Below are 115,343 nucleotides of genomic sequence, written 5' to 3'. Positions count from 1 at the left end.
CAGGCCGCTTATATCGGTGTGTCGGTGGATGGCCCTTATAAAGCAGATCATTATAGATACTAATTAGATTTACGATTAGACGATTTACCATTTACGATTGATAAATGCAGGAGATTGATATCCCACCGTTATCAATTGTAAATGTTAGATTGCCAATCGTATTTATTTTTATATTCAAACTTCAATCGTAAATAGTAAATCGTCTAATCGTAAATGAAAAAGTTTCTTCCCGACTTAATAGCCATTCTGGCTTTTATCATTCTTTCTTTTGCCTATTTTTTCCCGGCTGATATCGAAGGTCGTATCTTGTTTCAGCATGACACGGCTGCCGGAGTCGGTGCAGGACAAGAATCGAAAGAGTACCTCGAACGTACTGGAGAACGTACACGTTGGACGAATTCGATTTTTGGAGGTATGCCTACCTATCAGATGTCTCCGAGTTACGACTCGACAACGTCTCTGAAAGGAGTGGAGAGGATTTATCGCCTCTTTCTCCCGGATTATGTAGTGCTGACTTTTATCATGATGCTGGGATTTTATATCCTCTTGCGGGCATTCGGAATATCGGCCTGGCTGGCAGGATTAGGCGGAGTGATATGGGCATTCTCTTCCTATTTCTTCATTCTGATACCGGCAGGGCATATCTGGAAGTTTGTGACATTGGCTTATATACCACCTACGATTGCAGGTGTCGTCTTGGCTTACCGGAAGAAATATCTGTTGGGCGGAATCATTACGGCCCTGTTCATCGCCCTTCAGATTCAGTCGAATCACATTCAGATGAGTTATTATTTCATGTTTGTGATCCTGTTTTTTGTAGGAGCTTACTTTGAAGATGCTTATAAAAAGAAAGAATTGCCTCATTTCTTCAAGGCCAGCGGGGTTTTGGCACTGGCTGCCGTGGTAGGAGTCTGTATCAATATTTCCAATCTGTATCATACGTATGAATATAGTAAGGAGACGATGCGCGGCAAGAGCGAATTGAAGCAGGAGGGAGCTGCTGCCAGTCAGACCAGTAGCGGATTGGATCGTGATTATATAACCAACTGGAGTTATGGTATCGGTGAAACGTTGACGTTGCTGGTTCCGAATGTGAAAGGCGGAGGGTCAGGAGCTACGATGTCGCAGAGCGAGGTTGCTATGGCGAAAGCCAATCCACTATATAGCGGCATTTATTCACAGTTTCCACGACAATACTTCGGTGAACAGCCATGGACTGCCGGACCAGTATATGTAGGGGCATTTGTGATGTTTTTGTTTGTTTTAGGCTGCTTTATTGTGAAAGGTCCCCTTAAATGGGCATTGTTGGGAGCTACTATTTTCTCAATTCTGCTTTCATGGGGAAAAAATTTTATGGGACTGACAGACTTCTTCATCGATTATGTCCCGATGTATAATAAGTTCCGTGCCGTATCTTCTATCCTGGTGATAGCTGAATTTACAATTCCTCTGTTGGCGATTTTTGCTCTGAAAGAAATTCTGGGCAAGCCGGATACGTTGAAGTTGAAAGAGAATCGCGGAGGATTGATTACTACCCTGATACTAACAGCCGGTGTGGCGCTGATCCTGGCGGTTGCTCCGGGAGTCTTCTCCTCCGGCTTTGTTACAGCACAAGAAATAGCTACTTTGGAGCAAGTGCTTCCTGCTGAATCTCGTGCCCAACATCTTGCACCGATTATAGCCAATCTGACCGAAATGCGTAAAGCTGTCGTTGCTTCGGATGCATGGCGCAGCTTCTTTATTATAGTGATCGGTTGCCTGTTCTTATTCTTGTATCAACTCCGAAAGTTGAAAGCCTCTTTCACACTGGCGGGTATTGCGCTTTTGTGTCTGATAGATATGTGGAGTGTCAATAAACGCTATTTGAATGATGAACAGTTCGTGCCGAAGTCGAAACAGTCAGAAGCATTCGTGAAGACACAGGCGGATGAGATTATTCTTCAGGATACGACTCCGAATTATCGTGTACTGAACTTCATCGGTTTCCCCGGTAATACATTTAATGAAAACAATACAGCATATTGGCATAAGAGTGTCGGCGGCTATCATGCAGCGAAGCTTCGTCGCTATCAGGAAATGATAGACCATCACATTATGCCCGAAATGGAGGAAACTTATCAGGCTGTAGCCACTGCCGGTGGACAGATGGACAGTGTGGATGCTTCCAAATTCCGTGTACTAAATATGCTGAATACCAAATACTTCATTTTCCCTGCCGGAGAGCAAGGGCAGGCTGTTCCTGTTATGAATCCTTATGCATACGGTAATGCATGGTTCGTAGATAAGGTGCAGTATGTAAATAATGCAAATGAAGAAATAGATGCTTTGAACGATATTCTTCCAACGGAAACAGCCGTAGTGGATGTGAAGTTTAAAGAACAGCTGAAGGGTGTGACAGAAGGATATAAAGATTCATTATCTACCATCCAGTTAACCAGTTACGAGCCAAATCGTTTGGTTTATAAGGCTTCCACTCCTAAAGACGGAGTTGTCGTTTTCTCTGAAATATATTATCCGGGATGGCAGGTTACTATCGATGGTCAGCCGGTGGATATTGCCCGTGCAGACTATATCTTGCGTGCAATAAATATGCCGGCAGGAGAACATACCATCGAGATGTGGTTTGATCCGCAAAGCATACACGTCACGGAAAGTATTGCTTATGCAGCATTGGCTTTATTGTTAATCGGAGTTATGCTTCTTGCGTGGACACAGCGGAGCAAGATAGCGAAGAAGCCTTAAAATGTAATAGTCATCAACCTTATAATGTATTGTAAGGCTGTAAAATAAAGGCGGCTCTCTTCCTCACGAAGAGAGCCGCTACTTTGCATTCACTAAAAAAATTATGAAAAACAAACGCTGTTCATAGAAATATATTAAGTGTGATGTTTTAGAGATTTTTCTGTTCAAAATCCGGTTTTTCGCCAGAGTGATTATCTTTGTGCATTCTTCTTTGAGCAGCCTTTTTCCGTGCGGCATTTTGTTCTGCCTGCCACTTTTCGTACTGCTCTTTTGTCAGAATCTTTTTTATCTTCTTTTCTTTGGCTTCTGCAGCTTTCTTTTGTGAATCGGCAGAATTGTTATCTTTGCTCATCATCGGTCCACCTCCCATTCTGCCGGGAAAACCACCTTCTCTCATCATGGGCGGTTGGCCTCCACCCATTGGTGGGCGTCCTCCCCGCATTTCATGACCTTCTCCCATTGGCGGACGTTGGCCATCCGAATTTTGCATAGCCTTGAAGAATGCTTTCTGCTCTTTCAGGTTCAGCTTGTATATTTTTTTATATTGTTTATCTGTCAACTGGAGTAACTTGTTCATTTGGTCTGTCATCTGCGTGGCTACCTTTTCCGGATTCAACACCTCACGTGGAAGACGCTTTTCTTGTTGCCTTTCTTGCGGCTCATTGGCTTCTTGTGCATTTATAAAACCTGCACAGCACGTTAAGCAGACTGCCAATCCTATCAATTTCATGTTTTTTCTCATCTCTCTTATGCTTTTATTTGTTTTAATACTTCAAAGCTAAGCAGATATCGGAACAGATAAAAATAAAATCGACTAAGTGCGGAGTTTTGTCTATCAAAAGCTCGACTCTACTCTCCTGTGGCTTATATTATCTATGCCTTGGGATGGAAAGGAGTTACGAGGTGGTAAACAAGTAGTTTCAAGCGTTGAAACTGTTGTTTCTCCGGCGTGAAACTATTGTTTCCCCAGCGTGAAACTTTTGTTTCTCCACCTTGAAACTTTTGTTTCTCCAGCGTGAAACTATTGTTTCTCCACCTTGAAACTGATAGTTCCACGGCTTGAAACAAGTCGTTTCAATACGGGAAAGACTATTAAGAACGCGTTGATGTTCTCTTTAGCAATAACTATTATTTAATTTAGGTGGTGATAGGTGATAGATGCGGTGATAGGTTACTGACAACCTATCACCGCTCTGAAAACACTATGGATAAAGGGTTTGATAATGCTGGTGATAGGTTGAAAGAGGATTTCTGTTTTTATATATGAGAGAGAACCGGATATACACAGATTTCTATATCTATTCCTGTGTCGGCTGAATCAGCTGATGGTGTATCGGGTTGAATCATTTATTCTTTTTCGCCATAAGCAAGATCACCTGCATCACCCAATCCCGGAACAATATAAGAATGTTCGTTGATTTCCGGATCAATGGCAGCGCACCAAATGGTTGTCTTGTCTTCAGGAAATACATTCTTTATATGGTCAATGGCCTTTTGGCTGGCAATAATGGAAGCAACGTGAATTTCAGCGGGATGACCTTTCGTCAGCATTGCCTGGTAACTCAGTTCCATACTGCCTCCTGTTGCTAACATAGGATCGGTGATAATCAGTGTTTTATCGTCAATACGGGGGGATGCGATATATTCTATATGTATATCGAATTTCAGCGTATCTTTATATTTGCGGTAAGCGGAAACAAATGCATTTTCCGCCCCGTCGAAATAACTAAGGAAACCTTGGTGGAAAGGCAGACCTGCACGTAGAATAGTGCTGATTACTAAATTGTTGTCCGGCGTACTGACCGGAGCAATTCCCAGTGGTGTCTGGATATTCTTTACCGAGTATTTAAACTCTTTACTCATTTCATAAGCCATGATTTCTCCAATCCGTTCAATGTTACGGCGGAAACGCAGGCGGTCGTTCTGAACTTCTACATTTCTAATTTCGGATATGTACTGGTTTAGAATCGAATTAGTTTGGCCAAAATCAATTACTTTCATATTATATTTTAATCAAATTTTAATCTCATTTTCATAGTATTGTCAGCATACTGGCTTGCAAAGTAAATGATAATCTTTCAAATTGCAATATTCAGTTTGCAGATATTGTTAGGAATTTATAAAAGAGTTTCAATTAAGGAAAAATTTCTTCAATACCTTCTTCCTTTCCAAAGAAAGTATTACTTTTGTAGCCGGATTTACAAGGGGGTATTCAAAGCTCCCCATGTTAAGGTGAAAAGAGATAGAAAACAAAATACCAATTTTAATTAATTCAAAGAAAATGGCAAATTTAGATTTAAGCAAGTACGGCATCACAGGTGTGACCGAGATTTTGCACAATCCGTCTTATGATGTTTTGTTCGCTGAAGAAACAAAACCGAGTCTGGAAGGCTTTGAAAAAGGTCAAGTAACTGAATTAGGCGCTGTGAACGTGATGACAGGTATCTATACCGGTCGTTCTCCTAAAGATAAATTCTTCGTTAAGAATGAAGCTTCTGCTGATTCTGTATGGTGGACTTCTGAAGATTACAAAAACGACAACAAACCATGTACTGAAGAAGCTTGGGCTGACTTGAAAGCTAAAGCTGTAAAACAACTTTCCGGCAAACGTTTGTTCGTTGTTGATACTTTCTGTGGTGCTAACGAAGCTACTCGTATGAAAGTACGTTTCATTATGGAAGTAGCTTGGCAGGCTCACTTCGTAACTAACATGTTCATCCGCCCGACTGCTGAAGAACTTGCTAACTACGGAGAACCTGATTTCGTATGTTTCAACGCTTCTAAAGCAAAAGTTGACAACTACAAAGAACTGGGCTTGAACTCTGAAACTGCTACTGTATTCAACCTGAAGACTAAAGAACAAGTAATCCTGAATACTTGGTACGGTGGTGAAATGAAGAAAGGTATGTTCTCTATCATGAACTACATGAACCCGCTTCGTGGTATCGCTTCTATGCACTGTTCTGCTAACACTGATATGGAAGGAACTAGCTCTGCTATTTTCTTCGGATTGTCTGGTACAGGTAAGACAACTTTGTCTACTGACCCGAAACGTAAATTGATCGGTGACGACGAACACGGATGGGATAACGAAGGTGTATTCAACTACGAAGGTGGTTGCTACGCTAAGGTTATCAACCTGGATAAAGAAAGCGAACCGGATATCTACAATGCTATCACACGTGATGCTTTGCTTGAAAACGTAACAGTTGACGCTAACGGTAAGATTGATTTCACAGATAAGAGCGTGACTGAAAACACTCGCGTTTCGTATCCTATTTATCACATCGAAAACATTGTTAAACCGGTTTCTAAAGGTCCTCACGCTAAACAAGTTATCTTCTTGTCTGCTGATGCATTCGGTGTATTGCCTCCGGTATCTATCTTGAACCCGGAACAGGCTCAATACTACTTCTTGTCTGGATTTACAGCTAAATTGGCTGGTACAGAACGTGGTATCACTGAACCGACTCCGACATTCTCTGCTTGCTTCGGTGCTGCTTTCTTGTCATTGCACCCGACTAAATATGCAGAAGAATTGGTTAAGAAGATGGAAATGACTGGTGCTAAAGCATACTTGGTTAACACAGGATGGAATGGTTCTGGCAAACGTATCTCTATCAAAGATACTCGTGGTATCATCGATGCTATCCTTGATGGTTCTATTGACAAAGCTCCTACTAAGGTTATTCCTTTCTTCGACTTTGTTGTTCCTACAGAACTTCCGGGTGTTGATCCGAAGATCCTTGATCCACGCGACACTTACGAATGTGCTTGCAAATGGGAAGAAAAAGCAAAAGATTTGGCTGGACGTTTCATCAAGAACTTCGCTAAATTTACTGGTAACGAAGCTGGTAAGGCTTTGGTTGCTGCTGGTCCGAAACTCTAATTGGAGAATCAGATATAATATGGAAGGCGGTTCGATTTCGAACCGCCTTTTTTTTGTTTATGCCTGTGCCTTTCTATGGGAATAAATGCTGCCTGTTTAAAACTTTTCCCTATATTTGCCAAAACAGGAGTACTAACCTTTAAAGGCAGTTATGGTATATTTTGATTACTTTTGTGCAAATTATATATAAGTGGATAATCTTGAATAATAATACGACGACCATGAAGAAATTTTATTTCCTTCTTATCAGTTCCTTATTCCTTACCTCCGGGCTTTATGCCGGAGAAACCGATTATACTCAAAGACTTTCCATCTGGTTTGACACTCCCAATACTTTGCAGGGGTATGCTGCCTGGTATGGCGGAAGACCGGATTTGTGGAAAGGTGAAAATAAACCGGTAACAGCAGGAAGCGGACGTAATCTGGATGCCAGTTGGGAGTCACAGTCATTGCCTATTGGTAACGGCAGCCTCGGCGCAAATATTATGGGATCGGTGGAAGCCGAGCGTATCACTTTCAATGAAAAAACGCTTTGGCGCGGTGGTCCGAACACAGCGAAAGGTGCGGACTATTATTGGAATGTCAATAAGCAATCGGCCCATCTTTTAGATGAAATACGCAAAGCATTTACAGAAGGAGATCAGAAAAAGGCTGAAATGCTGACGCGGCAGAACTTCAATAGTGAAGTATCGTATGAAGCTGACGGAGAAAATCCTTTCCGTTTCGGCAGCTTTACTACAATGGGAGAGTTTTATGTAGAAACCGGACTGAATATGATAGGAATGAGCGATTATAAGCGCATTCTGTCTTTGGATTCGGCTATGGCAGTCGTGCAATTCAAAAAGGATCGTGTGGCTTATCAACGTAACTTTTTTATCTCTTACCCTGCCAATGTAATGGTGGTACGTTTTAGCGCGGATCAACCGGGGAAACAAAATCTGGTTTTCAGTTATGCGCCCAATCCCCTGTCTACCGGCAGCATGGCTTCTGATGGAAATAAAGGATTGGTTTACACAGCTTCTTTGGATAATAATGGAATGGAATATGCTGTTCGTATCCGGGCAGAAGCGAAAGGAGGAACACTGTCTAATGCAGATGGAAAGTTGACGGTGAAGGATGCAGACGAAGTTGTATTTTATGTCACAGCGGACACTGACTATAAGATTAACTTTGATCCGGATTTCAAAGATCCGAAAACATATATAGGTGTTAATCCCGAAGAAACTACAAAGCAGTGGATGAATAACGCAGTGGCGCAGGGATATACTGCTTTATTCAATCAGCATTATAATGATTATGCTACTCTGTTCAACCGGGTCCGGCTGAATCTGAATCCAGCGGTGAAAGGAGTGAACCTGCCTACTTCTCAACGTCTGAAAAATTATCGGAAAGGACAACCGGATTATTATCTGGAAGAGTTGTATTATCAATTTGGACGTTATCTCCTGATTGCCAGTTCCCGTCCGGGCAATATGCCTGCCAATCTGCAGGGGATCTGGCACAATAATGTTGATGGGCCGTGGCGTGTGGATTATCATAATAACATCAATATCCAGATGAATTATTGGCCTGCTTGTTCTACCAACTTGAATGAGTGCGTGCTTCCGTTGATTGACTTTATCCGTACGCTCGTGAAACCGGGCGAGAAGACTGCACAGGCTTATTTCGGTGCTAGAGGATGGACGGCATCTATCTCAGGCAATATTTTTGGCTTTACCACTCCGTTGGAAAGTCAGGATATGTCGTGGAACTTCAATCCGATGGCAGGTCCTTGGCTGGCTACCCATATCTGGGAGTATTACGACTATACAAGAAACTTGAAATTTCTGAAAGAAACCGGTTATGAACTGATTAAGAGTAGTGCCGATTTTGCAGTCGATTACCTGTGGCATAAGCCGGATGGAACCTATACGGCTGCTCCGTCCACTTCGCCCGAACATGGTCCTATCGATCAGGGAGCTACTTTTGTGCATGCCGTGGTGCGTGAAATTCTGATGGATGCGATTGAGGCAAGCAAAGTGTTGGGTGTAGATAAGAAAGAACGTAAGCAGTGGGAGCATGTGCTTGCCAATCTCGTTCCCTATCAAATAGGTCGTTATGGTCAGTTGATGGAATGGTCGGTGGATATTGATGATCCGAAAGATGAACATCGTCATGTGAATCATTTGTTCGGCCTGCATCCGGGGCATACGGTTTCTCCGGTCACTACTCCCGAACTGGCGAAAGCTGCTAAAGTAGTATTGGTGCATCGTGGTGATGGTGCTACCGGTTGGAGTATGGGTTGGAAGTTGAATCAGTGGGCGCGTTTGCAGGATGGTAATCATGCTTATACTTTATTCGGCAATTTATTGAAGAACGGAACCATGGATAATTTGTGGGATACGCATCCGCCTTTCCAGATTGATGGAAACTTTGGCGGGACAGCGGGAATTACCGAAATGTTGCTCCAAAGTCATATGGGCTTTATTCAATTATTACCGGCTTTGCCGGATGCATGGAAAGATGGTTCTATCAGTGGTATCTGTGCAAAAGGAAATTTTGAGGTGGATATGATTTGGGAGAATCATCTGTTGAAGGAAGCTGTTGTGCGCTCTAATGCAGGAGGCAACTGTGTTATAAAGTATGCGGATCAGACTATCTCCTTTAAAACAGTGAAAGGACACAGTTATCAGATTAGATATGATGCAGCCAAAGGGCTCATTAAAAATTAAACGCAAAATATCGGAAAGTTAGAAAGAGAGGATGGTACTGGAGTATTTAAAATTATTCGTGACATTTGCGAAGATTGGAATGTTTACTATTGGTGGTGGTTATGCCATGATTCCGTTGATTGAACGGGAGATTGTTGCCAAACAATGGATGAGTAAGGAAGAATTTATGGAGATGTTTGCTTTGACACAGTCACTTCCGGGGGTGTTTGCGGTGAATATTTCTATCTTCGTAGGATATAAGTTGTATAAGGTGGGTGGGAGTCTGGTGTGTGCATTGGCTACGATTCTTCCTTCTTTCGTTATCATGATGCTGATAGCCATGTTTTTTGCACGGTTTCAGGATAATGAAGTGATGATTCGCATCTTTAATGGAATACGTCCTGCCGTAGTAGCATTGATTCTGTTTCCTTGTATTTCTGCTGCAAGAGCTTTGAAACTGAAGTATTTTCAGTTGGTTGCTCCTGCCATAGCTACCGTGTTGATCTGGCAGTTCGGCTTATCACCTATTTATATTGTATTGGCCGGAATTATAGGGGGATTGGTATATACATTATGGTTGAAAGAAAAAATAGCGAATAAACAGGTATGATATATTGGCAATTACTTTGGGTGTATCTTAAAATAGGTATGTTCGGTTTTGGGGGTGGATATGCGATGCTTTCCCTGATTCAACATGAGATAGTGGATCTCCATCATTGGCTGACTCCTCAACAGTTTACGGATGTGGTCGCAATTTCGCAGATGACTCCGGGACCGATTGGTATAAATAGTGCTACGTACGTAGGCTATGCGGTAACACAAAGTGTTTGGGGAGCTGTGTTGGCCACTGTAGCCGTTTGTTTGCCTTCTTTTATTTTGGTATTGCTCATTTCTTATTTCTTTGCGAAGTGTAAGGATAATAAGTATATTAAAGCGGCTATGTCTGGACTGCTTCCTATGTCGGTCGCCCTGATTGCTTCTGCTGCATTGCTTATGATGAATAGAGAGAATTTTATGGACTATAAAAGCATCGGTATTTTCGCAGTCGCCTTTGGGGTTACATGGAAATGGAATCTTCATCCTATTCTATTGATTTGTCTGGCGGGTGTGGTAGGATTGTTGCTGTATTAGTAATGCTTATAGGAAAAAGAAAATCCCGGTTAAACACTGCGTTTAACCGGGATTTCTATTATAATATTATGAAAGAATGGTTAGTTCTTGTTTGCACGTTTACGTTCGATTTCGTCCAAAATCACTTTACGCATACGCATTGCTTTAGGGGTAACTTCTACATACTCGTCTTCCTTGATATACTCCAGTGCTTCTTCGAGTGAGAACTGGATAGGTGGAATCAGACGTACTTTATCATCCGAACCGGAAGCACGCATATTCGTCAACTTCTTCGATTTGGTAACATTGATAACCAGGTCGTTGTCGTGAGAATGCTCACCTACTACTTGTCCTGCATAAACATCATCCTGCGGGAAGATAAAGAACTTACCGCGATCCTGCAATTTGTCGATGGCATAAGCGAAAGCTGTTCCACTTTCCATAGCAATCATAGAACCGTTCGTACGACGTTCGATTTCTCCTTTGTGCGGCTGATATTCTTTGAAGCGGTGTGCCATGATGGCTTCACCGGCAGAAGCAGTCAGTACATTGGTACGCAATCCGATGATACCACGAGAAGGCATATCGAATTCGAGATTGATACGTTCGCCCGTGTTTTCCATCTTCACCATCTCGCCTTTACGACGGGTAACCATATCAATAATCTTGCTGGAATATTCTTCCGGTACATTGATGGTCAACTCTTCAATCGGCTCGCATTTCACACCGTCGATTTCTTTGAAGATAACCTGCGGCTGACCCACCTGTAATTCGTAACCCTCACGACGCATTGTTTCGATCAATACAGAGAGGTGGAGTACGCCACGACCGGAAACAATCCATTTACCGTCTTCCTCACTCTTTCTTACACGGAGAGCCAAGTTCTTATCGAGTTCTTTCATCAGGCGGTCATGGATGTGGCGTGAAGTCACAAACTTACCATCCTTGCCGAAGAAAGGAGAATCGTTGATCGCAAACAACATACTCATAGTCGGCTCATCAATAGCGATTGGCGGCAATGCTTCCGGATTCTCGAAATCACAAACTGTATCTCCAATCTCGAATCCGTCGATACCTACCAGTGCGCAGATGTCACCGGAAGAGACTTCGCTTGTTTTCACGCGGCCTAAACCTTCGAAAACATGGAGTTCTTTGATTTTGCTCTTGAACATATCGCCGTTGCGTTTCGCAAGCGTTATATTCATACCTTCTTTTAATGTACCGCGATGTACGCGACCTACGGCGATACGACCGGTATAAGAAGAATAATCCAGAGAAGTAATCAACATCTGGGGAGTGCCTTCCAGTTGTTGGGGTGCCGGAATATTTTCGATGATACAATCCAATAGCGGAGTAATACTGTCAGTCTGTTGCTTCCAGTCGGTGCTCATCCAGTTGTTTTTGGCGGAACCGTAGATTACGGGGAAGTCCAGCTGGTCTTCCGTTGCGTTCAGGCTGAACATCAAATCGAAAACCATTTCGTAAACTTCTTCCGGACGGCAGTTAGGCTTATCTACCTTATTAACTACCACGATAGGTTTCAAACCGATTTCCAGCGCCTTTTGCAGTACGAAACGAGTCTGGGGCATCGGACCTTCGAAGGCGTCTACCAACAGAATACAACCGTCGGCCATATTCAATACGCGTTCTACCTCACCACCGAAGTCGCTGTGTCCCGGAGTATCAATAATATTAATTTTTGTACCGTTGTAATTGATGGATACGTTTTTGGAGAGAATCGTTATACCACGTTCACGTTCCAAATCGTTGTTATCCAGGATAAGTTCACCACTATTTTGGTTGCTGCGGAATAAATTTCCGGCCAATAGCATCTTGTCAACCAGCGTTGTTTTCCCATGGTCAACATGGGCAATGATTGCAATGTTTCGAATATTTTGCATATAATACCTATTATTTGGCTGCAAAGGTACGAAAATAGGATTAGAAATATATGCAATGATAGCAATTTTTTCTTGTAAATCGTTGTGTGATATAAAGATAATGCCTATCTTTGCACGCTCAAAAGAATAATTTATCAATTAAAATTCTAAGAATTATGTATTTAGACGCTGCTAAAAAGCAAGAAATCTTCGGAAAGTACGGAAAGTCTAACACTGATACCGGCTCAGCTGAGGCCCAGGTGGCTTTGTTTTCCTACCGTATTTCTCACCTGACTGAGCACATGAAGCTCAACAGAAAAGATTATAGTACTGAAAGAGCGTTAACAATGTTGGTAGGTAAGCGTCGTCGCTTGCTCGATTACCTGAAGGCAAGAGATATCGAAAGATATCGTGCTATTGTTAAAGAGCTCGGTTTGCGTAAGTAATCTACTTGTCGCGAAAAGATTAAGAGCCGTTCCTCATTATAGAGGAGCGGCTTTTTTAGTTTCTTCTTTTTCTTCCTGACAGTCGTATTTTCTTCAGTTATAATTGTGTCCATCTAAAGATTTTGCTATTTTTGCAACTTAATTATTATAATTTATCACCTTTGATAACTAAAATGCTTTCAAAATGGATACAAGTAAGATTGTTGGCGAAAAGATTAAAGCCCTCCGCGAAGATAAATCAATAAGCATAGAAGAGTTGGCACAACGTTCGGGTTTGGCTATCGAACAAGTTGAACGTATTGAGAATAATATTGATATACCTTCTCTTGCACCGCTAATTAAAATAGCGCGTGTGTTGGGAGTACGTCTGGGGACTTTTCTTGATGACCAGGATGAAGTCGGACCGGTGGTATGTCGTAAGAAAGAAGCCAAAGATGCGATTAGTTTTTCCAATAACGCGATTCATTCTCGCAAACACATGGAATATCACTCGTTGTCCAAGTCAAAGGCAGATCGTCATATGGAACCGTTTATTATCGATGTGATGCCAACGGAGGATACCGACTTCGTGCTTTCTTCTCATGAAGGGGAGGAGTTTATCATGGTTATGGAAGGTATCATGGAAATCAGCTACGGTAAGAATACCTATTTGTTGGAAGAGGGTGATAGCATTTATTATGATTCCATTGTTCCTCATCATGTACATGCTTACGAGGGGCAGGCTGCAAAAATCCTGGCAGTAGTTTACACGCCGATTTGAGTTGAGTATAAAGTATTAAGTATTAAGTATAGAAAGAATCCCATGCAATTATTTGATCGTACTTTGGGACAGTGGCTCGAGCACTGGGCTGAAGAGACTCCCGATAAGGAATATATCGTTTATTCCGACCGCAATCTCCGTTTTACCTGGAGCCAGTTAAACCGTCGTGTGGATGATATGGCGAAAGGGCTTATCGCCATTGGTGTGGAACGTGGTACCCATGTGGGTATCTGGGCGGCTAATGTTCCCGATTGGTTGACATTGTTGTATGCTTGTGCGAAGATCGGTGCGGTATATGTTACTGTGAATACGAACTATAAACAATCGGAGTTGGAGTATCTTTGCCAGGATTCGGATATGCATACGCTTTGTATCGTGAATGGCGAGAAGGACAGTGACTTTGTGCAGATGACCTATACAATGCTTCCCGAATTGAAAACCTGTGAACGCGGACATTTGAAGAGTGAACGTTTTCCGTACATGAGAAATGTAGTGTATGTAGGGCAGGAGAAACATCGGGGTATGTATAATACAGCGGAGATTCTGTTATTGGGAAATAATGTGAAAGATGATTGTTTGAGCGAACTCAAAAGCAAGGTGGATTGTCACGATGTGGTGAATATGCAATATACGTCGGGAACTACCGGTTTTCCGAAGGGAGTAATGCTGACACATTATAATATTGCCAATAATGGATTTCTGACTGGTGAACACATGAAGTTCACGGCAGATGATAAACTTTGCTGCTGTGTTCCGTTATTCCATTGTTTCGGAGTGGTGTTGGCTACCATGAACTGTCTGACTCATGGTTGTACGCAGGTAATGGTGGAACGTTTCGATCCGCTGATTGTATTGGCTTCCATTCATAAAGAACGTTGCACGGCTCTTTATGGAGTACCGACTATGTTTATTGCCGAGTTGCATCATCCGATGTTTGATCTCTTTGATATGTCTTGTCTTCGTACAGGTATTATGGCAGGTTCTCTGTGTCCTGTCGAACTGATGAAGCAGGTAGAAGAGAAAATGTATATGAAGGTGACTAGTGTGTATGGACTGACAGAGGCTGCACCGGGTATGACAGCTTCTCGTATTGATGATCCGTTTGATGTACGTTGTAATACGGTAGGGCGTGATTTTGAATTTACGGAAGTAAAAGTGATCGACCCGGAAACTGGTGAAGAATGTCCGGTTGGCGTACAAGGTGAGATGTGCAACCGTGGATATAACACCATGAAAGGATATTATAAAAATCCGGAAGCAACGGCAGAAGTGATCGATGAAAACAACTTCCTGCATTCCGGTGACTTGGGTATCAAGGATGAAGATGGAAATTACCGGATTACCGGACGCATTAAGGATATGATTATCCGGGGTGGTGAGAATATTTATCCGCGCGAAATAGAGGAGTTTCTTTATAAACTTGATGGAGTGAAAGATGTTCAGGTGGCAGGTATTCCTTCTAAGAAATACGGTGAGGCAGTCGGAGCATTTATTATCTTGCAGAAAGGTGTGAAAATGCAGGAAGCCGATGTTCGTGATTTTTGCAGAAATAAAATATCCCGTTATAAGATTCCGAAATATATATTCTTTGTGAATGAGTTCCCGATGACAGGTAGTGGAAAGATTCAGAAGTTCAGATTGAAAGATCTGGGATTGCAACTTTGTAAAGAGCAGGGAATAGAAATTATCTAGGACCTGTGATTGCTTAAAGACACACAAAGTTTTTCAATATAATAAACGGTGAACGGTGAACGAACTGCATGATTGTTTGCAGAGAGTTCACCGTTCATTATTTGTATTATTGTCTTATCCGGTTTTTGCTGTGGCGGGTTAAGTGCTGCGCGCTGCTAAATGAAATCATCACCCAGTTGCATTTGGGCGTCATTCACATATTTACGGATGGCATGTTCTTCATCTTTGCGGCAGATTAAAAGAACGTTGTCTGATTCTGCTATTAGAAATCCTTCCAATCCATCAATTACGGCCAGTTTTCCTTTTGGAAGTACTACCATGTTATCTTTACTATTATAAATAAGCGAATGGCATTTCAGAGTAACATTGCCTTCTGAATCCCTTTCCGATAAATCATAAAGTGATCCCCAGGTTCCAAGATCAGACCAGCCAAAATCTCCTAACGATACATACACGTTGTCCGCTTTTTCCATAATACCGAAATCGATGGATACATTAGGACATGCGGGGAAATTTTCTTCAATAAATGCTTTTTCCTTATCGGTGGCATAAATATCTTTTCCCGGTGCCAGTTTGGAAGCTAATTCAGGCAACAAATCTTCATTTGCTTTGATGATTGTATTTACATTCCACATAAACAGTCCGGAATTCCAGTAAAATTCTCCGCTTTCTACGAATACTTTAGCTAATTCCAGTTCCGGTTTTTCAGTGAATGTTTTTACTTTGTAGAAGTTTTCACCTGCGGGTTCATCTATTTGTATATATCCATATCCTGTTTCCGGACGATTGGGTTTAATACCTAATGTTAGTAGTTTTTCAGAGCGTGAAACAAATTCAAGTCCTTTTTCAATAGCGGCAAGAAACTCATCTTCTTTTAAAATTAAATGGTCTGAAGGTGCAACTACGATATTGGCGTTTGGATTCAGTGCCCGGATGTGGTAAGAGGCCCATGCTATACATGGAGCCGTATTTCGTCTTGCAGGTTCCAGCAGAATTTGGCTTTCGCTTACTTTTGGCAATTGTTCCTTCACTAAGTCTGCATACATTGCATTGGTAACGATGAAAATGTTTTCTGTTGGAATAACCTTTTGGAACCGGTCAAAAGTCTGCTGTAAAAGTGAACGACCCGTTCCGAAGAAATCTAAGAATTGTTTAGGCAATGTTTTGCGGCTAAACGGCCAGAAGCGGCTTCCAATGCCGCCACCCATAATCACGCAATAATTATCCTGGTTTGTCATGATAGTGACTCTATTTTAAAGTTTCTGCTAATGTACGGTTTATTCTCTGAATAGAGAAGTGTTTAAGATATGTTTTATTATTTTTTTCTCCTTTTTTTTGCCAAACTATTGTGGATTCAAAATAATGTCGTATCTTTGCACCGCAATTGAGAAATCAAGTATGCGCCCAGATGGCGGAATCGGTAGACGCGCTGGTCTCAAACACCAGTGGATTCACTTCCATCCCGGTTCGACCCCGGGTCTGGGTACTGAAGCGGAGAAAGTTGAAAAACTCTCTCCGTTTTTCTTTTCTACTCCTCGTAACTCGTTGGTTTGCTGATAGATTAAATCGGCTCAGTTGGAAATCTTGGGGGATTACCCATTCTTAATTTCTGCTATGCATATACTTTAGCTAATCTAAAGAGGAAGAATCTCATATCTGCGACTCCTCTGAAGGAGGCTCTGAAAGCTTTTATTTTCGCATTAAAAGCTTCAGCTGCCGCATTGGTACTTCTGTTGACAAAGAAGTTTAATATCCTTTCATAATGATTCTCAATAGAGTTTGCTACGGTTGCAAACGTTTCATAGCCATACTCTTCTATTTTACTATACCATAAAGCTAATTTAGCTCTTGCTACATCTTTATCATAGTTTGTGGAAAATATCTTTCCCAAGTGTAAAGAATAATAATACACCTGCTTGATATCATCAAATTGTTTGAATAATATTTCAGCTCTAATCTTCTGGCTTTTAGTCCATTTATCAGGTGCTTTAAATAGTAAATATCTACTTCTTGCTAGTAACTGCCTAAGCGTGTCTCCATTTTTAAAAGTCTCCGGTTCATAAGCTACTCCTTGTTCCTTTGCAGCTTTTATTGCCTTGTTCTCATCTTTCATTACCTGCCACCGATAAGTAATACGCAACTCCTGTACGGCTTCGTATACGAGTTTCTGGACATGAAATCTATCGATAACCTGCATGGCGCGTGGAAAACAAGTTTTAGCAATCTTCTGCATACTTCCTGCCATATCCAATGTGATTTCTTTGACCTGATTACGTTGTTCTTTAGGAATCTTCATTAAGATAGCTATAATATCTTCGGCCTTTGTTCCTTGGACTACGGCAATGATTGAACCTTTACGGCCTCGTTTATCCCTGTTGAGTAAGATGGTATAAAGTTCACCTTTACTTAGCGCCGTCTCATCGATACATAGATTATAACCTATATTTTTAGGGTAAAGAATATGGTCTTGGGCATGCTCTTTTTGATTCCAACTCTGATAATCACTCAAATGGTCCTTATATTGATTTTGAAGCTGTTTGCCGTCCATGCAGTAATGCTCGGCCAGACTTTGACAGCTAACGGCATGATTATCTAAGTAATTCTTTTAAAAAAGCACCGAACTCAGCTGTGATGCGAGTACCGGTGGCTACTAAATTCCAGTCACGACTATAAGTCTGACCGGTTGAAGGATCTTCCCAACGACGACGTTTGATACGCAAGTAAACGGCTTTGCCGCGAATAGGAAAATCCTGAACTTCTATCTCAGGAAAAAAGCCTTTCGAATGAAGGGATAAATGGGACAGTTCAGAAGGAATAACCGGGGTTTCTTCTAAAAAGAGAATAAAGCAGGTCTCTTGAGAAAGGCTATCAACAACGGTGAAGTACTCAAGGATACCGGAAGGCAGAAATAGGCTTAAAATATCAGCCGGAAGAAGTGGAGTTTTAGAGTTCGTTTTCATAATGCAAAAATAAGCATTTTAACCAAATCCCCCAAGAATTACAACTGATCCATTAAATCTGGTACTTTGTTATAAGAATTGGTTCGATATTACGGGCTTTGATGTCACTTTCGTGGATAATCTGATAAAACAGGATGAAATGTACATCCCCGCATTAAAGAAAAAAGTGCCGGTATTTTATTATTATGATTAGTGGTTTTTCGGATTTTTCGTTAGAATTTCCGGATTATTACTTCTATAGGTTGTAGTTGTGTAGTGTGTTGTTGTACTATGTACTGCCAGTGTTTGCAGGGTGTCCTGATCTTTCGGTATGACACCCCAGCAAATCTTGATTATAGAGCTAGTCAGTCGTTATCTGTCCAGCCATTTCTTGAATGTGGCAGCTTTCTCCCGGCTTATCAGAATTTCCTCCTGCGGATATCCGTTCATTTCTACCTTTAATTTATAGTTGAACCAGTTGCTGACTTTCTTAATGTGCCCCACCTGTATCATATGCTGGCGGTTTGCACGGAAGAAAGAAGTAGGGTTCATTTCCTTTTCCAGTTGGTCCAATGTGGAAGGAATGGTGGCAGAGGTGCCATCCGTCAGATAAAGGCGGGTTATGTTCTGTTGAGAGTGGATGAAACAGACGTTTTGGACTTCGATAGTGATATATTCGTCTCTGCGGGATACCAGAAATCTTTCCCGATAATGAGGGGTGGGAATAGCCCCACTCAGGTATTCCAACAGCTGTTCCAGATTCGGGGCAGTGGTAGTAGGAGATGAGGGGGATATTCTTTCTATCGCTTTTTGTATAGCTGCTTCCAATTCATCCGAGTCGATAGGCTTCAGCAAATAGTCGATACTATTGAATTTAAATGCCTGTATAGCATACTGGTCATAGGCAGTGGTGAAAATGATGGGCGAGACTATCTCCATTTGACGGAAAATGTCGAAACTTAATCCATCCTGTAGGCGGATGTCGGAGAATATCAGGTCCGGCTGCTCCCGTTGGAGGAAATCTATGCTTTGGACAATACTTTTGGTGATGCCGGAAATTTCGTAATCAGGGTGCAGTGCACAGATGTAACGTTGCAGGCGTTCGGCACTGTGGTTTTCGTCTTCTATAATCAGAACTTTCATGGAATTTATCATTTCGTTTAAAGCGTTGAAAGGGTGACACGATAGATGTGTTCATCCTGATAGATTTCAGGGGCGGGAGCACCAGTGAGCTGATACCGCTCTTTGATATTTCGCAGCCCGATGTGGTGGGTGGAAGAGTTCGGAGTAAGAGGTTTGCAGTTGTTTTCCACTACCAATTTGTTCCCATCAGAATATACACGGATGAATAGCGGTGTTTCTTCCGACACTTGATTGTGCTTGATAGCATTCTCCAGTAACATCTGCAATACAATGGGAGGGATCTGTCTCTCGCGGATAGCGTCCTGAACTTGTACTTCTACCTGTATGGCATCCTCAAACCGTATTTTGAGTAGGAAGATATAAGCCTCCAGACTGGATAATTCATCGGCAACGGATGAAAGATTCTTATCTACATTAGCTACGATATGCCGGTAAACTTTGGAGAGACATTTGATGTAGATGGGAGCTGTGGCATCTCCCGTCTCTACCAGGTCGAGCAGGATGCTGAGATTATTGAATATAAAATGCGGGTCTATCTGCATCTTCAGTGCGTCAAGGCGTGATTGCTGACGTTTCAGTTGCAGGTTTTTTTTCTTCTTTTGCAGAATGATGGAGATAGACATTAGAATGAGGATGACGGTAAAAGCAATGACAATAATCCGGCAATAGAAGACCCAGTACCGGTAGTATTCTGCCTCTGCGACTTCGGAGTCACGGATCGTTTTTCGAAGTTTATCCACATTCTCTATTTGAGCAAGGTCCTCGTTATAAGCGATGCTGTCTATCTGTGCTTGATAGTGCGTCAGTCTTTCCAAGCAGTCTGATACACCATTGAGAGAACCGGTACGTATATTCAGATCTGTCAACTGGCGATAGGTTTTCAGGCAGATAAAGGGGTTATTACTCTGACTGCTTCGGTTTAGGTAAAAACGAGCGGAATCGATTTGTTGAAGATCGGAATGTATCTTGCCGAGCAGATAGTCGACCGAGTCCTGATATAAATGCGGGATTTGCAGAGCATAGATACGAGCGGAGTCGGACATGTGCTTGTCGGCATATTTTTCGCTAAGGAGGAATAATAACCGGGCTTGCAAGGAGCCGGAGTAGCCTTTCATAGAAGCTGTTTTGAGCAGAGGAATACTCTCATCACCGTCATTTGTCCGGGCGTAATAGTGGGTGAGTTCAGAGTAGGCTTCGGCAATGAGAGAGGGATTGTTTAGTTCCCTGGCTAGAGAGAGGGCGGCGAGTTTGGCCTCTTTCTCTTCTTTCATCATGTGCTTAGTGTGGTAAACCTGCCCTTTGAAGTTGTTGAGGTAGAAGTTTAGTTCGCGAAGATCGTACACATCGTTGTTGTATTGTGTGCAGAGGGTGAAATATTCTACGGCTTCGAGCAGGAAATTAGAGTGGCGGGCTATCTCGCCCCGGTAGTAATATATTTCCGTCAGGTGTAATGAGTCCGCTTTATATTTGAAGTAAGGACTGACGATGTTAAGTAGCGAATCCGGCACAAGATATTCCTGTATGCCGATAAGAGCACCGGCTTTTACTAAATCGCACATCATGTAGTTCCTTTCGCTCAAGAAAGTACGGTTTATCTGTTCCACATCTTCCAGTGCTTTTCGTGGATTCACTTCAATGAGTCCGTTGGCATACTCCAGACGGCTGCGTGCGGAGCGGTTCACACGATAGAGGTAGTAAGCGGAAAAGCTTACCACAAGCAGGAATATTGCGGCTGTGAGATAAATACGTTTTCTTATCATAACTGCGTAATCAAGTCTGAAATGCAAGTCTATTTATTAGGATGGACTCTTATCTTTGTTTGGGCAAAAGTAGTAAATAATACCAAATAGCATTACATCTTCATCACAACTTTATATGAAGAGGGTAGGTCTTTGGCTTCATTCATTCCGTTTCACCACTTATCTCTGCGGTTTCGTCCCCCAAAAATCCGGCTTTGACCAGAATTACATTGCGGGAGCGGGCGCTGACACCTACTTTTGCACCGCTCTTGTGAGAACTAATCAATCACTATAATACATTGAATTTTATGAAAATGGAAACAAACAAAATGTGGCAAATCTTCATGCTGACAACACTCCTTACTCTTGCCGGATGCAAGAACGGAGGAGGAGAATATTCGCAGTCTGTATCGGAATATGCGACGATGCAGGTGGCACCAGTCAATAAAACTCTTTCTACCCAATACCCGGCGGCTATCCAGGGTAAGCAGGATATTGCTATCTTTCCGCAGGTGACGGGAACCATCACCCGATTGTGTGTAAACGAGGGACAGGCGGTGAAACGTGGACAAGTGCTTTTCATCATCGACCAGGTTCCCTATCAGGCAGCTTTGGCCACAGCCCGGGCGAATATGGAAGCAGCCGGTGCTACATTGGCTACGGCACAACTGACTTACGATAGCAAGAAAGAACTCTTTGCTCAAAACGTCATTTCGGCTTATGAATTGAAAACGGCCGAGAATAATCTGTTGATGGCGAAAGCCGGACGCGCACAAGCCAAAGCGCAGGAGCTGAGTGCTGCCAATGACCTTTCCTACACCGAAGTGAAAAGTCCCTCGGATGGAGTGATCGGTACACTTCCCTATCGCGTTGGTACACTTGTTAGTGCCGGAATGGCACAGCCACTAACTACTGTATCAGACAACTCGGACATGTATGTTTACTTCTCAATGACGGAAAATCAACTCTTAGGACTCATTCGCCAATATGGTTCTAAAGAGAAGGCTTTGCAGTCGATGCCTGCTATCGAACTGGTGCTGAATGACCGGACTACCTACGAGGAAAAAGGTACCATAGCAACTATCAGCGGAGTAGTGGATGCTTCGACAGGAACCGTCAGTGTACGGGCAGCATTCCCCAACAAGAACGGACTGCTGCATAGTGGAAGCTCGGGAAATGTGGTGGTGCCGGCGGTCTACAAAGACGGTATCATTATCCCTCGTGCAGCAACATACGAAGTGCAGGACAAGGTCTTTGTCTATAAGGTAGTGGATGGCAAAACGCATTCTACCCAAATAAGTGTGGAGCGTGTGGACGGTGGACAGGATTACATCGTGACGAACGGACTTGCCGTAGGGGATGAAATCGTGACAGAAGGTGTCGGACTACTACAGGATGGAATGCCGATAACAAAGAAGAAGTAACTAACTCAAAATTGAAAAAACAATGAACTTACGAATATTTATAGAACGCCCCGTGCTCTCCGCCGTCCTTTCCATTGTGATTGTAGTGGTGGGGATTATCGGGTTATTCACCCTACCCGTGGAGCAATATCCTGATATTGCCCCGCCTACTGTCCAGGTGTACACTGCATACGACGGTGCCAGTGCTGAAACGGTGCAGAAGAGTGTCATCGCTCCGTTGGAGGAAGCCATCAATGGTGTGGAAGACATGACTTATATGACTTCCAGTGCTTCCAATGCCGGTTCAGCCGAAATAACCATTTACTTTAAGCAAGGTACCAATCCGGACATGGCCGCTGTCAATGTACAGAACCGTGTGTCAAAAGCTGCCGGACAACTTCCTGCGGAAGTGACCCGTGTGGGTGTCAGTGTCAATAAGCGACAGAACGGTATGCTCCAGATATTTACCTTGCATAGTCCCGATAGCTCATTAGACGAGAACTTTCTCTCGAACTATATCAATATTAACTTGAAACCTGCCATCTTGCGTATTTCCGGAGTGGGAGATGTGCAGGTGATGGGTGGTGTCTATTCCATGCGCGTATGGCTTAAACCTGACGTCATGGCACAGTACAAGCTGATTCCTTCCGACGTGACTGCTGCACTGGCCTCACAAAACATTGAAGCTGCAACAGGCTCCATTGGTGAGAATTCCAAGGAAGCTAAAGCGTATACCATGAAATACCGCGGTCGATTGATGACTCCTGAGGAATTTGGAGAGATCGTGATCCGCAGCACTAAGAATGGTGAGGTACTTCGTTTAAAAGAAATTGCCAACATCAGTCTCGGACAAGAATCGTATTCTTATCAAGGTAGTTTCAATGGTAAACCCGGTGTGTCATGTATGGTTTATCAGACTGCCGGTTCTAATGCCACAGAGATTAATCGTGAGATTGACGCTTTTCTGGCAGACGCTTCCAAACGTCTTCCCAAAGGGGCGGAAATAACCCAGCTGATGAGTACCAACGAATTTCTCTTCGCCTCTATCCATGAGGTATTGAAGACACTGATTGAAGCGATTCTGCTGGTAATCCTTGTGGTATATGTTTTCTTACAGGATATTCGTTCTACACTGATTCCGCTGGTGGGTATTTTTGTTTCTCTTATCGGAACTTTCGCTTTCATGGCGTTGGTAGGATTCAGTATCAATTTGATTACGCTTTTCGCATTAGTGTTGGTCATCGGTACAGTGGTGGATGATGCCATTATTGTGGTCGAGGCAGTGCAATCCAAGTTCGATTCCGGCTACCGTTCGCCCTATATGGCCAGTGTGGATGCAATGAAAGGACTGTCGGGTGCTATCGTTACCACTTCACTGGTGTTTATGGCGGTATTTATTCCGGTGTCTTTCATGAGTGGGACTTCGGGTACATTCTATACGCAGTTCGGTCTGACAATGGCTGTGGCGGTAGGTATATCTACCATCAATGCATTGACACTAAGTCCTGCCCTCTGCGCCTTGATTCTGCGTCCCTATACCAATGAGGACGGCACACAGAAGCAAAACTTCGCAGCCCGTTTCCGCCGTGCGTTCAACACTGCGTTCGAATCATTGTCAGAGCGGTATAAAAAAGGAGTTCTCTTCTTTATCCGTCGCAAATGGTTGACGGGCGCCTTTGTTGCCGGGACAGTCGTAATCCTTGCCCTGCTGATGAACAGCACCAAAACAGGCCTTGTGCCCGATGAAGATCAGGGACTGGTGTTTGTTGCCGTATCCACTGCGCCGGGTAACTCGCTCTATGCTACCGATGGCATAATGAACCGTGTAGAAGAACGTATTCAGCAAATCCCACAGGTGAAACAGGTACTCAAAGTGACCGGTTGGTCAATGGGTGGTGCGGGTAATTCTTCCGGTATTTTCTTTGTTCGCCTTACTCCGTGGGATGAACGACCGGAGGAAGAAGATCACGTGCAGGCAGTAATCGGACAGATTTATGCCCGTACCGGAGATATCAAGGATGCCACAGTTTTTGCCATGGCTCCGGGTATGATACCTGGTTATGATATGGGTAATGCGCTCGATATCCAAATGCAGGACAAGGCTGGAGGTGATCTCACAGAGTTTTTCAGCATCACTCGCCAGTTTATCGACTCGTTGAATCAGCGGCCTGAACTGGCAATGGCCTTTTCATCTTTCGAAATCAACTATCCCCAGTGGCAGGTCGATGTGGATGCTGCTAAGTGTCTGCGTGCCGGAATCATGCCTGATGAGGTGCTTTCTACCTTGGGGGGATATTATGGAGGTAGCTATGTCAGCAACTTTAACCGCTTTTCGCGCGTCTATCGTGTGATGGTGCAAGCTGATCCGAATTATCGTCTGGATGAGGCTTCGCTCAACCGTCATTTTGTTCGCTTGAGCAATGGAGAGATGGCACCGTTGAGTCAGTTCGTCACACTGACCAAAGTATATGGAGCCGAGAGCCTGAACCGTTTTAATATGTATAACTCCATTGCACTCAATGCCATGCCTGCCGAAGGGTACAGTTCGGGTGAAGCCATCCGTGCCGTACAGGAAACTGCTGCCCGTGTACTTCCCGCCAACTATGATTTCGATTTTGGCGGACTGGCGCGAGAGGAGAGCAATCAGAGTAATACCACCATCGTGATTTTTGCTATCTGCCTATTGATGGTTTATCTGCTATTGAGTGCGCTTTATGAGAGTTTCTTCGTTCCGTTTGCCGTCCTGCTTAGTGTTCCGGCCGGATTGATGGGTAGCTTCCTCTTTGCCAAATTGCTTGGATTGGAGAATAATATCTATCTGCAAACAGGACTTATCATGCTTATCGGTCTGTTGGCAAAAACTGCTATTCTTCTCACCGAATATGCTACCGAGCGCCGTCGTGCCGGTATGAGTCTGACGTCTGCTGCGCTTATTGCTGCTAAAGATCGTTTGCGTCCTATTCTTATGACGGCACTGACGATGATTTTCGGTATGGTACCTTTGATGTTAGCATCTGGCGTAGGAGCCAACGGAAACAGTTCACTCGGTACGGGTGTGGTAGGCGGTATGCTGGTGGGTACATTGGCACTGTTATTCATTGTGCCGGCTATGTTTATTGTCTTCCAGGCAATACAGGAGAAAGTGCGACCGATTCAGTTTGAAGCCACTGTTGCCGACTGGCAGATAAAGGAAGAGGTGGAGAAAGCCGATGAAGAAAGAAAACAATATTTGGAGAATAAGAAGAAATGAAAAGAAATATCATCACCCTTGCCATAATGGCGCTCATGCTGAGTAGTTGCGGCATCTATACAAAATATCAACCGGCAACGACCGTCCCCGAAGATCTTTTTGGGGCGGCGGAAACGGTTTCTGATACAATTCATAATATTGCCAAGTTGAATTGGCGTCAATTGTTCGTCGATCCTCATCTGCAATCCCTCATTGAGCAGGGGTTGCGGAATAACACCGATCTACAGTCCGCTCACTGGCGAGTGGAAGAAGCCCGTGCTTCACTTAGTGCGGCCCGCCTGGCTTATCTGCCCTCATTCGCTTTTTCACCGCAGGGCACTGTGAGCAGTTTCGATAAGGGGAAAGCTGGACAGAGCTATTCCCTGCCTATTACTTCCTCTTGGGAAATTGATATCTTCGGTCGGCTGACGAATGCCAACCGTCGTGCTAAAGCTCTTTATATTCAAAGTCAGGAATATGAACTCGCTGTTAAGACACAATTGATAGCCAATCTGGCGAATACCTATTATACACTTTTAATGCTGGATGCTCAATTGGCCATCTCCGAGGAAACAGAAGTAAAATGGAAAGAATGTGTACGCGTTATGCAAGCTTTGAAGAATGCCGGTCAAGGTAACGAAGCAGGTTTGGCACAAACCGAAGCTACCTACTATTCCATCTGTACCACTGTTTTGGATTTAAAGGAACAAATCAGGCAGGCGGAAAACAGTCTTTGCCTGATGCTGGGAGAAACTCCGCAATTTATCCGTCGTGGCACACTGGACGGACAGGTTTTGCCACAGGATTTATCCGTAGGTATCCCTTTACAACTTCTTGCTAATCGTCCTGATGTCAGATCATCAGAATTGGCTTTGGCGCAAGCCTTTTACACGACAAATGAGGCACGCTCTGCCTTTTATCCATCCATCACCCTCAGCGGTTCTGCCGGGTGGACAAATGGAGTAGGTGAGGTGGTTATGAATCCGGGTAAGTTGTTGCTGTCAGCTGTTGGCTCCCTTACGCAGCCCTTATTTAATAAGGGGCAGAATATAGCCAGTCTAAAAATAGCTAAAGCGCAACAGGAAGAAGCGAAGTTGTCTTTCACGCAAACCCTACTCAATGCCGGTGCTGAAGTGAACAACGCTTTGAAGCAAAATCAAACGGCCCGGGATAAATCCGATCTTTACCGGCGCCAGATCTCTTCTCTACAAACGGCTGTTACCAGCACACAGCTGCTTATGCAACATGGAAATTCCACTTATCTTGAAGTCCTCACCGCCCAGCAAACTCTACTGACAGCACAGTTGACACAGGTGAGTAACCGGTTTCAGGAGATACAAGGAATAATCAATCTGTATCAAGCACTAGGAGGAGGTAGGGAAGAGTAATGGAAATAATTGAATGACACTCATATCCGGCTGAATATTTATAATGTGGAGAAACAATAAATAATGTAAAAAAGCAGATTTTCTTTTCATCGTAGAATTAACTTTCAAACTTTAGTGAGGTCTAACATACATTACTCACTTAATATGATATTTAGAATTATGAGAAAGCAAATTTTAAGTTTGGCAGTTGCACTATTGATTGGCTCAACTGTATGTATGGCTCAAAATCGTCAGAAAGGAAAAGCTGATAGAGAGAAACGCATAGAACAAATGGTTACTGATTTGGGACTGAATGAAAAGCAGGCCAAAGATTTTAAAGCTGCAATGGAAGAGATGAGACCTGCAAAAAATAAATCGGATGAAAAACCTTCACGAGAAGAAATGCAAAAGAAAAAGAAGGAAGTCGATGCTAAAATAAAAAGCATTCTGACCGATGAACAATATAAGAAGTATCAGGATATGCGTAAGAAGGATAACGAGAAGAAAAAGAAAAAAGCACAATAAGTACTGTGAATTTAAGCTAAACCTATCATATGGATGATTATAAAAGATTGTCTGTTATGAGGCTATGTTTATTTCCTGTCCTTTCATAAATATTTATTTAATCTACCCTTTAGTTTTCGTTCTACTAAAGTTGGATGTATGTTCTCCATTTAAGGTGAAAACATATATTCAACTTAGGTGGAGCGATTTTTTTATGAGATAATGAAGAATATGAAGTTAAAGAGGAACTACAAGCAAAAAAGTAGCGGTAGTTATATCTATCTAATTGTGGGCTATTTTTTTATAATTAATGCATATTGAGAAATGCTTTGTCAACACATATATCTTCTATAAAAGCATGAGATAGATAAAGCCTGCCAGTTTGGTAAGTCAAGATTGATAATCAAATTCGGAGATATTACTTCGGCAGTGACGGATGTTATTGTTAGTGCTGACGACGCTTATCTTTCAATGGGTGGAGGAGTTTCTGCATCTATCCTATGCAATTACGATAGACTGGTCTCAAAAGGACGAATTTACAGTAGAGAAATCCATTAACAGTATTATTAAAAAGAGCTTGAATGTATTGTCCGTTCTGGGATTGAAGAGCATTGCTTTTCCTGTAATAGCTACCAGAGCTGCGCGATACAGCCTCATCGAACACACTTGCTTCAGAATACCATAAAAGCAACCCTGCTGGACTTCAATGTATTTGTCCGAATCCTGATAACCTCAAATGAATTATTCGTAAATTTTATCCAAAAGAAGAAAAAAGAATAAAATAAACAAGAGACGTCGTAACAACCTATCCATAAAAAGATTATATTTATTGCAGCGAGAGAGCACTTTAAGTAATGCTTAAGAGGAAAAACGAAAAGTAGTATATATACTATATATTTTCTATTATTAATTACTTAAACACATTTTTTATGGAAGCCAAGAAATCAAAAAAGGCTGCAATTGAGAATCAACGGGGTTCTTGGTTGTTGATGGGTTTGGTTGTTGCGCTAGCCTTCATGTTCGTTTCGTTCGAATGGACACAACATGATGTCAGAGTTGCAGCACTATCACCAGATGATGAATCCATCTTTGTAACAGAGCTAGTTCCAATCACATTCCCAGACGAGAAACTGGAACCGCCTCCTCCTCCCGAAACTAAGGTAACAGAATTGTTCGAAATAGTGGAAAACAATATGGAGGTGACGGATAACGTTTCTACAGTGTCAGAGGATATGAATGCAGTTCGTGACGTTATTTGGATACCCCCAGTGGTAGAAACAGAAACGGTAGTTGAAGACATTATTCACGTAAGTGTTGAAGTCATGCCGGAGTTTATTGGAGGTACAGCTGCTTTAATGAAATATTTAAGTAGTAATATCAAATATCCGACGATTTCGCAGGAAACAGGTTCACAAGGAAAAGTCATTGTTCAGTTTGTTGTAGACAAAGACGGAACGATTTCCAATCCTGAAGTTGTGCGAGGGGTTGATCCTTATTTGGATAAAGAAGCTATCCGCGTGATAAGTTCTATGCCGAAATGGACTCCCGGAGTGCAAAATGGTAAGAAAGTTCGAGTGAAATTTACTGTACCGGTATCATTCAGACTACAGTAGTAACTTGGAATAAATGAGTATGAGGGTCGGTTCTTGATGGGAACCGACCCTTTTTCAATAAAAAAATATATCTTTGTCGGGAGAATAAAAATACGAATGATTGTTTTATGAATCTTCTACTCTGTATAAAAAGACCTTTTATCTGGCTTTCCCGCTTTCGTTATCGTTGCGGATATGGCGTACATTCCCCTTTTGCTTTTAGTCTGATTACCGATGTGATTTATGAGAAGATGCCTTACTATGCCTATTCTTCTTTGAAAAAAGAACAGCAAAAGATGATGAGAGAGCGTGGGTGGACGAAAGGTTCTCAAAAAGTGAACCGTTTCCTGTTCCGGTTGGTGAACAGAGTACAGCCTGATACAATCATAGAAGTTGGGCGTCCGTCCTCTACAACCCTCTACTTACAATCCGCTAAACCGTCGGCTTCCTACCTTTTTGCATCCGACTTGTCGGAACTGTTTCTGGATGCAGACACTTCAGTCGACTTTCTGTATCTGAATGATTACCGGAATCCCGACTTACTGGAAGAAGTCTTCCGGATCTGCGCACATCGCACTACTCCTAAAAGTGTATTTGTTGTTCATGGCATTTGTTATTCCAAAGAGATGAAAACACTTTGGAAAAAGCTGCAGACCGATGAAAGAGTAGGCATCACTTTTGACCTCTACGACCTCGGTTTATTATTTTTTGATAAAACGAAGATAAAACAGCAGTATATTGTCAACTTCTAAGAACCTTTGTACGTTTACCTTATAGTAACTGTAAAAAAGAAGATCATGAAAAAGAGCCTTGTATATACAAAGACCGGAGATAAAGGAACTACCAGTCTTGTTGGTGGAAGCCGCGTCCCGAAGACCCATATCCGTTTGGAAGCTTACGGAACTGTAGATGAATTAAATTCTCATCTGGGATGGTTGAACACCTATCTGCAAGATGAATCAGACCGTGGTTTCATCTTAAGTATCCAGCATAAGCTATTTGCTATCGGTTCACACCTCGCCACCGATCAGGAGAAAACACAGCTGAAACCTGCTAGCATCATAACTCCCGAAAACGTGGAGAATATTGAGCGGGAGATTGATAAGCTGGACGAACAACTTCCGGAGCTTTGTGCTTTTATTATTCCCGGAGGAAGTCGTGGAGCAGCTGTTTGTCATGTTTGCCGTACTATTTGCCGGAGAGCCGAAAGACGTATTCTGGCTTTGTCCGAAACTTGTACAATTTCTCCTGAAGTATTAGCATTTGTCAACAGATTATCAGATTATTTGTTTGTATTATCCCGAAAAATTAATTTTGATGAACAAAATAATGAAATATTTTGGGATAATAGTTGGAAATGATAGATTTTGTTATACTTTTGCCGAAAAATAGAAAACGAGACAAATTTAGTATTCATTTTAAATACTCAAGATTATGTATTGGACATTGGAACTAGCATCAAAACTTGAAGATGCTCCCTGGCCGGCAACCAAGGATGAATTGATTGATTATGCCATGCGTTCGGGTGCTCCTCTTGAAGTTATTGAGAATCTCCAAGAGATGGAAGATGAGGGCGAAATCTATGAGAGTATCGAAGATATTTGGCCGGATTATCCTAGTAAGGAGGATTTTTTCTTTAACGAGGAAGAGTATTGATTTAAGACCGAACATATAAAAATACCCGATAACCTTTGCAAGAAGGCTATCGGGTATTCTTATATTGTCAGCTACGGTTTCTGGCTTTAGAACTAGAATACAGGCATCTGCCAGATAAATCCCACAGAAATACGGTTAGTACTGTAATTCTCCTGTCCCAGCACTTTGGCGCGGGAAGTAAAATCATACGAACGTCCCACGTAGGTAACAAAGAAGTGCAGATTAGTTTCCATCGGGTAATATTCGATACCGCCCAGATATCCCCAGGAAGTACGGTAATTGCCCTTTTCTATACCTTCGGATGCCTTGCCTACGGAAGCCGTTTCGTACATACCCTTCACAAAAACATTCCATTTCGGAAGAAAGCGGTAATTACATTTGGCAACAACCGAAAGATAGTTCGCATCAAAAGCATTATGTCCGCCCGGACGACCTACGATACTGGTAATGATTCCTTTGCGGTCAATATCCTCTTTTGAATACATGAAATCGACAAAAGCATTCCATTTTCCAAGATTCAACTCATTACCTAAAGCATAATAATACATATTGTGACTTTTGGCCTCGTTCATGACAGAAGCCGACCAACGGGTTTTAAATACATTATTGAAATTACCGTTCCAGTTCAATGTGTAGACTAGTGGCATTTTGCCCGATTTCAGATCGGGGAGATTGCCTTCGGCATCCTCTGTAATCCCGTAAGTGCTGTCGAAAGAACTGTTACGGCTGTTCAATATCTGCAGGTTAAGCTGCTGTTCGGGAGTAATGTTATAACCCACATTCAATCCGGTCATGAAGTTGCTCATGTAATCAATCATATCGCTGTATTGATAGATGTCGATCGGATTCAGGTCGAACTCGATACCACCGTATGCGGCACATTGCTTTCCTGCAAAAAGACTAAACTGGTCATTCAGCTTGATACCGATTCCGGCATAGTCGATAGAAGTCGGGAGATTATCAATCATGCCGTTTGCATCGTTCGAGCGGTTGAGGCGCTGACGATAGCGGTAAGACAACCAGTTGTTGATATTTCCTTTCGCTTCGATACGGAGTTGGTGCATATTAAAGTCACCCTCTTGAAAACCATTCTGGAAATGAGCGTCAAAGCTCCCTTGCATATTCAGATAAAGATTGAATTTATCTGTTTTCTTTTTCACGTCTGTCAGCTCTTCAAACAGGGGAGTGTTCGGATTGAATTTCTCCTTTTTCTCTGTTTTTTGAGCATATACTCCCTGTATGCTGCCCGCCAGAAGCAGCATGAATATCCATTTTTTCATAAGTAAGTCCGGTTTTTAGTATTCGTTGAAATATTGCTGAATCTGTTTCCAGTCTGTCGTTCTTGTTAGTGCAAGCATTAACAAAACACGAGATTTCTGCGGGTTCAGTTCCTGCGAAGCCACAAACTGATATTTGGCGTCGTCCACCTCTGCATCCAGTGTGGTAGGTCCGGTCGGGACACGGGAAGAACGAACGACAAGAATACCTTTTTGGCGGGCATCCGTCAATACCGGGAAGATGTTCTGGTGAATATTTCCGTTTCCTACTCCTGCGTGGATAATTCCTTTGTAACCGTTGCTAAGCATCGGAGTCACCATATCGGCTTCAATGTTGGAATAGCTGTACACGATACCTACTTTGGGAAGCGCGTTCAGATGAGTGACATCAAAAACGGACTGGGTAGTATGTTTCTTTAGCGTTACTTGATTATAGAACACTTTTCCGTTCAGTACATAACCCAGTGCGCCGGAGTTGGGGGGCTTGGAAAGTTTGCACATCGACAGTGTTCATTTTAACCGTACTTTGCGCTCCGAGGATAAGGCCGTTCATGGCAACCAATACCCCTTTGTCTTTCGATTCTTTTGCGGCTGCGGTAACAACGGCATTGTAAAGGTTCAACGGGCCGTCGGCACTTAGAGCGGTAGACGGACGCATGGCACCTACTAATACCACCGGTTTGTTGCTCTTGACAGTCAGATTCAGGAAGTAAGCAGTTTCTTCCATGGTGTCTGTTCCGTGAGTAATCACGATGCCGTCAATGTCCGGGCGTTTCAGTAGTTCGTTGATTTTCTTGGCAAGCGTCAGCCAAACCTGGTCGTTCATGTCCTGCGAGCCGATTTTAACGATCTGCTCTCCCGTTACGTTGGCGATGTCTTTAATTTCGGGCACAGCATCGAGCAGCGCGCCGATGGCAACCTGTCCTGCCGTATAACTAGTTCCGGTAGCCGAGCTTCCCGTACCTGCGATGGTTCCTCCCGTAGCAAGAATATGAATATTCGGTTTTGCGGCGAATGCCATAGTTACGGAAAACAGTAGTGTGACTACTACCAGTCCAAAGCTTTTGAATTGTTTCATAACTGAATGATGTTTAGGTTAATAATATGAATCTATTAGAATATTTGTATAAAGAGCAAACCTAGTGCGATTGCCACAACGGTCGATATCAGACCGGGCATCATAAATGAATGGTTCAACACATATTTGCCGATTTTTGTTGTCCCGGTACGGTCGAAATTAATCGCAGCCACCACAGTAGGATAATTCGGAATAAAGAAATATCCGTTCACGGCAGGGAATAAAGCGATCAGCATATAAGGAGAAATTCCCAACGCGATACCCAGAGGAACGAGTGCCCGTACGGTGGCGGCCTGACTATACAGCAGAATAGACATCACAAACAGGGCGACACCGAACAGCCACGGCATTTGTTGTACGATCCCCTGGATAGAGAGCGTCAGTTGTCCCATATTTCCCTGAAGAAAAGTATCTCCCATCCAAGCAATACCGAAGATGGCAATCACCGCCTGCATACCTGCCGGGAATACGGAACCTTGCGTTGCCTTAATCCCGTCCGTCTTCGTTACTAACAGGATAATTGCGGCAGCCGACAACATCACGATTTCGATGATGGAAGACATTCCCAAGGTGACTATTTCCCCGTCAATCAGGAAACTGGGGCGCATTCCTTCAAAAGAACCGAAAAGCACGATAAAAGCAGTTGCCAATATAAAGATGATGACGGAAATCATTGCCGAACGTTTGTTCTTGACATCTTTAATCTCCACCTTTTTATTGTTGAATAAACCTTCTTTCAATCTTTTCTGATATTCGGGATCTTCCACCAGTTCCTTGCCGACTCTCATGGAAAACAAGGCGCCTACCAAAACTCCGACGATGGTAGCGGGAATCGTAATCTTGAGAATGTCGAACAGGGTAATGTCGAATCCGGCTAAAAGTCCGAGAAGTGCCACGGTAGCGGCAGAGATCGGACTTGCCGTAATGGCCTGCTGGGAAGCGATGACGGCAATCCCCAACGGACGTTCCGGGCGTATCTTTGTTTCGGTGGCAACCTCTGCGATCACCGGCAGTACGGAATAGGCCACGTGCCCGGTTCCGGCTACAAAAGTAAAGAGGTAAGTCACCAGCGGACTAAGCAGAGTGACGTGTGAAGGATTTTTACGAAGCAAATGTTCTGCCAGTTTCACCATATAGTCCAGACCTCCGGCTGCCTGCATACAGGAAGCGGCCGAAATTACAGCGGCAATCATTAACATAACGTCGATAGGAGGCGCAGTGGGTTGTAAACCAAAAACGAACGTAAGTATAGCCAACCCTACGCCTCCCATTACGCCAAGTCCGATACCTCCCAGGCGCGCGCCAATAATAATGGCTGTCAGAACAAATGCTAATTGTAATATCATAGATTGCTGTTTTAAGTTCCAAACAAAGATAAGTGATTTCTCTCTTTGTATTTTCTTTTTCTTGTATTTACAACAAAAAAGTCTTTGAATAGTTTTTGCATATTTATTAAAACAATAACAAAGTTCATTGGTTATTATAAGAACTAACGAAAACGTTATTACTATAAAACAACCGATATGGAACAGAATTTATCAAAAAAAACTCGTACAGAGAGTGACCTGATAGGTAGTCGTGAAGTGCCGGAAAGTGCACTCTATGGAGTACAGACACTCCGTGGTATCGAAAACTTTCGCATCAGCAAGTTTCATTTGAATGAATATCCTTTGTTCATTCAGGCATTGGCTATTACCAAGATGGGAGCCGCCGTTGCCAACCGTGAACTGGACTTATTAACAGAAGAACAAGCGGATGCTATCTTGAGAGCCTGTAAAGAAATACTTGAAGGAAAGCATCACGAGCAATTCCCCGTAGACATGATTCAGGGAGGAGCCGGTACGACCACTAACATGAATGCCAATGAAGTGATTGCCAACCGGGCATTGGAACTGATGGGACATCAGCGGGGAGAGTATCAATACTGTTCACCCAACGATCATGTCAACCGTTCGCAATCGACCAACGATGCTTATCCTACTGCCATCCACATTGGACTGTATTATACTCATTTGAAGTTGGTTAAGCATTTGGAGGTTCTGATCGAGTCTTTCCGGAAGAAAGCGAATGAGTTTGCGCATATCATCAAAATGGGGCGTACCCAACTGGAAGATGCCGTACCGATGACGCTTGGGCAAACCTTTAATGGCTTTGCAAGTATTCTGTCGCATGAAGTGAAGAATCTCGATTTCGCCGCACAGGATTTTCTGGCAGTCAATATGGGAGCAACGGCCATCGGAACAGGAATTACCGCCGAACCGGAATATGCGGAGAAGTGCATTGCCGCTTTGCGCAAGATTACGGGATTGGATATCAAACTTGCAGACGATTTGGTAGGAGCCACTTCGGACACTTCCTGCATGGTAGGCTATTCGGGAGCGATGAGGCGTGTTGCTGTTAAAATGAATAAGATATGTAATGACTTGCGGTTGCTGGCTTCCGGTCCGCGTTGCGGATTGGGGGAAATCAATCTGCCGGCAATGCAGCCGGGCTCTTCCATCATGCCGGGAAAAGTGAATCCGGTTATTCCCGAAGTCATGAATCAGATAGCCTATAAAGTAATAGGAAACGACCTCTGCGTAGCCATGAGCGGTGAAGCGGCTCAAATGGAACTGAATGCAATGGAGCCGGTAATGGCACAATGCTGTTTCGAGTCTGCCGATCTGTTGATGAATGGTTTCGACACTTTGCGCACGTTATGCATCGACGGCATTACGGCTAATGAAGAAAAATGCAGGAGAGATGTGCATAACAGTATCGGAGTAGTGACAGCCCTGAATCCGGTGATCGGATATAAGAACTCTACCAAAATAGCCAAAGAAGCATTGGAAACCGGGAAGGGAGTTTATGAACTTGTTTTGGAGCATAACATTCTTTCCAAAGAAGACTTGGATACTATCTTAAAACCGGAGAATATGATTAAACCGGTGAAGTTGGACATTCACCCGAATCGTTGATTGATATATAGTAAGTGGAGATTGGTTTAAGATGAGAAATCGCCGGGCAGATCATTGATCTGTTCCGGCGATTTTTGATTATTTATTACTTTGACCTTATATGGGAATAATTGCTAATTTATCCGGCGAAATGGTTATTGTTTATTACTTCGAAAGCGACGAACTTTGCAATATCATTCGTTGTTAACCTGATAAGCAAGTCTTGAACCCATTAAAAGTTATATAGATATGAATGCATTTGATGTTATTATTATCGGTTTCGGTAAGGGAGGAAAGACCCTTGCGGCAGAGTTTGCAAAACGTGGGCGGAAAGTCGCCATTGTTGAACGTTCTGATAAAATGTATGGAGGAACGTGTATCAATATCGGCTGTATTCCGACAAAGACGTTGGTTCATCAGGCTAAAATTGCTTCCGGTATGGAAGACTCCACATTTGAAGAAAGAAGTGCGTTTTATCGCAATGCTATTGCTGTGAAGGAGTCTGTGACAAGTGCGTTGAGAGGCAAGAATTACCATAATCTGGCGGATCATCCTAATGTAACAGTTTATACAGGTGTAGGTTCTTTTGTATCTGCCGATGTGGTTTCTGTCCGTACATCTACTGAAGAAATATGGTTGACATCAAAGCAAATAATTATCAACACCGGAGCGGAAACAATAATTCCGCCTATTGAAGGAGTTGCGGACAATTCTTTGGTTTATACCAGTACTTCAATCATGGAATTGACCGATCTTCCCCGTCGGCTGGTTATTGTTGGCGGCGGTTATATTGGTTTGGAGTTTGCGTCTATGTATGCTTCGTTCGGTTCACAAGTGACGGTACTCGAAAGTTATCCGGAGCTGATTGCCCGTGAGGATCGGGATATTGCTGCAAGTGTAAAAGAAACATTGGAGAAAAAAGGCATTGTTTTTCGGATGAACGCGAAGGTACAATCTGTGAAGCATGTTGAAAATAGGGCTGTCGTTGTTTTCTCTGATTCACAAACTGATGAGGTGTTCGAACTTGAAGCTGATGCCGTATTGTTGGCTACAGGACGCAGGCCGAACACGAAAGATCTGAATCTGAAAGTTGCCGGAGTGGAGACGGACGCACGTGGAGCGATCATTGTGGATGAATATCTGAAGACAACTAATCCGAATATACGTGCCGTGGGTGATGTGAAAGGTGGTTTGCAGTTCACTTATATTTCATTGGATGATTATCGGATTATCCGCGAAGATTTGTTTGGAGATAAGGAGCGGAAAACAAGTGACCGTAATCCGGTTGCTTATTCCGTATTTATTGATCCTCCATTGGCACGTATCGGATTGAATGAGGATGAGGCTCGTAAGCAGAATTTGGATGTGATTATCAAGAAGTTGCCTGTTATGGCGATACCGAGAGCAAAGACATTGGGAGAGACGGACGGTCTGCTGAAAGCTGTCATTGATAAGAATACGGGAAAAATAGTAGGTTGTATGCTGTTTGCGCCTGATGCCAGCGAGGTCATTAATATAGTTGCCATGGCAATGAAAACAGGTCAGGATTATACTTTCCTGCGTGATTTCATCTTTACTCATCCCAGCATGAGCGAAGCGTTGAATGATTTGTTCTCATAGAGTAGTAAGAATACGTCTTTCTAGTCGCACACGCTGTGTGGGGCTCATCCTGATTTCAGTTGTCGGGTAAGTTGTGTTTTTCCCGTGATTACTGGTTGGCTAATTTCCGGTCAGTGGTAGCTTGAATTTGTTTAGAGGCTTGAAACAATTTGTTTAGAGGTGTGAAACAATCTGTTCGCAGGCTTGAAACTAAAGTTTCCCCTATGGGGGAACAATGGTTTCCCTACGGGGAAACTATAGTCTCTCACCGGGAAACTATTAGTATCATTACATGAAACTTTTATTCGTACTATTGGAAACTGGAACTTTCCTAATGGATAAGCCATTTGCAACGTGAGGGTAGTGTGAGGGTAACTTCTACCCTCACCTTTACTCTCACACCTGTAATGCTGATGAATAAAGGGATTGAACCAATGGGTGAGGGTGTGAGAGTAAAAACCACTACAACTTTTATTTGTGAGAAAGTTCCATAATCAAGAACGAGAAGTAGAGTCGTCTTTTGTCAGATTCATTTTAATACATAACTTCCAGTATTTATTTCCATATTTCGACTGCATTTCAAAAAAAACATATATCTTTGCCGTACGCTTTCAGCCCATCAGCGTGATGGAATAGGCAGAAAGCGGTTTTATTTCCTTATTGGAGTAAAAGCGTATTATCTCTCGATCTTAGAAATAGCCAATCCAAACAAAGAGAGATGATACGGCAGATACTCCACGTGAACGGATGTATATCAACATATTCGTAAGAGATGTGTTATATATAAACGATTGACGTGGGTGTCTGCTGTTATCATTATCTTTTGTGAGGGTGTTGCTAGCCTTAAGATCAGATAATGGTACAGCAGCATCTGCGTCTTTCTTGTATTCGGCCGGTTATAAATTGCCCCAATTTTAACCTAGCCAATCCCCACCCGGCGGACTGCAAAAAAGTGTGGATGCTCGTTGTACTAATATATATGAATAAAATATTATTCATCCCTTATTTGTATCACACATGAAAAAACAAACGCTATGGCACAATGGATTAGTATAGAAGAGGCAGCTGCAAAGTACGGATTCGAGACAGAATATCTCTGGGTCTTGGTAGAAATGCGAGAAATCACTGTGGACTACGAAAGGCCGGGCATCGACATCATCAGTGATGACAGTGTTCAGGAGTTTATGAGTCGAAATGAAAAAGGAGCTACCTTGATGTATATCGAAAAACTGGAACGATATTGCATAGATAAGTCAAAACTTTGTTCAATATACCTATCACTCTTAGGCAAACAAGATAAAGAAATCACAAGATATAAAGCAGCCGGAATCCTCTATGATACCTTACAAGTCAAATGGCTGAAACAATGCGACCGGCTACAAAAACTAGAAAAAGAACTCGTCTTGGGACAGACTACTTGCTGTACCTGTTGGCTGAAAAGAATCTGTATGAAAATCAGGAAGTAAAATCGGATTAATTTAATACTTATTTGCTAAAATATCAATTGCTTCATAACCGTACCAATTGGATAAAATCGAACTTATAAGAAATTCTTATTAGTTCGTCAGGAGGGGCAACGACGTCTTTAAATGAACAAACAACCAAGAATTTGTGTTTATTTAATCTAAATATATATCTTTGTCCCGAATTATAAACACGTAAATTTATGAAAAAGATTTTTGGTGCTTTAATGATTGCTATGTGTATAGCTATGGCAATGCCTGCTCAGGCGCAGATACACTTTGGTGTAAAGGGAGGTTTGAACTTGTCAAAGGCGAGTTTCTCTAATGTGAGCGAAAACTTTAAAAAGGATAATTTCACAGGCTTCTTTATCGGTCCGATGGCCGAGTTTAATATTCCAATCGTAGGGTTGGGAGTAGATGCATCTTTGCTTTTTGCTCAACGGGGTATCAAAGTTTCAGAAGGAAATGAAGATTTTACTGTTAAGCAAAACGGTATTGATATTCCTGTGAACCTGAAATATACCATTGGCTTGGGAAGTCTGGCAGGCATTTATCTGGCTGCAGGTCCTGATTTTTATTTCGATTTTGAAAAGAAATCGGGAATTGATAAGAAGAAAGCAGAAGTAGGTATCAATGTGGGTGCGGGTGTGAAATTGCTGAACCATTTGCAGGTGGGGGCTAATTACAATATCCCATTGGGCGATACTGCTGATATTGAAGGTACAAATGCTTCTTATAAGACTAAGACTTGGCAAGTATCTGTAGCCTATATTTTTTAAGTGGTCTGTCGCTTTACATAGTATATGAAAAAGAGTTTCCGATAACCGGAAACTCTTTTTTTGTTTGAGATGATCTTGTTACACTCTCGAATATATTTTCTTCTATTCTCGTATAAAGTAGAGTTTTCTTTTTAAGTGTTCTCCCTTCCTTCTTTTAAATCCCCGTTTTTTTATTGTATTTTTGTGGCTGCAATGAAAAAGTATGTAGATGTCATATTACCGCTTCCGCTTCCGAAGAGTTTTACTTACTCTTTGCCGGATGAATGTGCGGAAGATGTGAAGATAGGCTGCCGTGTGGTAGTTCCTTTCGGGCGGAAGAAGTTTTATACGGCTATCGTCCTCAACGTTCATTATTGTGCTCCAACGGAATACGAAGTGAAAGATATATCTGCATTACTGGATGCTTCTCCCATCTTGTTACCCGCTCAATTCAAATTTTGGGAGTGGATAGCCGACTATTATCTCTGTACACAAGGCGATGTCTATAAAGCGGCACTTCCCTCCGGACTGAAACTGGAGAGTGAAACGATTGTTGAATATAATCCTGATTTTGAAGCGGATGCGCCATTGCCGGAACGTGAACAACGTATTTTGGACTTACTTGCCATAGATTCGCAGCAGTGCGTCACTAAACTGGAGAAAGACAGCGGCATCAAAAATATCCTTGCTGTCATCAAGTCTCTGCTCGATAAAGAAGCGATTTTCGTCAAGGAGGAATTGAGACGTACTTATAAACCGAAAACAGAGGCACGGGTCCGGCTTGCGGGTGCAGCGGATGAGAAACGGCTTCATATCCTGTTTGATATCCTGTCTCGTGCTCCGAAGCAGTTGGCGTTGCTTATGAAATATGTGGAGTGTTCTGGTGTTTTAGGAGCGGGAACTCCGAAAGAAGTCTCTAAGAAAGAACTGTTGCAGCGGGCTAATGTGGCTCCTTCTGTATTGAATGGATTGGTGGATAAGAAGATTTTTGAAATCTACTACCATGAAATCGGCCGGTTGGACAAGCAGGAGAAGGAGATTGTCGAATTAAATCCTTTAAATGAGTTTCAACAACGTGCATTTGATGAAGTCGTACAGTCTTTTCAGGAGAAAAACGTTTGTTTGCTTCATGGGGTAACGTCCAGCGGTAAGACTGAAATTTATATCCATCTGATAGAAGAAGCGATTCGCCGGGGAAAGCAGGTGTTATATTTGTTGCCGGAAATTGCATTGACCACTCAAATTACGGAGCGTTTGCAACGGGTTTTCGGTGCTCGTCTGGGTATCTATCATTCTAAATTCCCCGATGCCGAACGGGTTGAAATATGGAGGAAGCAACTGGGAGAGAAGGGATATGATATTATTCTGGGCGTTCGTTCTTCTATTTTCCTGCCTTTTCGGAATCTGGGATTGGTGATTGTGGACGAAGAGCACGAAAATACATATAAACAACAAGATCCCGCTCCCCGCTATCATGCGCGTAGCGCAGCTATTGTACTGGCTGCCATGTACGGAGCTAAGACTCTGTTGGGTACGGCTACTCCTTCTATCGAGTCGTGGCAGAATGCAAGAGAGGGAAAATATGGTTTCGTACAACTGAAAGAACGATATAAAGAAATCCAGTTGCCGGAGATTATTCCGGTGGATATTAAGGAATTGCATCGCAAAAAACGGATGGTCGGACAATTCTCACCGCTCCTGATACAATATATGAAAGAGGCTTTGGAACAGAAAGAACAGGTGATTCTCTTTCAGAACCGTCGTGGGTTTGCCCCGATGGTGGAGTGTCGTACCTGCGGCTGGGTGCCCAAGTGTAAGAATTGTGACGTAAGTCTTACTTATCATAAAGGAATCAATCAGTTAACTTGTCACTATTGCGGTTATACCTATCAACTGCCGAAATCCTGCCCTGCCTGCGAGGGGACAGAACTGGTGAACCGTGGTTTCGGTACGGAAAAGATTGAAGATGACATCAAAATTCTTTTCCCGGAAGCTGCCGTAGCCCGGATGGATTTGGATACTACACGTACCCGCTCCGCCTATGAGAAGATTATTGCAGATTTCGAGCAGGGAAAGACGGACATATTGATCGGTACGCAAATGGTTTCAAAAGGATTGGACTTCGATCATGTCAGTATAGTAGGCATATTGAATGCCGATACCATGTTGAATTATCCCGATTTCCGTTCCTATGAACGTGCGTTTCAGTTGATGGCGCAAGTAGCGGGACGTGCCGGACGTAAGAACAAACGCGGACGGGTGGTATTGCAAACCAAGAGCATCGATCATCCTATCATTCATCAGGTCATTGCCAATGATTATGAAGATATGGTAGGCGGACAATTGGCGGAACGCCAGATGTTCCATTATCCTCCTTATTATCGGCTGGTATATGTTTATCTGAAAAATCATAATGAAGCGTTACTGGATCAGATGGCGGCAGTGATGGCGGATAAGTTGCGGTCAGTATTTGGCAATCGGGTATTAGGTCCGGACAAACCTCCTGTTGCCCGTATCCAGACTTTGTTTATCAAAAAGATCGTCGTTAAGATTGAGCAGAATGCCCCGATGGGACGTGCGCGGGAATTGCTGTTACGCATCCAGCGCGAGATGTTGGCGGACGAACGCTATAAATCTTTGATTGTTTATTATGATGTAGACCCTATGTGATTTAATATTTTTCCCCCATATAATAACCTTTATTAATTTAATTAACTAACCATGAAACGACTTACTATTTTTTCTCTGACTTGTCTTTTTAGCATGGGTGCAGTTTTTGCCCAGCAAGGAGTAACTCAATGCGGTGTTCCGACAGGACAACCGAAGTTCCCTTTACTGACTTATCAGGAGTTGCCTGATCCTACTGCACCTTCTGATAAAGAGTGGGCAGCGGTGACTTCCACTCAAGTCTCTTGGGGTACAACAGATATCCGGTATGCAAAACATCAACTCCCGCAGTTGAAGAAACAACAGACTGTTTCCCTGAAAGGCTGGCGTGGCGAACGGGTGAACGCGCAAGCTGTTGTGTGGACAGGCGTAGAACTGAAAGACCTGAATTTCAGCTTTGGTGATTTCAAGGAAAAAAAAGGGAAATGTTCTTCCCAAAGATGCATTTACAGGTGGTTTTGTCCGTTATGTGATGACGGATGAATTGAACAAAGATGGGAGAGGGGCGTGCGGACACCGGAAATCTGTGGATTATGATTCATTATTGGTGGCCGACCCTATTGATACCAACCTGAAAACGATGGCTTTGCCTGCTCGTACTGTTCAACCGGTTTGGGTACAGTGCTGGATTCCGCAATCGGCTACTCCCGGAACTTACCGAGGGGAGTTATTAATCAATGACGGCTCGCGTTTATTGCAACGCCTGAATCTGGAAATTACCGTTTCTCCCCGTGAGCTTCCTCAACCTTCGGAATGGGCTTACCACTTGGATTTATGGCAAAGTCCTTATGCAGTGGCACGTTATTATCAGGTTCCTTTATGGAGTCAGGAGCATTTCGACGCCATGCGTCCTTTAATGAAAATGTTGGCAGATGCCGGACAGAAGATTATCACGGCGACTTTGACGTACAAACCCTGGAATGGTCAGACAGAAGATTATTTTGATACAATGGTCACCTGGATGAAACGGGCAGATGGAACATGGGCTTTTGATTATACCATCTTCGACCGTTGGGTGGAATTTATGATGAGTGTAGGCATTGATAAACAGATTAATTGTTACTCAATGGTTCCCTGGGAGTTGTCATTCCAATATTACGATCAGGCAACCAACTCTTTGCAATTCGTGAAAACTGCACCGGGTGAAGCGGCTTATGAAGAAATGTGGGGAGCGATGCTTGCCTCTTTCTCCAAGCATCTGAAAGAAAAAGGATGGTTTGATATTTGTGCCATTGCGATGGACGAACGTCCGATGGAAGTGATGCAGAAGACGTTGAAAGTGATTCGTAAAGCTGATCCGGATTTTAAAGTTTCATTGGCTGGAAACTATCATGCGGAGATTGAGCCGGAACTGTATGATTACTGTATTGTCATCGGACAGGATTTTCCGGAAGAGGTGCGTCTTCGTCGTGTTGCCGAGAACAAACGTACTAATTACTATACTTGCTGTACGGAAGCCCATCCTAACACGTTTACTTTCTCTGAGCCTGCAGAAGCAGCTTGGATGAGTTATTATTCATCTAAGAAACAGCTGGATGGCTATCTGCGTTGGGCATATAACAGCTGGCCGTTGGAACCGTTGCTCGATTCCCGTTTCCGTAGCTGGGCAGGTGGAGATACTTATCTTGTATATCCGGGAGCTCGCAGTTGTATCCGTTTCGAACGTTTGATTGAAGGAATACAGGCGCATGAGAAGATCCATATTCTTCGTCAGGAATTTGAGAAAAAAGGAAATAAGGCCGGATTAAAGAAAATTGAGAAAATGCTTGCTCCGTTCCATTTGGGTAGTATGCCGGAAATCCCGGCCGCAGTAACCGTGAACCGGGCTAATCAGATATTAAATTCGTTCTAGTACTGTGGTGAACTATCATATTTAGGCACGGATTACACGGATAACACGGTTTTTAATTGGTTAATCTTTTAAAACCGCAAAATCCGTGTAATCCGTGTCTAAAAATATATAAGTATTCTATATCATTTCTGTATCGTTAAAAGTAAATTATGAAGAAAATATTATTTGTCTGTTTAGGAAATATCTGCCGTAGCTCTACGGCTGAAGGCGTAATGCTTCATTTAATTGAAGAGGCGGGACTGGAAAAAGAATTTGTGATAGATTCTGCCGGAATCCTGTCTTATCATCAGGGCGAATTGCCGGATAGCCGGATGCGTGCTCATGCTGCTCGTCGCGGTTATCAATTAGTGCATCGTTCTCGCCCCGTCCGTACGGAAGATTTCTATCATTTTGATCTGATCATCGGTATGGACGACCGGAACATAGATGATTTGAAAGACAAAGCCCCTTCTCCTGAAGAATGGAAGAAGATTCATCGCATGACGGAGTATTGCACCCGTATTCCTGCAGATCATGTCCCTGACCCCTATTATGGAGGGGCCGAGGGTTTTGAATATGTACTCGATGTTCTTGAAGACGCTTGCGCAGGTTTGCTTACTTCTTTAACTCAGGATAACTGATCCGGGTATGATAAGCAATCTTTAGTTTTTCTTTGAACACAGTTTTCACAGTCGCTATGTCCTTGAAAGTGATAGGACATTCCTTAAAGTAACCTTCAGTGACCTGGGAATCGATAATCTTGTCGACCAGGTTGCTGATTGTTTCTTCCGTATATTCCGGGAGACTGCGTGATGCGGCTTCCACGGCATCCGCCATCATCAGGATAGCCTGCTCTTTGGTGAACGGATTCGGACCGGGATAGGTGAACTGTTCTTCATTCGGTTCTTCGTCCGGATGCTCGTTCTTCCAGGAAATATAGAAATATTTTGTTTTTCCCCGTCCGTGATGCGTGCTGATAAAGTCCTTGACAGCTTTAGGCAGATTGTGTTTATCAGCTAATTTCAATCCATCCGTCACATGACTGATGACGACCTGTGCACTTTGTTCGTAATTCAGGTTCTTATGCGGGTTTATTCCTCCTGACTGATTTTCTGTGAAGAAAGCAGGGTTTTCCATCTTGCCAATGTCATGATACAAAGCTCCTGTACGTACTAACTGGCTTTTGGCTCCAATACGGATGGCTGCTTCCGCAGCAAGATTGGCCACCTGCATGGAATGTTGGAATGTGCCCGGAACCGTTTCGGACATTTGCCGTAAAAGGTCATTATTGATATTCGAAAGTTCTACCAACGTTACATTGGAAGTAAATCCGAAAGTCTTTTCCAATAAAAAGAGTAAAGGATAGGTGAATAATAACAAGATTCCATTGATGATGAAGTAGGTGTACATTCGTATGTTTAACTTCGAAAAGTCGGTGGAAAGGCCGTTCTCTGTCATCAATTCGAAGGCGAAATAAATGGCTGCATAAGTCAGTATGACCAATAAAGCTGTCCGGAAAAGTTGGGACCTTTGCGATAGCTCTCTTAGACTGAATATTGCCACCAATCCTGCTGCCAACTGTGTCAGAATGAATTCATGCGGAAAGCGTAGGGATATGGAGCATATCAGTATGGTAATGACATGCGTCAGGAAAGCAGTCCTCGAATCAAGGAAGACGCGGATGATAATGGGCAGCATCGCGTACGGGATGATATACACATTAAATAGATTATGTGTTACCATGAAAGCGGTTATGACACTGTAAAATACAATCAACGTGAATAGCAATGACAGACTGCCTTTCCGTTGATAGTAGTCTTTCCGGAACAGGTCGAGATAAAGCATAAAACAAAGCATCAGCATTCCTACAAACAGAATCTGTCCGCCGAGAATCAGACGGTTCTGTCCCATGGACTCATTCCGTTTGATGGATTCTTTGCGTAATGACTCCAGGATATTATAGGTATGCGGGCTGATGATTTCCCCCCGGTCAATAATCTTTTGCCCGCTGACTACCAATCCGTTTGCCCAGGAATAGTTGTTCAGAATCTCTTCTTTGGCAGCCTGGGTACGTTCCTCGTCAAAGGTAAGGTTGGGAGTGATGTATTCGTTCAGTGAGCATTGCCTTAAAATTTCCCGGTTGAAATGAGTGGAATCTGCCGACAACAAGTGCTCATAGGCTTTTTTTACCGTGTAAAGATTCTCGGTAGCCTGTGGATTAGCCAGTTTATCATCAATCACCATGACGGATGAAGTGCTGTCTTTGTGAAGCTGCTGTATATTCTCTGTCGAAACGATACCTGCCTGATAGATTTCTTTTAAAGTGCGTTCGATGTACCGTAAATAATCAATGGAAGGGAGAATACCTTTCAGATTCGTGTGGTAATTCTCCTTCAGTTTGGCGATTGCGTCTTTCTCTATATTCTTATCCAGTTGATAATAAGGTTGGAAGAAAGCCATCAGGCTATCTTGTTCCCTTTTACTACTGCATCCTCTTTATAAATAGGAAAGTCGAAAGTAGCGATCAACTGTCCGTACTTCCAGGGCTTGTTGATGTCGAACTGGTAATTGAATTTTCCGTCACGTGGCAGGAAATAGACAATCAGTGTTACAGTGCCCACAAATAGCAGTGATTTATATAGTAAATCTCTCCATGAAAATTTTTTTTCTTCTTCAAATGTTCCATATCCACTGAAATTTTTGCGAAAAGTACAAAAAAAAACAATAGTGTGGAAAAAAAGGTTTAATTTTGCCACGATTTACCTATACTAACCCAAATTATGGCAGAAAGAAAAGTAAGAGTTCGTTTTGCTCCAAGTCCTACGGGAGCATTGCACATCGGTGGTGTGCGTACAGCTTTGTATAATTATCTATTTGCGCGTCAACACGGCGGAGACTTGATATTTCGTATTGAAGACACTGACTCTAACCGGTTCGTTCCGGGAGCGGAAGAGTATATACTCGAATCTTTTAAGTGGTTGGGTATCCACTTTGACGAGGGGGTGAGCTTCGGTGGTGAACACGGTCCGTACCGTCAGTCGGAACGCCGCGAAATCTACAAGAAATATGTGCAGATTTTGCTGGAAAATGGAAAAGCATACATCGCTTTTGATACTCCGGAGGAACTGGACGCTAAGCGTGCTGAAATTGCTAACTTCCAATATGATGCATCTACCCGTGGTATGATGCGCAACTCATTAACTATGCCGAAGGAAGAAGTGGATGCACTGATTGCTGAAGGCAAACAATATGTTGTTCGTTTCAAAATCGAACCGAATGAAGATATTCATGTAAATGACCTGATTCGTGGTGAAGTAGTAATAAACTCATCTATTCTGGATGATAAAGTGCTTTATAAATCGGCTGACGAACTGCCTACTTACCATTTGGCAAATATCGTGGATGACCATTTGATGGAAGTTTCCCACGTGATTCGTGGTGAGGAATGGTTGCCTTCCGCTCCTTTGCATGTGTTGTTGTACCGTGCTTTCGGCTGGGAAGATACGATGCCGGAGTTTGCTCACCTGCCTTTGTTGTTGAAACCGGAAGGTAATGGAAAATTAAGCAAGCGTGACGGTGACCGTCTAGGATTCCCTGTATTCCCATTGGAATGGCACGATCCGAAATCCGGAGAAATCTCTTCTGGTTATCGTGAATCCGGTTATTTGCCCGAAGCTGTGATTAATTTCCTGGCTTTATTGGGATGGAATCCGGGTAATGATCAGGAAGTGATGTCGATGGACGAATTGATTAAATTGTTTGATCTTCACCGTTGCAGCAAGTCGGGAGCTAAGTTCGACTATAAAAAAGGAATATGGTTCAATCATCAATATATACAGCAGAAACCTAACGAAGAAATTGCGGAACTGTTCTTGCCTTTCTTGAAAGAACAAGGCGTAGAGGCTCCTTTCGAAAAGGTAGTGACTGTGGTTGGCATGATGAAAGACCGGGTAAGTTTCATTAAAGAACTGTGGGATGTATGTAGCTTCTTCTTTGTGGCTCCTACCGAATATGACGAAAAGACGGTGAAGAAACGTTGGAAAGAAGATTCTGCCAAATGTATGACCGAATTGGCGGAAGTGATTGCCGGTATTGAAGATTTTAGTATTGAAGGACAGGAAAAAGTCGTTATGGACTGGATTGCAGAGAAAGGTTACCATACCGGTAATATCATGAATGCTTTCCGTCTGACATTGGTGGGTGAAGGAAAAGGCCCGCACATGTTCGATATTTCCTGGGTATTGGGCAAAGAGGAGACGATAGCTCGTATGAAACGGGCGGTAGAGGTTTTGAAGTAATCGACACAGTACTATGCTTTACGACCTGGCAATAGTCATTTATGACTTTATCGTCCATTTGGCTGCTCCGTTTAGCCGCAAGCCCCGGAAGATGATGAAAGGGCATTGGGTGGTGTATGAACTTTTACGCCAACAAGTGGAAAAAGGGGAACAGTATATTTGGTTTCACGCTGCTTCACTGGGGGAGTTTGAACAAGGACGCCCTCTGATAGAAATGATTCGTGAGAAATATCCTAACTATAAGATATTGCTGACATTTTTCTCTCCTTCCGGGTATGAAGTGCGCAAGCATTACCGGGGGGCGGATATTGTCTGCTATCTGCCGTTTGATAAGCCGAGGAATGTGAAGAAGTTCCTGGATATTGCAAATCCTTGCATGGCGTTCTTTATCAAATATGAGTTTTGGAAGAATTATCTGGATGAGCTTCATAAGCGCCGTATTCCGGTATATAGTGTGTCGTCCATCTTCCGTCGCGAACAGATATTCTTTAAATGGTACGGTGGCACTTATCGCAATGTCTTGAAAGATTTCGATCATCTGTTTGTTCAGAATGAGGCATCCAAACGTTATTTGTCGAAAATCGGCATCAGTCGTGTGACAGTGGTGGGGGATACCCGTTTTGACCGTGTACTGCAAATCCGCGAAGAGGCTAAAGAACTCCCGTTGGTGGAGAAATTTAAAGGAAACAATTCTTTTACTTTTGTTGCCGGAAGCTCATGGGGACCTGATGAGGATTTATTCCTCGAATATTTCAATAATCATCCGGAAATGAAGTTGATCATTGCTCCGCATGTGATCGATGAGAATCACCTGGTTGAGATCATCGGTAAACTGAAACGTCCGTATGTGCGCTATACCCGTGCTGACGAAAGAAATGTATTGAAAGCGGATTGCCTTATAATAGATTGCTTCGGCCTATTGTCCTCTATTTACCGTTATGGTGAAATAGCTTATATCGGCGGTGGTTTCGGAGTAGGAATCCACAACACATTGGAAGCGGCTGTATATGGTATTCCGGTGATTTTCGGACCGAAGTATCAGAAATTCATGGAGGCTGTTCAATTGCTGGAAGCAAAAGGTGCTTATTCTATCAAAGATTACGATGAGCTGAAAACTTTGTTGGATCGTTTCCTGACAGATGAGGTCTTTTTGCGCGAAACCGGAACGAATGCCGGTTATTATGTGACTAGCAATGCCGGTGCGACGGAGAAGATTATGCACATGATTAATTTCTAATAGCTTACTAACTGATATAATTTAGGCACGATAACACGGGCTATGCGGTTTTTAGAAATATAACAGCATAAAGTGACCATGTAATCCATGCCTGAAATAAATTAGAAAGGGCGTTTTTACACACTACCGTTATTTCATACTTTTCACGGCGTTTTGTTATCAGACTGCTATTTCTTGATTTAATATGGTGGGAGAATGATGGGAGGTAGCTAAAAATAGAATGAGAAATAATTATATGAATGTTATTAGGTGGATAAAAAGATGAGAGATACTTGTTTTGAAATGTATCTCTCATCTTGTATCTGTTTAGTTATCTAATGTTTATCTTCTACTTATACCATTGAGAATACATCAGATAATTGTGAGCGATCTTCTGATTAAGCTCTTTGGCTTGCTCGGGGTCTACGTTTTTGATAAACTTGGCAGGTACTCCTCCCCAGATGCTTCCGGGTTCAATAATGGTATTGCTTAATACCAACGAACCGGCAGCAACAATTGCGCCTTCTCCTACTACGGCATGGTCCAGGATGGTTGATCCCATTCCAACTAGAGCATAGTCTTTGATGGTTGCCCCATGGATCGTGACATTGTGTCCTACAGATACATGGTCGCCTATTTCAATAGTCGATTTCTGGTATAATGTATGCAAGACACTTCCGTCTTGGATGTTAACGCCATTGCCGATTCGTATAGAGTTGACATCTCCTCTTAATACGGTACTAAACCAGATGCTACAATCATTTCCTATTTTTACATCTCCTATAATAGTTGCGTTATCTGCGAGAAAACAGTTTTCTCCGATTTCGGGGGTGAATCCGCGTACTGATTTTATTAAAGCCATGAGATTTGTTTGATTTAATAATGTTTTTTAGTTGATACTATGTTATGTTGTCCGACACCCGGGTCTTGGTAAGCTTGACATCCGGGTGTTGGGTATGCTGACACCCGGGTGTCAGACATCTTATTTCTTAAATAGAAGTGGTAGCTTCCTGTAACCAGACTTTTTCTTCCTCGTTAAGATCTGGAGATAGCTTTTCGTAAACAGTCTGATGGTAATTATTCAGCCATTCGATTTCCTCCTTTGTCAACATCTCCTTGATGATCCCCTTTTTGCAGATAGGACATAAAGTGATAGTCTCAAATTTAAGATATTCTCCAAACATTCCTTCTCCATCTTTGCAGACTAACGTCAGATTCTCCGTACGTATCCCGTGACTGCCTGCCTTATAAACACCAGGTTCGTTGGATGTAACCATACCGGGTTGGAGAATTACAGGGTTCTCATTCATACGAATGCTTTGTGGACCTTCGTGTATACTCAAGAAATGCCCGACGCCGTGCCCTGTGCCATGGAGAAAGTTCATTCTGTGGTTCCAGATAGGCATACGCGCCAGTACATCGAGTTGCGCACCACGGGTTCCGGCTGGGAATTTGGCCATAGCCAATGCTATGTGTCCCTTTAATATTAAGGTATAATCCGTCTTTTCCTCTTCCGTCAGTTCGCCTAATGCGATGGTACGAGTGATGTCAGTGGTTCCGTCCAAGTATTGTGCCCCTGAATCTAAGAGTAGGAACCCTTTAGGCTGAAGGGGTACATCGCTTTCCGGCGTTGCCGAATAATGCACGATTGCTCCATGCTCTTTATATCCTGCAATGGTGTCGAAGCTTTCTCCCATGTAGAGAGGCTGTGCTGCTCTGAACTCATGCAGCTTTTTATCTATACTTAATTCAGTTTCTTTTCCGGTGGATACAGATTCTTCCAGCCACTTGAGAAATCTGACAAGTGCCACTCCATCCCGTTGCATGGCAGCATGGATGCCGGCTATTTCCTGCTCATTACGAATGGCTTTCAATAATGTGACGGGAGACTCGCCGCGAATAATGGAACATTTCGGATGGATGGCCGAGTAAATCGCATAATTCGTTTTCCGTGGATCAATAAGAATATTTTCTCCGGCGAAAGAATTCAGGAATGTCTCTACCTCATCATATTTCTGTATTCCTATTTGTTGTTTTTTTAGATAAGTCTCGACCTCCGGCGTCACTTTTTCCGGAGAAATAAAGTAAGTCACCTCATCCTGTGTAATTAACAGGTAGCTCACTATGACTGGATTGCAATGTACGTCGTTTCCTCGTAGATTGAGAGTCCATGCTATTTCGTCCAGTGCAGATATGAATAAAGCATAGACGCCTTTCTTCTTCAACTCCGAACGGATGGCGGATATTTTTTCTTCGCAGCTTTTTCCTGCATATTTGATATCATAAATAAAAGCTGGAGAGTCAGGGATGGAGGGACGGTCTTTCCAGATGTTTTTTAATGGATCTCCAAATATATCTACCTGTAACTGATGTACCGCTAGTTCTTCTTTCATTTGTTCTACCTGTTGCACGGAGAACATTTTCCCGTCAATGCTTACAGATTCTCCGGGTTTTAAGTGCTGGCAGAGAAACTCTGTTATGCTTGGAGTTTCCGGCAACATCTCTTTGTAGAGTGTGATGCCGCTGCCTTCCAGCTCTTTCTCTGCCTGAAGGAAGTAACGTGAGTCGGTCCATAATCCCGCTTTGTCCATCAGGATGACCGCTGTTCCTGCGGAACCTGTGAAACCGGAAATCCATTCGCGTGACATCCAGTGGGGAGCCACATACTCACTAAGATGAGGGTCGGTGCTGGGGATAATGAATGCTTTGATGTAATTGGGATGGAAGGTCATGCGCAAAGCATGCACTCGTTCTTTTATGTTCTGTTTCATACCTTATTATATTATTATAGACATGTAAGTGTTTCAAAGGTACTAACTTTCTGCATTTAATGACTTGTTTATGAATAGTTTTTGAGAAATATTTGCCGAAAGTTTTGTGAATAAAGAAAGTATGTGTAATTTTGCGGCGCAATTTGACTGCGGAATTTTTTTAATCATAACATATTAATAGTAACAAAATGATTGTAGTACCTGTAAAAGAAGGCGAAAACATTGAAAAAGCGCTGAAGAAGTTCAAAAGAAAATTTGAGAAAACTGGCATCGTAAAAGAATTGAGAAGCAGACAGCAGTTTGATAAACCGTCTGTAACTAAAAGACTTAAGAAAGAACGCGCAGTTTACGTACAACAACTTCAGCAAGTAGAAGATTAATAATTCGTAATTTCCTTTGAATTATTGAATTCTTTTCATACATTCGTTGCACGATTTTAGATGTAGCGATATTATGTTGATAGAATCTTTTCTTGATTATCTCCAGTATGAGCGGAACTATTCTGGAAAAACCGTTCTTGCGTACGGTGAAGATATAAAGCAACTGCAGGAGTTTGCTCAGGAAGAGTATGGAAAGTTTAATCCGTTAGAGGTCGAGGCGGAACTGATTCGTGAATGGATTGTTTCATTGATGGATAAAGGGTATACCTCAACTTCTGTAAATCGTAAGCTAAGTTCGCTCCGAACGTTTTACAAGTATCTCATAAGACAGGGAGAAACGACTATAGATCCTTTGCGTAAAATAAAAGGACCTAAAAACAAAAAGCCGTTGCCTGTGTTCTTAAAAGAGAACGAAATGAATCGGTTGTTGGATGATACGGATTTTGGCGAAGGATTTAAAGGTTGTCGGGACCGGTTGGTGATTGAAGTGTTTTATGCTACTGGCATGAGACTTTCGGAATTAATAGGTTTGGATGATAAGGATGTGGATTTTTCGGCTTCTCTTCTGAAAGTGACCGGGAAAAGAAATAAGCAACGACTGATACCGTTCGGTGATGAACTGCGGGAGTTGATGCTTGAATATATTAATGTAAGAAACGAAACGATTCCGGAAAGGTCGGAGGCTTTCTTTATTAGAGAGAATGGCGAACGGCTTTATAAGAATCTGGTCTATAATTTAGTGAAACGGAACCTGTCAAAGGTGGCAACGCTGAAGAAAAGGAGTCCTCACGTGTTGAGGCATACTTTTGCTACCACAATGCTGAATAATGAAGCGGAGTTGGGCGCGGTAAAAGAACTTTTAGGTCACGAGAGCATTACGACTACCGAGATCTATACGCATGCCACATTTGAAGAACTTAAAAAAGTGTATAAACAAGCTCATCCAAGAGCTTAAAAAAAGGAGGTAAGTATGGATGTTAGAATTCAATCAATTCACTTTGATGCGTCAGAGCAATTGCAGGCATTTATTCAGAAGAAAGTGTCTAAGTTGGAAAAATATTACGAAGATATAAAGAAAGTAGAGGTGTCATTAAAGGTAGTAAAACCAGAAGTTGCTGAAAATAAAGAAGCAGGCATTAAAATATTAATCCCTAATGGAGAGTTTTATGCAAGCAAAGTGTGTGATACATTTGAAGAGGCAATTGATTTAGATGTGGAAGCGCTCGGAAAACAGCTGGTTAAATACAAGGAAAAGCAACGTAGCAAATAAAAAAATCCCAAATATTTTGCGGGAAAGAAATAAATAACTAAATTTGCAGCCGTTTCGCTCGCGTTAGAACGTGACGGTTGCATTTTTTAGTAAGTTTGCCTCTTTAGCTCAGTTGGCCAGAGCACGTGATTTGTAATCTCGGGGTCGTTGGTTCGAATCCGACAAGAGGCTCAAAAAGAAACTGAAGAACAAAGAAAGAACATCTGTCTTTATCATATTGTTTGGAAAGAGTTCTTTTATTTCTTGATTTTGAAAAGGGCAAATACCAGAGTGGCCAAATGGGGCAGACTGTAAATCTGCTGGCTTACGCCTTCGGTGGTTCGAATCCATCTTTGCCCACAATCAGAGTGACAACTTTGGCAAGAATGCGGAAGTAGCTCAGTTGATAGAGCATTAGCCTTCCAAGCTGAGGGTCGCGGGTTTGAGCCCCGTCTTCCGCTCTCTTTTCTTGCTGTTATAGCTCAGTGGTAGAGCACTTCCTTGGTAAGGAAGAGGTCCCGGGTTCAAATCCCGGTAACAGCTCATAAAGGATGTAAATGCTGATTATTAATCAAATAAATAACAAGTAAAGCTATGGCTAAAGAGAAATTTGAACGTACCAAACCGCATGTGAACATTGGTACAATCGGTCACGTAGACCACGGTAAGACAACGTTGACAGCTGCTATCACTACAGTGTTGGCAAAAAAAGGTCTTTCAGAATTGCGTTCTTTCGATTCTATCGACAACGCTCCTGAAGAAAAAGAAAGAGGTATTACTATCAATACTTCTCACGTTGAATATCAAACAGCTAACCGTCACTATGCACACGTAGACTGCCCGGGTCACGCCGACTACGTAAAGAACATGGTAACTGGTGCTGCTCAGATGGACGGTGCTATCATCGTTTGTGCTGCAACTGATGGTCCGATGCCTCAAACTCGCGAACACATTCTGTTGGCTCGTCAGGTAAACGTTCCTCGTCTGGTTGTATTCTTGAACAAATGCGATATGGTAGACGACGAAGAAATGTTGGAACTCGTTGAAATGGAAATGAGAGAACTTCTTTCATTCTATGATTTCGACGGTGACAATACTCCTATCATCCGTGGTTCTGCTCTTGGCGCATTGAACGGTGTTGAAAAATGGGAAGACAAAGTTATGGAGCTGATGGATGCTGTTGATACTTGGATTCCACTGCCTCCGCGCGATGTTGATAAACCATTCTTGATGCCGGTTGAAGACGTATTCTCTATCACAGGTCGTGGTACTGTAGCAACAGGACGTATCGAAACAGGTATTATTCACGTTGGTGATGAAATTGAAATCCTTGGTTTAGGTGAAGATAAGAAATCAGTTGTAACTGGTGTTGAAATGTTCCGTAAACTGTTGGATCAAGGTGAAGCTGGTGATAACGTGGGTCTTTTGCTTCGTGGTGTTGACAAGAACGAAATCAAACGTGGTATGGTTCTTTGTAAACCGGGTCAGATTAAACCGCACTCTAAATTCAAAGCTGAGGTTTATATCCTGAAGAAAGAAGAAGGTGGTCGTCACACTCCGTTCCACAACAAATATCGTCCTCAGTTCTACTTGCGTACTATGGACTGTACAGGTGAAATCACTTTGCCGGAAGGAACAGAAATGGTAATGCCGGGTGATAACGTAACTATTACAGTTGAGTTGATCTACCCAGTAGCATTGAACCCGGGTCTTCGTTTCGCTATCCGCGAAGGTGGACGTACGGTAGGTGCTGGTCAGATTACTGAAATTATCGACTAATACACAATAATTAATCAGTTCCCGGTTTTTCATCGGGAACTGATTATGTACACACGGGAGTAGCTCAGTTGGTAGAGCACCGGTCTCCAAAACCGGGTGTCGGGAGTTCGAGCCTCTCCTCCCGTGCTAATATTATTGAAATGAAAAAGGTAATAGCTTATATTAAAGAATCTTACGACGAACTTGTACATAAAGTATCGTGGCCTACGTATTCTGAACTTGCTAACAGTGCAGTAGTTGTTTTATATGCTTCCCTGCTTATTGCATTGGTAGTATGGGGTATGGATGTCTGTTTCCAGAACTTCATGGAAAAAATCGTTTATCCACATTAAAAAAATAGGAATTGAAAATGGCTGAGATTGAAAAGAAATGGTACGTTCTGCGTGCTATTAGTGGAAAAGAAGCTAAGGTAAAGGAATATCTTGAAGCTGATCTTAAGAACAGCGACCTTGGTGAATATGTATCTCAGGTATTGATTCCTACTGAAAAAGTTTACCAGGTTCGCAATGGCAAAAAAATTGTGAAGGAAAGAAGTTATCTTCCTGGTTACGTTTTGGTGGAGGCTGCTTTGGTTGGTGAGGTCGCTCATCACTTGCGCAACACTCCGAATGTGATAGGCTTTTTAGGTGGCTCCGAAAAACCGGTGCCTCTCAGACAATCAGAAGTGAATCGTATACTTGGTACAGTGGACGAACTGCAGGAAACGGGTGAAGAACTCAATATTCCGTACGTAGTGGGTGAAACTGTAAAAGTTACTTTTGGACCTTTTAGCGGATTCAGTGGCATCATTGAAGAAGTGAATAGTGAAAAAAAGAAACTAAAGGTCATGGTAAAGATATTCGGGCGCAAAACACCGCTTGAATTGGGCTTTATGCAAGTGGAAAAGGAATAACACGGAATTGTTACGCTGTTGTTGTTCTTCGTTTAATGTTTATATATAAATCAATAAAAAAAATGGCTAAAGAAGTTGCTGGACTAATCAAATTACAGATTAAAGGAGGCGCTGCAAATCCATCACCTCCCGTTGGACCTGCTTTGGGTTCTAAGGGTATCAATATCATGGAATTTTGCAAGCAATTCAATGCCAGAACCCAAGACAAAGCAGGTAAAATTTTACCTGTTATCATTACTTACTACGCAGATAAGTCTTTCGATTTTGTAATCAAGACTCCTCCCGTTGCTATTCAATTACTTGAAGTAGCTAAGGTAAAGAGTGGTTCTGCTGAGCCTAACCGTAAGAAAGTTGCCGAGCTTACTTGGGAACAGATTCGTACGATTGCTCAGGACAAAATGGTTGACTTGAACTGTTTTACTGTGGAAGCTGCCATGAGAATGGTTGCAGGTACAGCTAGGAAGTATGGGTATCGCTGTAAAAGGGGAGTTCCCGGTTAATAACTAATAAACTTCAATTGTAATGGGTAAACTGACAAAAAATCAAAAGTTAGCTGCAGAAAAGATTGAAGCAGGGAAAGCATACTCACTGAAAGAAGCTGCATCTTTGGTAAAAGAAATCACTTTTTCCAAATTCGATGCTTCACTGGATATTGATGTACGTTTAGGGGTTGACCCGCGTAAAGCTAACCAGATGGTGAGAGGTGTTGTTTCACTTCCTCATGGTACTGGTAAAGAAGTGCGTGTGTTGGTACTTTGTACACCGGATGCTGAAGCTGCTGCAAAAGAAGCAGGTGCTGACTATGTTGGTCTTGACGAATATATTGAAAAGATCAAAGGTGGATGGACTGATATTGATGTAATCATCACTATGCCATCTATCATGGGTAAAATTGGTGCACTCGGTCGTGTACTCGGTCCTCGTGGATTGATGCCGAACCCTAAGAGTGGTACTGTAACTATGGATGTTGCTAAGGCTGTAAAAGAAGTAAAACAAGGTAAAATTGACTTTAAGGTTGATAAGAGCGGTATTGTTCACACTTCTATCGGTAAGGTATCATTCAGTCCTGATCAGATTCGCGACAATGCGAAAGAGTTCATCTCTACTCTGAACAAACTGAAACCGACCGCAGCAAAGGGTACATATATTAAGAGTATTTATCTTTCTAGTACAATGAGTGCGGGTATTAAGATCGACCCGAAATCAGTGGATGAAATCTAATAAAACAGAGAAATAATGAGAAAGGAAGATAAAAGTACGATTATAGAGCAAATTGCTGCTACAGTAAAGGAATATGGTCACTTCTACTTGGTGGACGTTACAGCTATGGATGCTGCCGCTACCAGCGCATTGAGAAGAGATTGCTTTAAATCAGACATCAAATTGATGGTGGTTAAAAACACTCTGCTTCACAAGGCACTCGAAAGTTTGGAAGAAGACTTTTCACCTCTTTACGGTTCTTTGAAAGGTACTACTGCTGTTATGTTTAGCAATACTGCAAACGTTCCTGCTAAGCTGATCAAAGACAAAGCAAAAGACGGTATTCCCGGACTGAAAGCTGCATATGCAGAGGAAAGCTTCTACATTGGTGCTGACCAATTGGATGCTCTCGTTTCAATCAAGAGTAAGAATGAAGTTATCGCCGATATCGTTGCCTTGCTGCAATCTCCGGCCAAGAATGTTATTTCTGCTCTTCAATCAGGTGGTAACACCCTACACGGAGTTCTCAAGACTCTTGGTGAACGTACCGAAGCGTAAAAATGGAAAAAGGTGTTATAGCCTTGGGAATAACATCCCGAATAATTTTCAAAAATCAACAAAGTATTTAAACAATTAAAATCATACAAAAAATGGCAGATTTGAAAGCTTTTGCAGAACAATTAGTTAACTTGACAGTAAAAGAAGTTAATGAACTTGCAACTATCCTTAAAGAAGAATATGGTATTGAACCTGCTGCTGCAGCTGTAGCTGTTGCTGCTGGTCCTGCAGCTGGTGCTGCTGCCGCAGAAGAAAAAACTTCTTTCGACGTAGTATTGAAGAGCGCTGGTGCAGCTAAACTTCAGGTAGTTAAGGCCGTTAAGGAAGCTTGTGGTCTAGGTTTGAAAGAAGCTAAAGACTTGGTAGACGGTGCTCCTAGCACAGTTAAAGAAGGTTTGGCTAAAGACGAAGCAGAATCATTGAAGAAAACATTGGAAGAAGCTGGAGCTGAAGTTGAACTTAAATAACATTGGCCTGGTAATCAGGTAATTCGGTTAAGAATCCTTCACAAGAGGGTTCTTAACCTTTTTGTGTATATATTTCAAATTAAGTTCTCCAAATTCATTAATAGATGTCTTCAAATACTGTAAATCAAAGAGTTAATTTTGCTTCGACTAAGAATCCGCTCGAATACCCGGATTTCCTGGAAGTACAATTGAAGTCATTCCAAGACTTTCTACAATTAGATACCCCACCTGAAAAGCGCAAGAATGAGGGATTGTATAAAGTATTTGCTGAAAACTTCCCTATTGCCGATACAAGAAACAATTTTGTTCTTGAGTTTCTGGACTATTATATTGATCCGCCGCGTTATACCATCGATGATTGTATAGAGCGTGGGCTTACTTATAGTGTTCCCTTAAAAGCGAAACTTAAGCTTTACTGTACGGACCCCGATCATGAGGATTTTGATACAGTGATTCAGGACGTATTCCTCGGCCCGATCCCTTATATGACTGATAAGGCTACTTTCGTCATTAACGGTGCCGAACGCGTAGTTGTGTCACAGCTTCACCGTTCTCCGGGTGTGTTCTTCGGTCAGAGTGTACATGCCAATGGTACGAAACTTTATTCGGCTCGTATTATTCCGTTTAAAGGTTCGTGGATTGAGTTTGCTACTGACATCAATAATGTGATGTACGCATACATCGACCGTAAGAAGAAATTGCCGGTAACGACTTTGTTGCGTGCAATTGGCTTCGAGAATGACAAAGATATTCTTGAGATTTTCAACCTTGCAGAAGATGTAAAGGTGAACAAGACAAATCTGAAGAAAGTGCTAGGTCGTAAATTGGCTGCACGTGTCTTGAAAACATGGATTGAAGATTTCGTTGATGAAGATACCGGTGAAGTGGTTTCTATTGAGCGTAACGAAGTTATTATCGACCGTGAAACCGTACTGGAAGAGGTGCATATTGATGAAATTTTGGAGTCGGGAGTTCAGAACATCCTTTTACATAAAGATGAACCGAACCAGTCCGATTTCTCTATCATATATAATACGCTGCAGAAGGACCCGAGTAACTCGGAAAAAGAAGCTGTGTTGTATATCTACCGTCAGTTGCGTAATGCCGATCCGGCTGATGACGCAAGTGCAAGGGAGGTTATCAACAACTTGTTCTTCTCTGAAAAACGATATGACCTTGGTGATGTAGGTCGTTACAGAATCAACAAAAAGTTGAATCTGACGACTGATATGGACGTGCGTGTCCTCACGAAGGAAGATATCATTGAAATCATCAAATATCTGATTGAGTTGATCAACTCAAAAGCCGATGTGGATGATATTGACCACTTGAGTAACCGTCGTGTACGTACGGTAGGTGAGCAGCTTTCTAATCAGTTTGCTGTTGGTCTGGCTCGTATGTCTCGTACGATTCGCGAACGTATGAACGTTCGTGACAATGAAGTGTTTACTCCGATTGATTTGATTAATGCGAAGACAATCTCTTCTGTAATCAACTCATTCTTCGGAACGAATGCATTGTCTCAATTCATGGACCAGACAAATCCCTTGGCTGAAATTACGCACAAGCGTCGTATGTCTGCCCTTGGTCCTGGTGGTCTTTCCCGTGAACGTGCCGGATTTGAGGTTCGTGACGTTCACTACACACACTATGGTCGTCTTTGTCCGATTGAAACTCCTGAAGGTCCGAACATCGGTTTGATTTCTTCATTGTGTGTATTTGCTAAGATTAATGATCTGGGATTCATTGAAACTCCGTATCGTAAGGTCGAAAACGGGAAAGTGGATCTTTCTGATAACGGTCTGATTTATCTGACTGCTGAAGAAGAGGAAGAAAAGGTTATTGCACAGGGAAATGCTCCGTTGAATGATGACGGTACATTTGTGCGTAACAAAGTTAAATCTCGTCAGGATGCTGATTTCCCGGTTGTTGAACCGACAGAGGTTGATTTGATGGACGTTTCTCCTCAGCAGATTGCATCAATTGCTGCTTCATTGATTCCGTTCCTGGAACATGATGATGCTAACCGTGCATTGATGGGATCAAACATGATGCGTCAGGCGGTTCCTTTGTTGAGAAGTGAAGCGCCGATCGTAGGTACAGGTATCGAACGTCAGTTGGTAAGAGACTCTCGTACGCAGATTACTGCAGAAGGAGATGGTGTTGTTGACTACGTTGATGCTACTACTATCCGTATTTTGTATGACCGTACAGAAGACGAAGAGTTCGTAAGTTTCGAACCTGCTTTGAAAGAATATAGAATACCTAAGTTCCGTAAGACTAACCAGAACATGACGATTGACCTGCGTCCGATTTGTGACAGAGGCCAGCGTGTGAAGAAAGGTGACATCTTGACCGAAGGTTATTCTACAGAAAAGGGTGAATTGGCATTGGGTAAGAACTTGTTGGTTGCTTACATGCCTTGGAAAGGTTACAACTATGAGGATGCTATCGTATTGAACGAACGTGTGGTGCGCGAAGACTTGTTGACTTCGGTTCACGTAGAAGAATATTCTCTGGAAGTTCGTGAAACAAAACGTGGTATGGAAGAGTTGACTTCTGATATCCCGAATGTAAGTGAAGAAGCTACAAAAGACCTCGACGAAAATGGTATCGTTAGAATCGGTGCTCGTATCGAGCCGGGTGATATAATGATTGGTAAGATTACACCGAAGGGTGAATCTGATCCTTCTCCGGAAGAAAAATTGCTTCGTGCCATCTTTGGTGATAAGGCAGGTGACGTGAAAGATGCTTCCTTGAAAGCTTCTCCTTCTTTGAAAGGTGTTGTGATCGATAAGAAACTTTTCTCACGTGTGATTAAGAATCGTAGCTCTAAACTGGCCGATAAAGCATTATTGCCTAAGATTGATGATGAATTTGAAGCTAAGGTAGCTGACCTGAAACGTATTCTGGTTAAGAAACTGATGACTTTGACTGAAGGCAAGGTTTCTCAAGGTGTGAAGGATTATCTGGGTGCGGAAGTAATTGCGAAAGGTTCTAAGTTCAGTGTTTCTGATTTTGATTCACTCGACTTTACTTCTATTCAATTGAGCAACTGGACTAGTGATGATCATATTAACGGTATGATTCGTGATCTGGTAATGAATTTCATTAAGAAATACAAAGAGCTGGATGCAGAATTGAAACGTAAGAAGTTTGCTATTACAATTGGTGATGAACTTCCAGCTGGTATTATCCAGATGGCAAAAGTATATATTGCTAAGAAGCGTAAGATTGGTGTGGGTGATAAGATGGCAGGTCGCCACGGTAACAAGGGTATTGTATCCCGTGTTGTTCGTCAGGAAGATATGCCGTTCTTGTCCGATGGTACTCCGGTTGACATCGTATTGAATCCGTTGGGTGTGCCTTCTCGTATGAACATTGGTCAGATTTTCGAAGCTGTATTAGGGCGTGCCGGAAAAACATTGGGTGTGAAATTTGCAACTCCTATTTTTGACGGTGCTACAATGGAAGATCTGGATCAGTGGACAGACAAGGCAGGATTGCCTCGTTACTGTAAAACTTATCTTTGTGATGGTGGTACAGGTGAGCAATTTGACCAGGCAGCTACTGTGGGTGTGACATACATGTTGAAGTTGGGCCACATGGTTGAAGACAAGATGCATGCTCGTTCTATCGGTCCGTACTCATTGATTACTCAGCAACCTCTTGGTGGTAAAGCACAGTTCGGTGGTCAGCGTTTCGGAGAAATGGAGGTTTGGGCACTCGAAGGTTTTGGTGCTGCTCATATCCTGCAGGAAATCCTTACTATCAAGTCTGATGACGTGGTAGGACGTTCGAAAGCTTATGAAGCAATTGTGAAAGGTGAACCGATGCCGCAACCTGGTATTCCGGAATCCTTGAACGTATTGTTGCACGAGTTGAGAGGATTAGGTTTGAGTATCAACCTAGAATAAAATAATAAAGAATATGTGGTGTCAACAAGCCGATGACGGTCTGTTGACATCCGTGTCTTTTCAATTTCCAATGATTCAATTATCAAATCTCAATTATATAGAGTATGGCTTTTAGAAAAGAAAATAAGACGAAAAGTAATTTCTCGAAGATCTCAATTGGTCTGGCTTCTCCGGAAGAAATCCTTGAGAATTCGAGTGGTGAAGTTTTGAAGCCTGAAACCATTAATTACCGTACGTACAAACCCGAACGTGATGGTTTGTTCTGCGAGCGCATTTTTGGTCCTATCAAGGATTATGAATGTCATTGCGGTAAATACAAGCGTATCCGTTATAAAGGTATCGTCTGCGACCGTTGTGGTGTGGAAGTTACTGAAAAGAAAGTACGCCGTGAACGTATGGGACATATCCAGTTGGTTGTGCCGGTGGCTCACATCTGGTATTTCCGTTCGCTCCCTAATAAAATCGGTTATTTGCTCGGACTGCCGACGAAGAAACTGGATTCGATTATATACTACGAACGTTACGTTGTTATTCAGCCGGGTGTAAAAGCTGAAGACGGTGTAGCTGAATATGATTTGCTCTCTGAAGAAGAATATCTGGATATTTTGGATACACTTCCAAAAGACAATCAATATCTTGAAGATAATGATCCGAACAAATTTGTTGCAAAGATGGGGGCTGAAGCTATCTATGATTTGCTGGCTCGTCTGGATCTGGATGCTTTGTCTTACGAATTGCGTCACCGTGCAGGTAACGATGCTTCACAGCAACGTAAGAATGAAGCTTTGAAACGTCTTCAGGTAGTAGAGTCGTTCCGTGCATCACGTGGACGCAACAAACCGGAATGGATGATTGTACGTATCGTACCGGTTATCCCGCCTGAACTTCGTCCGTTGGTTCCGTTGGATGGTGGCCGTTTTGCTACATCTGACTTGAACGACCTTTATCGTCGTGTAATTATCCGTAATAACCGTCTGAAACGACTGATTGAAATCAAGGCTCCGGAAGTGATCTTGCGTAATGAAAAACGTATGCTTCAGGAATCTGTCGATTCTTTGTTTGATAACTCACGTAAGTCAAGTGCTGTGAAGACAGACGCCAACCGCCCGTTGAAGTCATTGTCTGATAGCTTGAAAGGTAAGCAAGGACGTTTCCGTCAGAACTTGCTGGGTAAACGTGTTGACTACTCTGCTCGTTCGGTAATCGTCGTGGGGCCGGAATTGAAGATGGGTGAATGCGGTATTCCTAAATTGATGGCTGCCGAATTGTACAAGCCGTTTATTATTCGTAAGCTTATCGAACGTGGTATCGTTAAGACTGTAAAGTCTGCCAAGAAGATCGTTGACCGCAAGGAACCGGTGATCTGGGATATTCTGGAACATGTAATGAAAGGACATCCGGTACTGTTGAACCGTGCTCCGACATTGCACCGTTTGGGTATTCAGGCTTTCCAGCCTAAGATGATCGAAGGTAAAGCTATCCAGTTGCACCCGTTGGCATGTACGGCATTCAACGCTGACTTTGACGGTGACCAGATGGCTGTTCACTTGCCTTTGAGTAATGAAGCAATTCTGGAAGCACAAATGTTGATGCTTCAATCACATAATATCTTGAACCCGGCAAACGGTGCGCCTATTACTGTGCCTGCACAGGATATGGTTCTTGGTTTGTACTATATTACTAAGTTGCGTGCTGGTGCGAAAGGTGAAGGTTTGACGTTCTACGGACCGGAAGAGGCGTTGATCGCCTACAATGAAGGTAAGGTAGATATTCATGCTCCGGTGAAAGTTATCGTGAAAGACGTTGATGAAAATGGTAACATTGTAGACGTAATGCGCGAAACTTCGGTAGGACGTGTGATTGTTAATGAAATCGTTCCGCCTGAAGCTGGTTATATCAATACAATTATCTCTAAGAAATCTCTTCGTGATATTATTAGTGATGTAATTAAGGTATGTGGTGTGGCTAAGGCTGCCGACTTCCTGGATGGAATCAAGAACTTAGGTTATCAGATGGCGTTCAAGGGTGGTTTGTCATTCAACTTGGGTGATATTATCATTCCGAAGGAGAAAGAAACGTTGGTACAGAAAGGTTACGACGAAGTAGAACAAGTCGTAAACAACTATAACATGGGTTTCATTACCAACAACGAACGTTACAACCAGGTGATCGATATCTGGACACATGTAAACTCGGAGTTGTCTAATATCCTGATGAAGACAATTTCTTCGGATGATCAGGGATTCAACTCTGTATATATGATGCTTGACTCTGGTGCCCGTGGTTCTAAAGAACAGATTCGTCAGTTATCAGGTATGCGTGGTTTGATGGCAAAACCGCAGAAAGCAGGTGCTGAAGGTGGTCAGATCATTGAGAACCCGATTTTGTCAAACTTTAAAGAGGGACTTTCCGTGTTGGAGTACTTTATCTCTACCCACGGTGCTCGTAAAGGTTTGGCGGATACCGCTTTGAAGACTGCCGATGCCGGTTATCTGACTCGTCGTCTGGTGGACGTATCACACGATGTGATTATTACAGAAGAAGACTGCGGTACACTTCGCGGATTGGTTTGTACAGACCTTAAGAATAACGATGAAGTTATTGCTACTCTGTATGAACGTATCTTAGGACGTGTTTCCGTACATGATATAATCCATCCTACAACAGGTGAATTGCTTGTTGCCGGTGGTGAAGAAATCACTGAAGAAGTTGGTAAGAAGATTCAGGATTCTCCGATTGAGAGTGTTGAAATCCGCTCGGTATTAACTTGTGAAGCGAAGAAAGGTGTTTGTGCTAAATGTTACGGACGTAATCTGGCAACGAGCCGTATGGTTCAGAGAGGAGAAGCTGTCGGTGTAATTGCAGCTCAGTCTATTGGTGAGCCGGGTACACAGTTGACATTGCGTACATTCCACGCCGGTGGTACTGCTGCGAATATTGCTGCTAATGCAAGTATCGTTGCTAAAAACAATGCACGTCTTGAATTTGAAGAGTTGCGTACGGTAGATATCGTTGATGAGATGGGTGAATCTGCTAAAGTGGTAGTGGGTCGTTTGGCCGAAGTACGCTTTGTGGATGTGAACACTGGTATCGTTCTTTCTACTCATAACGTTCCTTATGGTTCAACACTGTATGTAGGTGACGGTGATTTGGTAGAAAAAGGCAAGCTGATTGCTAAGTGGGACCCGTTCAACGCTGTAATTATCACAGAAGCAACTGGTAAGATCGAATTTGAGGGCGTAATTGAAAACGTTACTTATAAGGTTGAATCGGATGAAGCAACAGGTCTTCGTGAAATTATTATTATTGAATCCAAGGATAAAACCAAAGTTCCTACAGCTCATATCTTGACAGAGGACGGTGATTTGATCCGTACTTATAACTTACCGGTAGGTGGTCACGTAATCATCGAGAACGGTCAGAAGGTAAAAGCTGGTGAAGTAATCGTGAAGATTCCGCGTGCCGTAGGTAAAGCGGGTGATATCACGGGTGGTCTTCCTCGTGTTACTGAATTGTTTGAAGCTCGTAACCCGTCAAATCCGGCTGTCGTTTCTGAAATCGACGGTGAGGTAACAATGGGTAAGATCAAGCGTGGTAACCGTGAGATCATTGTAACTTCTAAGACTGGTGAGGTTAAGAAATATCTGGTTGCATTGTCTAAGCAGATTCTGGTACAGGAAAATGACTATGTACGTGCAGGTACTCCGTTGTCTGACGGTGCTACTACTCCAGCAGATATCTTGGCAATTAAAGGTCCTACAGCTGTACAAGAATATATCGTGAATGAAGTTCAGGATGTATACCGTTTGCAGGGTGTGAAGATCAATGATAAGCACTTCGAGATTATTGTTCGTCAGATGATGCGCAAGGTGCAGATTGATGAACCGGGAGATACTCGTTTCCTCGAACAGCAAGTTGTAGATAAACTGGAATTCATGGAAGAAAATGATCGTATCTGGGGTAAGAAAGTCGTAGTGGATGCTGGTGATTCTCAAAATATGCAAGCAGGTCAGATTGTAACTGCCCGCAAGTTGCGTGATGAGAACAGTATGTTGAAACGTCGTGACTTGAAACCGGTTGAGGTTCGTGACGCTGTTGCTGCTACCTCTACTCAGATCCTTCAGGGTATTACACGTGCTGCTTTACAGACTTCAAGCTTCATGTCAGCGGCTTCCTTCCAGGAAACAACGAAAGTCTTGAATGAGGCTGCTATCAACGGTAAGGTCGATAAGTTGGAAGGTATGAAGGAAAATGTGATTTGTGGTCACTTGATTCCTGCAGGTACCGGTCAGCGCGAATTCGAAAAACTCATCGTTGGATCAAAGGAAGAGTATGACCGTATCTTGGCTAACAAGAAAACAGTACTTGACTACAATGAAGTAGAATAAATACAATTCAATTGACTATATGAGAAGGAGCGATTGCCAGATTGGGCAATTGCTCCTTTTTTTATTTCTTTTTTACTTGTGTGTATTGCTATTAGTCTCAGGAAAAATGTGTTATTTTGCAGGATAACTTTTTAATCATATAAAATATGGAAGAACAAAATAACAACGGACAATTACAGATTGAATTGAGAGAAGAGGTAGCGCAGGGCACTTATGCAAATCTAGCTATTATTACTCATTCTAGTTCTGAATTCATTCTTGACTTCGTGCGCGTAATGCCGGGTATACCGAAGGCTGGGGTGCAATCTCGCATTATTGTGGCTCCAGAACACGCAAAACGTCTGCTGCGGGCACTGGAAGACAATATAGCAAAGTATGAACGGGTATTCGGGCCGATTCGTACTTCAGATGAACCTTCTCTTCCTCCCTTGACAGGTGTAAAAGGCGAAGCGTGAGGATGATATAAAAACATTAAAAAAAAAAAAAAGTTGTAGCGCATTGAATATTCAAATATTATTCGTATTTTTGCAGCCCAAAATGTATAGTTACGAAATTAATATAACAATAATATAAATCAAAAAACAATTAAAATGCCTACAATTCAGCAATTAGTAAGAAAAGGACGCGAAGTGCTGGTGGAGAAAAGTAAATCTCCAGCCTTGGATTCATGTCCTCAAAGACGTGGCGTTTGCGTGAGAGTATATACTACTACTCCGAAGAAGCCGAACTCTGCAATGCGTAAAGTAGCTCGTGTACGTTTGACTAACCAAAAAGAGGTGAACTCATACATTCCGGGAGAAGGTCACAACTTGCAGGAACACTCAATCGTTTTGGTACGTGGCGGTCGTGTAAAAGACCTTCCGGGTGTACGTTATCACATCGTTCGTGGTACACTTGATACAGCAGGTGTTGCTGGTCGTACTCAGAGACGTTCTAAGTATGGTGCTAAGCGTCCGAAACCGGGACAAGCTGCCGCTCCAGCTAAAGGTAAGAAAAAATAAGGATTAAGACCTAATTAAAATTAAAGTAATAACTTACGTTTTAGTTTGTTGGAAATGCTAAAGGTTGAGTAAATTCTCCGGAGGGAGAGTTGAAGAAGTCAAGAAGTAGACAACCAAGAACAAAAACATTATTTTTCAAACAAATGAGAAAAGCAAAACCAAAAAAACGCGTAATCCTTCCGGATCCCGTGTTTAATGATCAAAAGGTTTCTAAGTTCGTGAACCACTTGATGTATGATGGAAAGAAAAATACATCTTATGAAATCTTTTATGCCGCTCTGGAAACAGTGAAAGTAAAACTTCCTAACGAAGAAAAATCTGCTCTCGAAATCTGGAAAAAGGCTTTGGATAATGTAACTCCGCAAGTGGAAGTAAAGTCTCGCCGTGTAGGTGGTGCTACTTTCCAAGTTCCTACCGAAATCCGTCCGGACCGTAAAGAATCAATTTCAATGAAGAACCTGATTCTGTATGCTCGTAAAAGAGGTGGTAAATCAATGGCTGACAAGTTGGCTGCTGAAATTATGGATGCCTTCAATGAACAAGGCGGTGCATACAAACGTAAAGAAGATATGCATAGAATGGCAGAAGCTAACCGTGCATTTGCTCATTTTAGATTCTAATACTGTAAGAAACCAAATATAAACTTAAAGTAAAGGAATTGAAGATGGCTAAACATGATTTACATTTAACTCGTAATATCGGTATCATGGCTCACATTGATGCCGGAAAAACAACTACTTCTGAACGTATCTTGTTCTACACTGGATTGACTCACAAAATTGGTGAAGTTCATGACGGTGCTGCTACTATGGACTGGATGGAACAGGAGCAAGAACGTGGTATCACTATTACATCTGCTGCTACAACAACTAGATGGAAGTATGCTGGTGATACTTATAAAATTAACTTGATTGACACTCCGGGGCACGTTGACTTTACCGCAGAGGTAGAACGTTCATTGCGTATTCTTGATGGAGCTGTGGCTGCTTACTGTGCTGTTGGTGGTGTTGAGCCTCAATCGGAAACAGTATGGCGTCAAGCTGATAAATATAACGTTCCTCGTATTGCTTATGTAAATAAGATGGACCGCTCTGGTGCTGACTTCTTTGAAGTAGTTCGTCAGATGAAGGATGTTCTTGGAGCTAATCCATGTCCTATTGTTGTTCCCATCGGTGCTGAAGAATCTTTCAGAGGTCTTGTTGATCTTATCAAAATGAAAGCTATTTATTGGCATGATGAAACAATGGGAGCGGATTATACTGTAGAAGAAATTCCGGCAAATCTTGTTGACGAAGCGAATGAATGGAGAGATAAGATGCTTGAAAAAGTAGCTGAATTTGATGATGCTTTGATGGAGAAGTATTTCGATGATCCTTCTACTATTACTGAAGAGGAAGTGTTGAGAGCTCTTCGCAATGCAACAGTTCAAATGGCTGTAGTTCCTATGTTATGTGGATCTTCTTTCAAGAATAAAGGTGTTCAGACTTTGCTTGACTACGTTTGTGCTTTCTTGCCTTCTCCGCTGGATACAGAGAATGTTATCGGTACAAATCCTAATACAGGAGCTGAAGAAGATCGTAAGCCAAGTGATGATGAAAAAACATCGGCTTTGGCATTTAAGATTGCAACTGACCCATATGTGGGTCGTTTGACTTTCTTCCGTGTTTATTCAGGTAAAATTGAAGCAGGTTCTTATATTTACAACTCTCGCTCTGGTAAGAAAGAACGCGTTTCTCGTCTGTTCCAGATGCACTCTAACAAACAGAATCCGGTTGAAGTAATCGGTGCTGGTGATATTGGTGCAGGTGTAGGATTCAAAGATATTCGTACAGGGGATACTTTGTGTGATGAAACTGCTCCGATAGTACTTGAATCTATGGACTTCCCGGAACCGGTTATTGGTATCGCTGTAGAACCTAAGACTCAGAAAGATATGGATAAACTGTCTAACGGTTTGGCTAAATTGGCTGAAGAAGATCCGACGTTTACAGTGAAAACTGATGAACAAACAGGGCAGACTGTTATTTCTGGTATGGGTGAGTTGCACTTGGATATTATCATCGATCGTCTGAAGCGTGAGTTTAAAGTAGAGTGTAATCAAGGTAAACCACAGGTTAATTATAAAGAAGCTATCACTAAGACAGTTGATCTTCGTGAAGTGTATAAGAAACAGTCTGGTGGTCGTGGTAAATTTGCTGATATCATCGTTAAGATTGGTCCGGTTGATGAAGACTTCAAAGAAGGAGGTCTGCAGTTTATCGATGAAGTAAAGGGTGGTAATATTCCTAAGGAATTCATCCCTGCAGTTCAGAAAGGCTTTACGAATGCCATGAAGAGTGGCGTTTTGGCAGGTTATCCGCTGGATTCATTGAAAGTAACTTTGGTTGATGGTTCATTCCACCCAGTTGACTCTGACCAGTTGTCATTCGAAATCTGTGCAATGCAAGCCTATAAGAATGCATGCGCTAAGGCAGGTCCTGTTTTGATGGAACCTATCATGAAACTGGAAGTTGTAACTCCGGAAGAAAACATGGGTGATGTTATCGGTGACTTGAATAAACGTCGTGGACAGGTTGAAGGAATGGAATCTAGTCGTTCTGGTGCTCGTATCGTGAAGGCAATGGTTCCGCTGGCAGAAATGTTTGGTTATGTAACAGCTTTACGTACTATCACTTCTGGACGTGCAACTTCATCAATGACTTACTCTCATCACGCTCAACTTTCTTCTTCTATTGCCAAAGCTGTATTGGAAGAAGTAAAAGGACGTGCTGATTTACTCTAAAATATCTAAAGCAGCAGGCTAGCGAATGACTCTTAGCCTGCCGCTTTATCTTATTATAAATGTATTAATTAAAAAAAAATAATGAGTCAGAAAATTAGAATTAAATTGAAATCTTACGACCACAACTTGGTTGACAAGTCAGCTGAGAAAATTGTAAGAACTGTAAAAGCTACAGGTGCTATTGTTAGCGGTCCGATACCTCTGCCTACGCACAAGCGTATCTTTACTGTGAACCGTTCGACTTTCGTAAACAAAAAGTCTCGTGAGCAATTTGAACTCTCTTCTTATAAGAGATTGATCGACATCTATAGCTCAACAGCTAAGACAGTAGATGCTCTGATGAAGTTAGAATTGCCAAGTGGTGTGGAAGTAGAAATTAAAGTTTGATAATTAAAAAATAGTGAAATGCCAGGATTATTAGGAAAAAAAATCGGAATGACATCCGTTTTCAGTGCCGATGGTAAAAATGTACCATGCACTGTTATCGAAGCAGGTCCTTGTGTTGTTACTCAAGTTAAAACTGTAGAAAAAGATGGCTATGCAGCTGTTCAGTTGGGTTTCCAAGACAAAAAGGAAAAACATACAACTAAACCGTTGATGGGACATTTTAAAAGAGCAGGAGTAACACCGAAGAGACACTTGGCTGAGTTCAAAGAATTTGAGACAGAATTGAATCTGGGTGATACTGTTACCGTAGAGATGTTTAACGATGCTAACTTTGTTGACGTTGTTGGAACTTCTAAAGGTAAGGGTTTCCAGGGTGTAGTAAAAAGACATGGTTTTGGTGGTGTGGGTCAGGCTACTCACGGACAGCACAACCGCGCTCGTAAACCGGGTTCTATTGGTGCTTGTTCTTACCCTGCAAAAGTATTCAAGGGAATGCGTATGGGTGGACAACTTGGTGGTGACAGAGTCACTGTACAAAACTTGCAGGTATTAAAAGTAATCGCGGATCATAACCTTCTTTTGATCAAAGGTTCTATCCCGGGTTGCAAAGGTTCAATCGTATTAATTGAGAAATAATGGAAGTTAACGTATATAACATTAAAGGTGAAGACACTGGGAGAAAGGTTACGTTAAACGAATCTATCTTCGGAATTGAGCCCAACGACCACGCTATCTATTTGGATGTAAAACAATTTATGGCCAATCAGCGTCAGGGTACTCATAAGTCAAAAGAAAGAAGTGAAATCAGTGGTTCAACTCGTAAGATCGGTCGCCAGAAAGGTGGTGGCGGAGCTCGTCGTGGTGATATGAACTCACCGGTTCTTGTAGGTGGTGCCCGCGTTTTCGGTCCGAAGCCAAGAGACTACTTCTTTAAGTTGAATAAAAAAGTTAAGACATTGGCTCGTAAGTCAGCTTTGTCTTATAAAGCTCAAAACGATGCAATCGTTGTCGTTGAGGATTTCACATTTGAAGCTCCTAGGACAAAAGATTTCGTTGCAATGACAAAAAATCTTAAAGTTTCCGATAAAAAGCTACTTGTGATTTTACCGGAAGCAAATAAAAACGTATATTTGTCAGCTCGTAACATTGAGGGTGCTAATGTGCAGACTATCTCGGGATTAAATACTTACAGAGTATTGAATGCTGGGGTTGTTGTGCTTACAGAAAACTCTCTGAAGGCTATTGACAATATCTTAATTTAAAAAGGAGGCTTAAATAATGGGAATTATTATTAAACCGTTGGTAACAGAGAAAATGACTGCAATCACAGATAAGCTGAATCGTTTCGGCTTTGTTGTACGTCCTGAAGCTAACAAACTGGAAATTAAGAAGGAAATTGAAGCTCTTTATAATGTTACAGTAGTTGATGTGAATACTGTGAAGTATGCTGGCAAAAATAAGAGCCGTTATACCAAAGCAGGTATCATCAATGGTCGTACGAATGCTTTCAAAAAAGCAATCGTGACATTGAAAGAAGGAGATACTATTGATTTTTATAGCAATATTTAATAAAAATGGCAGTACGTAAATTTAAGCCCACAACACCGGGGCAAAGACATAAAATTATTGGTACTTTCGAAGAAATTACTGCATCAGTACCAGAAAAGTCTCTTGTATATGGTAAGAAATCATCTGGTGGTCGTAACAGCGAAGGTAAGATGACTATGCGCTACATTGGTGGCGGTCATAGAAAGGTGATTAGAATTGTTGATTTCAAGAGAAATAAGGACGGTGTTCCAGCAGTAGTTAAAACAATTGAATACGATCCGAATCGTTCGGCTCGTATCGCTCTGTTATTTTATGCTGATGGAGAAAAAAGATATATTATTGCTCCCAATGGATTGCAAGTTGGTGCGACTCTAATGTCAGGTGAAACAGCAGCGCCAGAGATTGGTAATGCTCTTCCTCTTCAAAACATTCCGGTGGGTACTGTGATTCACAATATCGAATTACGTCCGGGACAGGGTGCTGCTCTGGTTCGTTCAGCTGGTAACTTTGCTCAGTTGACTTCTCGCGAGGGTAAGTATTGTGTAATTAAGTTGCCTTCAGGTGAAGTTAGACAGATTCTTAGCACTTGTAAAGCTACTGTCGGTAGTGTAGGTAACTCTGATCATGGATTGGAAAGTTCAGGTAAAGCCGGACGTTCTCGTTGGCAAGGACGTCGTCCTCGTAACCGTGGTGTTGTAATGAACCCGGTTGATCACCCGATGGGTGGTGGTGAAGGACGCGCTTCCGGAGGTCATCCAAGATCACGTAAGGGATTGTACGCTAAGGGACTTAAGACTAGAGCTCCTAAGAAACAGTCGTCTAAGTACATTATTGAGAGAAGAAAAAAGTAATCTGATTAATTGAGTAAACTATGAGTCGTTCATTAAAAAAAGGTCCATATATTAACGTTAAGCTTGAAAAGAGAATTCTTGCCATGAATGAATCTGGTAAGAAAGTCGTAGTAAAGACTTGGGCCAGAGCTTCAATGATTTCGCCTGATTTTGTAGGCCATACAGTTGCAGTTCACAATGGAAATAAATTTATTCCTGTTTATGTTACCGAGAATATGGTAGGACACAAGTTGGGCGAATTTGCTCCAACTCGTACATTCAGAGGACATGCTGGTAACAAGAAAAGATAACAGGATTTATTTGAAATAATAAAGTAATAAATAATAATGGGAGCAAGAAAAAAAATATCGGCTGAAAAGAGAAAAGAAGCCCTTAAGACCATGTATTTTGCAAAATTGCAAAATGTTCCTACTTCTCCGCGTAAGATGCGTCTGGTTGCAGATATGATCCGTGGTATGGAAGTGAACAGAGCACTTGGTGTTTTGAAATTTTCTTCAAAAGAAGCTGCTGCAAGAGTGGAAAAATTGCTTCGCTCTGCAATTGCTAACTGGGAACAGAAAAACGAACGTAAAGCGGAAAGTGGCGAGTTGTTCGTAACACAGATTTTTGTTGATGGTGGAGCTACACTCAAAAGAATGAGACCGGCACCACAGGGTAGAGGTTATAGAATTCGCAAACGTTCAAATCACGTAACATTGTTCGTTGGTGCTAAAAGTAATAACGAAGATCAAAATTAAGGTAGATGGGACAAAAAGTTAATCCAATAAGCAACCGTTTAGGAATTATCAGAGGATGGGATTCTAACTGGTATGGTGGAAATGATTACGGTGATTCTTTGCTGGAAGATAGCAAAATCCGTAAATATCTTAATGCAAGACTTGCAAAAGCAAGTGTATCAAGAATCGTAATTGAACGTACGCTGAAGCTCGTTACTATTACTGTTTGCACTGCTCGCCCGGGTATTATTATCGGTAAAGGTGGCCAAGAAGTTGATAAGTTAAAAGAGGAGTTGAAGAAGGTTACCGACAAAGATATTCAAATCAATATCTTTGAAGTGAAGAGACCGGAACTGGATGCCGTGATTGTTGCTAACAACATCGCTCGCCAGGTTGAAGGTAAAATTGCCTATCGCCGTGCCATCAAAATGGCTATCGCAAACACAATGCGTATGGGTGCTGAAGGTATCAAAATTCAGATTTCAGGACGTTTGAATGGAGCTGAAATGGCACGTTCTGAAATGTATAAAGAAGGAAGAACTCCGTTGCACACTTTCAGAGCTGATATCGACTACTGTCATGCAGAAGCATTGACTAAAGTAGGTCTTTTAGGTATCAAAGTTTGGATTTGTAGAGGTGAAGTGTTTGGTAAGAAAGAATTGGCTCCGAACTTTACACAAAGCAAAGAAAGTGGTCGTGGAAACAATAGTGGAAACAACGGCGGAAAGAACTTCAAAAGAAAGAAAAATAATCGCTAAACGAATTTGAATTTTAGGAAACTATGTTACAACCGAAAAAGACAAAATTCAGAAGACAACAAAAAGGCCGTCAGAAAGGTAATGCCCAGAGAGGCAACCAGCTGGCCTTTGGTTCTTTTGGCATAAAGGCTTTGGAGACTAAGTGGATTACAGGCCGTCAGATCGAAGCTGCTCGTATTGCAGTAACAAGATATATGCAACGTCAAGGACAGATCTGGATCCGTATATTCCCGGATAAACCGATCACTAGAAAACCTGCCGATGTACGTATGGGTAAAGGTAAAGGTGCTCCAGAGGGATTTGTGGCTCCTGTGACTCCAGGTAGAATCATTATTGAAGCTGAAGGAGTATCTTACGAAATCGCGAAAGAAGCATTGCGCTTAGCTGCTCAAAAGCTTCCTATTACAACGAAGTTTGTCGTAAGACGTGATTATGATATTCAAAATCAAAATGCGTAAGTGTTATGAAAATTGCAGAAATAAAAGAAATGACTACTAATGATTTAGTAGAAAGAGTAGAGGCGGAAACAGCTAATTATAACCAAATGGTTATCAATCATTCTATTTCTCCTTTGGAAAATCCTGCTCAAATCAAACAATTACGCAGGACTATTGCGCGTATGAAAACAGAATTGCGCGAAAGAGAACTTAACAATAAATGATCAGCTTGATGGAAGCAAGAAATTTAAGAAAAGAAAGAACAGGGGTTGTGTTGAGCAATAAGATGGATAAGACCATCACAGTTGCTGCCAAATTTAAGGAAAAACACCCTATATATGGTAAGTTCGTTAGTAAAACGAAGAAGTACCATGCTCACGATGAAAAGAATGAATGCAATATCGGTGATACTGTAAGCATCATGGAAACTCGTCCTTTGAGCAAGACTAAAAGATGGAGATTAGTAGAAATAATTGAAAGAGCTAAGTAATTATGATACAAGTAGAATCCAGACTTACAGTATGTGATAACAGTGGAGCGAAAGAGGCGTTGTGTATCCGCGTTTTGGGTGGTACAGGCCGTCGTTATGCTTCAGTGGGGGATGTCATTGTAGTTTCAGTGAAGAGTGTTATCCCTTCTAGTGATGTTAAAAAAGGTGCAGTATCAAAGGCTTTGATTGTACGTACAAAGAAAGAAATCCGTCGTCCTGATGGTTCTTATATACGTTTTGATGATAATGCTTGCGTGTTGTTGAATAATGCAGGTGAAATTAGAGGTAGTCGTATTTTCGGTCCTGTAGCAAGAGAGCTTCGTGCTACAAACATGAAAGTTGTGTCACTTGCGCCTGAGGTACTTTAATTTGTAAAAGATTTAAGTAATGAGTAAATTACATATTAAAAAAGGCGATACAGTTTACGTAAATGCTGGCGAAGATAAGGGCAAAACTGGTCGTGTATTGAAGGTTCTTGTTAAAGAAGGACGTGCATTTGTAGAAGGTATCAATATGGTATCTAAAAGCACAAAACCGAATGCTAAGAATCCGCAAGGTGGTATCGTGAAGCAGGAAGCTTCTATCCACATTTCAAACTTGAATCCGGTTGATCCAAAAACTGGTAAAGCAACGCGTATTGGGAGAAAAAAGAGTTCGGAAGGAACTTTAGTGCGTTATTCTAAAAAATCAGGAGAGGAGATTAAGTAATGAGTAATACTGCTAGTCTTAAGAAAGAATATGCAGAGCGTATAGCACCTGCATTGAAATCACAGTTCCAGTATTCTTCTACAATGCAGGTACCCGTACTTAAGAAGATTGTTATCAATCAAGGGTTAGGTATGGCTGTTGCTGATAAGAAGATTATCGAAGTTGCAATCAATGAAATGACAGCTATCACAGGTCAGAAAGCTGTAGCTACCATTTCTCGTAAAGATATTGCAAACTTTAAGTTGCGTAAAAAAATGCCGATTGGTGTTATGGTAACTTTGCGTCGTGAAAGAATGTACGAATTCCTTGAAAAATTGGTTCGTGTAGCTCTTCCTCGTATTCGTGACTTTAAAGGTATCGAAAGTAAGTTTGATGGTAAAGGTAACTATACCCTTGGTATTCAGGAACAAATCATTTTCCCTGAAATAAATATCGATAGTATTACAAGAATTCTCGGAATGAATATTACCTTTGTAACCTCTGCGGAAACAGATGAAGAAGGTTATGCTTTGCTGAAGGAATTCGGTTTACCTTTTAAAAACGCTAAAAAAGACTAATAGATATGGCAAAGGAATCAATGAAAGCACGTGAAGTAAAACGTGCTAAATTAGTAGCCAAATACGCCGAAAGAAGAGCTGCTTTGAAGCAAATCGTAAGAACAGGTGATCCTGCTGATGCTTTTGAAGCTGCACAGAAGTTGCAAGAGTTGCCAAAGAATTCTAATCCGATTCGTATGCACAACCGTTGCAAACTGACTGGACGTCCTAAAGGTTATATTCGTCAATTCGGAATTTCGAGAATTCAGTTCCGTGAGATGGCATCTAACGGACTGATCCCAGGCGTAAAAAAAGCAAGCTGGTAATTATTGTTTAAATATTGTCAGGGTAGTCCTGATTAATTTAATTTATTTTTATATGACTGATCCAATAGCAGATTATTTAACGAGGTTGCGGAACGCGATTGGTGCAAAGCACAGAGTTGTTGAAGTTCCCGCTTCGAACTTGAAAAAAGAAATCACTAAGATTCTTTTTGAAAAAGGCTACATTCTTAATTATAAGTTTGTAGAAGATGGTCCTCAAGGAACTATTAAGGTTGCCTTGAAGTATGATTCTGTTAACAAAGTTAACGCAATCAAAAAGTTAGAAAGAATATCTTCTCCGGGTATGCGTAAGTATACTGGTTACAAAGATATGCCGCGTGTTATTAATGGGCTGGGTATTGCTATAATATCTACTTCCAAAGGTGTAATGACTAACAAAGAGGCTGCAGAACTGAAGATCGGTGGTGAAGTCTTGTGTTATGTATATTAATTAGGAGGAATTAGAATGTCAAGAATAGGAAAATTACCCATTAGTATCCCTGCTGGAGTGACAGTCACTCTGAAGGATAATGTGGTTACCGTAAAGGGACCCAAAGGCGAAATGAGCCAATATGTGAATCCTGCTATCAATGTTGCCATTGAAGACGGACACGTAACTTTAACAGAAAACGATAAAGAAATGCTTGATAACCCGAAGCAAAAACATGCTTTCCACGGTTTGTATCGCTCTTTGGTTCACAACATGGTTGTGGGCGTATCTGAAGGATACAAGAAGGAACTGGAACTTGTAGGTGTAGGTTATCGTGCTTCTAACCAAGGTAACATCATTGAGCTTGCTTTAGGTTATACACACAATATTTTCATTCAATTACCTGCTGAGGTAAAAGTTGAAACTAAGTCTGAAAGAAATAAGAATCCTCTTATTATATTGGAATCGTGTGACAAACAATTGCTTGGTCAAGTTTGCTCTAAAATACGTTCTTTCCGTAAGCCTGAACCATACAAGGGTAAAGGTATTAAGTTTGTTGGCGAAGTAATTCGTAGAAAGTCTGGTAAATCAGCCGGCGCTAAGTAATTCATATAAAATTAGATTATTATGACAACAAAAATAGAAAGACGAGTTAAGATCAAATATAGAGTACGCAACAAAATTTCAGGTACTACTGAATGTCCGCGTATGAGTGTATTTAGAAGTAACAAGCAAATTTATGTCCAGATTATCGATGATCTTTCTGGTAAGACACTGGCTGCCGCTTCTTCTTTAGGTTTGACTGATAAAGTTGCTAAAAAAGAACAAGCTGCTAAAGTGGGTGAAATGATTGCTAAAAAGGCTCAGGAAGCAGGTATAACTACTGTTGTTTTCGACCGTAATGGTTACTTGTATCATGGGAGAGTAAAAGAAGTAGCTGATGCTGCTCGTAACGGTGGACTTAAATTTTAATCATTATGGCAGGAGTTAATAATAGAGTTAAGATTACTAACGATATAGAACTGAAAGATAGATTGGTTGCTATTAATCGTGTTACTAAAGTTACCAAAGGTGGTAGAACTTTTAGTTTCTCTGCAATCGTTGTTGTAGGTAACGAAGAAGGTATCATTGGTTGGGGACTTGGTAAAGCAGGTGAAGTAACAGCTGCTATCGCTAAAGGTGTTGAATCAGCTAAAAAGAACTTGGTGAAAGTGCCTATTTTGAAAGGTACTGTTCCTCATGAACAATCAGCTAGATTTGGTGGTGCTGAAGTATTCATCAAACCTGCATCTCACGGAACTGGTGTTGTAGCTGGTGGTGCTATGCGTGCTGTTTTGGAAAGTGTTGGTGTTACTGATGTTTTGGCTAAATCTAAAGGTTCTTCCAATCCGCACAACCTTGTTAAAGCTACAATCGAAGCTTTGAGTGAAATGCGTGATGCAAGAATGGTTGCTCAGAACAGAGGTATTAGTGTTGAAAAAGTATTTAGAGGATAAGGAGGAGATATGTCAACTATAAAGATTAAACAAGTTAAAAGTAGAATTGGTGCTCCAGCTGATCAGAAAAGAACTCTTGATGCACTGGGACTTCGTAAACTGAACCGTGTGGTTGAACACGAAAGCACTCCTTCAATTCTTGGGATGGTAGATAAAGTAAAACACTTGGTTGCCATTGTTAAGTAATTATTTGTTGAATAATAAAACGAAATTACAATATGAACTTAAGTAATTTAAAACCTGCAGAGGGATCTACTAAGACAAGAAAAAGAATTGGACGTGGAACTGGTTCTGGCTTAGGCGGTACTTCTACAAGAGGTCATAAGGGAGCTAAATCAAGATCTGGATACTCTAAGAAGATCGGTTTTGAAGGTGGTCAGATGCCTCTTCAACGTCGAGTTCCTAAATTTGGTTTCAAGAATATTAATCGTGTAGAATATAAAGCCATCAATCTGGATACTATCCAGAAACTTGCTGAAGCTAAGAGCTTGGCAAAAGTTGGTGTAAACGACTTTATCGAAGCAGGATTTATATCTTCAAATCAGTTGGTAAAAGTATTGGGTAACGGAACTCTGACTAATAAGCTGGAAGTAGAAGCTCATGCATTCTCTAAGACTGCAACTGCTGCTATTGAAGCTGCTGGTGGAACTGTAGTAAAACTCTGATTCAATGAGAAAAGCTATTGAAACATTAAAGAATATATGGAAGATTGAGGATCTGAGACAGCGGATCCTCATCACCATATTGTTTGTGGCAATTTACCGTTTCGGATCATATGTCGTATTACCGGGTATCAATCCGGCGATGCTGGCTAAATTGCACGAACAAACAAGTGAAGGCCTTTTAGCCTTGTTAAATATGTTCTCTGGAGGAGCATTTTCTAATGCCTCTATTTTTGCATTAGGAATCATGCCTTATATCTCTGCATCTATCGTAATCCAGTTGTTGGGAATCGCTGTGCCGTATTTCCAGAAGCTGCAACGCGAAGGTGAGAGCGGCAGAAGAAAAATGAATCAATATACTCGTTATTTGACGATTGCTATATTGTTAGTTCAGGCCCCTTCTTATTTGCTCAATCTTAAAATGCAGGCTGGCCCTTCCTTAAATGCTTCATTAGATTGGACTCTGTTTATGGTTACCTCTACCATTATTTTGGCAGCAGGTAGTATGTTTATTTTGTGGCTTGGTGAAAGAATTACTGATAAAGGTATTGGTAACGGTATTTCATTTATCATCTTGATTGGTATTATCGCTCGTTTCCCTGATGCTTTGTTGCAAGAAGTTGTATCCAGAGTAGCAAATAAGAGTGGTGGTTTGATCATGTTTATAATTGAAATCGTATTCTTGTTATTAGTGATTGGTGCTGCTATTCTTTTGGTACAAGGTACAAGAAAGATTCCTGTACAGTATGCAAAAAGAATTGTTGGTAACAAGCAATATGGTGGTGCTAGACAGTACATTCCTTTGAAAGTGAATGCGGCTGGTGTTATGCCTATCATCTTTGCTCAGGCAATCATGTTTATTCCAATTACGTTTATCGGTTTTTCAAATGTAAATGATGCGGGCGGTTTCTTGCATGCGTTTACAGATCATACAAGTTTCTGGTATAATTTTGTTTTTGCGGTAATGATTATATTATTTACATATTTCTATACTGCAATTACAATTAATCCGACTCAGATGGCTGAGGATATGAAGAGAAATAATGGTTTCATCCCTGGTATTAAACCGGGAAAGAAAACTGCAGAGTATATTGATGATATAATGTCTCGTATTACTTTGCCGGGTTCTTTCTTCTTGGCTTTAGTTGCTATTATGCCTGCTTTTGCCGGTATATTCGGAGTGCAAGCAGGATTTGCTCAATTCTTCGGCGGTACATCTTTGTTAATTCTTGTAGGTGTTGTTCTTGATACACTGCAACAGGTTGAAAGTCATTTGTTGATGAGACACTATGATGGTCTGTTGAAATCTGGTCGTATTAAAGGACGCGCTGGTGTAGCGGCATATTAATTCTTTAGATTAGAAATGATATTTCTTAAAACAGAAGATGAAATAGAATTGCTCCGTCAGAGTAACCTGCTTGTTGGTAAAACTCTTGCAGAGGTTGCCAAACTGGTGAAGCCTGGTGTGACTACACGTGAGTTGGATAAAGTTGCTGAAGAGTTCATTAGAGATCATGGGGCAACTCCAACTTTCAAGGGATTCCCGAATCAATATGGAGAACCATTTCCCGCATCTCTTTGTACTTCTGTTAATGAACAGGTTGTACATGGAATCCCAGGGGATATTGTACTGAAAGATGGCGATATCGTATCAGTGGATTGTGGGACTTACATGAATGGTTTTTGTGGTGATTCTGCTTATACTTTTTGTGTAGGAGAGGTGGACGAAGAAGTTCGTAACTTGTTGAAGGTGACTAAAGAAGCGTTATATATTGGCATTCAGAACGCAGTGCAAGGCAAAAGAATCGGAGACATCGGGTATGCTATTCAGCAATATTGTGAGTCTCACTCTTATGGTGTAGTGCGTGAGTTTGTTGGTCATGGCATCGGTAAAGAGATGCACGAAGATCCTCAAGTGCCTAATTATGGTAAAAGAGGATATGGACCTTTGATGAAAAGAGGCCTTTGCATAGCGATAGAGCCGATGATAACATTGGGAGACCGGCAAGTGATTATGGAACGTGACGGATGGACTGTGAGGACCAGAGATCGTAAATGTGCTGCACATTTTGAACATACGATAGCTGTTGGAGCTGGTGAAGCTGATATTTTGTCTTCATTCAAATTCATAGAAGAAGTTTTAGGAGATAAAGCAATATAATATGGCAAAGCAATCTGCAATAGAACAAGATGGAGTTATAGTTGAAGCATTGTCAAATGCAATGTTTCGTGTTGAATTAGAAAACGGACATGAGATTACTGCACATATTTCAGGTAAGATGCGGATGCATTACATCAAGATCTTGCCGGGAGATAAAGTGAGAGTCGAAATGTCTCCTTACGACTTATCGAAAGGAAGAATTGTGTTTAGATATAAATAAAATAAGATATGAAAGTAAGAGCATCATTAAAGAAACGCACGCCAGAATGTAAGATCGTTAGACGTAATGGCCGTTTGTATGTTATTAACAAGAAAAATCCTAAGTATAAACAACGTCAAGGATAATTTGTTATTTTTGCAAAAAAAATAATTAAGTATATGGCTATAAGAATAGTTGGTGTAGATTTACCTCAGAACAAAAGAGGTGAAATTGCGTTGACCTATGTATATGGAATAGGTCGCAGTAGTTCAGCAAAAATTTTAGATAAAGCTGGTGTAGATAAAGATCTGAAGGTTAAAGACTGGACAGATGATCAAGCTGCTAAGATTCGTGAGATTATCGGTGCAGAGTATAAAGTGGAAGGTGATCTTCGTTCTGAAATCCAATTGAACATTAAGCGATTAATGGATATTGGTTGCTATCGTGGTGTACGTCACCGTATTGGTCTGCCTGTTAGAGGTCAGAGCACAAAGAACAATGCACGTACTCGTAAAGGTAGAAAGAAAACCGTTGCTAATAAGAAAAAAGCTACTAAATAATAATTGTTGATATGGCAAAAAAAACAGTTGCAGCTTAAAAAGAGAAATGTGAAAGTAGACGCTAATGGACAGTTGCATGTTCATTCATCTTTCAACAATATTATTGTTTCTCTTGCAAACAGTGAAGGGCAGATTATCTCTTGGTCATCTGCTGGTAAAATGGGATTTAGAGGTTCTAAAAAGAATACTCCTTATGCAGCTCAGATGGCTGCCCAGGATTGTGCAAAGATTGCATTTGATCTTGGCCTGAGAAAGGTAAAAGCATATGTGAAAGGTCCAGGTAACGGACGTGAGTCTGCTATTAGAACTATCCACGGTGCTGGTATCGAAGTTACTGAAATCATTGACGTAACTCCGCTTCCACATAATGGTTGTCGTCCTCCAAAAAGACGTAGAGTTTAATTTACCTTTAACTTACAATGATCTTGATTTTGTTTTTGGATTACATTTAATTTCTCTCTGTAATCGCGGCTGCAACAAATTAAGTTCATGAATAAACAATTAAATATTTAAAAAGAAATGGCTAGATATACTGGACCAAAATCGAGAATCGCCCGTAAATTCGGTGAGGGAATCTTTGGAGCTGATAAAGTTTTGTCAAAGAAGAACTATCCTCCCGGACAACATGGTAATTCAAGAAAAAGAAAAACTTCTGAATACGGTGTGCAACTTCGTGAAAAGCAGAAAGCTAAATACACCTATGGAGTTCTAGAAAAACAATTCCGCAATTTGTTTGAAAAAGCAGCTACTGCTAAAGGTATTACCGGTGAGGTACTTCTTCAATTGTTGGAAGGCCGTCTTGACAACGTAGTATTCCGTTTGGGTATTGCTCCTACACGTGCTGCTGCTCGTCAGTTGGTTAGTCACAAGCATATTACTGTAGATGGTGAAGTGGTAAACATCCCTTCATTTGCAGTAAAACCAGGACAATTGATTGGTGTTCGTGAAAGATCTAAATCTTTGGAAGTAATTGCTAATTCTCTTGCAGGTTTCAATCACAGCAAGTATGCTTGGTTGGAATGGGACGAAGCTTCTAAGGTTGGTAAAATGTTGCACATACCTGAAAGAGCAGACATTCCTGAGAACATTAAAGAACATTTGATCGTTGAATTGTATTCTAAATAATAATTAATTTCATGGCGATATTAGCATTTCAAAAACCTGATAAAGTATTAATGTTGGAGGCGGACTCCAGATTCGGTAAATTCGAATTCCGTCCGTTGGAACCGGGTTTTGGTATTACTGTAGGTAATGCATTACGCCGAATCCTTCTTTCTTCATTAGAGGGTTTTGCTATCACTACTATCAGAATTGATGGTGTGGAGCATGAATTTTCTAGTGTACCTGGAGTAAAAGAGGATGTTACCAACATTATCTTGAATCTGAAACAAGTGAGATTCAAGCAAGTAGTTGAAGAGTTCGAGAGCGAAAAAGTGAGCATCACTGTCGAGAATTCCAGTGAATTTAAAGCAGGTGACATAGGTAAGTATTTGACTGGATTTGAAGTGTTAAATCCGGAATTAGTTATTTGTCATTTAGATTCTAAGTCAACTATGCAGATTGATATTACAATTAACAAAGGCCGTGGTTATGTACCTGCTGATGAGAATCGCGAGTATTGCACGGATGTTAATGTAATTCCAATCGACTCTATTTATACACCGATACGTAATGTCAAGTATGCTGTAGAAAACTTCCGTGTAGAACAGAAGACTGACTACGAAAAGCTAGTACTTGAAATTAGTACCGACGGTTCTATACATCCGAAAGAAGCGCTGAAAGAAGCTGCAAAAATTCTGATTTATCACTTCATGTTGTTCTCTGACGAGAAGATCACGCTTGAAAGTAATGATACTGATGGCAATGAAGAGTTTGATGAAGAAGTATTGCACATGCGTCAGCTGTTGAAAACCAAACTCGTTGATATGGACTTGTCAGTTCGTGCCCTCAATTGCTTGAAGGCTGCTGACGTAGAAACTCTCGGTGACTTGGTACAATTCAACAAAACTGACCTGCTGAAATTCAGAAACTTCGGAAAGAAATCGCTTACCGAGCTTGATGATTTGCTGGAAAGTCTGAATCTGTCGTTTGGAACCGACATTTCTAAATATAAATTAGATAAAGAATAAAAAATGAGACATAATAAAAAATTCAATCATTTAGGTCGTACTGCTTCTCATAGAAGCGCTATGTTATCTAACATGGCTTGCTCTTTGATCAAGCACAAAAGAATCACTACGACTGTTGCAAAGGCGAAAGCTTTGAAAAAGTTTGTTGAGCCTTTGATTACTAAGTCTAAAGAAGATACTACGAACTCTCGTCGTGTTGTATTTAGCAATTTGCAAGATAAGATTGCAGTAACAGAGTTGTTCAAAGAAATCTCTGTTAAGATTGCTGATCGTCCGGGTGGTTATACTCGTATTATCAAGACTGGTAACCGTTTGGGTGACAATGCAGAAATGTGCTTCATCGAGTTGGTTGACTACAATGAAAACATGGCTAAGGAAAAAGTGGCTAAGAAAGCTACTCGTACTCGTCGTTCGAAGAAATCTGCTGAAGCTGCTCCTGCTGCTGTTGAAGCTCCTGCAACTGAAGCTCCTAAGGCTGAAGAACCAAAAGCTGAATCAGCTGAATAATTTTACAGTTATTCTTATAGATATAAAAAGGGCTACCCTCATAGGTAGCCTTTTTTGTTTGTCTGCCGTTTACTAATACTAAGATACATTAAAATATATCTTAATAGAACTTTTCATAGAGAGAATCTGTTATATTTGCAAGTGAATATGGCAAAATTTGTAAAGGTAATATTGTTTCTGTTGCTGACAGTTGCTTTTCATAGCATAGCAGGCAATATTTCTACCGCGAAAGTGGTGGATGAACAGGAGCGTGCTATTACATATGCAATGAGACAACATGGGGAAATCAGCGCACCGGATCTTCCAGGTAAGCCTGTGGCTGAATTGAACAACTCGCAAAGCCATCAAATATCTGTAACACGTATTCAACGTGTGCAACTTGGAGAATATTTCTTTTCTTTGAAGAATGCGCTACAATGTTGTGCTGATCGTGAGAACTCACTTTCACAACACTTGGGGCGGATTTATGGTACAACAACTTCCTATTACTGCCAGCCATCAAGTGAATACTATGTATATACTTTGAGGCGCATAATTATTTAGTAGTAACTTATTAGTTTTGTTTATTTTGTGGTTACTGGTATCTTCTGTAATACCGGTGACTATATCTTTTTATCTTTATATTTTCACTAATAATTTAAACTTTAAATATTATGGCAACTACTCAAATGATTGATGCTACTATCTTCACATCTTCACACCCCGATATCGCAAAACGTACAAGTATTTCAGGAGTTTTAATTTCTTCTGTAATGTTATTGGTCGGTATCTTAGCTTTTGCTTCCACTTTCGAATTGGATGATAAGTCTTCTACGGTTAGTATGGCTTTGATGGTTCTGGGAACAGGTTTATTCCTTATGGGGATTTTCCGTCTCTTCTGGAAATCAAAAGAAGTTATTTATTTGCCAACCAAAAGTGTGGCTAAAGAGCATAGTATATTTTTTGATTTGAAACACATGGATGCTTTGAGGGATCTTGTGAATTCGGGGGCATTCTCTGCAGGTTCGAATATAAAGAGTGAGGCTAGTGGTAATATACGTATGGATGTGATACTCTCTGCTGATAAAAAATTTGCAGCTGTACAGTTATTCCAGTTTATACCTTATACATATCAGCCAATAACATCAGTGCAGTATTTCACTAATGAACAAGCTTCAGCGGTCATAGCATTTCTGGCAAAAAGTAAAATGCAGTAAAAGTATATCTCCAGAAACTGTTTAACTTTGTTTTCCGGCAGATTAAAACAGGTAGCTTGAAATTTTATATTCAGTTTGCTGCTGCTAAATAAAGCAGGTTTTGGATGTTACCGCAATAGAAAACTTTGATTTTCATATAAGGAATGGGGATTAGTCGTTAATGACGGCGATTCCCATTTTCTTCATTAAGAAGCAGGCATTCATATTTTGTGCAACTCCATTTCTCATTTGGTAAGAGAAGGTAAGTTCGTTGTTCGTAATGTCAGCTTCGAAACAGTAATTCCGGATATTTTGTGGGAAGGAGTCCACTAAAGTCCCTAGCAACAAGTCATGGGTGGCGATGATGCCATTGGTGTTCATGTGCATGAATTGTTTGATGAGGGCGAAAGAACCTTTCTGTTTATCCATGGAGTTTGTACCTTTCAATATTTCATCAAGGATGATGAAAAGTTCTTCTCCTGCTTCAAGCTTGTCTATGATTAATTTAAGTCGCTTGAGTTCGGCAAAGAAATAAGATTCGTTGTCGGCTAAGGAGTCACTGGTCCGAAGACTGGTAACGAGGCGAGCCGGATATATTTTCATCTGCTTTGCCCAAACGGGAGCCCCTATACATGCTAGTAGATAGTTCACTCCTACAGTACGTAAATACGTGCTTTTTCCTGCCATATTGGCTCCTGTGATAATAATAAAGAAAGGACGTTTTTCAATGTCTATTCCGTTGCGTACACATTTGTTGCGATCCATTAAAGGATGCCCCAAAGCTTCAGCCTGCAGATGGAAAGATTGAGCAGCAATGGTAGGATAGATATAATCCGGATGATTATATGCGAATGTTGCCAGAGAACAATAAGCATCAATCTCTCCGATGGTTTCTATCCAGCGGGGGAGATCGGATGCATGGATTTCTTTCCACTTCTCGATTCGCATTACTTGGCGCAGCTCCCAGAATATCAGTCCGTTGAGTATCGTGCTTATTAGCAGATTACTTCGTTGATCGAGCGCGTTCATCAGTTTTGAAAGCTGGCGTACTGCTTGAGAAGCGGTTTGATTCTGGCTTGTAAGCTCCGCTTTTAACTTTTGCAGTATATGGCTTTGCATTTCTTTCTGTTCAGTGAGAAGAATCTGGTCGGCGTATGTCGAAAGAATTTGTAGCTTTTCCCCGTAGGTCGTTTGCAATTTAGTGATTCCTTTAGAGAAAATAGTGCTGAATAATACAAAGCTAACAAATACTCCTCCAGCTATATTAGCCGAGATAATACCTAAAATGGCTAAACCTATACATAAGAAATTAATGATCGTTACCGCTGTCGGGAGGATACGTAGAAGCGTTCGCTTCCGATAATAACTTGGACTGTTTGCCCATTCCTTGATTTCGGTGGTATCGGCAGGTTTTCCTTTATAGAGTAAGCCGAGTAAGCGGATTTGTTGACGATATTCTAAGTCTGTGGACAATTCATGTATAGCTTCCTGGCGATGTTCAATAGCTTCTTTGTTTTCCAGATGTGCATTGAACCAGTTTGCAAGATGCTGTTTGCCAATAGGCGTTGCAGTGCGGTTGATGTATTGGAAAAGAGAATGTTCACCAAATACGTCTAAATCAAGAGTGTAGAGATGAGATGGATTAACAAATTCTTTTCCGTCATCAAAATCAGAAAAGTCATATTGCATGGCACGTAGCTCCTGCTCATTGATTTCTATTTTCTTTTTCAGAAAATCTTTCCGATAGAACCAGAAATTATGGCGTTTTACCAGCCAGATGAATAAGATAAAAGGTAGGATAGCAAAAGCAAAGAGACATAACCACCCATCAGGCCAAAAGATTATAGCATTTGCTACAGCTCCTACGAATAAGATCAGACGGAGGAGACTGATATAATAGATACGTTTCCGGGCATTCTGTAACTCCAGTTCTGTTTTCTGAATGATTTGCTGATATGTAGTAATGATCTGCTCTTGTTTTTCCATGACAAATTTAATTCTTTTCCACAAAGGTAATATAATTCATAACGGTCGGGATAAGAGCTTGTTTTTGTCGAGAGCAGATTTACTGTTTATTAACGGAAGATAGAAAGGAATAACAAGCTCATATTGCGACTTGCCTGGATAACGCCTTTGCTAGCTGTAAGGAATGGGTATATAAGTTCTGTTTCCGTTTAACGAAAGTAGGGGGTATTTCCTGATAGTAGTTTTTTTTCAATATTTCTTTTCTCATTCTTGCATTTATCCGCTAAAATTTATAACTTTCCACTCGAAAAGGCGTTAGACAGGAAAGGAGGATGCTTATGAAGAAAGGATATATCTTATGTTTGCTGATAAGCGTGATTAGCCTTCCGTTAATTGCGCAGAATGTTATTTATTCCAACCTGAAAGAGTTGTTGGCTCAACATGGCGATACGACAGCCGTGTTGCGTATAGAAAAAACGCTCCAGAAATCAGATTGTATTGACAGGAGGGGCTGATTACCGGATAACAGCCGGTGATGACGAGTCGATGTGCCGACGTTTGAAGAAGCGTTGTTTTGCCGTGCGTGACGAAAAAGGAGATTTATATTTGAATTGTCGTAAGTTGCGCTATAAAAAGTTACGCTTCGGAGCATGGTATGCCCCTGCCGTTCAGTTGGGGAAAAATATCTATTTTTGTGCCATGCCTTTAGGCTCGGTTATCGGAGGAAACTTTGTGGAAGAAGATGACGTAAAACTGGGAGGGAATATCGGTGATGCTCTTGCCGCTTCAAGCTTGGTTACGAAACGTGTCTGTTATGAGCTAAATGGTGAAACAGGAAAAGTCGATTTTCTGGGGAAAGATAAAATGCTTCAATTATTGAAGAATGATCCGGAACTGAGACAGGCATATTTGAACGATGATAGCCAGGAGGCGAAGCATACCTTTAAATATTTGTTGGAGTTGCGGAATAAGCAAAAAAAGTAACCTTGTCGATCTTTGTTGGTATAGCAGGGAAGGAGTGTATTCATATACAACCATGGTCATAGTGATATGATTAGGGGTGCGGATTATGTCAATAGCATAGAACTCATAGCTCTGATTTAATGGAAAAATCCGCTATCCATTTTAATAAAAGACCTATTAATCCGTTTGGATAAAAGGCCTGCATTTGTATCTGTATAAAAGTATAAGCGACTCTTGAGATGGCTTATATCTTATCATTCTATTAAATTGTAAACCTAATAATGCCTTTCTGATAATAAAACCGTCTTTTTTCTTGCCTTTTATCTTCTTTTTTTCTATATTGCGAAGAGTTATAAGACTGTATTGCTTACAGTTTGTAATCCTTAATTCTGTTTATTATGAGAATAACTCTTGGCAACACACTACCTCCTTATCCGGATTTTGTAGAAGGTATCCGGAGAGCTCCCGACCGTGGTTATACACTTACCCCGGCGCAGACAATCACAGCATTAAAAAACGCTTTGCGTTATATTCCCTCCGAGTGGCACGAGCAACTGGCTCCTGAATTTATGGAAGAACTACGCACTCGCGGGCGGATTTACGGATACCGTTTCCGTCCTGCCGGAGACTTGAAAGCAAAGCCGATTGATGAATATCAAGGACAATGTATTGAGGGCAAAGCCTTTCAGGTAATGATTGATAATAACCTTTGCTTCGATATCGCCTTATATCCCTATGAGCTTGTTACTTACGGTGAAACCGGGCAAGTCTGCCAAAATTGGATGCAATATCGACTGATCAAGCAATATATGGAAGAACTTACCCAGGAACAGACACTGGTTATTGAATCCGGACATCCATTAGGGCTTTTCCGCTCCCGTCCCGATGCTCCCCGCGTTATAATTACCAATTCGATGATGATCGGGCAATTCGACAATCAACATGATTGGCATATTGCCGCCCAGATGGGAGTTGCCAATTACGGACAGATGACAGCCGGAGGCTGGATGTATATCGGCCCTCAAGGGATTGTTCATGGCACTTTCAACACCCTCCTGAATGCCGGACGATTGAAACTCGGTATTCCACAAGACCAAGATTTGCGGGGACACTTATTTATTTCTTCCGGTTTGGGAGGAATGAGTGGTGCACAACCTAAAGCAGCCGAAATAGCAGGAGCAGTCTCCATCATAGCCGAAGTAGATCGTTCACGCATTGAAACACGCTATCGCCAAGGATGGGTGGGGCATGTGACTGCAGATATAACAGAAGCATACCGGATGGCAGCTGAAGCAATGCGACGCCGTGAACCTTGTTCCATTGCCTATCATGGAAATATAGTAGACCTACTCGAATATGCCGAGCGAGAAAAGATTCTGATCGAACTATTATCCGATCAAACCTCCTGTCATGCCGTTTACGAAGGTGGATACTGCCCTGCCGGACTGACTTTCGAGGAACGCACACGACTTCTTCACGAATCGCCGGAGCAATTCCGTCACTTGGTAGACGTATCTCTACGCCGTCATTTCGAAGTTATCAAGAAACTGGTAGCCCGCGGAACTTATTTCTTTGATTATGGAAACTCCTTCATGAAAGCCATATACGATGCCGGAGTAAAAGAAATCTCCCGTAATGGCGTTGATGAAAAAGACGGATTTATCTGGCCGAGCTATGTCGAAGATATTATGGGGCCCCAACTTTTTGATTACGGCTACGGTCCGTTCAGGTGGGTCTGTTTGAGTGGTAAACACGAAGATCTGATAAAAACAGACCGCGCGGCTATGGAATGTATCGACGTCCATCGGCGTGGTCAGGATCTGGACAACTACAATTGGATACGGGATGCAGAAAAGAATCAACTCGTGGTGGGTACACAGGCACGTATTCTTTATCAGGATGCAGTTGGAAGAATGAAGATAGCTCTCCGTTTCAATGAGATGGTTCGCCGGGGTGAAGTAGGACCTATTATGCTGGGACGAGACCACCACGATGTAAGCGGTACGGATTCTCCTTTCCGGGAGACGTCGAATATCAAAGACGGAAGTAATGTGATGGCAGATATGGCTGTGCAATGCTTTGCCGGAAATTGTGCCCGTGGAATGAGTCTGGTAGCCTTGCACAATGGAGGCGGAGTCGGTATCGGCAAAGCAATCAATGGCGGTTTTGGTATGGTATGCGACGGTAGCGAACGGGTAGATGAAATACTTCGTTCGGCAATGCTTTGGGACGTGATGGGAGGAGTAGCCCGCCGTTCATGGGCGCGTAATCCGCATGCGATGGAAACGAGTGAAGCATTTAATGAGTCCCATGCAGGAGATTATCAGATAACAATGCCTTATGTGGCGGACGAAGAATTAATAAAGAAGATAGTTCCATATATTGTGGGAAAGTAGTCTCACAATATAAGAGAAAACATTCCCATAAAATGAGGGAATAAATTCCCATAATATATGGAATAGTTTAAACATGCAGTTATTTTGGATAAACCAAGTAGTTATTTGATGTAAAACATATAGTTATTCAGTAAAGTATAACCTCTATAATAATAGATATTTGATATGAGTTGGAATAAGATTATTGAATGCGTCCCCAATTTTAGTGAGGGACGTGATTTGGAGAAAATAGATCAGATAGTAGCACCTTTCCGTGGTAAAGCTGGAGTAAAACTGCTTGATTATAGTAATGATGAAGACCATAACCGTCTGGTTGTCACACTTGTGGGAGAGCCGGAAGCACTGTGTGAAGCAGTAGTTGAAGCCGTTGGTGTAGCTGTCCGTTTGATAGACCTGAATCAGCACACCGGGCAACATCCTCGTATGGGAGCGGTAGATGTAATTCCTTTCATCCCGATTAAGAACACCAGTATGGAAGAAGCCATTGAGCTTTCTAAAAAAGTGGCTGCGAAAGTTGCGGAGCTATCTAATCTTCCCGTCTTTCTGTATGAAAAGTCCGCTACTGCACCACACCGGGAAAATCTCGCTTCCGTTCGTAAAGGCGAATTTGAAGGAATGGCCGAAAAGATCAAACTGCCCGAATGGCAACCTGACTTCGGACCTGCTGAACGACATCCGACCGCAGGTACCGTAGCAATCGGAGCCCGTATGCCACTCGTAGCCTACAATGTCAATCTAAGTACAGATAATCTGGAGATAGCCACTAAGATAGCGAAAAATATCCGCCATATCAATGGAGGCCTCCGTTATGTAAAAGCAATGGGAGTGGAGCTGAAAGAGCGAAACATCACCCAAGTGTCCATTAACATGACCGACTATACCCGTACCGCACTTTACCGTGCCTTCGAACTGGTACGTATCGAGGCCCGTCGTTACGGTGTTACGATTGTAGGTAGCGAAATAATCGGCCTTGTACCGATGGAAGCTCTGATTGATACCGCTTCCTACTATCTCGGACTCGAAAACTTTTCCATGCAGCAAGTTCTCGAAGCTCGTATCATGGAATAGACAATAAGAAAATAGAATGAATCACAATTGCTTTATGGCAAACATCATTCTAAAAGAACGTCCCATTCATATCTCCATTTATTATATGAACTAATTATGATGAACTATTTATGAGTGAAAACCTAATCATATTTAACGCCCGTATCGTAACCCCCATCGGCTTTTCCGCCCGTAAAGGAGAGGAAATGTCCCAACTGCAAATCATAGAAAACGGAACCGTGGAAGTGACCAAAGGAATCATTACCTACGTTGGTGAAAACCGTGGCGAAGACCGGGATGGTTACTACCAGCACTACTGGCATTATAACGCTCGCGGACATTGCCTTTTGCCCGGTTTCGTCGATTCCCATACCCATTTTGTATTTGGCGGAGAACGTTCCGAAGAATTTTCCTGGCGTCTGAAAGGCGAAAGCTATATGTCAATCATGGAGCGGGGAGGGGGAATTGCAAGTACCGTAAAAGCCACCCGGCAAATGAACTACCTGCAACTTCGTTCAGCCGCCGAAAGCTTCCTGAAGAAGATGAGCACTATGGGAGTAACCACCGTAGAAGGTAAAAGTGGCTACGGTCTGGATCGGGACACAGAATTACTACAACTAAAAGTAATGCGCAGCCTGGATAACGCCGAGCATAAACGCGTCGATATAGTCTCCACTTTCCTCGGCGCCCACGCCCTTCCCGAAGAATATGCAGGAAGAAGCGACGAATACATCGACTTCCTGATTCGTGAAATGCTTCCCCTTATCCATTCCGGTAAGTGGGCAGAATGTTGTGATGTCTTTTGCGAACAAGGCGTTTTCTCTGTCGAACAATCCCGTCGCCTGCTTCAGGCGGCCAAAGAGCACGGTTTCTTGTTGAAACTTCATGCCGACGAAATCGTCTCTCTCGGCGGTGCCGAACTGGCCGCCGAACTCGGAGCACTATCTGCCGACCATCTCCTGCACGCTTCCGATGCCGGCATCCGTGCAATGGCCGATGCCGGAGTAGTAGCTACGCTGTTACCTCTGACAGCTTTCGCCTTGAAAGAACCCTATGCGCGAGGTCGTGAAATGATTGACGCCGGTTGTGCTGTGGCACTTGCCACCGACCTGAATCCCGGTAGTTGTTTCTCCGGTTCCATCCCGCTGACCATTGCTTTGGCCTGTATCTATATGCAAATGAGCATCGAAGAAACCATCACCGCTCTCACCCTGAACGGAGCCGCCGCTCTTCAACGAGCCGACCGGATTGGAAGCATTGAAGTAGGCAAACAAGGCGATTTCATCATCCTCAATTCCGACAACTATCATATTCTACCTTACTATATAGGCATGAATTGCGTAATCATGACTATTAAAGGCGGCATACTTTATCCCGTCACTTAATAGTTGAAAAACTCTCATTCATTAATCACTTAAAAAAATAGAATACCATGTTAGCAGATTTAACCGTAAAAGATTTCTTAGATAAAGTAGCTTGCAGTGACCCTGTGCCCGGTGGCGGCAGTATTGCCGCTTTGAATGGAGCGTTGGCTTCCTCCCTTTCTACGATGGTGGCACGGCTGACCGTAGGAAAAAAAGGATACGAAGTCAGTGAAGAAGTAATGCAGCACGCACAAACCATCACCCTCCGTTTGCTGGACGAATTTATGGCACTTATTGACAAAGATTCGGCTGCCTACAACGAAGTATTTGCCTGTTTTAAACTACCCAAAACAACCGACGAAGAGAAAGCCGCCCGAAGTACCGCTATCCAGAAGGCAACCAAACAAGCCGCCCTCGTTCCGTTGGAAGTAGCCCGCAAAGCACTGGATATGATGTCCATTATAGCCGATGTTACCCGCCTCGGCAACCGGAATGCCGTCACAGATGCCTGTGTAGCAATGATGTCCGCCCGTACCGCCGTATTGGGAGCCTTGCTGAATGTCCGTATCAACCTCGGTTCGCTCAAAGACAGAGATTTTGTCCTCCAACTGCAAACCGAAGCCGATGCCATCGAGCAAACCGTTTGCCAGAAAGAAAAAGAATTGTTGGATGCCGTAAATCAAGACCTGCGCGTATGAGTAAGAATGTATACCATATCGGTTCCGGAGCACTGACCTTCGAAATCATCGAACGGATTATAAACGAAAACCTGAAACTCGAACTAGCTCCCGAAGCCAAGTTGCGCATCCAGAAATGTCGCGACTACCTCGACCAAAAAATAGCTTCTTCCGAAGAACCGTTATACGGCATAACAACAGGTTTCGGCTCTCTATGCACTAAAAATATATCTCCCGATGAACTGGGGACCCTTCAAGAAAACCTGATAAAAAGCCATGCTTGCAGCGTAGGCGAAGAAATTCGCCCTGTCATCATCAAACTGATGATGCTTCTCAAAGCCCATGCCCTTTCATTAGGACATAGCGGCGTACAAGTTATCACCGTGCAGCGCATCCTCGATTTCTTCAATAATGACGTCATGCCTATCGTCTACGACCGCGGTTCCCTTGGAGCCTCCGGCGACCTGGCACCGCTCGCCAATCTTTTCCTTCCTCTGATAGGTGTCGGTGATGTCTACTATAAAGGAAAAAAGTGCGAAGCCATCAGCGTACTCGACGAATTTGGCTGGGAACCGGTCAAACTAATGAGCAAAGAAGGACTAGCCCTGCTGAACGGTACCCAATTTATGAGTGCCAACGGTGTGTTCGCTATGCTCAAAGCCTTTCGCCTCTCGAAAAAAGCCGACCTGATAGCCGCACTTTCCCTCGAAGCCTTTGACGGCCGTATTGACCCGTTTATGGACTGCATTCAGCAAATCCGCCCCCATCAGGGACAGATTGAGACAGGCGAAGCCTTCCGCAAACTACTGTCAGGCAGCGAACTAATCGAACGCCACAAGGAACACGTGCAAGATCCCTATTCCTTCCGCTGTATCCCGCAAGTACATGGCGCTACCAAAGATGCCATCCGCTACGTTGCCTCCGTACTGCTGACCGAAATCAATTCCGTCACGGACAACCCCACCATCTTCCCCGATGAAGACCGGATCATCTCCGGCGGAAACTTTCACGGGCAACCGCTTGCCATCTCTTATGATTTCCTTGCCATCGCTCTGGCCGAATTGGGAAATATCTCCGAACGCCGTGTCTCCCAACTGATTATGGGTCTCCGTGGGCTACCTGAATTTCTTGTAGCCAACCCCGGCCTGAACTCCGGCTTCATGATTCCGCAGTATGCCGCCGCCTCCATGGTCAGCCAGAATAAAATGTACTGCTATGCAGCTTCGAGCGATTCCATCGTCTCTTCCAACGGACAGGAAGACCATGTAAGCATGGGTGCCAATGCCGCAACCAAACTCTATAAAGTGATGGACAACCTGGAACATATCCTTGCCATCGAACTGATGAACGCCGCACAAGGCATCGACTTCCGCCGCCCGCAGAAAACCTCTCCCGTTCTTGAGCGTTTCCTCCATGCCTATCGGAAAGAAGTACCTTTTGTAAAAGATGACATCGTGATGTACAAGGAAATACATAAAACAGTCGCCTTCCTGAAGAGGACACAGATTGAATACTGACAATAAATTGATCCTTTTTCGCTTTTCGTTAATAATGGTGACTGTTATTGCCGGGTAAGTGTCGATTCTTATCGATATTTATCCGGCATTTATTGCCGGCCATCTCTTCTATTAGCGATAAAACTTTACTTCCTATATTCCTCCCTTTTACCTTTCCTCTGTGTTTGTTCCAAATTTCCTATTAACACTTGTTTTCATTTTACTCTATTGAATGATAATAAATCCCAAATGGACTATAAATAGATGGAAACTTAATTTGTTAATTGAGTTTTCTATATATCTTTGTTCCGTTTTTCCTTTGGAAATGAAGAGAAAACGAAAACTGCATTTTAATAAAATAGAAAAACGGATGATGACAGAGCATGGAAAAGACGCTTCCCAACGGGTAGAGTTAAGAGAACGGATCATAACGGCAGCAACAGAAGCTTTTACTTCAAAAGGCATCAAGAGTATTACGATGGATGACATTGCGGCAGCATTAGGAATTTCCAAACGTACGCTCTACGAAGTCTTTTCGGATAAAGAATCGTTGTTGAAAGAATGCATACTGAAGGCACAGGCAGACAGAGACAAGTATTTGCAGAAAGTCTTTGAACAGTCGCACAATGTGTTGGAAGTGATACTTGCAGTTTTTCAGAAAAGCATTGAGATGTTTCATCAGACGAACAAACGCTTTTTTGAAGACATTAAGAAATATCCCAAAGTATATGAGATGATGAAGAACCGGCAGGACAGCGATTCGATGAAAACCATGTCCTTCTTCAAAACAGGAGTAGAGCAGGGCATCTTTCGTCCGGATGTAAACTTCTCCATCGTCAATTTGCTGGTACGTGAGCAATTTGACGTGCTTTTGAATACAGACATCTGCAACGAATATCCTTTCATTGAAGTGTACGAGTCCATCATGTTTACTTATATACGCGGTATCTCCACCGAAAAAGGAGCAAGGGTACTGGAAGACTTTATACAAGAATATCGCAAGAACCGCATCGAATACTAGAGCAAAAGTGAGGTTCTATTGACAAACAAGTAAGATTAAATTAGAAATTCAGTTTATGAACAAAATGAAAAGATTGACAGGTCGGAAGATTCTTCTGGTAGCTGTGGCACTCTGCGCATTTGGTTTTGCAAAGGCACAGGACACGCAGATGGAGAAGAATACACTAACCTTAACCTTAGACAAAGCCTTGGAAATTGCATTGGATGAGAATCCGACAATGAAAGTGGCAGCAGAAGAGATCGCCTTAAAAAAAGTTGCCAGCAAGGAAGCCTGGCAGAGTCTGTTGCCGGAGGCTAGCATTGCCGGTTCCTTAGACCATACGATTAAAGCGGCTGAAATGAAATTGAACGATATGTCGTTCAAGATGGGGCAAGACGGAACGAATACCGCCAATGCCGGGTTGAGCATTAACCTGCCACTTTTTGTGCCGGGTGTTTACCGGGCTATGTCGATGACAAAGACGGATATTGAACTGGCAGTAGAGAAGTCACGTGCTTCCAAACTGGATCTGGTGAATCAGGTAAGCAAGGCTTATTATCAGTTGATGCTTGCGCAGGATAGCTATGAAGTGCTTCAGGGCAGCTATAAACTGGCAGAAGATAATTACAATGTAGTGAATGCCAAATATCAGCAGGGAACTGTGAGCGAATATGACAAGATCAGTGCGGAAGTACAGATGCGCAGCATTAAACCGAACCTGATCGCGGCAGCCAATGCGGTGACTTTGGCTAAGTTGCAGTTAAAAGTTCTGATGGGCATCACTGCCGATGTGGAGATAAAGATTAATGATAATCTGACCAACTATGAGACAACCATGTTTGTCAATCAGTTGAAAGAAGAGAATGTAAATCTGAACAACAATACCACCATGAAGCAGTTGGACTTGAACATGAAGTTGCTTGAAAAGAATGTAAAGTCTTTAAAGACGAACTTTATGCCGACTCTTTCCATGAGCTTCTCCTATCAATATCAGTCATTGTATAATCCGAATATCAATTTCTTCGATTATAACTGGAGCAACAGTTCCAGCCTGATGTTCAATATCAGCATACCTTTATATAAGGCAAGCAACTTTACGAAAGTAAAATCTGCCCGTATACAGATGCGCCAGCTCGATTGGAACCGTATCGATACGGAAAGACAGTTGAATATGCAGATTGTCAGTTGTCGCAATAATATGAGTGCCAGCACAGAGCAGGTAGTCAGCAACAAGGAAAATGTGATGCAGGCAAAGAAAGCGGTGGTGATTGCCGAAAAACGTTATGATGTGGGTAAGGGCACGGTGCTCGAACTGAACAGTTCGCAAGTGTCACTGACACAGGCGCAACTCACCTACAATCAGTCCATATACGATTACCTGGTTGCTAAGGCAGACCTCGATCAGGTGCTGGGAAAAGAATAAAGATAGACAACTAAAAAATTACAAGTAAGGAATATGAAAAGAAGTATCCAATTGGTAGCCCTGCTGTTAACTGTGTTTATGGGCTCATGTACAGGTGGAAAAGACAAAGCTGCTGCGGAACATGCCGACGCAAAGCCCATTGTGAAGCTGGCAGACGTAAAAGCTCGTCCCGTAGATCAGATACAGGATTACACAGCAACGGTGGAAGCAGAAGTAAAGAATAATATTGCACCTTCGTCTCCCGTGCGTATCGACCAGATTTTTGTGGAAGTGGGCGACCGTGTGTCCAAAGGACAGAAACTTGTGCAGATGGATGCGGCCAACCTGAAACAGGCGAAGCTGCAACTTGACAATCAGGAAATAGAATTCAACCGTATCGACGAACTATATAAAGTGGGCGGTGCGTCCAAATCTGAATGGGATGCTTCGAAGATGCAACTCGATGTGAAGAAAACCGCTTATAAGAATTTGCAGGAGAATACCTCTTTGCTAAGCCCCATCAATGGTGTGGTAACTGCACGCAACTATGATAACGGCGATATGTACAGCGGTGGAGAACCGGTCTTGGTAGTAGAACAGATCACTCCCGTGAAACTCCTGATCAATGTGTCCGAAACCTACTTTACGAAAGTGAAGAAAGGTACCCCCGTCAACGTGAAACTCGATGTATATGGAGATGAAGTATTTACAGGAACCATCAATCTGGTTTATCCGACTATAGATGCCACTACCCGTACATTCCAGGTAGAGATCAGACTGGACAATAAAGACCAGCGCGTACGTCCGGGAATGTTTGCCCGTGCCACATTAAATTTCGGAACGGCAGAAAATGTAGTTGTTCCTGATTTGGCAATTGTTAAACAGGCAGGTTCAGGCGACCGTTATGTATTCGTTTATCAAGACGGCAAGGTGTCTTATAATAAAGTCGAATTGGGTAGACGCATGGGTGCGGAGTATGAGTTGAAATCCGGTGTGCCTGATAATTCGCAGGTTGTAGTTGCCGGACAGTCACGTTTGGTGAACGGTATGGAAGTAGAGGTGGAAGCCTCTTCCAAATAGAAGGTGTAAAATTCCTTTCGCCTAATGCTTTTATTAATTAACCAGATTTATAAAACAACATGAGTTTATACGAAGGTGCGGTTAAGAAACCGATTATGACCTCCCTCTGCTTTCTGGCAGTCGTGATTTTTGGTCTTTTCTCTTTGTCCAAGTTGCCTATTGACTTGTATCCGGACATTGACACGAATACAATCATGGTGATGACCGCTTATCCCGGCGCAAGTGCCTCGGATATAGAAAATAATGTGACTCGCCCACTCGAAAATACGTTGAACGCGGTGAGCAACCTGAAACATATTACCTCCCGTTCTTCCGAGAATATGTCACTGATTACATTGGAGTTCGAGTTTGGTAACGATATTGACGTGCTGACCAATGATGTGCGCGATAAACTCGACATGGTAAGTTCGCAGCTTCCCGATGATGTCGAGAATCCGATCATCTTTAAGTTTAGTACGGACATGATTCCGATCGTGTTGCTTTCCGTACAGGCTAATGAAAGCCAGTCGGCACTTTATAAGATATTGGACGACCGTGTGGTAAATCCGCTGGCACGTATTCCGGGAGTCGGAACGGTGTCTATCAGCGGTGCGCCGCAGCGTGAGATTCAGGTATATTGCGACCCTAACAAACTGGAAGCCTATCATCTGACTATCGAAACAATCAGTTCCATTATCGGAGCCGAGAACAAGAATATTCCCGGTGGTAACTTCGATATTGGTAGTGAAACCTATGCGCTGCGTGTAGAAGGTGAGTTTGATGATTCCCGCCAGCTGGAAGATGTAGTGGTGGGTACATACAATGGGGCGAATGTCTTTCTGCGTGATGTAGCCCGTATTGTTGATACCGTGGAAGAACGTGCACAGGAAACCTATAATAATGGGGTGCAAGGTGCTATGATTGTAGTTCAGAAACAGTCGGGAGCCAATTCGGTAGAAATCTCCAAGAAAGTGGCCGACGCGCTGCCGAGGCTTCAGAAGAACCTGCCGAGCGATGTGAAGATTGGTGTCATTGTCGATACTTCGGACAACATTTTGAACACCATCGACAGTTTGACGGAGACCGTTGCTTATGCCTTGCTCTTCGTTGTCATCGTCGTGTTCCTCTTTCTGGGACGTTGGCGTGCGACGTTGATTATCTGTATCACCATTCCGCTTTCATTGATTGCCTCGTTCATCTATCTGGCGGTTAGTGGAAATACAATTAATATCATTTCGCTTTCGTCACTTTCTATCGCTATCGGTATGGTGGTGGATGATGCGATTGTGGTACTTGAAAATGTAACGACCCATATCGAGCGTGGTTCCGATCCGAAACAGGCAGCCGTGCACGGAACGAATGAGGTGGCAATCTCTGTAATCGCTTCTACACTGACCATGATTGCCGTGTTCTTCCCGTTGACGATGGTAAGCGGTATGTCCGGTGTACTTTTCAAACAGTTGGGTTGGATGATGTGTGCTATCATGTTTATTTCTACGGTCGCCGCACTATCCTTGACTCCGATGCTCTGTTCCCAGTTGCTTCGTTTGCAGAAGAAGCCGTCGAAGATGTTCAAGCTCTTCTTTACTCCGATTGAGAAAGCGCTCGACGGACTCGATACCTGGTACGCGAAAATGTTGAACTGGGCTGTACGTCACCGTCCGATTGTGATTGTGGGATGTATCGTTTTCTTCGTTATCAGTTTGTTGTGTGCAAAGGGGATTGGTACAGAGTTTTTCCCGGCACAGGATAATGCCCGTATTGCCGTACAGTTGGAACTCCCGATCGGTACACGAAAAGAGATAGCGCAGGAACTTTCAGAAAAGTTGACTAACCAATGGCTGACGAAGTATAAGGACATTATGAAAGTTTGTAACTATACGGTTGGTCAGGCTGACTCCGACAACACTTGGGCATCCATGCAGGACAACGGTTCGCATATTATCTCTTTCAACATCAGTTTGGTAGACCCGGGTGATCGTAACATTTCTTTGGAAACAGTCTGTGATGAGATGCGTGAAGATTTGAAAGCCTATCCGGAATTCAGTAAGGCGCAAGTAATCCTTGGAGGTAGTAACACAGGTATGTCCGCTCAGGCAAGTGCTGACTTTGAGGTTTACGGATACGATATGACAATGACCGATAGCGTGGCAGCCCGCCTGAAACGTGAACTGCTGAAAGTGAAAGGAGTGACTGAGGTAAATATCAGCCGTAGTGACTATCAGCCTGAATATCAGGTAGACTTCGACCGTGAGAAACTGGCGATGCATGGCTTGAATCTTTCGACTGCCGGTAACTACCTGCGTAATCGTGTCAATGGTGCGGTAGCATCTAAATATCGTGAAGACGGAGATGAATATGATATTAAAGTGCGTTACGCACCCGAATTCCGTACAAGTCTGGAAAGTCTGGAAAATATCCTCATTTATAATGCGCAAGGACAATCCGTTCGTGTGAAAGATGTCGGAAAGGTAGTCGAACGTTTTGCACCTCCTACCATCGAACGTAAAGACCGTGAACGTATCGTGACCGTTTCCGCCGTAATCTCCGGAGCTCCGCTGGGCGACGTGGTGGCTGCCGGAAATAAGGTGATAGATAAAATGGATCTTCCGGGAGAAGTCACTATCCAGATTTCCGGTTCGTACGAAGACCAGCAGGATTCGTTCCGCGATTTGGGAACACTTGCCATCCTGATTGTCATTCTCGTATTTATCGTGATGGCAGCACAGTTCGAGTCACTGACTTATCCGTTCATTATCATGTTCTCACTGCCGTTTGCGTTTAGTGGTGTTTTGATGGCATTGTTCTTTACGAACAGCACATTGAGCGTCATGAGTTTGTTGGGAGGTATCATGTTGATTGGTATTGTGGTGAAGAACGGTATTGTGCTTATCGACTACATCACCCTTTGCCGGGAACGTGGACTTGCAGTGTTGAACTCTGTGGTAACAGCTGGTAAGAGCCGTCTTCGTCCGGTATTAATGACTACTGCCACTACCGTGCTCGGTATGATTCCGATGGCTATCGGTGGCGGTCAGGGTTCTGAAATGTGGAGTCCGATGGCGATTGCCGTCATCGGTGGTCTGACAGTATCTACTGTGTTGACATTGATTTTGATTCCTACTTTATATTGCGTATTTGCAGGAACGGGTATCAAGAACCAGCGTCGCAAACTTCGCCGTAAACGTGATTTGGATGTTTACTTTCAGGAGAATAAAGACAGCATTATTAAGAAATAACAAAAAAAGAAATATGAAATCAGTATTGATAACATTCGACCAGGCTTATTACGAACGAATCATGGCGTTACTCGACCGTTTGGGATGTCGTGGTTTTACCTACCTCGAAAAAGTACAGGGGCGTGGTTCGAAGACAGGTGATCCGCATTTCGGAAGCCATGCCTGGCCAAGTATGTGTTCGGCTATCCTGACGGTAGTAGATGATAGCAAAGTCGATCCGCTGCTGGACACCTTGCATAAGATGGACTTACAGACGGAGCAATTAGGCCTGCGCGCATTTGTGTGGAACATTGAACGGACCATTTAAGAACGATCCGGTAGATAGATAAAAAGGAAAGGGGAATCTAATAAATAATGTAGATTCTCCTTTCTTTTTGTGGCTTTTATCTATCTTTGCGGTCGTTTTGGATTTTAGGAACATGATGGAGATAATAAAGAATTATTTGAAATATTCGTTGTGGTTTGTACTGATTGTATTTGCAGCCTTACTCGGGCTTCATTGGCTTCCGGTATTGACTATTGACGGACACACGATGAGGCGTGTAGACCTTTTGAGCGATCTTCGTTACCCCGAATCGGAGACTGCTGCAGCTGATTCGGACAGCATCCCTTTGCCTCCTGTTGTAAAACCGGCTTTTGTGGATACCTGCCGTGCGGGCATGACTTGCATAGAAGATTACAGTGATTCCACCCTCCGGGGAATGGCTCCTTTCTATGAAGCACTCGACCGTGTCTCTTCCGCTGACTCCGCTGACAAACAGGTACGCATTGCCGTATTCGGAGACTCTTTTATCGAAGCGGATATATTTACGGCCGACTTGCGCGAAATGCTTCAGAAACAATTCGGCGGTTGCGGTGTAGGTTTTGTCACCATCACTTCCATGACCAGCGGTTATCGTCCTACGGTGCGGCATACATTTGGCGGATGGTCCAGCCATGCGGTAACAGACAGCGTGTATTTCGACAAGAAGAAACAAGGAATTTCCGGACACTATTTCGTCCCCCGAAACGGAGCTTATGTAGAACTGCGCGGACAAAATAAATATGCCTCCCTGCTCGATACTTGTCAGCGTGCCTCCATCTTTTTTATAATAAAGATTCTGTTCTTCTTTCTGCCCGTGTGAACAAAGGAGAAAACAAGAATTACTCTTTAGGTCCTTCCGATGGATTACAGCAAATTCAGATGGACGGACACATCGGTTCTATCCGTTGGACAGTAGATCGTGCGGACTCTACCCTGTTCTATGGCTTGGCAATGGATGGAAAGAAAGGAATCATTCTCGATAACTTCTCGTTGCGTGGCAGTTCCGGTCTTTCCCTGCGTGGTATTCCGGTACAAATGCTGAAGCAGTTTAACCGCCAACGTCCTTATGATCTGATTATCCTCGAATATGGCTTGAATGTAGCTACCGAACGGGGGCGCAATTATGATAATTACCAGAAAGGATTGATTACTGCTATCGAGCATCTGAAAGAATGTTTCCCACAAGCGGGAATCCTGTTGTTGAGCGTCGGTGACCGTGATTATAAAAACGAAAACGGTGAACTCCGTACTATGCCCGGTGTCAAGAATCTGATTCGTTATCAGCAGAACATAGCTGCCGAAAGCGGCATTGCATTCTGGAATATGTTTGATGCAATGGGTGGAGACGGCAGTATGGCAAAACTCGTCCATGCCAAACCTTCTATGGCAAACTATGATTATACGCATATAAACTTCCGTGGCGGTAAACATTTGGCAGGATTGCTTTATGAAACCATGATCTATGGTAAGGAACAATACGACAGGAGGCGTGCTTATGAGAAGGAGTAATCTGCTGTTCATCTTTGTTCTTATTTTCTCCGGTCTGTTAAGTAGCCCTTGTTTTCTTACAGAAACAATTGCGCAAGACCGTATGCCTGTATGCCCTCCATTGGGAAAGACTGCAAAGCGGATAAAGCCTTTACGGGAAATGAATTGGGCGAATGATACGATCAACGTACAAATAGCCTTCCCTGCAGCTTTTCGCGAAACCGGACGGAATGAGATTATTGACAGCATTGCTCTGTTGGCTCCCGTCTTTGAACATCTCCGCCAGGTACGTGCCGGACTCTCCGAAGATACAGTCCGCATCGTTCATATTGGCGATAGCCACGTGCGTGGACATATCTATCCTCAAACCACCGGTGCCCGTTTGACAGAAACCTTTGGCGCCATTTCTTATATTGATAAAGGCGTCAACGGAGCTACTTGCCTAACATTTACCCATCCGGATCGTATTGCCGAAATTGTTGCCTTGAAACCCGAATTGCTGATTCTCTCTTTCGGAACCAATGAAAGCCATAACCGGCGTTATAATATAAATGTGCACTACAATCAGATGGATGAACTTGTGAAACTGTTGCGCGACAGTCTTCCTAATATCCCTATTCTTCTGACTACCCCTCCCGGTTCCTATGAAAGTTTCCGGCAACGGAGGCGTAGACGCACGTATGCCATCAATCCCCGTACGGCAACAGCAGCGGAAACCATCCGCCGTTATGCAAAAGACCATCGCCTGCTCGTGTGGGATATGTACGATGTAGTCGGAGGGAAGCGTCGTGCCTGCACCAACTGGACAGAGGCAAACCTGATGCGTCCCGATCATGTACATTATTTACCTGAAGGATACATCCTGCAAGGAAATTTATTATACCAAGCACTTATACAAGCATATAATGACTATGTTTCCCATTGATATAGATTTCAGTAGACTAAAAGAGGTACTTACCTACGATCCGCAAGCCCCGATGATATTCAGCAGCGGTATCTTCCTTTGGCTGTTCGCTGCTTTCATGGTGGTGTATGTGTTGTTACAACGTAAATACACTGCCCGTATCTTGTTTGTCACCCTCTTTTCCTATTATTTCTACTACAAGAGTAGCGGCACATATTTCTTTCTGCTTGCTATAGTCACCGTTGCCGACTTCTTTCTTGCACAGCTAATGGACCGTGCAGAGGGGTATTGGAAACGTAAAGGATTAGTCGCTTTGAGTCTGAGTGTCAATCTGGGACTTCTTGTCTATTTCAAATATACCAATTTCCTCGGTGGAGTGATAGCGTCATTGATGGGAGGAGAGTTTACCGCTCTTGATATATTCCTGCCGGTCGGTATCTCCTTCTTCACTTTCCAGTCGTTAAGCTACACCATCGACGTTTACCGGAGAGATATAAAGCCTTTGACCAATCTTCTGGATTATGCTTTTTACGTATCTTTCTTTCCCCAGTTGGTAGCGGGACCTATCGTGCGTGCCCGCGACTTTATCCCGCAAATCCGGAAACCTCTCTTTGTTTCGCAGGAGATGTTCGGCCGCGGAATCTTTCTGATCGTATCCGGTCTTTTCAAGAAAGCCATTATCTCCGATTATATCAGCATCAACTTTGTAGAACGTATTTTTGATAATCCTACTCTCTATTCGGGGGTTGAGAATCTGATGGGAGTGTATGGTTATGCTTTACAGATTTACTGCGACTTTTCCGGATATAGTGACATGGCTATCGGTATCGCTTTATTGTTGGGCTTTCATTTCAATCTCAACTTTAATTCTCCTTATAAGTCTGCCTCCATTACCGAATTCTGGCGTCGTTGGCACATCTCTTTGTCCAGTTGGCTGCGGGATTATCTGTATATCTCTTTAGGAGGAAACCGGAAAGGCAAGTTCCGGCAATATCTGAATCTTATCATTACCATGTTTCTGGGTGGATTGTGGCATGGTGCATCTTGGAACTTCGTTCTTTGGGGAACTTTCCACGGTGTTGCTTTAGCATTGCATAAAATGTGGATGACTATCACCGGGCGTAAGAAAGGAGAACAAAGTTATGGTTGGCGGCGTGTGTTCGGAGTGATTATTACTTTTCATTTTGTCTGCTTCTGCTGGATTTTCTTCCGTAATGCCGATTTTCAGAACTCAATGGATATGCTAGGACAGATATTCACTACTTTCCGTCCGCAACTGTTCCCACAGTTACTTGAAGGATATTGGAAAGTATTCGCATTAATGTTGCTCGGCTTCCTGCTTCATTTTGCTCCTGATAGCTGGGAAAATGCAGCTTGCCGGGGAGTGATCCGTCTGCCTTTCGTAGGAAAAGCAGTATTGATGGTAGCGTTGATTTACCTTGTTATTCAGATGAAGAGTTCGGAGATTCAGCCGTTTATTTATTTCCAGTTCTGATCCGCCTTCTTTTTAATATCCGGTTAAAGCTGTAATTGGAATATTTTTCCTTTCTTTGTGAAAGGAAAATATAAACATTCTGCTTTATGGAAAACTCTTTCAGTTATCAGCCGGCAGCCGGTCGCTACGAACAGATGCCATATAAATATTGTGGCAAGAGTGGCTTGCAGTTACCTCTAATCTCTTTGGGATTGTGGCATAATTTCGGTAGTGTGGACAATTTCAATGTAGCAACCGACATGATTAAGTATGCTTTCGATCACGGTGTTACTCATTTTGACTTGGCAAATAATTACGGTCCTGCTCCCGGAAGTGCCGAAGTAAATTTCGGACGAATCTTGAAAGAAAACTTTCAAGGCTACCGGGATGAAATGATTATCTCTTCCAAGGCCGGTCATGACATGTGGGCAGGTCCTTATGGCGGAAATAGCTCTCGAAAAAATCTGATGGCGAGCATTGACCAAAGTCTTTGCCGGACAGGTTTGGAGTATTTTGATATCTTTTATAGTCATCGTTATGACGGAGTCACTCCAGTTGAAGAAACCATTCAGACATTGATTGATATTGTGAAGCAAGGTAAAGCATTGTATATCGGAATTTCTAAATATCCTCCCGAACAAGCCCGTGTTGCCTATGAGATGATGGCAAAAGCCGGTGTTCCCTGTCTTATCAGCCAATATCGATATAGTATGTTCGATCGTGCGGTTGAGGCTGAATCACTTCCTTTAGCAGCGGAGTACGGTTCCGGCTTCATAGCTTTCTCTCCTTTGGCACAAGGATTATTGACCGATAAATATCTGAACGGCATTCCGGAAGGTTCCCGTGCTGCCCGTTCTTCGGGTTTTCTTCAACAATCTCAAGTGACGCATGAAAAGGTAGAAGCTGCCCGTCAATTAAATGAAATAGCCCGCCGCCGTGGGCAAACGCTGGCTGAAATGGCTTTGGCATGGGTGCTGAAAGACGAAAGGATGACATCGGTGATTGTAGGTGCAAGTTCTGTGAATCAGTTGGCCGACAATTTGAAAGCGCTGGAACATTTGGAGTTTACGGCAGACGAGTTGAAAGAAATAGAGCAAATTTTACCCGGATAAATTCAGCCTGATTCATAAGGAGGTGTCGTATTTACAATTTGAATTCAGCAGTCTCCGTTGAATTCAGCTTCTGCAAACGTTTTTTCATATTCATTTCTCATGTTCTCATAAATGATATGATAATAGTTTGTAAATCAATGATATAATACTATGAGAAATGAACTGTGAAATGGCATTTCTCATAGTATTTCCATCATTTACCCCTAAAAAAGATGCATTTCTCATAGGTTTCAAATCATTTCTCATCTTATTCTCATACTCCTTCTTATTTGTTTTGCTCATTTCTCATACATGATGGCTGCAGCTTTTCCCGGACTCTCGCCGGACTTACGATTATTCCTTTCCCTATGTCGTTTATTAATCAACTTCATATTGTTTACTGCTTTCCTGTGTATCATTCACCTTATATCTTACTGTTTTCCCTTACTCACTGCTATTTCTTCCTGCTACTATCTGTATCATTGCACTCGAGTGAACAGATCATTCCACTCTAGTGGACGGTTCTTTCTACTCTAGTGCACAGGCCTGTCCACTGGAGTGGAACGATATAGATGCCGGTAGGAAAATATGCGAATATCTGCTCTATATACTTCCAATAAGCACTGATAATATATTGTAAATAGGTGCATGGTCTGGTATTCAACTTGGTCTTTAGCTTAGGATCTAGCTTGAGAATTTATAGTATAAATAGTCAAAATACTATGAGAAATACCTTGAAAAGGTATGAGAAATGCGTTGTTTTATGGACAAAATGCTGGTAATACTATGAGAAATGCTATTTTCTATTTTATTTCTCATAGTGTTATGTCTTTGATTTACAAGATATTATTATGTGCGTTATGAGAACATGAGAAATGAAAATGAAAAATCGTTTCTAGTAGAATGTCAGATTCGTGTTTTTTATATGATATAGACTAGATTAATTGATAAAGCATATCTTTTTTCTGTCAAAATTGTTTGTTTAATAGATATTTATTTCTACTTTTGTCATAGTTTACTTTCGAGCGAAGGAAGTAGCTTTTTAATCATTTTATTGAGAACGGTTATTTATTATATATCTCTCCAAAAGAATCCGCTAATTTTTTTCCTGGGGATTGTAATAAGTGTCGGGTCTCACGCATCTTTTGTATATATACTTTGTTATATACTCAATTGGGCGTGGGGCTATCACTTATGCATCTGGGAAGGGTCTTAGCGGATACCATTTGGAGGGCGTAAGTAGATAGTTCCCACGTTCTCTTTTTATATAAACCTCGCACCACCGGGAACTGATGTGGTAATTCATATAAACTATGTGCGGAGACTTTAATCGTATCATCATTCAGCTATCGCAGCATCCTGTTGTGAACAAATCTTTCTCTGATTTAACCTGTACCGAATGCGAACAGGCGTATGTCTTGATAAATGAATTGATTAGTTTATCAGTAGAAGAAGATTATACCCTATTGGATTATATTCAGATGGCACGCCTGAAGTATTATCTCGGTGAGCTTTCTTGCAAGATATATTCTGTAAAGGAAGATGCCGCCCTTCATTATGGTAGCGCCCTTCATTTATTGGAGAAAGGCGGTCTCGATCTGAGCCTAAAGAAATGGATTGAACTTGTCAGCCTGCGTATGGAGGAATAAATCGTCGTTGCATTTCAATTCTGCATTTCCTGACGTATGTTTGCCTCATTTCTTTTTGCATATACTTGATTGAATAATCCTGTATATGCAAAAATCATCATGTCTTATAATCCGGTTTTGGTATATTTTATATGGCACTTCTCTTTTCTCTTATGATTTTCTTCTTAATTTATCTTTGCCTTACGCTCGCCCGCGTGTGATATAATAATGTGTAGCTCTCCGGTTGTTTCCGCGCACAATCTATCTGTAACTTAAAAATATGTTCTACAACATCGTTCTTCCTCAGCACTTTAGCAAATGTATTCAAAAATAATTAGAAAAAATAGTTTGATATATTTGGATTGTATACCAAAAGGGGCTACTTTTGCACCCGCTTTCCAAGAGAAGAAAGCCTTGATAAATTGACTTCGTGAAAAAGTGGAATCCCACTTAAAGAAAAGAACAAAAAACTTCCGAAAAAGTTTGGAGTATAATAAATAAAGTTCTTATCTTTGCAGTCCGATTCGCAAAGAAAAACGGCAAGAGTTATTCTTTCATACATTCTTTCCCTTTCGCATAGAGAGCCAGAGAAATTGAGTAAAAAGAAAAACTGAAAAAAAACTTCCGAAAAAGTTTGGTAGTTAAAAATAAAGCCCTTACCTTTGCACCCGCTTTTAAAACGAAAGCAACAAGTTCTTTGAAATATTGATAAACAATACAAGTAGTACAAGTAAAAATAGAACCGTCAATGCTTGTCTTATGAAGTAGCGATACAATTAAGACTAATAGGTATTTGAATAAGGTCAATAAAATTACGGCGTCCTGAACAGAGCAAAAAGATCATCTTAACTGATGATAAAAATACTTTTACAATGAAGAGTTTGATCCTGGCTCAGGATGAACGCTAGCTACAGGCTTAACACATGCAAGTCGAGGGGCAGCATTTCATTTTGCTTGCAAAGTGAAGATGGCGACCGGCGCACGGGTGAGTAACACGTATCCAACCTGCCGATAACTCGGGGATAGCCTTTCGAAAGAAAGATTAATATCCGATAGCATATCAATCCCGCATGAGATTGATATTAAAGAATTTCGGTTATCGATGGGGATGCGTTCCATTAGTTTGTTGGCGGGGTAACGGCCCACCAAGACTACGATGGATAGGGGTTCTGAGAGGAAGGTCCCCCACATTGGAACTGAGACACGGTCCAAACTCCTACGGGAGGCAGCAGTGAGGAATATTGGTCAATGGACGTAAGTCTGAACCAGCCAAGTAGCGTGAAGGATGACTGCCCTATGGGTTGTAAACTTCTTTTATATGGGAATAAAGTTTTCCACGTGTGGAATTTTGTATGTACCATATGAATAAGGATCGGCTAACTCCGTGCCAGCAGCCGCGGTAATACGGAGGATCCGAGCGTTATCCGGATTTATTGGGTTTAAAGGGAGCGTAGGTGGATTGTTAAGTCAGTTGTGAAAGTTTGCGGCTCAACCGTAAAATTGCAGTTGAAACTGGTAGTCTTGAGTACAGTAGAGGTGGGCGGAATTCGTGGTGTAGCGGTGAAATGCTTAGATATCACGAAGAACTCCGATTGCGAAGGCAGCTCACTAGACTGTTACTGACACTGATGCTCGAAAGTGTGGGTATCAAACAGGATTAGATACCCTGGTAGTCCACACAGTAAACGATGAATACTCGCTGTTTGCGATATACAGTAAGCGGCCAAGCGAAAGCATTAAGTATTCCACCTGGGGAGTACGCCGGCAACGGTGAAACTCAAAGGAATTGACGGGGGCCCGCACAAGCGGAGGAACATGTGGTTTAATTCGATGATACGCGAGGAACCTTACCCGGGCTTAAATTGCATTTGAATATGTAGGAAACTATATAGCCGCAAGGCAAATGTGAAGGTGCTGCATGGTTGTCGTCAGCTCGTGCCGTGAGGTGTCGGCTTAAGTGCCATAACGAGCGCAACCCTTATCTTCAGTTACTAACAGGTCATGCTGAGGACTCTGGAGAGACTGCCGTCGTAAGATGTGAGGAAGGTGGGGATGACGTCAAATCAGCACGGCCCTTACGTCCGGGGCTACACACGTGTTACAATGGGGGGTACAGAAGGCAGCTACCTGGTGACAGGATGCTAATCCCAAAAACCTCTCTCAGTTCGGATCGAAGTCTGCAACCCGACTTCGTGAAGCTGGATTCGCTAGTAATCGCGCATCAGCCATGGCGCGGTGAATACGTTCCCGGGCCTTGTACACACCGCCCGTCAAGCCATGAAAGCCGGGGGTACCTGAAGTACGTAACCGCAAGGAGCGTCCTAGGGTAAAACTGGTAATTGGGGCTAAGTCGTAACAAGGTAGCCGTACCGGAAGGTGCGGCTGGAACACCTCCTTTCTGGAGCGATGTCGTAACTGTCACCTAAACGTGACAGCCACTTAAAGACTTTAAAGGTTCTGTTTTTTGTACTACTGGTACTTGTTTATTTATAATATATAGATCAACCATCTATAGAAGTATAGATAGAGATAAACAAGAGAAAAAAGAAGCCGAGTCTAACATACAGGTAGACAAGGTTGAACTAGTCCTATAGCTCAGTTGGTTAGAGCGCTACACTGATAATGTAGAGGTCGGCAGTTCAACTCTGCCTGGGACTACCAAGCTCAAGAACGAAGGAATGACGCGTCAGCGGAATGCAGCAATTCTTGATAACCTCTTGGGGGATTAGCTCAGCTGGCTAGAGCATCTGCCTTGCACGCAGAGGGTCAACGGTTCGAATCCGTTATTCTCCACGATCTCTGAAAAAGAGAAACGATCTTTGACATGATGTACAAAAAGTAAAATTTTAGTAAGAGCTAAAAGTATATATCAAACCGTACGTGATTGATATTGTCATTGAGTATTATTTTTAAATTCTCAATTCTCAATTTTCAATTTAAGAAGTTTGAAAGAAAGTAAGCAAGGGCGCATGGCGGATGCCTTGGCTCTCGGAGGCGATGAAGGACGTGATAAGCTGCGATAAGCTTCGGGCAGGTGCAAATAACCTTTGATCCGAAGATTTCCGAATGGGACAACCCGGCATTCTGAAGGAATGTCATCCATCCTAGATGGAAGCTAACGCAGGGAACTGAAACATCTTAGTACCTGTAGGAAAAGAAAATAATAATGATTCCCCTAGTAGTGGCGAGCGAACGGGGATTAGCCCAAACCAATGTTGTTACGGCAATATTGGGGTTGTAGGACCACGACATCGCAAGACATTTCATGAGTAGAACCCTTTGGAAAATGGGACCATAGACGGTGATAGTCCGGTATACGAAGTGAAACGAAGCGTAGTGGTATCCTGAGTAGCGCGGGACACGAGAAATCTTGCGTGAATCTGCCGGGACCATCCGGTAAGGCTAAATACTCCCGAGAGACCGATAGCGAACCAGTACTGTGAAGGAAAGGTGAAAAGCACTTCGAATAGAAGAGTGAAATAGTCCCTGAAACCGTGCGCCTACAAGCGGTCGGAGCTGCGTCAGCAGTGACGGCGTGCCTTTTGCATAATGAACCTACGAGTTACTTTTTCCGGCAAGGTTAAGTGTCTCAAGACATGAAGCCGAAGCGAAAGCGAGTCTGAACAGGGCGATTAGTCGGAAGGAGTAGACGCGAAACCAAGTGATCTACCCTTGGTCAGGTTGAAGGTTAGGTAACACTAACTGGAGGACCGAACCGATAAGCGTTGAAAAGCTTCCGGATGAACTGAGGGTGGGGGTGAAAGGCTAATCAAACTTGGAGATAGCTCGTACTCCCCGAAATGCATTTAGGTGCAGCCTTGGGAATTACTACTGTGAGGTAGAGCGACTGATAAGATGCGAGGGCTTCACCGCCTATCAAGTCTTGATAAACTCCGAATGCGCAGTAGTTCGATCCCAGGAGTGAGGGCATGGGTGCTAAGGTCCATGTCCTAAAGGAGAAGAATCCAGACCATCAGCTAAGGTCCCGAAATAATTGCTAAGTTGAACTAACGAAGTCAGATTGCTAAGACAGCTAGGATGTTGGCTTGGAAGCAGCCATTCATTTAAAGAGTGCGTAACAGCTCACTAGTCGAGGAGTTTGGCGTGGATAATAATCGGGCATCAAGCAATTTACCGAAGCTATGGGATCCGTAAGGATCGGTAGGGGAGCATTCCACTCCGCGTCGAAGGTGAAGCGTGAGCTTTGCTGGAGCGTGTGGAAAAGCAAATGTAGGTATAAGTAACGATAAAGGGGGTGAGAAACCCCCTCGCCGAAAGACTAAGGTTTCCTGATCAACGCTAATCGGATCAGGGTTAGTCGGGTCCTAAGGCTCAGCCGAACGGTGAGGCCGATGGCAGAACAGGTTAATATTCCTGTACTACCTTAAAGAGTGACGTGGAGACGGAGGAGTGACAGCGCCGCGGACTGACGGAATAGTCCGTTGAAGGGTGTAGATGTTGATTGCGGCAGGCAAATCCACCGCA

Annotated in this window: 99 protein-coding genes, 8 tRNA genes, 2 rRNA genes and 7 pseudogenes (2 of these 116 running past the window's edge); 101 read left to right on the top strand and 15 right to left on the bottom strand. The window is 42.4% G+C overall.

Going from position 1 to position 115,343, the window contains the following annotated elements; all coding sequences use genetic code 11:
* A protein-coding gene (gene ahcY, locus NXV01_RS02620; RefSeq protein WP_409012913.1) for an adenosylhomocysteinase crosses the window boundary here: on the top strand, positions 1–63 show its end. 1,368 nt of this gene lie to the left of the window's left edge; only the last 63 of its 1,431 coding nucleotides appear in the window; its start codon lies off the left edge, out of view; its stop codon occupies positions 61–63.
* A gap of 150 nt (positions 64–213) precedes the next feature.
* Positions 214–2,742: a YfhO family protein gene (locus tag NXV01_RS02615; protein WP_259021651.1), complete on the top strand. Its 2,529-nt coding sequence runs from the start codon at positions 214–216 to the stop codon at positions 2,740–2,742.
* A gap of 148 nt (positions 2,743–2,890) precedes the next feature.
* On the opposite strand, the gene NXV01_RS02610 is transcribed toward NXV01_RS02615, so the two are convergent.
* On the bottom strand, positions 2,891–3,484 hold the full coding sequence (locus NXV01_RS02610) for a hypothetical protein (RefSeq protein ID WP_195650241.1): 594 nt from the start codon (positions 3,482–3,484) through the stop codon (positions 2,891–2,893).
* 605 nt (positions 3,485–4,089) lie between these two features.
* A complete protein-coding gene (gene upp / locus NXV01_RS02605) occupies positions 4,090–4,743 on the bottom strand; it encodes a uracil phosphoribosyltransferase (RefSeq protein ID WP_004310703.1) in 654 nt (217 codons plus the stop codon).
* A 280-nt stretch (positions 4,744–5,023) separates the two neighbouring features.
* Here upp and pckA point away from each other — a divergent pair, with 280 nt between their 5' ends.
* The 4 genes from pckA to NXV01_RS02585 all read left to right on the top strand — a co-directional run bounded on the left by pckA (position 5,024) and on the right by NXV01_RS02585 (position 10,452).
* Positions 5,024–6,631 (top strand): phosphoenolpyruvate carboxykinase (ATP), encoded by a 1,608-nt coding sequence (gene pckA / locus NXV01_RS02600; RefSeq protein ID WP_143259220.1) that lies wholly within the window; start codon positions 5,024–5,026, stop codon positions 6,629–6,631.
* A 221-nt stretch (positions 6,632–6,852) separates the two neighbouring features.
* A complete protein-coding gene (locus tag NXV01_RS02595) occupies positions 6,853–9,342 on the top strand; it encodes a glycosyl hydrolase family 95 catalytic domain-containing protein (protein WP_259021650.1) in 2,490 nt (829 codons plus the stop codon).
* Positions 9,343–9,373: 31 nt separating this feature from the next.
* A complete protein-coding gene (locus NXV01_RS02590) occupies positions 9,374–9,931 on the top strand; it encodes a chromate transporter (protein WP_148365555.1) in 558 nt (185 codons plus the stop codon).
* Complete coding sequence (locus NXV01_RS02585) at positions 9,928–10,452, top strand: chromate transporter (RefSeq protein ID WP_148365554.1); 525 nt, start codon at positions 9,928–9,930, stop codon at positions 10,450–10,452. The genes NXV01_RS02590 and NXV01_RS02585 overlap by 4 nt, the downstream gene beginning before the upstream one ends.
* 80 nt (positions 10,453–10,532) lie before the next feature.
* Here the strand turns inward: NXV01_RS02585 and typA are convergent, their stop codons facing one another.
* Entirely contained in the window at positions 10,533–12,332 is a 1,800-nt protein-coding gene (gene typA / locus NXV01_RS02580; protein ID WP_259021649.1) for a translational GTPase TypA, read from the bottom strand.
* A 155-nt stretch (positions 12,333–12,487) separates the two neighbouring features.
* On the opposite strand from typA, the gene rpsO reads away from it, so the two are divergent.
* The 3 genes from rpsO to NXV01_RS02565 all read left to right on the top strand — a co-directional run bounded on the left by rpsO (position 12,488) and on the right by NXV01_RS02565 (position 15,209).
* Entirely contained in the window at positions 12,488–12,757 is a 270-nt protein-coding gene (gene rpsO / locus NXV01_RS02575) for a 30S ribosomal protein S15 (protein WP_004296393.1), read from the top strand.
* 184 nt (positions 12,758–12,941) lie between these two features.
* Entirely contained in the window at positions 12,942–13,517 is a 576-nt protein-coding gene (locus tag NXV01_RS02570; protein ID WP_004296396.1) for a helix-turn-helix domain-containing protein, read from the top strand.
* Between the two features lie 42 nt (positions 13,518–13,559).
* On the top strand, positions 13,560–15,209 hold the full coding sequence (locus NXV01_RS02565) for an AMP-binding protein (RefSeq protein ID WP_148365552.1): 1,650 nt from the start codon (positions 13,560–13,562) through the stop codon (positions 15,207–15,209).
* Between the two features lie 155 nt (positions 15,210–15,364).
* Here NXV01_RS02565 and NXV01_RS02560 read toward each other — a convergent pair whose 3' ends face one another.
* Positions 15,365–16,447, bottom strand: coding sequence for a mannose-1-phosphate guanylyltransferase (locus tag NXV01_RS02560; protein ID WP_195650244.1), 1,083 nt, complete (start codon positions 16,445–16,447; stop codon positions 15,365–15,367).
* A gap of 164 nt (positions 16,448–16,611) precedes the next feature.
* Between NXV01_RS02560 and NXV01_RS02555 the strand changes: the two genes are divergently transcribed.
* A tRNA-Leu gene (locus NXV01_RS02555) sits at positions 16,612–16,695 on the top strand.
* A gap of 126 nt (positions 16,696–16,821) precedes the next feature.
* Here the strand turns inward: NXV01_RS02555 and NXV01_RS02550 are convergent.
* The 4 genes from NXV01_RS02550 to NXV01_RS02535 all read right to left on the bottom strand — a co-directional run bounded on the left by NXV01_RS02550 (position 16,822) and on the right by NXV01_RS02535 (position 21,051).
* Positions 16,822–17,757, bottom strand: a complete 936-nt coding sequence (locus NXV01_RS02550) for a transposase (protein WP_259021648.1) — start codon at positions 17,755–17,757, stop codon at positions 16,822–16,824.
* A gap of 40 nt (positions 17,758–17,797) precedes the next feature.
* Complete coding sequence (locus NXV01_RS02545; protein ID WP_259021647.1) at positions 17,798–18,169, bottom strand: transposase; 372 nt, start codon at positions 18,167–18,169, stop codon at positions 17,798–17,800.
* A gap of 351 nt (positions 18,170–18,520) precedes the next feature.
* Positions 18,521–19,291: a LytTR family DNA-binding domain-containing protein gene (locus NXV01_RS02540; RefSeq protein ID WP_259021646.1), complete on the bottom strand. Its 771-nt coding sequence runs from the start codon at positions 19,289–19,291 to the stop codon at positions 18,521–18,523.
* Between the two features lie 17 nt (positions 19,292–19,308).
* Entirely contained in the window at positions 19,309–21,051 is a 1,743-nt protein-coding gene (locus NXV01_RS02535; RefSeq protein WP_195650246.1) for a histidine kinase, read from the bottom strand.
* Between the two features lie 293 nt (positions 21,052–21,344).
* Here NXV01_RS02535 and NXV01_RS02530 point away from each other — a divergent pair, with 293 nt between their 5' ends.
* The 9 genes from NXV01_RS02530 (at position 21,345) to NXV01_RS02490 (ending at position 30,781) form a co-directional block, all read left to right on the top strand.
* Positions 21,345–22,454, top strand: a complete 1,110-nt coding sequence (locus tag NXV01_RS02530; RefSeq protein ID WP_409012912.1) for an efflux RND transporter periplasmic adaptor subunit — start codon at positions 21,345–21,347, stop codon at positions 22,452–22,454.
* A 22-nt stretch (positions 22,455–22,476) separates the two neighbouring features.
* Positions 22,477–25,683, top strand: coding sequence for an efflux RND transporter permease subunit (locus tag NXV01_RS02525; protein WP_259021645.1), 3,207 nt, complete (start codon positions 22,477–22,479; stop codon positions 25,681–25,683).
* Positions 25,680–27,050: a TolC family protein gene (locus tag NXV01_RS02520; RefSeq protein WP_259021644.1), complete on the top strand. Its 1,371-nt coding sequence runs from the start codon at positions 25,680–25,682 to the stop codon at positions 27,048–27,050. Before NXV01_RS02525 ends, NXV01_RS02520 begins: the two co-directional genes overlap by 4 nt.
* A gap of 159 nt (positions 27,051–27,209) precedes the next feature.
* Positions 27,210–27,554, top strand: coding sequence for a hypothetical protein (locus NXV01_RS02515; RefSeq protein ID WP_195650249.1), 345 nt, complete (start codon positions 27,210–27,212; stop codon positions 27,552–27,554).
* Between the two features lie 415 nt (positions 27,555–27,969).
* The gene (locus NXV01_RS02510) at positions 27,970–28,218 is read left to right on the top strand and encodes a hypothetical protein (RefSeq protein ID WP_229128672.1); all 249 of its coding nucleotides are present in this window, start codon (positions 27,970–27,972) and stop codon (positions 28,216–28,218) included.
* Between the two features lie 244 nt (positions 28,219–28,462).
* Positions 28,463–29,146: an energy transducer TonB gene (locus NXV01_RS02505; protein WP_008997801.1), complete on the top strand. Its 684-nt coding sequence runs from the start codon at positions 28,463–28,465 to the stop codon at positions 29,144–29,146.
* Between the two features lie 107 nt (positions 29,147–29,253).
* Positions 29,254–29,877, top strand: a complete 624-nt coding sequence (locus NXV01_RS02500) for a hypothetical protein (RefSeq protein WP_148365545.1) — start codon at positions 29,254–29,256, stop codon at positions 29,875–29,877.
* A 45-nt stretch (positions 29,878–29,922) separates the two neighbouring features.
* Positions 29,923–30,486: a cob(I)yrinic acid a,c-diamide adenosyltransferase gene (locus NXV01_RS02495; RefSeq protein WP_148365544.1), complete on the top strand. Its 564-nt coding sequence runs from the start codon at positions 29,923–29,925 to the stop codon at positions 30,484–30,486.
* 73 nt (positions 30,487–30,559) lie between these two features.
* The gene (locus tag NXV01_RS02490; RefSeq protein ID WP_002558131.1) at positions 30,560–30,781 is read left to right on the top strand and encodes a DUF2795 domain-containing protein; all 222 of its coding nucleotides are present in this window, start codon (positions 30,560–30,562) and stop codon (positions 30,779–30,781) included.
* 92 nt (positions 30,782–30,873) lie between these two features.
* Here the strand turns inward: NXV01_RS02490 and NXV01_RS02485 are convergent, their stop codons facing one another.
* The 3 genes and pseudogenes from NXV01_RS02485 to NXV01_RS02475 form a co-directional block, all read right to left on the bottom strand.
* Positions 30,874–32,061 (bottom strand): porin, encoded by a 1,188-nt coding sequence (locus tag NXV01_RS02485; protein WP_148365538.1) that lies wholly within the window; start codon positions 32,059–32,061, stop codon positions 30,874–30,876.
* A gap of 15 nt (positions 32,062–32,076) precedes the next feature.
* Positions 32,077–33,136 (bottom strand): annotated as a pseudogene (gene ansB, locus NXV01_RS02480) (L-asparaginase 2).
* A 35-nt stretch (positions 33,137–33,171) separates the two neighbouring features.
* Positions 33,172–34,482, bottom strand: a complete 1,311-nt coding sequence (locus tag NXV01_RS02475; RefSeq protein ID WP_148365536.1) for an anaerobic C4-dicarboxylate transporter family protein — start codon at positions 34,480–34,482, stop codon at positions 33,172–33,174.
* A gap of 177 nt (positions 34,483–34,659) precedes the next feature.
* Between NXV01_RS02475 and aspA the strand changes: the two genes are divergently transcribed.
* The 7 genes and pseudogenes from aspA (at position 34,660) to NXV01_RS02440 (ending at position 45,031) form a co-directional block, all read left to right on the top strand.
* Complete coding sequence (gene aspA, locus NXV01_RS02470; RefSeq protein WP_148365535.1) at positions 34,660–36,093, top strand: aspartate ammonia-lyase; 1,434 nt, start codon at positions 34,660–34,662, stop codon at positions 36,091–36,093.
* Positions 36,094–36,321: 228 nt separating this feature from the next.
* A complete protein-coding gene (locus NXV01_RS02465; RefSeq protein WP_148365534.1) occupies positions 36,322–37,692 on the top strand; it encodes an FAD-dependent oxidoreductase in 1,371 nt (456 codons plus the stop codon).
* Between the two features lie 1,013 nt (positions 37,693–38,705).
* Positions 38,706–39,137: a hypothetical protein gene (locus NXV01_RS02460; protein WP_195649640.1), complete on the top strand. Its 432-nt coding sequence runs from the start codon at positions 38,706–38,708 to the stop codon at positions 39,135–39,137.
* Positions 39,138–39,337: 200 nt separating this feature from the next.
* Positions 39,338–39,913, top strand: coding sequence for a porin family protein (locus tag NXV01_RS02455; RefSeq protein WP_148365532.1), 576 nt, complete (start codon positions 39,338–39,340; stop codon positions 39,911–39,913).
* A gap of 192 nt (positions 39,914–40,105) precedes the next feature.
* A complete protein-coding gene (priA, locus tag NXV01_RS02450) occupies positions 40,106–42,562 on the top strand; it encodes a primosomal protein N' (RefSeq protein ID WP_259021643.1) in 2,457 nt (818 codons plus the stop codon).
* A 51-nt stretch (positions 42,563–42,613) separates the two neighbouring features.
* A pseudogene (locus NXV01_RS02445) lies at positions 42,614–44,411 on the top strand (glycoside hydrolase domain-containing protein).
* Positions 44,412–44,560: 149 nt separating this feature from the next.
* Positions 44,561–45,031 (top strand): low molecular weight protein-tyrosine-phosphatase, encoded by a 471-nt coding sequence (locus NXV01_RS02440; protein WP_148365529.1) that lies wholly within the window; start codon positions 44,561–44,563, stop codon positions 45,029–45,031.
* Here NXV01_RS02440 and NXV01_RS02435 read toward each other — a convergent pair.
* Positions 45,006–47,076, bottom strand: a pseudogene (locus NXV01_RS02435) (HD family phosphohydrolase). The gene NXV01_RS02440 and the pseudogene NXV01_RS02435 overlap by 26 nt on opposite strands.
* 94 nt (positions 47,077–47,170) lie before the next feature.
* Here NXV01_RS02435 and gltX point away from each other — a divergent pair.
* Entirely contained in the window at positions 47,171–48,688 is a 1,518-nt protein-coding gene (gene gltX / locus NXV01_RS02430) for a glutamate--tRNA ligase (RefSeq protein WP_122137475.1), read from the top strand.
* A gap of 13 nt (positions 48,689–48,701) precedes the next feature.
* Positions 48,702–49,925 carry a 3-deoxy-D-manno-octulosonic acid transferase gene (locus NXV01_RS02425; protein ID WP_004296372.1) on the top strand — a complete coding sequence of 408 codons (1,224 nt, stop codon included), beginning with the start codon at positions 48,702–48,704 and terminating at the stop codon, positions 49,923–49,925.
* 328 nt (positions 49,926–50,253) lie between these two features.
* Here the strand turns inward: NXV01_RS02425 and NXV01_RS02420 are convergent, their stop codons facing one another.
* Positions 50,254–50,766, bottom strand: coding sequence for a gamma carbonic anhydrase family protein (locus NXV01_RS02420; RefSeq protein ID WP_008997822.1), 513 nt, complete (start codon positions 50,764–50,766; stop codon positions 50,254–50,256).
* 127 nt (positions 50,767–50,893) lie between these two features.
* Positions 50,894–52,675: an aminopeptidase P family protein gene (locus NXV01_RS02415; RefSeq protein WP_259021642.1), complete on the bottom strand. Its 1,782-nt coding sequence runs from the start codon at positions 52,673–52,675 to the stop codon at positions 50,894–50,896.
* 188 nt (positions 52,676–52,863) lie between these two features.
* Between NXV01_RS02415 and rpsU the strand changes: the two genes are divergently transcribed.
* The 53 genes and pseudogenes from rpsU to NXV01_RS02150 all read left to right on the top strand — a co-directional run bounded on the left by rpsU (position 52,864) and on the right by NXV01_RS02150 (position 87,382).
* Positions 52,864–53,055 carry a 30S ribosomal protein S21 gene (gene rpsU / locus NXV01_RS02410; protein WP_002558090.1) on the top strand — a complete coding sequence of 64 codons (192 nt, stop codon included), beginning with the start codon at positions 52,864–52,866 and terminating at the stop codon, positions 53,053–53,055.
* Between the two features lie 73 nt (positions 53,056–53,128).
* Positions 53,129–54,010, top strand: a complete 882-nt coding sequence (xerC, locus tag NXV01_RS02405) for a tyrosine recombinase XerC (RefSeq protein ID WP_259021641.1) — start codon at positions 53,129–53,131, stop codon at positions 54,008–54,010.
* Positions 54,011–54,025: 15 nt separating this feature from the next.
* Complete coding sequence (gene hpf / locus NXV01_RS02400; RefSeq protein ID WP_004310895.1) at positions 54,026–54,325, top strand: ribosome hibernation-promoting factor, HPF/YfiA family; 300 nt, start codon at positions 54,026–54,028, stop codon at positions 54,323–54,325.
* Between the two features lie 97 nt (positions 54,326–54,422).
* A tRNA-Thr gene (locus NXV01_RS02395) sits at positions 54,423–54,496 on the top strand.
* An 85-nt stretch (positions 54,497–54,581) separates the two neighbouring features.
* Positions 54,582–54,664, top strand: a tRNA-Tyr gene (locus tag NXV01_RS02390).
* A gap of 28 nt (positions 54,665–54,692) precedes the next feature.
* Positions 54,693–54,765: transfer RNA gene (locus NXV01_RS02385), tRNA-Gly, on the top strand.
* Positions 54,766–54,775: 10 nt separating this feature from the next.
* Positions 54,776–54,847: transfer RNA gene (locus NXV01_RS02380), tRNA-Thr, on the top strand.
* 51 nt (positions 54,848–54,898) lie between these two features.
* Entirely contained in the window at positions 54,899–56,083 is a 1,185-nt protein-coding gene (tuf, locus tag NXV01_RS02375) for an elongation factor Tu (protein ID WP_008997824.1), read from the top strand.
* 53 nt (positions 56,084–56,136) lie between these two features.
* Positions 56,137–56,209: transfer RNA gene (locus NXV01_RS02370), tRNA-Trp, on the top strand.
* A 14-nt stretch (positions 56,210–56,223) separates the two neighbouring features.
* Positions 56,224–56,415, top strand: a complete 192-nt coding sequence (gene secE / locus NXV01_RS02365; protein WP_004296363.1) for a preprotein translocase subunit SecE — start codon at positions 56,224–56,226, stop codon at positions 56,413–56,415.
* 17 nt (positions 56,416–56,432) lie between these two features.
* Positions 56,433–56,975, top strand: a complete 543-nt coding sequence (gene nusG, locus NXV01_RS02360; protein ID WP_004296362.1) for a transcription termination/antitermination protein NusG — start codon at positions 56,433–56,435, stop codon at positions 56,973–56,975.
* 62 nt (positions 56,976–57,037) lie between these two features.
* Positions 57,038–57,482, top strand: a pseudogene (gene rplK / locus NXV01_RS02355) (50S ribosomal protein L11).
* A 15-nt stretch (positions 57,483–57,497) separates the two neighbouring features.
* Positions 57,498–58,196 carry a 50S ribosomal protein L1 gene (gene rplA, locus NXV01_RS02350; protein WP_004296360.1) on the top strand — a complete coding sequence of 233 codons (699 nt, stop codon included), beginning with the start codon at positions 57,498–57,500 and terminating at the stop codon, positions 58,194–58,196.
* Positions 58,197–58,211: 15 nt separating this feature from the next.
* Positions 58,212–58,733 carry a 50S ribosomal protein L10 gene (rplJ, locus tag NXV01_RS02345; RefSeq protein ID WP_099145748.1) on the top strand — a complete coding sequence of 174 codons (522 nt, stop codon included), beginning with the start codon at positions 58,212–58,214 and terminating at the stop codon, positions 58,731–58,733.
* Between the two features lie 92 nt (positions 58,734–58,825).
* Positions 58,826–59,200, top strand: coding sequence for a 50S ribosomal protein L7/L12 (gene rplL / locus NXV01_RS02340; RefSeq protein WP_004296358.1), 375 nt, complete (start codon positions 58,826–58,828; stop codon positions 59,198–59,200).
* 104 nt (positions 59,201–59,304) lie between these two features.
* Complete coding sequence (gene rpoB, locus NXV01_RS02335) at positions 59,305–63,117, top strand: DNA-directed RNA polymerase subunit beta (RefSeq protein WP_099145749.1); 3,813 nt, start codon at positions 59,305–59,307, stop codon at positions 63,115–63,117.
* Between the two features lie 104 nt (positions 63,118–63,221).
* Positions 63,222–67,505, top strand: a complete 4,284-nt coding sequence (rpoC, locus tag NXV01_RS02330; RefSeq protein WP_148365525.1) for a DNA-directed RNA polymerase subunit beta' — start codon at positions 63,222–63,224, stop codon at positions 67,503–67,505.
* Positions 67,506–67,651: 146 nt separating this feature from the next.
* The gene (locus NXV01_RS02325; protein WP_148365524.1) at positions 67,652–67,960 is read left to right on the top strand and encodes a DUF3467 domain-containing protein; all 309 of its coding nucleotides are present in this window, start codon (positions 67,652–67,654) and stop codon (positions 67,958–67,960) included.
* Between the two features lie 135 nt (positions 67,961–68,095).
* A complete protein-coding gene (gene rpsL, locus NXV01_RS02320) occupies positions 68,096–68,506 on the top strand; it encodes a 30S ribosomal protein S12 (RefSeq protein WP_002558078.1) in 411 nt (136 codons plus the stop codon).
* A gap of 143 nt (positions 68,507–68,649) precedes the next feature.
* Positions 68,650–69,126: a 30S ribosomal protein S7 gene (rpsG, locus tag NXV01_RS02315; RefSeq protein WP_148365523.1), complete on the top strand. Its 477-nt coding sequence runs from the start codon at positions 68,650–68,652 to the stop codon at positions 69,124–69,126.
* Positions 69,127–69,170: 44 nt separating this feature from the next.
* Positions 69,171–71,288, top strand: a complete 2,118-nt coding sequence (gene fusA, locus NXV01_RS02310; RefSeq protein WP_148365522.1) for an elongation factor G — start codon at positions 69,171–69,173, stop codon at positions 71,286–71,288.
* An 81-nt stretch (positions 71,289–71,369) separates the two neighbouring features.
* On the top strand, positions 71,370–71,675 hold the full coding sequence (rpsJ, locus tag NXV01_RS02305; protein WP_002558075.1) for a 30S ribosomal protein S10: 306 nt from the start codon (positions 71,370–71,372) through the stop codon (positions 71,673–71,675).
* A gap of 18 nt (positions 71,676–71,693) precedes the next feature.
* Entirely contained in the window at positions 71,694–72,311 is a 618-nt protein-coding gene (rplC, locus tag NXV01_RS02300) for a 50S ribosomal protein L3 (RefSeq protein WP_148365521.1), read from the top strand.
* Complete coding sequence (gene rplD, locus NXV01_RS02295; protein WP_259021640.1) at positions 72,311–72,937, top strand: 50S ribosomal protein L4; 627 nt, start codon at positions 72,311–72,313, stop codon at positions 72,935–72,937. Before rplC ends, rplD begins: the two co-directional genes overlap by 1 nt.
* 16 nt (positions 72,938–72,953) lie before the next feature.
* Positions 72,954–73,244, top strand: a complete 291-nt coding sequence (gene rplW, locus NXV01_RS02290) for a 50S ribosomal protein L23 (RefSeq protein ID WP_004296347.1) — start codon at positions 72,954–72,956, stop codon at positions 73,242–73,244.
* Between the two features lie 5 nt (positions 73,245–73,249).
* The gene (gene rplB / locus NXV01_RS02285; RefSeq protein ID WP_148365520.1) at positions 73,250–74,074 is read left to right on the top strand and encodes a 50S ribosomal protein L2; all 825 of its coding nucleotides are present in this window, start codon (positions 73,250–73,252) and stop codon (positions 74,072–74,074) included.
* A 20-nt stretch (positions 74,075–74,094) separates the two neighbouring features.
* Positions 74,095–74,364, top strand: coding sequence for a 30S ribosomal protein S19 (gene rpsS / locus NXV01_RS02280; RefSeq protein ID WP_004296345.1), 270 nt, complete (start codon positions 74,095–74,097; stop codon positions 74,362–74,364).
* A 36-nt stretch (positions 74,365–74,400) separates the two neighbouring features.
* Positions 74,401–74,811 carry a 50S ribosomal protein L22 gene (rplV, locus tag NXV01_RS02275; RefSeq protein ID WP_004296344.1) on the top strand — a complete coding sequence of 137 codons (411 nt, stop codon included), beginning with the start codon at positions 74,401–74,403 and terminating at the stop codon, positions 74,809–74,811.
* Between the two features lie 5 nt (positions 74,812–74,816).
* Complete coding sequence (gene rpsC / locus NXV01_RS02270; protein ID WP_004296343.1) at positions 74,817–75,548, top strand: 30S ribosomal protein S3; 732 nt, start codon at positions 74,817–74,819, stop codon at positions 75,546–75,548.
* Between the two features lie 23 nt (positions 75,549–75,571).
* Positions 75,572–76,006 (top strand): 50S ribosomal protein L16, encoded by a 435-nt coding sequence (gene rplP, locus NXV01_RS02265; RefSeq protein WP_004291234.1) that lies wholly within the window; start codon positions 75,572–75,574, stop codon positions 76,004–76,006.
* A 5-nt stretch (positions 76,007–76,011) separates the two neighbouring features.
* Complete coding sequence (rpmC, locus tag NXV01_RS02260; RefSeq protein WP_004296342.1) at positions 76,012–76,209, top strand: 50S ribosomal protein L29; 198 nt, start codon at positions 76,012–76,014, stop codon at positions 76,207–76,209.
* Positions 76,206–76,475 (top strand): 30S ribosomal protein S17, encoded by a 270-nt coding sequence (gene rpsQ / locus NXV01_RS02255; protein ID WP_004296341.1) that lies wholly within the window; start codon positions 76,206–76,208, stop codon positions 76,473–76,475. The genes rpmC and rpsQ overlap by 4 nt, the downstream gene beginning before the upstream one ends.
* Positions 76,476–76,477: 2 nt before the next feature.
* Entirely contained in the window at positions 76,478–76,843 is a 366-nt protein-coding gene (gene rplN, locus NXV01_RS02250; RefSeq protein WP_004296340.1) for a 50S ribosomal protein L14, read from the top strand.
* Between the two features lie 19 nt (positions 76,844–76,862).
* Complete coding sequence (rplX, locus tag NXV01_RS02245; RefSeq protein ID WP_004296339.1) at positions 76,863–77,183, top strand: 50S ribosomal protein L24; 321 nt, start codon at positions 76,863–76,865, stop codon at positions 77,181–77,183.
* Positions 77,183–77,740, top strand: coding sequence for a 50S ribosomal protein L5 (gene rplE / locus NXV01_RS02240; RefSeq protein ID WP_004296338.1), 558 nt, complete (start codon positions 77,183–77,185; stop codon positions 77,738–77,740). Before rplX ends, rplE begins: the two co-directional genes overlap by 1 nt.
* Positions 77,741–77,745: 5 nt before the next feature.
* Positions 77,746–78,045, top strand: coding sequence for a 30S ribosomal protein S14 (gene rpsN / locus NXV01_RS02235; RefSeq protein WP_004296337.1), 300 nt, complete (start codon positions 77,746–77,748; stop codon positions 78,043–78,045).
* A 52-nt stretch (positions 78,046–78,097) separates the two neighbouring features.
* Complete coding sequence (gene rpsH, locus NXV01_RS02230) at positions 78,098–78,493, top strand: 30S ribosomal protein S8 (protein WP_004296336.1); 396 nt, start codon at positions 78,098–78,100, stop codon at positions 78,491–78,493.
* Positions 78,494–78,508: 15 nt separating this feature from the next.
* Complete coding sequence (rplF, locus tag NXV01_RS02225; RefSeq protein ID WP_004296335.1) at positions 78,509–79,078, top strand: 50S ribosomal protein L6; 570 nt, start codon at positions 78,509–78,511, stop codon at positions 79,076–79,078.
* Positions 79,079–79,099: 21 nt separating this feature from the next.
* The gene (gene rplR, locus NXV01_RS02220) at positions 79,100–79,444 is read left to right on the top strand and encodes a 50S ribosomal protein L18 (RefSeq protein WP_004296334.1); all 345 of its coding nucleotides are present in this window, start codon (positions 79,100–79,102) and stop codon (positions 79,442–79,444) included.
* Positions 79,445–79,449: 5 nt separating this feature from the next.
* Positions 79,450–79,968, top strand: a complete 519-nt coding sequence (gene rpsE / locus NXV01_RS02215) for a 30S ribosomal protein S5 (protein WP_004296333.1) — start codon at positions 79,450–79,452, stop codon at positions 79,966–79,968.
* Between the two features lie 9 nt (positions 79,969–79,977).
* Entirely contained in the window at positions 79,978–80,154 is a 177-nt protein-coding gene (gene rpmD, locus NXV01_RS02210; protein ID WP_004296332.1) for a 50S ribosomal protein L30, read from the top strand.
* 32 nt (positions 80,155–80,186) lie between these two features.
* Positions 80,187–80,633, top strand: a complete 447-nt coding sequence (gene rplO / locus NXV01_RS02205; RefSeq protein ID WP_044655423.1) for a 50S ribosomal protein L15 — start codon at positions 80,187–80,189, stop codon at positions 80,631–80,633.
* Positions 80,634–80,637: 4 nt separating this feature from the next.
* On the top strand, positions 80,638–81,978 hold the full coding sequence (secY, locus tag NXV01_RS02200) for a preprotein translocase subunit SecY (protein WP_004296330.1): 1,341 nt from the start codon (positions 80,638–80,640) through the stop codon (positions 81,976–81,978).
* 15 nt (positions 81,979–81,993) lie between these two features.
* Complete coding sequence (gene map / locus NXV01_RS02195; protein WP_148365519.1) at positions 81,994–82,791, top strand: type I methionyl aminopeptidase; 798 nt, start codon at positions 81,994–81,996, stop codon at positions 82,789–82,791.
* A gap of 1 nt (position 82,792) precedes the next feature.
* Positions 82,793–83,011, top strand: coding sequence for a translation initiation factor IF-1 (gene infA, locus NXV01_RS02190; protein WP_002558052.1), 219 nt, complete (start codon positions 82,793–82,795; stop codon positions 83,009–83,011).
* An 8-nt stretch (positions 83,012–83,019) separates the two neighbouring features.
* Positions 83,020–83,136: a type B 50S ribosomal protein L36 gene (gene ykgO / locus NXV01_RS02185; protein ID WP_002558051.1), complete on the top strand. Its 117-nt coding sequence runs from the start codon at positions 83,020–83,022 to the stop codon at positions 83,134–83,136.
* A 33-nt stretch (positions 83,137–83,169) separates the two neighbouring features.
* The gene (rpsM, locus tag NXV01_RS02180) at positions 83,170–83,550 is read left to right on the top strand and encodes a 30S ribosomal protein S13 (protein ID WP_004296328.1); all 381 of its coding nucleotides are present in this window, start codon (positions 83,170–83,172) and stop codon (positions 83,548–83,550) included.
* A gap of 11 nt (positions 83,551–83,561) precedes the next feature.
* Positions 83,562–83,952: pseudogene (gene rpsK / locus NXV01_RS02175) on the top strand (30S ribosomal protein S11).
* A gap of 117 nt (positions 83,953–84,069) precedes the next feature.
* Positions 84,070–84,675: a 30S ribosomal protein S4 gene (gene rpsD / locus NXV01_RS02170; RefSeq protein ID WP_004296326.1), complete on the top strand. Its 606-nt coding sequence runs from the start codon at positions 84,070–84,072 to the stop codon at positions 84,673–84,675.
* An 11-nt stretch (positions 84,676–84,686) separates the two neighbouring features.
* Entirely contained in the window at positions 84,687–85,679 is a 993-nt protein-coding gene (locus NXV01_RS02165) for a DNA-directed RNA polymerase subunit alpha (protein WP_004296325.1), read from the top strand.
* A 3-nt stretch (positions 85,680–85,682) separates the two neighbouring features.
* A complete protein-coding gene (gene rplQ / locus NXV01_RS02160; RefSeq protein WP_099145751.1) occupies positions 85,683–86,186 on the top strand; it encodes a 50S ribosomal protein L17 in 504 nt (167 codons plus the stop codon).
* 147 nt (positions 86,187–86,333) lie between these two features.
* The gene (locus tag NXV01_RS02155; protein WP_099145770.1) at positions 86,334–86,729 is read left to right on the top strand and encodes a hypothetical protein; all 396 of its coding nucleotides are present in this window, start codon (positions 86,334–86,336) and stop codon (positions 86,727–86,729) included.
* Positions 86,730–86,839: 110 nt separating this feature from the next.
* Entirely contained in the window at positions 86,840–87,382 is a 543-nt protein-coding gene (locus NXV01_RS02150) for a hypothetical protein (protein WP_099145752.1), read from the top strand.
* 150 nt (positions 87,383–87,532) lie between these two features.
* On the opposite strand, the gene NXV01_RS02145 is transcribed toward NXV01_RS02150, so the two are convergent.
* Positions 87,533–89,347 carry a MutS family DNA mismatch repair protein gene (locus NXV01_RS02145; protein WP_099145753.1) on the bottom strand — a complete coding sequence of 605 codons (1,815 nt, stop codon included), beginning with the start codon at positions 89,345–89,347 and terminating at the stop codon, positions 87,533–87,535.
* A gap of 317 nt (positions 89,348–89,664) precedes the next feature.
* On the opposite strand from NXV01_RS02145, the pseudogene NXV01_RS02140 reads away from it, so the two are divergent.
* From NXV01_RS02140 to NXV01_RS02045, 20 genes and pseudogenes are all read left to right on the top strand, one after another.
* Positions 89,665–90,310 (top strand): annotated as a pseudogene (locus NXV01_RS02140) (DUF6563 family protein).
* Between the two features lie 377 nt (positions 90,311–90,687).
* Positions 90,688–92,685, top strand: coding sequence for a urocanate hydratase (locus tag NXV01_RS02135; protein ID WP_259021639.1), 1,998 nt, complete (start codon positions 90,688–90,690; stop codon positions 92,683–92,685).
* 165 nt (positions 92,686–92,850) lie between these two features.
* Entirely contained in the window at positions 92,851–93,753 is a 903-nt protein-coding gene (ftcD, locus tag NXV01_RS02130) for a glutamate formimidoyltransferase (RefSeq protein ID WP_148365514.1), read from the top strand.
* A gap of 110 nt (positions 93,754–93,863) precedes the next feature.
* Positions 93,864–95,117, top strand: a complete 1,254-nt coding sequence (gene hutI / locus NXV01_RS02125; protein WP_195649634.1) for an imidazolonepropionase — start codon at positions 93,864–93,866, stop codon at positions 95,115–95,117.
* Positions 95,118–95,164: 47 nt separating this feature from the next.
* Positions 95,165–95,794 (top strand): cyclodeaminase/cyclohydrolase family protein, encoded by a 630-nt coding sequence (locus tag NXV01_RS02120; RefSeq protein ID WP_259021638.1) that lies wholly within the window; start codon positions 95,165–95,167, stop codon positions 95,792–95,794.
* A complete protein-coding gene (gene hutH, locus NXV01_RS02115) occupies positions 95,791–97,290 on the top strand; it encodes a histidine ammonia-lyase (protein WP_148365512.1) in 1,500 nt (499 codons plus the stop codon). The genes NXV01_RS02120 and hutH overlap by 4 nt, the downstream gene beginning before the upstream one ends.
* 349 nt (positions 97,291–97,639) lie before the next feature.
* Positions 97,640–98,290 carry a TetR/AcrR family transcriptional regulator gene (locus NXV01_RS02110; protein WP_148365511.1) on the top strand — a complete coding sequence of 217 codons (651 nt, stop codon included), beginning with the start codon at positions 97,640–97,642 and terminating at the stop codon, positions 98,288–98,290.
* A gap of 55 nt (positions 98,291–98,345) precedes the next feature.
* Complete coding sequence (locus NXV01_RS02105; RefSeq protein ID WP_148365510.1) at positions 98,346–99,692, top strand: TolC family protein; 1,347 nt, start codon at positions 98,346–98,348, stop codon at positions 99,690–99,692.
* Between the two features lie 33 nt (positions 99,693–99,725).
* Positions 99,726–100,751 carry an efflux RND transporter periplasmic adaptor subunit gene (locus NXV01_RS02100; RefSeq protein ID WP_195649632.1) on the top strand — a complete coding sequence of 342 codons (1,026 nt, stop codon included), beginning with the start codon at positions 99,726–99,728 and terminating at the stop codon, positions 100,749–100,751.
* 59 nt (positions 100,752–100,810) lie between these two features.
* Positions 100,811–103,969 carry an efflux RND transporter permease subunit gene (locus NXV01_RS02095; protein ID WP_148365508.1) on the top strand — a complete coding sequence of 1,053 codons (3,159 nt, stop codon included), beginning with the start codon at positions 100,811–100,813 and terminating at the stop codon, positions 103,967–103,969.
* Between the two features lie 13 nt (positions 103,970–103,982).
* On the top strand, positions 103,983–104,276 hold the full coding sequence (locus tag NXV01_RS02090) for a PG0541 family transporter-associated protein (RefSeq protein WP_005675458.1): 294 nt from the start codon (positions 103,983–103,985) through the stop codon (positions 104,274–104,276).
* A 115-nt stretch (positions 104,277–104,391) separates the two neighbouring features.
* Positions 104,392–105,782: pseudogene (locus NXV01_RS02085) on the top strand (SGNH/GDSL hydrolase family protein).
* Entirely contained in the window at positions 105,736–106,686 is a 951-nt protein-coding gene (locus NXV01_RS02080; protein ID WP_371826263.1) for an SGNH/GDSL hydrolase family protein, read from the top strand. The pseudogene NXV01_RS02085 and the gene NXV01_RS02080 overlap by 47 nt, the downstream one beginning before the upstream one ends.
* On the top strand, positions 106,673–108,160 hold the full coding sequence (locus NXV01_RS02075; RefSeq protein WP_195649646.1) for an MBOAT family protein: 1,488 nt from the start codon (positions 106,673–106,675) through the stop codon (positions 108,158–108,160). Before NXV01_RS02080 ends, NXV01_RS02075 begins: the two co-directional genes overlap by 14 nt.
* Before the next feature lie 86 nt (positions 108,161–108,246).
* Positions 108,247–109,251 carry an aldo/keto reductase gene (locus tag NXV01_RS02070; protein ID WP_259021637.1) on the top strand — a complete coding sequence of 335 codons (1,005 nt, stop codon included), beginning with the start codon at positions 108,247–108,249 and terminating at the stop codon, positions 109,249–109,251.
* Positions 109,252–110,543: 1,292 nt separating this feature from the next.
* The gene (locus tag NXV01_RS02065; protein ID WP_004327208.1) at positions 110,544–110,879 is read left to right on the top strand and encodes a hypothetical protein; all 336 of its coding nucleotides are present in this window, start codon (positions 110,544–110,546) and stop codon (positions 110,877–110,879) included.
* A gap of 848 nt (positions 110,880–111,727) precedes the next feature.
* Positions 111,728–113,256 (top strand): 16S ribosomal RNA (locus tag NXV01_RS02060).
* 186 nt (positions 113,257–113,442) lie between these two features.
* A tRNA-Ile gene (locus NXV01_RS02055) sits at positions 113,443–113,519 on the top strand.
* 58 nt (positions 113,520–113,577) lie between these two features.
* Positions 113,578–113,651, top strand: a tRNA-Ala gene (locus tag NXV01_RS02050).
* A 156-nt stretch (positions 113,652–113,807) separates the two neighbouring features.
* Positions 113,808–115,343 (top strand): 23S ribosomal RNA (locus NXV01_RS02045) (it continues 1,344 nt past the right edge of the window).
* Together the 16S and 23S rRNA genes with 2 tRNA genes alongside form the textbook arrangement of a ribosomal RNA operon.

Source organism: Bacteroides sp. BFG-606, from assembly GCF_024788145.1.
Taxonomy (GTDB): Bacteria; Bacteroidota; Bacteroidia; order Bacteroidales; family Bacteroidaceae; genus Bacteroides; species Bacteroides vicugnae.
This window is presented reverse-complemented; position numbering and strand designations above follow the sequence as displayed.

Bases quoted from the DNA above. Each gene is read 5' to 3' on its own strand.
- NXV01_RS02615 (WP_259021651.1), top strand. From the start codon at position 214: ATGAAAAAGTTTCTTCCCGACTTAATAGCCATTCTGGCTTTTATCATT.
- NXV01_RS02610 (WP_195650241.1), bottom strand. From the start codon at position 3,484: ATGAGAAAAAACATGAAATTGATAGGATTGGCAGTCTGCTTAACGTGC.
- upp (WP_004310703.1), bottom strand. From the start codon at position 4,743: ATGAAAGTAATTGATTTTGGCCAAACTAATTCGATTCTAAACCAGTAC.
- pckA (WP_143259220.1), top strand. From the start codon at position 5,024: ATGGCAAATTTAGATTTAAGCAAGTACGGCATCACAGGTGTGACCGAG.
- NXV01_RS02595 (WP_259021650.1), top strand. From the start codon at position 6,853: ATGAAGAAATTTTATTTCCTTCTTATCAGTTCCTTATTCCTTACCTCC.
- NXV01_RS02590 (WP_148365555.1), top strand. From the start codon at position 9,374: ATGGTACTGGAGTATTTAAAATTATTCGTGACATTTGCGAAGATTGGA.
- NXV01_RS02585 (WP_148365554.1), top strand. From the start codon at position 9,928: ATGATATATTGGCAATTACTTTGGGTGTATCTTAAAATAGGTATGTTC.
- typA (WP_259021649.1), bottom strand. From the start codon at position 12,332: ATGCAAAATATTCGAAACATTGCAATCATTGCCCATGTTGACCATGGG.
- rpsO (WP_004296393.1), top strand. From the start codon at position 12,488: ATGTATTTAGACGCTGCTAAAAAGCAAGAAATCTTCGGAAAGTACGGA.
- NXV01_RS02570 (WP_004296396.1), top strand. From the start codon at position 12,942: ATGGATACAAGTAAGATTGTTGGCGAAAAGATTAAAGCCCTCCGCGAA.
- NXV01_RS02565 (WP_148365552.1), top strand. From the start codon at position 13,560: ATGCAATTATTTGATCGTACTTTGGGACAGTGGCTCGAGCACTGGGCT.
- NXV01_RS02560 (WP_195650244.1), bottom strand. From the start codon at position 16,447: ATGACAAACCAGGATAATTATTGCGTGATTATGGGTGGCGGCATTGGA.
- NXV01_RS02550 (WP_259021648.1), bottom strand. From the start codon at position 17,757: ATGGACGGCAAACAGCTTCAAAATCAATATAAGGACCATTTGAGTGAT.
- NXV01_RS02545 (WP_259021647.1), bottom strand. From the start codon at position 18,169: ATGAAAACGAACTCTAAAACTCCACTTCTTCCGGCTGATATTTTAAGC.
- NXV01_RS02540 (WP_259021646.1), bottom strand. From the start codon at position 19,291: ATGAAAGTTCTGATTATAGAAGACGAAAACCACAGTGCCGAACGCCTG.
- NXV01_RS02535 (WP_195650246.1), bottom strand. From the start codon at position 21,051: ATGATAAGAAAACGTATTTATCTCACAGCCGCAATATTCCTGCTTGTG.
- NXV01_RS02530 (WP_409012912.1), top strand. From the start codon at position 21,345: ATGGAAACAAACAAAATGTGGCAAATCTTCATGCTGACAACACTCCTT.
- NXV01_RS02525 (WP_259021645.1), top strand. From the start codon at position 22,477: ATGAACTTACGAATATTTATAGAACGCCCCGTGCTCTCCGCCGTCCTT.
- NXV01_RS02520 (WP_259021644.1), top strand. From the start codon at position 25,680: ATGAAAAGAAATATCATCACCCTTGCCATAATGGCGCTCATGCTGAGT.
- NXV01_RS02515 (WP_195650249.1), top strand. From the start codon at position 27,210: ATGAGAAAGCAAATTTTAAGTTTGGCAGTTGCACTATTGATTGGCTCA.
- NXV01_RS02510 (WP_229128672.1), top strand. From the start codon at position 27,970: ATGTTATTGTTAGTGCTGACGACGCTTATCTTTCAATGGGTGGAGGAG.
- NXV01_RS02505 (WP_008997801.1), top strand. From the start codon at position 28,463: ATGGAAGCCAAGAAATCAAAAAAGGCTGCAATTGAGAATCAACGGGGT.
- NXV01_RS02500 (WP_148365545.1), top strand. From the start codon at position 29,254: ATGAATCTTCTACTCTGTATAAAAAGACCTTTTATCTGGCTTTCCCGC.
- NXV01_RS02495 (WP_148365544.1), top strand. From the start codon at position 29,923: ATGAAAAAGAGCCTTGTATATACAAAGACCGGAGATAAAGGAACTACC.
- NXV01_RS02490 (WP_002558131.1), top strand. From the start codon at position 30,560: ATGTATTGGACATTGGAACTAGCATCAAAACTTGAAGATGCTCCCTGG.
- NXV01_RS02485 (WP_148365538.1), bottom strand. From the start codon at position 32,061: ATGAAAAAATGGATATTCATGCTGCTTCTGGCGGGCAGCATACAGGGA.
- NXV01_RS02475 (WP_148365536.1), bottom strand. From the start codon at position 34,482: ATGATATTACAATTAGCATTTGTTCTGACAGCCATTATTATTGGCGCG.
- aspA (WP_148365535.1), top strand. From the start codon at position 34,660: ATGGAACAGAATTTATCAAAAAAAACTCGTACAGAGAGTGACCTGATA.
- NXV01_RS02465 (WP_148365534.1), top strand. From the start codon at position 36,322: ATGAATGCATTTGATGTTATTATTATCGGTTTCGGTAAGGGAGGAAAG.
- NXV01_RS02460 (WP_195649640.1), top strand. From the start codon at position 38,706: ATGGCACAATGGATTAGTATAGAAGAGGCAGCTGCAAAGTACGGATTC.
- NXV01_RS02455 (WP_148365532.1), top strand. From the start codon at position 39,338: ATGAAAAAGATTTTTGGTGCTTTAATGATTGCTATGTGTATAGCTATG.
- priA (WP_259021643.1), top strand. From the start codon at position 40,106: ATGAAAAAGTATGTAGATGTCATATTACCGCTTCCGCTTCCGAAGAGT.
- NXV01_RS02440 (WP_148365529.1), top strand. From the start codon at position 44,561: ATGAAGAAAATATTATTTGTCTGTTTAGGAAATATCTGCCGTAGCTCT.
- gltX (WP_122137475.1), top strand. From the start codon at position 47,171: ATGGCAGAAAGAAAAGTAAGAGTTCGTTTTGCTCCAAGTCCTACGGGA.
- NXV01_RS02425 (WP_004296372.1), top strand. From the start codon at position 48,702: ATGCTTTACGACCTGGCAATAGTCATTTATGACTTTATCGTCCATTTG.
- NXV01_RS02420 (WP_008997822.1), bottom strand. From the start codon at position 50,766: ATGGCTTTAATAAAATCAGTACGCGGATTCACCCCCGAAATCGGAGAA.
- NXV01_RS02415 (WP_259021642.1), bottom strand. From the start codon at position 52,675: ATGAAACAGAACATAAAAGAACGAGTGCATGCTTTGCGCATGACCTTC.
- rpsU (WP_002558090.1), top strand. From the start codon at position 52,864: ATGATTGTAGTACCTGTAAAAGAAGGCGAAAACATTGAAAAAGCGCTG.
- xerC (WP_259021641.1), top strand. From the start codon at position 53,129: ATGTTGATAGAATCTTTTCTTGATTATCTCCAGTATGAGCGGAACTAT.
- hpf (WP_004310895.1), top strand. From the start codon at position 54,026: ATGGATGTTAGAATTCAATCAATTCACTTTGATGCGTCAGAGCAATTG.
- tuf (WP_008997824.1), top strand. From the start codon at position 54,899: ATGGCTAAAGAGAAATTTGAACGTACCAAACCGCATGTGAACATTGGT.
- secE (WP_004296363.1), top strand. From the start codon at position 56,224: ATGAAAAAGGTAATAGCTTATATTAAAGAATCTTACGACGAACTTGTA.
- nusG (WP_004296362.1), top strand. From the start codon at position 56,433: ATGGCTGAGATTGAAAAGAAATGGTACGTTCTGCGTGCTATTAGTGGA.
- rplA (WP_004296360.1), top strand. From the start codon at position 57,498: ATGGGTAAACTGACAAAAAATCAAAAGTTAGCTGCAGAAAAGATTGAA.
- rplJ (WP_099145748.1), top strand. From the start codon at position 58,212: ATGAGAAAGGAAGATAAAAGTACGATTATAGAGCAAATTGCTGCTACA.
- rplL (WP_004296358.1), top strand. From the start codon at position 58,826: ATGGCAGATTTGAAAGCTTTTGCAGAACAATTAGTTAACTTGACAGTA.
- rpoB (WP_099145749.1), top strand. From the start codon at position 59,305: ATGTCTTCAAATACTGTAAATCAAAGAGTTAATTTTGCTTCGACTAAG.
- rpoC (WP_148365525.1), top strand. From the start codon at position 63,222: ATGGCTTTTAGAAAAGAAAATAAGACGAAAAGTAATTTCTCGAAGATC.
- NXV01_RS02325 (WP_148365524.1), top strand. From the start codon at position 67,652: ATGGAAGAACAAAATAACAACGGACAATTACAGATTGAATTGAGAGAA.
- rpsL (WP_002558078.1), top strand. From the start codon at position 68,096: ATGCCTACAATTCAGCAATTAGTAAGAAAAGGACGCGAAGTGCTGGTG.
- rpsG (WP_148365523.1), top strand. From the start codon at position 68,650: ATGAGAAAAGCAAAACCAAAAAAACGCGTAATCCTTCCGGATCCCGTG.
- fusA (WP_148365522.1), top strand. From the start codon at position 69,171: ATGGCTAAACATGATTTACATTTAACTCGTAATATCGGTATCATGGCT.
- rpsJ (WP_002558075.1), top strand. From the start codon at position 71,370: ATGAGTCAGAAAATTAGAATTAAATTGAAATCTTACGACCACAACTTG.
- rplC (WP_148365521.1), top strand. From the start codon at position 71,694: ATGCCAGGATTATTAGGAAAAAAAATCGGAATGACATCCGTTTTCAGT.
- rplD (WP_259021640.1), top strand. From the start codon at position 72,311: ATGGAAGTTAACGTATATAACATTAAAGGTGAAGACACTGGGAGAAAG.
- rplW (WP_004296347.1), top strand. From the start codon at position 72,954: ATGGGAATTATTATTAAACCGTTGGTAACAGAGAAAATGACTGCAATC.
- rplB (WP_148365520.1), top strand. From the start codon at position 73,250: ATGGCAGTACGTAAATTTAAGCCCACAACACCGGGGCAAAGACATAAA.
- rpsS (WP_004296345.1), top strand. From the start codon at position 74,095: ATGAGTCGTTCATTAAAAAAAGGTCCATATATTAACGTTAAGCTTGAA.
- rplV (WP_004296344.1), top strand. From the start codon at position 74,401: ATGGGAGCAAGAAAAAAAATATCGGCTGAAAAGAGAAAAGAAGCCCTT.
- rpsC (WP_004296343.1), top strand. From the start codon at position 74,817: ATGGGACAAAAAGTTAATCCAATAAGCAACCGTTTAGGAATTATCAGA.
- rplP (WP_004291234.1), top strand. From the start codon at position 75,572: ATGTTACAACCGAAAAAGACAAAATTCAGAAGACAACAAAAAGGCCGT.
- rpmC (WP_004296342.1), top strand. From the start codon at position 76,012: ATGAAAATTGCAGAAATAAAAGAAATGACTACTAATGATTTAGTAGAA.
- rpsQ (WP_004296341.1), top strand. From the start codon at position 76,206: ATGATCAGCTTGATGGAAGCAAGAAATTTAAGAAAAGAAAGAACAGGG.
- rplN (WP_004296340.1), top strand. From the start codon at position 76,478: ATGATACAAGTAGAATCCAGACTTACAGTATGTGATAACAGTGGAGCG.
- rplX (WP_004296339.1), top strand. From the start codon at position 76,863: ATGAGTAAATTACATATTAAAAAAGGCGATACAGTTTACGTAAATGCT.
- rplE (WP_004296338.1), top strand. From the start codon at position 77,183: ATGAGTAATACTGCTAGTCTTAAGAAAGAATATGCAGAGCGTATAGCA.
- rpsN (WP_004296337.1), top strand. From the start codon at position 77,746: ATGGCAAAGGAATCAATGAAAGCACGTGAAGTAAAACGTGCTAAATTA.
- rpsH (WP_004296336.1), top strand. From the start codon at position 78,098: ATGACTGATCCAATAGCAGATTATTTAACGAGGTTGCGGAACGCGATT.
- rplF (WP_004296335.1), top strand. From the start codon at position 78,509: ATGTCAAGAATAGGAAAATTACCCATTAGTATCCCTGCTGGAGTGACA.
- rplR (WP_004296334.1), top strand. From the start codon at position 79,100: ATGACAACAAAAATAGAAAGACGAGTTAAGATCAAATATAGAGTACGC.
- rpsE (WP_004296333.1), top strand. From the start codon at position 79,450: ATGGCAGGAGTTAATAATAGAGTTAAGATTACTAACGATATAGAACTG.
- rpmD (WP_004296332.1), top strand. From the start codon at position 79,978: ATGTCAACTATAAAGATTAAACAAGTTAAAAGTAGAATTGGTGCTCCA.
- rplO (WP_044655423.1), top strand. From the start codon at position 80,187: ATGAACTTAAGTAATTTAAAACCTGCAGAGGGATCTACTAAGACAAGA.
- secY (WP_004296330.1), top strand. From the start codon at position 80,638: ATGAGAAAAGCTATTGAAACATTAAAGAATATATGGAAGATTGAGGAT.
- map (WP_148365519.1), top strand. From the start codon at position 81,994: ATGATATTTCTTAAAACAGAAGATGAAATAGAATTGCTCCGTCAGAGT.
- infA (WP_002558052.1), top strand. From the start codon at position 82,793: ATGGCAAAGCAATCTGCAATAGAACAAGATGGAGTTATAGTTGAAGCA.
- ykgO (WP_002558051.1), top strand. From the start codon at position 83,020: ATGAAAGTAAGAGCATCATTAAAGAAACGCACGCCAGAATGTAAGATC.
- rpsM (WP_004296328.1), top strand. From the start codon at position 83,170: ATGGCTATAAGAATAGTTGGTGTAGATTTACCTCAGAACAAAAGAGGT.
- rpsD (WP_004296326.1), top strand. From the start codon at position 84,070: ATGGCTAGATATACTGGACCAAAATCGAGAATCGCCCGTAAATTCGGT.
- NXV01_RS02165 (WP_004296325.1), top strand. From the start codon at position 84,687: ATGGCGATATTAGCATTTCAAAAACCTGATAAAGTATTAATGTTGGAG.
- rplQ (WP_099145751.1), top strand. From the start codon at position 85,683: ATGAGACATAATAAAAAATTCAATCATTTAGGTCGTACTGCTTCTCAT.
- NXV01_RS02155 (WP_099145770.1), top strand. From the start codon at position 86,334: ATGGCAAAATTTGTAAAGGTAATATTGTTTCTGTTGCTGACAGTTGCT.
- NXV01_RS02150 (WP_099145752.1), top strand. From the start codon at position 86,840: ATGGCAACTACTCAAATGATTGATGCTACTATCTTCACATCTTCACAC.
- NXV01_RS02145 (WP_099145753.1), bottom strand. From the start codon at position 89,347: ATGGAAAAACAAGAGCAGATCATTACTACATATCAGCAAATCATTCAG.
- NXV01_RS02135 (WP_259021639.1), top strand. From the start codon at position 90,688: ATGAGAATAACTCTTGGCAACACACTACCTCCTTATCCGGATTTTGTA.
- ftcD (WP_148365514.1), top strand. From the start codon at position 92,851: ATGAGTTGGAATAAGATTATTGAATGCGTCCCCAATTTTAGTGAGGGA.
- hutI (WP_195649634.1), top strand. From the start codon at position 93,864: ATGAGTGAAAACCTAATCATATTTAACGCCCGTATCGTAACCCCCATC.
- NXV01_RS02120 (WP_259021638.1), top strand. From the start codon at position 95,165: ATGTTAGCAGATTTAACCGTAAAAGATTTCTTAGATAAAGTAGCTTGC.
- hutH (WP_148365512.1), top strand. From the start codon at position 95,791: ATGAGTAAGAATGTATACCATATCGGTTCCGGAGCACTGACCTTCGAA.
- NXV01_RS02110 (WP_148365511.1), top strand. From the start codon at position 97,640: ATGATGACAGAGCATGGAAAAGACGCTTCCCAACGGGTAGAGTTAAGA.
- NXV01_RS02105 (WP_148365510.1), top strand. From the start codon at position 98,346: ATGAACAAAATGAAAAGATTGACAGGTCGGAAGATTCTTCTGGTAGCT.
- NXV01_RS02100 (WP_195649632.1), top strand. From the start codon at position 99,726: ATGAAAAGAAGTATCCAATTGGTAGCCCTGCTGTTAACTGTGTTTATG.
- NXV01_RS02095 (WP_148365508.1), top strand. From the start codon at position 100,811: ATGAGTTTATACGAAGGTGCGGTTAAGAAACCGATTATGACCTCCCTC.
- NXV01_RS02090 (WP_005675458.1), top strand. From the start codon at position 103,983: ATGAAATCAGTATTGATAACATTCGACCAGGCTTATTACGAACGAATC.
- NXV01_RS02080 (WP_371826263.1), top strand. From the start codon at position 105,736: ATGGTAAGGAACAATACGACAGGAGGCGTGCTTATGAGAAGGAGTAAT.
- NXV01_RS02075 (WP_195649646.1), top strand. From the start codon at position 106,673: ATGTTTCCCATTGATATAGATTTCAGTAGACTAAAAGAGGTACTTACC.
- NXV01_RS02070 (WP_259021637.1), top strand. From the start codon at position 108,247: ATGGAAAACTCTTTCAGTTATCAGCCGGCAGCCGGTCGCTACGAACAG.
- NXV01_RS02065 (WP_004327208.1), top strand. From the start codon at position 110,544: ATGTGCGGAGACTTTAATCGTATCATCATTCAGCTATCGCAGCATCCT.